Below are 115,343 nucleotides of genomic sequence, written 5' to 3' on the forward strand. Positions count from 1 at the left end.
CAAGCTGCTCGCGCTGCGCCGCGGGGCCGATGGCCGCTGGTCGCAACAGGCGATGCCGCTCGCCGCTGCAAGCACGGTTCACATCGTCGGCAGCGCGGGCACGCGCGATTTGGCGTTCGCGACCGTCGAGGGGATGCTGACCCCGCCTACGCTCTACGCGGTCGGTGCGGACGCAAAGTTAGCAGCGGTGCAGTCCTTGCCCGCGAAATTCGACGCGCGCCGATATGCGGTTGCGCAGCATTTTGCGACATCGAGGGACGGGACGCGCGTTCCCTATTTCCTCGTGACCAAGAAGGGCGCGACGAAGCCCGCGCCGGCGTTGATCCACGCGTACGGCGGGTTTCGCAATGCGCAGACGCCGACCTACCTGACCGATCAGCCGTACCGCGCCGGTCCGCTGGGGCTGTTCTGGGTCGAGCAGGGCAATGCCTTCGTGCTCGCCAACCTGCGCGGCGGCGGTGAGTATGGCCCGCGCTGGCATCAGGCGGGGCTACGCGAGAAGCGGCAGAACGTCTTCGACGATCTTCACGCGGTCGCGGAGGATCTGGTCAGGACGGGCGTTAGCGCGCCGAAGAAGATCGCGATCTCGGGCCGCTCGAACGGCGGGCTGCTGGTCGGCGTCGCGATGCAGCAGCGCCCCGACCTGTACGGCGCGGTGATCGCGGGATCGCCGCTCGAGGACATGCGGCGCTACTCGCACCTGTCAGCGGGCGCTTCCTGGATCGACGAGTACGGCGACCCCGACAAGCCGGCCGACTGGGCGTTCATCAGCAAATATTCGCCGTATCAAAACGTCCGCGCGGGCGTGCGCTACCCGCCGGTGCTGTTCTACGGATCGACCAAGGATGACCGCGTCCATCCGGGGCACGCGAGAAAGCTCGCCGCGCTGCTCAAGGCGAACGGCAACACCGTCTATTTTCACGAATATCTGGAAGGCGGGCACGCGGTCGGGGCCGATCATGCAGAGGACGCGCGCCGCGCCGCGCTGCTCGATGCGTTCCTGCGCCGTGAGCTGATGGAGAAATAGGCACCCGCGTGGCCGCTTGGGCGTTAGAAGCGGTCAACGGGGAGAATACATGACCAAGCTGTTCCACGTCAGCGATGTACATTTCGGCGCCGAGGACCCGGCAGCGATCGCCTGGTTCGGCGAGCGCGTCGCGGCGGAGAAGCCCGACGCGGTCATCATGACGGGTGACCTGACGATGCGCGCCAAGCCTAAGGAGTTCCAGGCGGGAGGCGACTGGCTCCGCTCGCTCGGCGTGCCGGTGACGCTGGAGGTCGGCAATCACGACATCCCTTATTACTGGGATCCGTTGCGGCGCTTGTTCTCACCCTATTCGCGCTATGCTGCGGTCGAAAAGATGATCGAGCGACCGCTCGACATCCAGGGCATTGCGGTGATCCCGCTCAAGACCACCGCGCGCGCGCAGTGGCGCTGGAACTGGTCAAAGGGGCGGGTAAGCCCGGGATCGCTCAACCGTTCGCTGTCGCTGATCGCCGGTGTGCCGAAGGATCACCTGATTATCGTCGCCGGACACCACCCCCTGATCGAGGGGCCTACCAAGGGCACGGCGAAGACGAAATACGGCGACCGCGCGCTCGTCGCGCTGGCGGAGGCGGGGGCGGATGCGGTGCTGTCGGGGCATGTCCATGATCCGTTCGACGTCCCGTTCACGCACGGCGGGCGCACTGTTCGATTGATCGGGGCGGGCACCTTGTCGAAGCGCGTGCGTCACTCGCCGCCCGCGTTCAACGAATTGCGCGTCGTGGATGGCGCGATCACGACGATCGTGCGGACGATGGAGGGAGACCGGATGCTCGCGCTCGGTGAGCCGGTCCGGGAGCCGGCGTGAGACCCGTCACGCTCGCGCTGCCGTTACTGCTGATCGCGGCGGCGCCGATCGACAATTCAGGCGCGGCGTCGGCAAACAAGGCGGGACCATCGCGCGCCGACCGGCGGCTGAAGGCCGACGTGCTGCGCGGGATGCAGCGTTACGCGACCGCGGCCTATCGCTGCGCGCGGCTCGACCGGGTGCAGGCACAATCGCTGCCCAAGCGGTTCCGCGTGACGTCGGTGGTGTATCGCCGCGGCGGGCATTGGGAGGCGTGGTCGGCGCGCGTGTGCGGCCAGCGTCGCGGCTTTCTGGTGGCGATGTGGCCGAGCCGGCGCGGCGGGGTCGATTTCACGATCGAGCCGCAGCGCAACTCTGCGCGTCTTTGACGCTCAACGCCTGAGCCTGAGCGTCGCGCCGATCGTCCGCGGATCGCTCGGCGTCGCGAGGATCAGGCCGCTGTTGCCCGCCTGGACGGTTACGTTCTGCACATAGTCGGCGTCGAAGAGATTGCGCGCGAACAGGGCGACCTCGACCCCGTCGGCGAAGCGGTAACCGATGTTGGCGTTGGTGAGGTTGTACGCGCGGATATAAGTGAAGCGCGACAGGCTGGGGTCGCCGCTATATCCGCTGCGCGACGCGGTATCGACGTGGAGGAAGACAGTGCCGCTGCCGATCGGCTGTTCGATGTCGGCGCCCGCGGTCGCGGCAAGCCGCGGCAGCGAGGCGAGGCGACGGCCGGTCAGGCTGCACCGCGTCGTCGCGGCGGTCTGCTGCTCGAGCGGGCAGGGGCCGGCGGGATAATCGCTATATTCACCGTCGGCGTAGGCAAGCCCGGCGCGCAGCGACACGCCCGGCAGGACGAGCGCGGTCGCGTCCGCCTCGATACCCTTCACGGTCACCTCGGGAATGTTCGACAGATAGCCGCGCAGCTGTGCGGTCTGGGTCACCGAATTCTCGACCACGGTCGCCTGAAAGTTACGAACCTTCGTGTAGAAACCGTCGATGTTGAAGACGAGCCGGCGGTCAAACGCTTGCGTCTTCAGGCCCACCTCGTAGGTCTCGTTACGCTCCGGCCGCACGACCGCGGTGGCGAGGACGGGGCGGTTGTTGGCGTCGAGCGGTAGCCCCGACATGTTGATCCCACCCGATTTGAACCCGCGCGCGTAGCTCGCGTACCCAAGCACGCCGGGCGCAAGGTCGATCGCGACATTGCCGCGCCCCGACAGGCTGCCGTCGCGGTCGCGCGCGGCATAGGATTGCGCGCGCAGGATGTTGAACCGCGCATTAGTCAGTGCGGGGATTGTCGTCGCCGGGCCGCCCGAGACGGTCGTGTCGTATTGGCCGTCCTTGTTCTCATGCGTGTAGCGCAGCCCCCCGGTCAGCGTGACGCGGTCGATGACGCGCCAGTTCGCCTCGCCGAAGGCGGCGTAGCTCGCGCTGTGGAAACGGGTGCGGCCGTCCTGTCCGTAACCGTCGAGCAGGTTCGACGGTACCGCGACCGGGGTCGCGTTGGTGGCACTGGTCGGCACGCTCTGCCCGATCAACCAGTTCGCAGCCGCGGGGCCGTAGATGCTGATCGGACGCCCGGTGATCGTCTGAGAAAAGGCGTAGAGGCCGACGACATAGCCGAGCCTGCGGTCACCGTTCGAAGCAAGGCGCAGTTCCTGGCTCCACTGGTCCTGCCGCGAGGGAATGTGCTGGCTGAGCTGGATTGGCAGGCCGATGTAGTCGCGGTCGTTCTCCGCGTCCCAATTCCAGAAGCGCCACGCGGTGACCGAGGTGATTGTCGCCGGGCCGACGTTCCAATCGGTGATCCCGGATACGCCGCCCTCGTTGGTGTCGGTACCGAGCGGGCCGTCGATGTCAGTTACGCGGTCGCGGTAGTCGAGCGAGGGGAGGGCGTAGCTGAACTGGCGCGCGAGCGCGGGGAACTGGCGGTTTGCGGCGCGCAGGCTGCTGCCGACGACGTAGGGAACCTGCGTGCAGCAATAGGCCTGGAAATTGGTGAAGTCGGCCGACAGGCGTAGCTTGAGGCGGTCGTCGGGCTGGAACAGCAATTGCCCGCGCACCGCCTGCGTGCCGAGCGTGTTGGCGGCACGGCCGGTGCGAACGTTGTCAATCACGCCGTCGCGCCGCGTCGATACCCCCGACAGGCGATAGGCGACGGTGTCGCTGATCGGGCCCGACACCCAGCCCTTCGCCTGAACGAAATTGTAGTCGCCGTAGGAAAGTTCAGCGAACCCCTCCGGCGTGAAGGTCGGCGCGCGCGTGGTGATGTTGATCGCGCCCGCGGTCGTGTTCTTGCCGAACAGGGTGCCCTGCGGTCCGCGCAGTTCCTCGACCTGTGCGACATCGGCGAAGTCGAACGCCGCGGTCGCGGGGCGGGCGTGATAGACCTGGTCGACGTAGAAGCCGACGCCCGATTCGAGCCCGTCGTTCGCCTGACTGACCGCGACGACGCTGGAGCCCAGCCCGCGGATCGTGAACGCGGTGTTGCGTGGATTCGCCGAGGAATAGTTGAGGCTGGGGATCAGCGTGGTCAGCGCCTGCGCGTTCACCGCATAGGCCTGGTCGAGCAGGGTGCCACCGACGACCGACAGCGACGTCGGAATTCGCTGAGCATCTTCGGCGCGGCGGCGCGCGGTGACGATGACGGCGGGTAGGCCATCGGTGTCGTCGGCCGCGCTCGGCTCGCCGGGCGTGGGCCCGGCGTCGCTGGCCGGCGTGGTGATCGTATCCGCAGTCTTCGCCCCGGCAGGGAATGCAAGCGCCGCGAGCGCGAGTGAGGTCAGCGATGATGCGAGCTTCATGGACGTGACCCCTGTGACGTCCAGTTGCGATTGCCTGCGCGCTGGCGTGAGCTGCTCATGACGCTATGTCCGACCGAATACAATGGCGATATTCGATCGGATATGGCTTCGCCGACGTGAAGCAGGGGCGCTGCTTGGGGCTAAATGACGGTCAACGACGCCGCTCAGCTAACTTTGACGTTGTGCAGAGGGGTCCGCGGGCTGCCGCAGGGCGGGCGTGCCGCCCCGGCCGGGTCAGGGAGGAAGCTGAAACGAAATGCCCTCGTTCGGCTCCTCATCGCGCGAGAACCAGTGCATTTGTCGGTGAAGCTGACGATCAACGTCTGTCGCCTACCTGTAAACGGAAACCGCCGCCCGGTTTCCCGGACGGCGGCTCCTTCATTCTCGTCGTGGTCCGAACGATCAGTCGTTCAGATATTCGCCTGCATCGGCGTCGGTGCCGGTGCCCGAGGGCACGACCTCGGCGAGCGGATCGCTGCCGGTGCCGGCGGCGTCGCGGGTCGAGCGTGCGTCCTCGGCAGCCTTCACCTGTGCCGCGGTGCCGGCGGCGATCATTGCGTCCTGCAGCTTGCGCTGCTGGACACGCAGCGCCGCGTCACGCGACGAGGCCGCGACGCGCAGGCGGTTCATGCCTGCGCCGGTGCCCGCCGGGATCAGGCGACCGACGATCACATTCTCCTTCAGGCCCATCAGCGTGTCCTGCTTGCCTTGGACCGCTGCCTCGGTGAGGACGCGGGTGGTCTCCTGGAACGACGCTGCCGAGATGAACGACCGCGTCTGCAGGCTCGCCTTGGTGATGCCGAGCAGGATCGGCTTGCCCTGTGCCGGGTTCTGACCCTTCTCGAGCTTGCTGTTTACCTCGTCCATTTCGTCGCGATCGACCTGCTCGCCGGCGAGCAGCGTGGTGTCGCCGCCGTCGGTGATCTCGACCTTTTGAAGCATCTGACGAACGATCGTCTCGATGTGCTTGTCGTTGATCTTCACGCCCTGAAGTCGGTAGACTTCCTGGATTTCGGCGACGAGATATTCCGCGAGGGGCTCGATGCCGAGCACCTCGAGAATGTCGTGCGGATCAGGCGAGCCGCCGATCAGATTGTCACCGCGCTTGACGTAGTCGCCTTCCTGAACGTCGATCACCTTCGATTTCGGGATCAGATACTCGACGACCTCGCCGCCATCCTCGGGCTGGATGCCGATCTTGCGCTTCGCCTTGTAATCCTTGCCGAACACGACGCGGCCAGAGACCTTCGCGATGATCGCGTTTTCCTTCGGTTTGCGCGCCTCGAACAGCTCCGCGACGCGGGGCAGACCGCCGGTGATGTCGCGGGTCTTGGCTGACTCGCGCGCCACACGGGCGAGCACGTCGCCGGCGTGGACGGTCGCGTTGTCTTCGACCGACAGCACCGCGCCGGGGGCGAGCATGTAGCGTGCCGCTTCACCCGAACCCTCGTCGAGGAGCGTCATGCGCGGACGCAGATCCTCCTTCGACTTGGTGGTGGCGCGGAACTCGGTGACGACGCGCTGGGCGATGCCCGTCGCTTCGTCGACCTGCTCGGTCAGCGTCTTGCCCTCGACCAGATCCTGGAACTTCACCGTGCCGCCGGTCTCGGTGATCACCGGCATGGTGAACGGGTCCCACTCGGCCATGCGGTCGCCCTTCGAGACGATGTGACCGTCGTCGAACATGACGTACGCACCGTAAGGGATGCGATCGACCGACAATTCGCGGCCGTCCATGTCCTTGATCACGATCTCGCCCGAACGGCTCAGCACCACGCGGCGGCCGCGCTGATCGACGATCACGCGCAGGTCGCGGTATTCCGCGGTGCCGTCTGCGTGCGCCTCCAGGTTGGACGTCTCGTTGAGCTGCGCTGCGCCACCGATGTGGAAGGTACGCATGGTCAGCTGCGTGCCCGGCTCACCGATCGACTGCGCGGCGATGACGCCGACCGCCTCACCGATGTTGACCGGCGTACCGCGCGCGAGGTCGCGGCCGTAGCATTTGCCGCAGACGCCGATCTTGCTCTCGCAGACCAGCGGCGAGCGGATCTTCATGCCCTGCACGCCCATTGCCTCGATCTGAGCGACCATCGGCTCGTCGAGCAGCGTGCCGACGGGGATGACGACCTTGCCATCCTTGTCGACCACGTCCTCGGCCGTGGTGCGCCCGAGAATGCGCTCGCCGAGCGAGGCGATGGTGGAACCGCCCTGCACGATCGCCTTCATCTCCAGCGCACGCTCGGTGCCGCAATCCTCCTCGATGATGACGCAGTCTTGGCTGACGTCGACGAGGCGGCGGGTGAGGTAACCCGAGTTCGCGGTCTTCAACGCCGTATCCGCGAGGCCCTTGCGCGCGCCGTGGGTCGAGTTGAAGTATTCAAGGACGGTCAGACCTTCTTTGAAGTTCGAGATGATCGGCGTTTCGATGATCTCTCCCGACGGCTTCGCCATCAGCCCGCGCATGCCGGCGAGCTGCTTGATCTGCGCCTGCGAACCACGCGCACCCGAGTGCGCCATCATGTAGATCGAGTTGATCGGCTTCTCGCGGCCCGCGTTCGCACCCGCGTCGTCACCGTAGTGACGCACGGCCTTGATCTCGTTCATCATCGAGTTCGCGACCTGGTCACCGCAGCGCGACCACGCGTCGATCACCTTGTTGTACTTCTCCTGCTGCGTGATCAGGCCGTCTTGATACTGCTGCTCGAAGTCCTTCACCTGGTCACGCGTCTCGTCGACCAGCGCGTCCTTGTCGGGCGCGATGATCATGTCGTCCTTGCCGAACGAGATGCCGGCCTTGAACGCGTGACGGAAACCGAGCGCCATGATCGCATCGGCGAACAGCACCGTCTCCTTCTGACCGGTGTGGCGATACACCTCGTCGATGACGTCGCCGACGTCCTTCTTGGTCAGCAGGCGGTTGACGACATCGAAGGGCACCTTGTGGCTCTTCGGCAGCGTCTCGCCGAGCAGCATGCGGCCCGGCGTCGTCTCGAACCGCTTGAGGTACTGCTTCCCATTCTCGTCGGTTTGCGGAACGCGGCTGATGACCTTGGTGTGGAGCGTGACCGCGCCCGAATCGAGCGCCTGATGCACCTCGGCCATGTCGGACAGCAGCATGCCTTCGCCCGGCTCCTTCTCCTTCATCATGGAGAGGTAGTAGAGCCCGAGCACCATGTCCTGCGACGGCACGATGATCGGCTTGCCGTTCGCGGGCGACAGGATGTTGTTGGTCGACATCATCAGCACGCGCGCTTCCAGCTGCGCCTCGAGGCTCAGCGGGACGTGCACGGCCATCTGGTCACCGTCGAAGTCGGCGTTGAACGCCGAGCAGACGAGCGGATGGAGCTGGATCGCCTTGCCCTCGATCAGCACCGGTTCGAACGCCTGGATGCCTAGACGGTGAAGCGTCGGCGCGCGATTGAGCATGACCGGGTGCTCGCGGATCACCTCGTCGAGGATGTCCCAGACTTCCTTGCGCTCCTTCTCGACCCACTTCTTGGCCTGCTTGAGCGTCATGCTCAGGCCCTTGGCGTCGAGGCGCGCGTAGATGAACGGCTTGAACAGCTCGAGCGCCATCTTCTTCGGCAGGCCGCACTGGTGCAGCTTTAGCTCCGGACCCGTCACGATGACCGAACGGCCCGAATAGTCGACGCGCTTGCCGAGCAAGTTCTGGCGGAAGCGGCCCTGCTTGCCCTTGAGCATGTCGGACAGCGACTTGAGCGGACGCTTGTTCGCACCGGTAATGGTGCGGCCGCGGCGACCGTTGTCGAAAAGCGCGTCGACCGCCTCCTGCAGCATGCGCTTCTCGTTGCGGACGATGATGTCCGGCGCGCGCAGCTCCATCAGCCGCTTGAGGCGGTTGTTGCGATTGATGACGCGGCGGTACAGGTCGTTCAGGTCGGACGTCGCGAAGCGGCCGCCGTCCAGCGGCACCAGCGGGCGCAGCTCGGGCGGGATGACCGGAACGACCTCGAGGATCATCCACTCGGGACGATTGCCCGATTCAAGGAAGCTCTCGACGACCTTCAGCCGCTTGATGATCTTCTTGGGCTTGAGCTCCGACTTGGTGGTGGCGAGCTCTTCGAGCAGCGCGACCTTCTCGCCCTCGAGGTCGAGGTTCTCGAGCATGTTGCGTACGGCCTCAGCGCCGATGCCGGCCGAGAACGCGTCCTCGCCATACTCGTCCTGCGCTTCGAGCAGCTCATCCTCGGTGAGGAGCTGATACTTCTCGAGCGGGGTCAGGCCCGGCTCGATGACGATATACGCCTCGAAGTAGAGCACACGCTCGAGCTGCTTCAACTGCATGTCGAGCAGCAGGCCGATGCGGCTCGGCAGCGACTTCAGGAACCAGATGTGCGCGACCGGCGCGGCGAGCTCGATATGGCCCATCCGCTCGCGGCGGACCTTCGACACCGTGACTTCGACACCGCACTTCTCGCAGACGATGCCCTTGTACTTCATGCGCTTGTACTTGCCGCACAGGCACTCGTAATCCTTGATCGGACCAAAGATGCGCGCGCAGAACAGGCCGTCACGCTCGGGCTTGAACGTGCGATAGTTGATCGTTTCCGGCTTCTTGATCTCGCCGAACGACCACGAACGGATTCGATCGGGCGATGCGATGCCGATCTGAATCTGGTCGAAGGTTTCCGGCTTCGCGAGCGGATTGGCGAAATTGGTCAGTTCGTTCATTTTCTTACCTCGTAGCCCTCTGCCCCGCGGGGAGAGGGTTGGGTGAGGGGCAGACCGGAGAGGGCAGGGTAATCCCGCAGCCCCTCTCCCCGACCCTCTCCCCGGCGGGGAGAGGGAGTGGTGACAGTTACTCCGCGGCCTCGGCCATGCCGTCATCCTCGGACTCTTCCATCGACTTCAGGTCGACGTTGAGACCCAGCGAGCGCATTTCCTTGACCAGCACGTTGAAGCTCTCGGGAATGCCGGCCTCGAACGTGTCGTCGCCCTTGACGATCGCCTCGTAGACCTTGGTGCGGCCGACCACGTCGTCCGACTTCACCGTCAGCATCTCCTGCAGCGTGTAGGCGGCGCCGTAGGCCTGGAGCGCCCAGACCTCCATCTCGCCGAAACGCTGCCCGCCGAACTGCGCCTTGCCGCCCAGCGGCTGCTGGGTGACGAGGCTGTACGGCCCGATCGAACGTGCGTGGATCTTGTCGTCGACCAGGTGGTGGAGCTTGAGCATGTAGATGATGCCCACGGTCACCTTGCGGTCGAACTTGTCGCCGGTGCGCCCGTCGAACAGGTCCGACTGACCCGAGGGGTCGAGCCCCGCGAGCGCCAGCATGTCCGACACGTCCTTCTCGACCGCGCCGTCGAAGACTGGCGTGCCCATCGGAACGCCGCCGCGCAGGTTCTGCGCCAGCTCGACAATCTCCTCACCCGAGCGAGCCTGGATGTCGTCGAGATAATGCTCGCCGTAGACCTCCTCGAGCCGCGCCTTCACCGCGTCGGGCATAGCGCCCGCCGCCGCATCGGGGTTGGCCTCGCGCCACTCGTCGAGCTGCTGCGCGATCTGTTGACCCAGGCCACGCGCCGCCCAGCCGAGGTGCGTCTCGAAGATCTGCCCGACGTTCATGCGCGACGGCACGCCCAGCGGGTTGAGCACGAGGTCGACCGGCGTCCCGTCGGCGAGGAACGGCATGTCCTCTGCCGGCAGGATGCGGCTGATGACGCCCTTGTTGCCGTGACGGCCGGCCATCTTGTCGCCCGGCTGCAGCTTGCGCTTCACCGCGACGAAGACCTTGACCATCTTGAGCACGCCCGGCGGCAGCTCGTCGCCCCGCTCCAGCTTCTCGCGGCGATCCTCGAACTTGTCGCGGATGCGCTTGGCCGCCTCGTCGTATTGGCCCTTCACGGCCTCGAGGTTCGCCTGCACCGCATCGTCGGCGACCGCGAACTTCCACCACTCGTGGCGGTCGACAGAGTCGAGCAAGTCCATGTCGATGGTCGAGCCCTTCTTGACGCCCTTCGGCGCCGCGGTCGCGACCTGATCGAGCAGCATCTCGCGCAGACGGCTCCACGTCGCACGATTGAGGATCGTGCGTTCGTCGTCCGAGTCCTTCTTCAGGCGCTCGATCTCCTCGCGCTCGATCGCCATCGCGCGCTCGTCCTTGTCGATGCCGTGGCGATTGAAGACGCGGACGTCGACGATCGTACCGGCAACGCCCGGCGGCAGGCGCAGCGACGTATCACGCACGTCCGACGCCTTCTCGCCGAAGATCGCGCGGAGCAGCTTCTCCTCCGGCGTCATCGGCGACTCACCCTTCGGCGTGATCTTGCCGACGAGGATGTCGCCCGGCTCGACCTCGGCGCCCACGTAGACGATGCCCGCCTCGTCGAGGTTGCGCAGTGCTTCCTCGCCGACGTTGGGAATGTCGCGCGTGATGTCCTCCGGCCCGAGCTTGGTGTCGCGGGCCATCACCTCGAACTCGTCGATGTGGATCGACGTGAACACGTCGTCCTTCACGATCCGCTCGGAGATGAGGATCGAGTCCTCGTAGTTGTAACCGTTCCACGGCATGAACGCGACGAGCGCGTTGCGACCCAGAGCTAGCTCACCGAACTCGGTCGAGGGACCGTCGGCCAGCACGTCGCCCGCCTTCACCACGTCGCCCACCTTCACCAGCGGACGCTGGTTGATGCAGGTCGACTGGTTCGAGCGCTGGAACTTCATCAGCGTGTAGATGTCGACGCCGCTCTCATTCGCATCGACCTCACCGGTCGCGCGAATGACGATGCGGGCCGCGTCGACCTGATCGACCACGCCGGCGCGCTTGGCCGAGATCGCGGCGCCCGAATCGCGCGCCACCGTCTCTTCCATGCCGGTGCCGACGAACGGTGCCTCGGCCTTGACCAGAGGCACCGCCTGGCGCTGCATGTTCGAGCCCATCAGCGCGCGGTTCGCGTCGTCGTTCTCCAGGAACGGGATGAGCGAGGCCGCAACCGAGACAAGCTGCTTGGGCGACACGTCCATCAGCGTCACCGTTTCCGGCAGCGCCATCAGGAATTCGCCTGCTTGACGCGCGGATACTAGCTCCTCGGCGAACGAACCGTCCTCGTTAAGCTCGGCCGACGCCTGCGCGACGGTGTGCTTCTGCTCCTCCATCGCCGACAGGTAGACGACCTCGTTGGTCACCCGGCCGTCGACGATCTTGCGATACGGCGTCTCGATGAAGCCGTACTTGTTGACGCGCGCGAAGGTCGACAGCGAGTTGATCAGACCGATGTTCGGGCCTTCCGGCGTCTCGATCGGGCAGATGCGACCGTAGTGCGTCGGGTGAACGTCGCGAACCTCGAAGCCCGCGCGCTCACGCGTCAGACCGCCCGGCCCAAGCGCCGAAACGCGACGCTTGTGCGTCACTTCGGACAAGGGGTTGGTCTGGTCCATGAACTGCGACAGCTGCGACGAACCGAAGAACTCGCGCACCGCGGCAACCGCGGGCTTCGCGTTGATCAGGTCGTTCGGCATGACGGTCGAGACGTCGACCGACGACATGCGCTCCTTGACCGCGCGCTCCATGCGCAGCAGGCCGACGCGGTACTGGTTTTCCAGCAGCTCGCCCACCGAACGCACGCGACGGTTGCCGAGGTTGTCGATGTCGTCGATCTCGCCCTTGCCGTCCTTCAGGTCGACGAGCGTCTTAACGACCGCGAGGATGTCCTCGGTGCGCAGCGTCGTTACCGTGTCCTCGGCGTCGAGGTCGAGGCGCATGTTGAGCTTGACGCGGCCGACCGCCGACAGGTCGTAGCGGTCGGGATCGAAGAACAGGCCGGCGAACAGCGACTCCGCGGTCTCGAGCGTCGGCGGCTCGCCGGGGCGCATGACGCGGTAGATGTCGGACAGCGCCTGCTCGCGCTCTTCGGCCTTGTCGGCCTTGAGCGTGTTACGAATCCAGGGACCCGTCGTGACATGATCGATGTCGAGCAGTTCGACGCGGTCGAGCCCGGCCTTGTCGAGCTTCTCCATGCTGTCGGGGCCGATCTCGTCACCGGCCTCGACGTAGATCTCGCCCGTCGCCTCGTTGATGAGGTCGTAGGCCGAATAACGACCGTAGATTTCCTCGGTCGGGATCAGCAGCGTCTCCAGACCATCCTTCGCGGCCTTGTTGGCGGCGCGCGGGGTGATCTTGGTGCCGGCGGCGAAGATGACCTCGCCCGACTTCGCGTCGACGATGTCGAACGACGGCTTCACGCCGCGCCAGTTCTCGGCCGAGAACGGAATCTGCCAGCCACCCTGACCGCGCACAAAGGTGACGCGGTTGTAGAACTGGTTGAGGATTTCCTCGGAATTGAGGCCGAGTGCGTAGAGCAGCGCCGTCACCGGCAGCTTGCGCTTGCGGTCGATGCGGACGTTGACGATGTCCTTGGCGTCGAACTCGAAGTCAAGCCACGAGCCGCGATACGGGATCACGCGCGCCGCGAACAGGAACTTGCCCGATGCGTGGGTCTTGCCGCGGTCATGGTCGAACAGGACGCCCGGCGAACGGTGCATCTGGCTGACGATCACGCGCTCGGTGCCGTTGATGAAGAACGTGCCGTTCTCCGTCATCAGCGGCATGTCGCCCATGTAAACGTCCTGCTCCTTGATATCGAGCACCGAGCGGGTTTCCGTATCGGGATCCACCTCGAACACGATCAGACGCAGCGTGACGCGCATCGGGGCTGCGTAGGTAATGCCGCGCTGACGGCATTCCTCGACGTCGAATTTCGGCGGCTCGAGCTCGTAGTTGACGAAGTCGAGCTCGGCGGTGCCGGCAAAATCGCGGATCGGGAACACGCTGCGCAGCGTCTTCTCGAGGCCCGAGACGTAGCCGATCGAGGGATCGGAACGAAGGAACTGTTCGTAGCTCTCGCGCTGCACCTCGATCAGGTTCGGCATCTGCACGACTTCGTGGATGTTGCCGAAGACCTTGCGGATGCGGCGCTTGCGCGTCCCGCCGGTGGTGTCGCGCCGGCCGGTGCCCGCGTCGATCGCCTTGGTTGCCATGTGGACTGTTGCCTCGTCAGCCGAAGAAAATCACGAAGCGCAAGAACGGCAAAAGGCCGCACGTCTGATCCCGCAATGGGAGACGGCAGCCTCTGGCGTCCTGTTTTCCGCGTTCCTATCCGTACGAAGCGCTGCGCGACGGCACCCCATTTCCCGGAACTGCGGAAGAGCTGCAATATAGGACAGCGGTACGGGCGCGTCAATCGGTAGGCCGTCGGCACGGCGCCACGCGGAGCCGTCGCGCGGCGGGCACGCACGGCCGCGGGGGTGGGGGCAGGCGTGCGGCTAAACGGTTGACCTCGCGCGCGTGTGCGTTAGCGCGGCCGCATGATCGTATCGCGTCGTTGCCGTGCTTCTCGCGCGCGTTTTCCACTCGCCCTGCTGCTCCTGACCGCGGCGCCGACCGCCTTGGCGCAAAGCTCCGCCCCCGCGGCGACGCCGACGCTGTCGCTGCCGCCGATCACCTTCTCGCTGCCGTCGGGCACGCCGACGCCCGCGCCGACCAGTGACCCCGTGCCGGCACCCGCGCCCCGGGCGAGCGAGACGCCGCGTGTGGCCCCGACACCCCGCGCGACGCCTGCCCCCCGGACGGCGTCGAGCCCGCGTGTCACGCCAAGCCGGCAGGTTGCGCCCATCCCGCGCGCGACGCCCGCGCCCACCGCCACCGCCACCCCAACGCCGACTCCGACGGCGGCGAGCGCGGTACCATCGCCTGCGGCGTCAGTTGCGCCTGCGGCGACCAGCCCGGCGACGCCGACACCGCTGGCAAGCCCGACGGCTGCCTCGTCGATGCCAGTCGAGAACGGGGAAGCAGGCCTGAACTGGCTATGGGTGCTCGGTGCGGCGCTGGTCGCTGGCGCAGGCTGGCGGTGGTGGCGGCGTCGGCAGCGCGAGGCGGCAGCGCCCGTGATCGAGGTCAGCGAAGAGCCGGCACCCGCACCCGATCTCGGGGCTGAGCCGGTCGCCCCCGAAGTGATTGCGACGCGCGTGGAAAGCCCGGCGCCGCGGATGCTCGCGCGTCGCAGCACAGCGGGGACACCGGCGGTGCCCGGTCCCGCGCAACCGCGTCCCTGGATCGAGCTCGAGCTGCGCGCGCGGCGCGCCGGGGTCAATCTGGTCACCGCCACCGCGGACGTTGAGATCGTGGTGCGCAATCGCGGCGAGGCAGAGGCGCGCAACGTCCGCGTCGAGACGCGCCTTGTCAGCGCGCGCGCCGATCAGGACGCCGAACTGGGGCGGATCTTCGCCGAGGCCGGCGGTCGTCCGGCCGCCGTGCCCTTCACACTCGCCGCGGGAGCGGAGCGCACCATCCGCGCGCTCGTGACGCTGCCGCGCGGCGAGATCAACGTGCTGACCGCGGCCGAGCGCCCGATGTTCGTGCCGGTGGTGACGCTCAACGCGCGCTACGCGATCGGCGAGGCGGGGGCGGGTGAGGGGCAGACCGCGCAGGCGGTCGCGCTGGGGATCGAGCGCGCCGGGGCGGCGAAGCTGGCGCCCTTCTGGCTCGATGGCCCCGCGCGCATGTTCGAGAGTGTCGCCGCTCGACCGCACGCGCTCGCCGTGTCGAGCTGAAGCACGGCCGCTTTCGGGAAGAAGGATCGCGCGGACGACCGCGTCCCCGCGTCATAAACTCGCGTCGTCTCGTGCGACGATCAGAAGAGCGCGCGCACCGCCTCGATAATGATCGCCCACAACACCAGCGACGTGACCGCCATTGCGATCATCGACCAGGCGCGACGCGCTTCGGTGACGTTCGCAGCAGTGATGGACATGTCGACCTCTCCTATCTTCTTGTCGCGCTAATATATGTCGTGGCAAATGAACAGTGGCAAGCTTCGATGACGCCGATCGTCGCATTCACTGGGGCGCGGGTCGATTACCCCTTCGGGTGACATCGTGCGGCGAGACTTGCGTGCATCGCGCGCAACGAAAAGGGCGGCCCCGCCGAAGCGGAGCCGCCCTGTTTCCTTGGCTCTGATCGTCGCGGGAACACATCCCATGACGTCGTGCGCGGGCGTCGCCCGCGCCAGCCGGCCTCGCGGATGCGGGTTCAGGCCCGCATCCGCTGCGGCTTACTTGAGCTCGACGGTCGCGCCAGCTTCTTCCAGCTGCTTCTTGACCTTCTCGGCCTCGTCCTTCGACACGCCTTCCTTAACGGGCTTCGGCGCACCCTCGACGAGCGCCTTCGCCTCGGTCAGGCCAAGACCGGTGATCGCGCGGACTTCCTTGATGACGTTGATCTTCTTGCCACCGTCGCCGGTCAGGATCACGTCGAACTCGGTCTTCTCTTCAGCGGCCGGCGCACCAGCGCCACCGCCGGCTGCCGGCGCTGCTGCAACCGCTGCTGCGGCCGAGACGCCCCACTTCTCTTCGAGCATCTTCGAGAGCTCAGCGGCCTCGAGGACGGTCAGTTCGCTCAGCTGGTCAACCAGCGCGTTCAGGTCTGCCATGTTACTTTTCCCATTTGCGGGGACCCAGGGTCCCGTTCGTCAACAAAATGAACTCGCCCGAAGAACTCAGGCGGCTTCCTTCTCGGCATAGGCCGACAGGACGCGCGCGATCTGAGCCGCGGGTGCCTGCGCGATCGTCGCCAGCTTCGTGGCAGGTGCCACGACGAGGCCGATGATCTTGGCGCGCAGCTCGTCGAGCGAGGGCAGCGTCGCCAGTGCCTGTACGCCAGCCAGGTCGAGCGCGGTTGCGCCCATCGCGCCGCCGATGATCTCGAACTTGTCGGTCGTCTTTGCGAAATCGACCGCGACCTTCGCCGCCGCGACCGGATCGACCGAGGTTGCGAGGCCGACCGGGCCGGTCAGCATGTCGCCGATCGAGCCATAGTCGGTGCCGTCGAGCGCGATCCTGGCAAGCTTGTTCTTCGAGACCTTGTATACCGCGCCGGCATCCCGCATCCGGTTGCGCAAGTCGGTCGACTGCGCGACCGTCATGCCGAGGTTGCGGGTGACAACCACCACGCCGACCTCGGAGAAGGTGCTGTTCAGCTCGGCAACGGCTGCGCTTTTCTGCGCACGATCCATGCCATTCTCCACGTTCATGAGCGTGTCGCCGAAACGGCACGCCCGGTTGCTTGTCCCACCCTTGCCGAACGGCAGAGGCGGTGTGTCCGACGATGGGGAAGGGGATGCCCGCTGGGAGCGGCATCGCGGGCGGCGCATAAGCCGATCCGGATGCGTTCAAATCCTGTTTCCCCGTCTCGGCGGGAAATTAAGCCGCGGCAGATCCGCAGCACCCACTGTCTTGGACGGATGAGCCGGACGGAGCGAGCCCCGACCGGTTCGAGCGCGCCTTTAGCAGAAATCACCCGGTAAACAAGAGGCCTGCGACGTGTCGCACAACTGCAACGCGCACGTCACCGATCCATCATCGAACTGCCACCGCCGTGTCGCGCGACGCCGCCAAAGCGGTGGGGTGGCGCCGTGGGAGTGGCGCGATCCGGGGGACATCACATGACCGAGCTCAGCCTCACCACCATTGGTTACCACGATGGTGACATCGACACCAACGCCAGCCGCAACCTGCACCTGAACGAGATCGTCCATCAGCGCTACTCGCGACGCCAGACGCTGCTCGGCGGGCTGTCGGCGATGACTACCGCGGCGTTCGGCTCGGTGCTGCTGTCGGCGTGCGGCAGTGACGAACTCGACGATCCGGGCGTGGTGGTGAGCGCGGGCGGATCGATCACGACGTCGGCGGGCAAGACGGTGACGTTGAACGGCACCGCGGGCAACAATGCGACCGCGTCGGGCTTCACGCAGGTCAGCGGTCCGGCGGTGACACTGAGCACCGCGGGCGGAGTGACGACCTTCGTCGCGCCCGCGGTCGCGGCGGCAACCACGCTGGTGTTCCGCTTCTCGGCCACCGGCAAAAACGGCCAGACGAGCAGCAGCGACACGACCGTCACGGTCAATCCGGCGTCGCTCGGCTTCACCGCGGTGTCGAAGAACCTGAACGACGTGGTGACGGTGCCCGAGGGCTATTCGGTCGCGGTGCTCTACCGCCTGGGTGATCCGATCGCATCGGGTGTCGGTGTGTTCGCGAATGACGGACAGGACACCAATTTCGCGCAGCGCGCGGGCGACCATCACGACGGGATGAGCTTCTTCGGGCTGGGCGCGACCGCCAGCGCGCCCGATGCCGCGAACAACACACGCGGCATGCTGGTGCTCAATCACGAGAACATCACGCAGGCCTATCTCCACCCCGCCGGCCCGACGACGGTTGGCGGCCGCCGCCCGGAGGTGGAGGCGATCAAGGAGATCGAGGCGCATGGCGTCTCCGCGATCGAGATCACGCGCGCGAGCAGTGGAGCGTGGAGCTACGTCCAGGCCTCGGCGCTCAATCGCCGGATCACCCCCAACACGCCGACTGTGTTCAGCGGCCCGGTACGCGGTAATGCGCAACTCCGCACGCTCTACTCGAACGACGCGACCGCGGGGCGCGGCACGATCAACAATTGCGCCAACGGCCAGATGCCGTGGAACACCTATCTGACCAACGAGGAGAATTGGGCGGGGTACTTCCGCCGCACCGCCGGCGACGCCGCGGTGCGCACCGCGGCGGGGCTGGCTAAGCAGAACGTCTCGCTCGCGCGCTACGGCGTGCGCGAAGGGGCGACGGGCAATTACGGCTGGTCGACCGTGCAGCCCGCGACCGCGGGCGATACGCGCTTCGCCAAGTGGAACGCGACCGCGACCGCCGGCCTCGCCGCCGACGGTACCGCCGATTTCCGCAACGAGCCGTTCCAATATGGCTGGGTGGTCGAGATCGATCCGTTCAATCCCGCCGCGCCCCCGCGCAAGCGTACCGCGCTCGGCCGCATGAACCACGAGGGCTGCTGGCCCGGCCGCACGATCGCGGGTACGCGCCCGGCGTTCTACATGGGCGACGACGCGCAGAACGAATATATCTACAAGTTCGTGTCGAACACCGCCTGGTCGGACGCCGACGCGAGCAGTGCCGACCGGCTGGCGATCGGTGACAAATACCTCGACGCGGGCACGCTCTACGTCGCGAAATTCAACGCTGACGGCTCGGGGCAGTGGTTGCCGCTCGTGTTCGGGCAGAACGGGCTGACCGCGTCGAACACCACTTATCCTTTCGCGGATCAGGCCGACGTGCTGATCAACACGCGCCTCGCCGCCGACGTGCTGGGCGCGACCAAGATGGACCGGCCCGAATGGACCGCGGTCAATCCGGTCAACGGCGAGATGTATTGCACGCTGACCAACAATTCATCGCGCACCCCTGCCACCACCGACGCACCCAATCCGCGCGCCTACACCGATCCCAAGCTGCCGCAGGGCGACGTCGTCAACGCCGATCCGCCCACCTCGAGCCAAGCAACGCGCGGCAACGCCAACGGCCATGTCATCCGGCTGCGTGAAACCGGCGACACGACCGAGGCGACCGCGTTCACGTGGGACATCTACGCCTTCGGTGCGGGGGCCGACCTCGATCGCACCAACATCAACCTGTCGGGGCTCGACGCGTCGAACGACTTCTCGTCGCCCGACGGGCTCTGGTTCGGGCGCAACACCAATGTGACCGGTCAGGTCGCGCCGGTGCTGTGGATCGAGACCGACGACGGCGCCTATACCGATGTCACCAATTGCATGCTGCTCGCCGCACTGCCGGGACGAGTCGGTGACGGCGGCACGCGTACCGTCAACAATACGCTGACAACCGCGGCGGGGGTGACGACCACTAGCACGACGACGACGCGCGTCGGTGCGGCGCCGGGCGCGAACCTCAAGCGCTTCCTGGTCGGGCCCAAGGAGTGCGAGATCACCGGCATCACCTCGACCCCCGATGGCCGCTCGTTGTTCGTCAACATCCAGCACCCAGGTGAGAACGGCAGCGCCAGCAACATCACGTCGAGCTGGCCCGCGTCGCAGAGCGGGCAGGGGGGCACCAGCCGCCCGCGTTCGGCGACGATCGTCATCACCAAGAACGACGGCGGCATCGTGGGTATCTGACGCGTGATAGGGAGGGCGTCTTCGCGACGTCCTCCCGCCCCGATTTGTGGCGATTTCTTGACGCAAACGGCCAGGTCGGTCGTGGTCTGGACTCGACGGCGCGAGAAGCGTACAACCTCAGGACGGACCGGGAGACCCCGGACAGGTGGCCCCGGCTCCGTTTTGGAGAGGACGCCACATGACCACGATCAAGCAAGTCGGACACACCGGGGGCATCGCCGCCGCCGCGATTGGCCTGTCCGCCGCCGCCATCATCTTCGCGCAGGCAACCGCGAGCGCGATGGTGTTCCTGGGCGAATTACTGATCCGATGAAGCGTCGGCGCCTGCTCGGCGCCGGTGTCGTCATTCGATCCACCAGCGCTGACGCCAGCCGCGCCGCTCGCTGATTGCTCGGCCGCTCGCGTCGCGCGCTGGTTCGTAGCGGAAACGTGCCGCGATCAGTCGGCAGGTTATAGCATCGAGGTTCTCATTCCCGCTCGATTGCACGTTTCTGCAGTCGGCGACGCCGCCGTCGGGTTCGACGACGAAGCTGACCGTCACGCTACCCTCGATCCCGGCGCGTCGCTCGGCTTTGGGATAGTCGCGCGGGCCGATCGCACCGGAGGCGAGCCGGGCGCGCGTGCCGCCGCCCGATCCGCTGCCGTCGCCCGCACCCCCGCTGCCCGGCCCCGTTCCGGCCAATCCGGCTCCCGTTTTCGCGCCGAGGGTTGCACTCCCGCCGACTGCGGCGCTTCCTTCGCCGGGAACGAGCGGCGCGGTGATCGTCGGCAGCGGTGGCACGACGATCGGATGGGGGGCGACCACGGCACTGCGTGACGCCGCGACTCCCGCCAGCCCGGCGTCACCGGTTTTGCGGGATGCGCGTTCCCAATCTGGCTTTGGCGGCGGTGGTACCGGCGGGGGAGTGACGACGTCGAATGCAACGAGCGATCGCTCGGCGGTCGGCGTTACCTGCGGCGCGCGCGCGTGCAGGACGAGCAGCAGTATCGCCGCGTGAAGCGCGACCACCCCGCCGGCACTGATTACCCGTTCACGCCTGTTCGTGGCCATCAGCGACCATAACCCAGCCCGATCCCGGAACGTAGCCGGTCGCATGCCGTTGCCCTCGCGTCTTCACTTGTTCCTTGCCGAGGTACCCCATGCCGCTTCCCGCCGATCCCGTCTGGCTCGTCACCGGTTGTTCGACCGGGTTCGGTCGCGCGCTGGCCGAACGCGTGCTGGCGCGTGGCTGGCGCGTCGTGGCCACCGCGCGCGGCGAGGACCGTGTCGCCGACCTGATCGCGCGCGCGCCCGACCGCGCGCTCGCGGTCGACCTCGACGTCACTGATCCAGCGCAAGTGCGGGCGGCCGTCGCCGCCGCGACCGAACGGTTCGGGCGCGTCGACGTGCTCGTCAACAATGCGGGCTACGGTTACCAATCGAGCGTCGAGGAGGGCGACGAGGCGGAGATCCGCGCGCAATTCGACGCCAACGTCTTCGGCCTGTTCGCGATGACGCGCGCGGTCCTCCCCGGCATGCGCGAGCGGCGCGGCGGCGCGATCGTCAACGTGACGTCGGTCGCGGGGCTCGTCGGCTTTCCGGCGTCGGGCTATTACGCGGCGTCGAAACACGCGGTGGAGGGCTTTTCCGACGCGCTCGCCGCCGAGGTCGCACCGCTCGGCATCTCGGTCACCTGCATCGAGCCGGGACCGTTCCGCACCGACTGGGCGGGGCGGTCGCTCAAGCAGACCGAGAGCCGGATCGCGGATTACGCCGACACCGCCGCTGCGCGAATGGCGCAAACAAGCGGCTATTCGGGGCAGCAGCCCGGCGACCCGGTCCGCGCGGCCGACGCGATGATCGACGCGGTCGCGCGCGACCATCCGCCGCGCCACTTCGTGCTGGGCAAGTTCGGGATCGACGCGGTCACTGATCGGCTACGCGCGCGTTTGGACGAGATCGAGGCGCAGCGCGACGCGAGCCTCGCCACCGACTTTCCCGACGGCGCGGGCTGAGGCTCAGCGATCGGTCCGCGATGCGCCGGCGGCGCGGACCGCCGCGAGGTCGGGCAGTCCGTTGACCGCCATCAACAGGTCCGCTTCCGCCAGGATCGAGCGGAGTACGTGCGCGCATCCCTCCGCGCCGCCCAGCGCCAGACCGTAGCTATACGGTCGGCCGACACCGACCAGATCGGCGCCGAGCGCGACCGCCTTGATCACGTCGGTGCCCGAGCGGATGCCACTGTCGAACAGCACCGGCACGCGCCCCGCGACTGCCTCGGCAACGGGACCGAGCATGTCGATCGCGGCGATCCCGCCGTTCGCCTGCCGCCCGCCGTGATTGGAAACATAGATGCCGTCGGCCCCCGTATCGATCGCGCGGCGCGCGTCGTCGGGATGGCAGATGCCCTTCAGCGCAATCGGCAGCGTGGTGAGCGATCTCAACCACGCCATGTCGTCCCACGTCAGCACCTTCCCGAACGTCGCGCCCCAGGTGCCGATCGCGGCGCGCAAATCCTCCTCGGGCGGCTTGGCAAGCAGGCGGCGGAAGGCGGGATCGCTGAAGTAATTCTGCAGCACGTGCCCGCGCAATTGCGGGAAATTCGACACGTTAAGGTCACGCGGACGCCAGCCGGTCACCCAGGTATCGAGTGTGACGACAATCGCTTTGTATCCAGCGGCCTCGGCGCGCGAGACGAGGCTGGCGGCCACCTCCTTGTCACGCGGGGTGTAAAGCTGGAACATCGCGGGCGTTTCGCCGCACGCCACGTGGACGTCCTCCAGCGTATCGTTCGACAGCGTGGAGGCGGTCAGCGGAACGCCCGTCGCGGCGCTCGCGCGCGCGGCGGCCAGGTCGCCGTGGCCGTCCTGCGTGCAGATGCCGGTCACCCCGATCGGCGCCATGAACAGTGGCGAGGCGAGCGACATGCCGAACGCGCTGGTCGATAGGTCGCGCTGTGTGCAATCGACCATCATCCTGGGCACCATGCCCCAGTGGCGGAACGCGCGCGCATTCTCGTCCTGCGTCCACTCGTCGCCGCAGCCGCCCTGGACGTAGTTCAGCACCGACGGCGGCATCGCGGCTTCGGCGCGCGCCTTCAGCGTCGCGAAATCGACCGGCCAGGTCGGCTGCACGCCCGACAGGCCCGCGTAATAGATCGCGTTCTGGAAATCGCCGAAATGCGCCATCCGCGCCCCTCCCACTAGTTTCGCGGAAGCATGGCGAGCGCGGTCGGGCTTGTCGAGGAGCCATTGGCCGGCGCGGGCGCGGGCGCGGGGTGAGGGGAGGCGGACGCTGCCCGCCTCCCGCTCAGTTCAGGTCAGAAAGTGAAACGGCCGCCGAGCGACAGCACCACCGCGTGCGCGTCTTCCAGTCGACCGTTGGTCAACACCGGGGTCTGCGCTGCGGTGCCGACGTAGGCGGCAGTGACGCGGTCGATCGTCTCATTCTCGAAATCGACATAATTGGCCGCCGCATCGATGCCGAAGCGCGGGGTGACCTGGAACGACAGGCCGCCGCCGTAATTCCAGCGGTTCGCGTCGGGCACGCGCGGGTCGCGCTCGCCGTCACGCGTCGGCGTGATCGCGCGCTGCACGCCCGCCCGCAGCGTCAGCGCAGGCGAGACCGCGTAATCGAGGCCGCCAGCGTAGCTCCACGTGTTGCGGTAATTCTCGGGCAGCGCGGTGTTGAGCGGCGCGCCGAGACGGATCGCGTCGAACTTCTCCCACGTGTAGCGCACGATCTGCGCATTGAGCGTCAGCGCGCTGCCGGCGCGCTGGCGGATGCCCATGATGATCTGCGCGGGAGTGTAGAAGCGCGCCTTGATCCCCGACAGATCAGCGTTCGACCCCGCAAGCGGCCCGACCAGCCCGCTGATCGTCAGATCGCCCTTCAGCGTGTGCTTGATCGCCGATTTGTAGCTGAAGCCGACGGTGGTGTTCTCGTTGTGCATCTGGAAACCGGCGCTCCAGCCGAGATCCCAGCCGTTTCCTTCGAGTTTCTGGCTGCCGTCGGGCAGCGAGGCGAGCACGTTGGGCAGCGCGTTGCTGAGGCTCGCGTCGGTATATTCGACATTGGCGGCGCCGCCGACGCGCAGCCAATCGGTCACCGCGACTGCAATGCCGGGCTGGATGTCGATCGTCAGCAGATGTGTGCGGTCCGCGCCATAGCGCGCCCAACTGCCCGTCTCGTAGTTGGTTGTGAAACTATACGGCGAGGTGACTGCGAGCCCCAGCGCGACGCGCTCGTTGAGCGGCAGCGCGAACGCGCCCGAGGGCAGGACGCCGTTGTTGATCGGGTTTCGCGACACCGCATTGCCGCCGACGGGCGCGAACGTCTGCGCAGGCAGGCCCGGCAGCGTCGGGCGGCGGATCAGCGTGCCGTTGTCGACCACCTTGCCCTTGGGCAGGATCGCGGCGGCGCTGACCGTCGCCTCGGCGTCGGTGCTGCCCGCGATCGCGGCGGGGTTCCACCACAGGGAGGCGGCACCGGTATCGGCGACCTCACCCGAGAAAGCACGCCCGGCACCGCGCGCCGACTGTTCCTGCAGATAGAATGCCTGCGCATGCGCCGCACCCGCGACGGTTGACGAAACGAGGACGGCCGCGACCGCGGCGGAAACACGATGACGCGAGAACATGCGCGCTTACTCTCCAAGATATTCGGCGCACGATCGCATCGCCACCGGGGCCGGTCGGCTAGCGATTAAAGGTCAGCAGTGCAAACCCTTTGGTGTCTGCCACGCCATGAGCCCCAACGGAAACCCAGATAATAGCGGCTAATCCTGCCTCCGGCTTGTCAGCATTCGATCGTCAATCATCCCGCTGCTAACGAAGGCCGGGACGGCATGGAGACACGGCAGGCACGAAAAAAGGGGCCGGAAGCGCGTGCCTCCGACCCCTCGATCTGGTCCAGCGATGTTACCCGCGCTTATGCGCCGGCGATCTCCGCCACGTCGACCTTGATCCCCGGGCCCATCGACGAGCTCACGGCGACCTTCTTGACGTACTTGCCCTTGGCACCCGACGGCTTCGCGCGGACGACCGCCTCGACCAGCGCGTCAAAGTTGCGGCGCAGGTCTTCCTGCGCGAACGACGCCTTGCCGATGCCCGAGTGGATGATGCCGGCCTTCTCGACGCGGTACTCGACCTGACCGCCCTTGGCCGCCTTGACGGCGTCAGCGACGTTCATGGTGACGGTCCCGAGCTTGGGGTTCGGCATCAGGCCCTTCGGACCCAGAACCTTACCCAGGCGACCGACGATGCCCATCATGTCGGGGGTCGCGATGCAGCGATCGAACTCGATCTTGCCGCCCTGGATCTCCTCCATCAGGTCCTCGGCACCGACGACGTCTGCGCCGGCGGCACGTGCCTCGTCAGCCTTGGGGCCGCGCGCGAACACGCCGACGCGCACCGTCTTGCCGGTGCCCGCGGGCAGCGTTACGACGCCGCGAACCATCTGGTCGGCATGACGCGGGTCGACGCCCAGGTTCAGCGCGACTTCGATCGTCTCGTCGAACTTCGAAGTTGCGTTGGTCTTCGCCAGACCGATCGCCTCGTCAACGCTGTGCAGCTTCTCGGCGTCGATCGTCCAGGTCTTCTGCTTCTTGGTCAGCTTGGTCACGTGCTCAGCCCTCCACCACTTCGAGGCCCATCGCGCGGGCCGAGCCTTCGATGATCTTGGTCGCCGCCTCGATGTCGTTGGCGTTCAGATCTTTCATCTTGGTCTGCGCGACCTCGACCAGCGCCGAGCGCTTGATCTTTCCGGCCGACACCTTGCCCGGCTCCTTCGAGCCCGACTTGAGGTTCGCCGCCTTCTTGATCAGGAAGGTCGCCGGCGGCGTCTTCGTGACGAACGAGAACGAGCGGTCGGCGTAGACGGTGATGACGGTGGGGAGGGGCGAGCCCTTCTCCATGTCGCCGGTCTGCGCGTTGAACGCCTTGCAGAACTCCATGATGTTGACGCCGCGCTGACCCAGCGCCGGGCCGATCGGCGGCGACGGGTTCGCGGAGCCCGCGGGCACCTGCAGCTTGATGTAACCTGTGATCTTTTTCGCCATGTCACTCTCTTCAGTTTAGCGGTGTTAGCGGCGCCCGAAGGCGCCTCCCGCGGCTTGTCACTGGCCGACTGGGTCGACCGGGTGATTTCTTGTCGCCTCCCGAACGTGGAAGGCCGGCACGGGAGTTAATCCCGTGTCGTCAGTCCCGGTGATGCCGAGACTGGCCGGTCGAGCGCTGATCGCGGGCAAGCCTTGGCTTACTTGCTGCGCTCGACTTGATCGAATTCCAGCTCCACGGGCGTCGAGCGACCGAAGATCGACACCGACACCTTGACGCGGCTGCGGTCGAAATCGAGTTCCTCGACCGTGCCGTTGAAGCTCGCGAACGGGCCTTCCAGCACCTTGACCGCATCGCCGATCTCGTAGTCGACCTTGACCTTCTGCTTCGGCGCGGCGGCTGCTTCCTCCTTGGAGTTGAGCATGCGCGCGGCCTCGGCCTCCGAGATCGCCTGCGGCTTGCCCGACGAACCAAGGAAGCCCGTCACCTTCGGCGTGTTGCGCACCAAGTGGTAGACGTCGTCGGTCATCGCCAGCTTGGCGAGGACGTAACCCGGCATGAACTTGCGCTCTACCGCAATCTTCTTACCGCGTCGCGCCTCGGTCACGGTCTCGGTCGGGACCTCAATCTGCTCGACGAGTTGCTCCAGGCCGAGGCGCTGCGCCTCCGCCATGATCGAATCGCGTACCTTGCCCTCGAAACCCGAGTAAGCGTGGATGATGTACCAGCGTGACATCGTGTTGTGTTTTCCGCCCCTTACTTGGCCAGGCTCAGCAACGCTTTGACGATCGCGTTGAACACTGAATCGACCGCGAGGAAGAACAGCGCCAGCACGGTCGTCATGATGACGACCATCACGCCGGTCATCACCGTCTCGCGGCCAGTCGGCCACACCACCTTCGCGGTTTCGGCGCGAACCTGGTTGATGAATTCGATCGGGGTCGTCTTCGCCACGCGTGTTGAACCTTCGATATCGCCCGGCATGGGCTTTCCACCGCTGCCTTGCTGGAAGGTAGCGGTGAAGGCCGTCCGTGCTGTCGGATGTGTGCGGGACTTAGCGAGAAGGCGCCCGGAACACAAGGGCGGGTGTCATCGCGTACGGCCAAGAAAGGCTGTCGGGTTGGCAACCGGGTTTCGTTGGCCATCGGTCGCGCCCGGGCCTATATAAATTCCGTGACCAGCGCGGCCCTTCATCGCTTTCCCATCGGCGTCGACCCGATCGACATCGACTTCATGGGCCACGTCAACAACGCCAGCTACCTGAAATGGGTGCAGGACGCGGTGATCGACCACTGGCGCGCACTCGCCCCCGCGGAGGCGGTGGCGCAGCACCTGTGGGTCGCGCTGAAGCACGAGATCACTTACCGCAAGCCGACGTTCCTCGGCGACGACGTGGTCGCGACCGTGCTGCTGGAAAAGGTGCAGGGTGCGCGGGCCTTCTACGAGACGGTCATCCGCCGCGGCGAGGACGTGCTCGCCGAGGTGAAATCGAGCTGGTGCTGCCTCGACGCGGAGACATTGCGGCCCGCGCGGTTGGCCCGCGAGATCGTCCAGCACTTCTTTCCTTCCGACGCCAAGGCCTGAGCCGCCACAGGCGGGCACGTTCGCCCGCATTGAACGTTTCGGCTTCAGATCGATCACGATTGACAGGAGCCAGCCCATGCACGTCGTTCGCTTGTCCGCCGGGGAACTCGCCCCGCCCGAGGCTGATTGCGTCACGATCGAGCAGCGCGATGACGGCCGCTTCGTCTTGAACGGAACCGCGCTGATGGCATGCGGCGACACCGAGGAAGCGGAGTCGATCTCGATGATCGGCAGCGAACCCTATTCGAGTTACGACGATGCCGAGGCTGCTGGGCTCGCCTGGGCGGCGGACCATTGCGCGGGTGAGGTGTATGTCAGCACATTATGGCTGGGTGGTTTGCCGATCTGAAATAGACTTTTCAGCAGCGTGGCAGGGGAGCTCGGACTCGAACCGAGGGCCTTCGGTTTTGGAGACCGGGTGCGCCAAGTAATCAGAGATACTTTAGGATTATTTCAGCTCCTGAAACCCCCGGAACTCCTCACTTTTCTTAATTTCAGGTTCTCGCTAATATCCTGAGATGCCACACCCCGTGGCGACTCGGTGGCGATTTTAGCGATATGGCGACTCAGAAGCTCGGGCGTCGGCTCCTGGCCACAATAGGCCCGGTTACCAAGCCCTGCATTATCTATGACTCAGACCTGAAGGGATTCGGCATCAAGCTGCTGCCGCCAAGCGGCAAGAACCCCGAAGGGGCCAAGTCATGGATCGTTGAATATCGTCCTGGTGCCGGCGGTCGTGGCGTGGCGAAGCGGCGGGTCGTGCTGGGAGCGGTTGGTTCACTCACGCCCGAGCAGGCCCGTGACGCGGCAAAAACGATGCTGGCCAGCGTTCGGCTAGGGGCGGACCCGAGCGCCGCGCGAGCGGAGAAGCGATCGGCCAAAACGATCGCTGAACTGGCATCACTCTATTCCGCCGAAACGGACCCTGTCAGGAAGGCTCGGACGGTCCAGACCTATGCGACGTACTGGAACAATCACCTGCTACCTGCACTGGGCAGCACGATCGCGTCAGCGATCACGAAGGCTGATTTGGTTCGGCTGCATCGGTCGATAGGAGCGGAGAAGCAAGTTACTGCCAATCGGCTTCTAACCTTGTTGGCGCACTTCTTCTCTTGGGCGCAGGATGGCGGCCATGTGCCAAAGGGCTTCAATCCCGCATCCGCTATCGAGCGATTTAAGGAAGCCGGCAAGGAGCGCTTTCTAACTGCCGACGAACTCGGGCGTTTGGGTGCTGCCCTGCGGCTCGCCGAGACGGCCGGCATTCCGTGGGCGCCGACCGACCTTTCCAATCCCAACGCAAAGCACGCAACTAAACAGCCCGAGAAGCGGGTTACGAAAATCAGCCCCCAGTCAGCCGGCGCTATCAGGCTATTGCTCTTCACGGGCGCTCGCCTGCGAGAGGTTCTGCACCTCGAGTGGAAGCACGTTGATTTAAGTCGAGGGATGCTGTTCCTGCCGGACTCCAAAACCGGAAAGAAGGTGATCGTGCTTGGCGCGCCAGCGATTGCGATCCTGCAATCGCTGCATGACCTCGCCGTTGAAGATGCTCGACCGGCAAAACCGGGAGTGACGAAGCCCCTCAGCGCATATGTGTTTCCAACCGAGGACCTTAAGCGCCCCAAGCACGACTTGAATAAGCCGTGGCGGCTGATCGTCCGAGGGGCTGACCTTCAGGGACTTCGGCTTCACGACCTGCGCCATAGCTATGCCAGCATCGGGGCAGCTGCGAGCTTGGGGCTGCCGATCATTGGCAAGTTGCTGGGGCATCGGGCGACCAAGACGACGGAGCGTTACGCCCACCTAGACGCCGATCCGCTGCGCCGCGCGACCGACATTATCTGCACATCGATTACGGCCGCAATGGAAGGTACGCCGGCATGAGCCTGACTCCTTGGTCTCTCAACAATAGCTTGGGCTCGGGCGTCCGACTGGTCGAAACCGACGACCTCGCCAGATTTAGGGCTGCCGCGAAGGGCCGAAAGGTGGGCACGGTCAGCTATTCCGATGCCACCCTGCTTGATCTAATAAATTTCGAGATCAGCATGACGATCGGCCTAGCATCCTGTGTAGATCACTATGACAAGAAGATCCTTGATCAACAGGAGGCGTTTAAGGCTGCCTACGCCGATTTTGTGGCAACGATTGAAAACCTTTCGGAGCCGCTTCGAAGCAGCGTCGCGCTTCCGAGTGTCTATGTAGATCAGATCAACGACAGCATTCTTCTTCATTATGCGCGGGAGAGGCCTTCCGGTCGTCCGAAAGAGTGGAAGCGCGACGACTTCCATATGACCCTTTTGCTCATATACCAATTGGTGACCGGATTGCGGCCGGCGGGCGGCGTTAATGGTCCGACTGTCAAGTTCATGCGATCATTCGTATCGCATCTGCAACAGTGTCTGAACTATGCAGCGGATGCAGATAACGAGTTAAAATCGTCCGTCTCTGAACTCTGGTCGTTGCGTCCAAGTGAGACGTTCCTGAAAGACTGGTTTCAGAATAACGGCGGGGCTGGGCAAGTCTATGCCACAATTGATAAGCGGGTTAGCCGCCTCCAGTATGCGAACTTCTGGCCGAAGCTGCGGGTTGTGGGTGGGGTTGAGGCGTAAAACCACAGTGCCAAGTTCAGGATTAAAACTCCGATTTTACCCGATGGCTTATACTCCTTATTTCCCTGAGAACGCCTGAGTATCCCTGACACTGCGCCGATGATGGCGTGCCGAGTGTTAGGAGTTTATGCCGTGTCAGCCAATCACAACGATGAAGAGGTGCAGTTCTGCGACGTGAAGCGCGTCGCAGAACTGACCGGGATCTCCAAGGGGCATCTGGTCAAGTTGCGCCTCTATGATCCAAAAAACAGCCCGCCGTTCTTTCGCGTCGGGCGGCGGGTCCTTTACCCGCTTAATGGGCCGCGAGGACTGGGCTCCTGGGCTGCGGCGCGGATGCAGACGGGGGCGGCCCTGTGAGCGCCGTTACCGCCATCCATGAGCAGCACGCGGCCGAAAAGGCCCGCCTTGCAATCGTGCGCGACGACGCTGCCGCGCGCCTCTACGCCCATGAGCGTGCCACCGCGGCAAAGGCGGCGCAGCTCGCCGCGTTCGAGGCCGATTATGCCGCGAACGCCACCGCTGAAGCGCTTGGGCTTGAGCCGACGCGGGCTCTGCCCGATGCCACCGCGCTCGAGAAGCTCCGCGCTGATGCTTCCGTCGCCGAGCCGGTTCGTTGCCAGTTGGCGATAAATCTAGAGAGATGCGAGGCGGCTTTGGAGAAGGCCAAAGCAGAGCATAGGAAAGCGATTTCGCTATATCTTCGGACGGATGTTCTTCAGCCTACACTAGGAGAGCTGGAGGAGGCGTGGGACAGCGTTCGCTGTTCGCTTGTGAAAATCATGGCGATCCACAAGCTTGCCTTTGTCGAATTCGATGATCGGGCGAAAACGCCAAACTGTTACAATGACCTTTTTGGTCCGGCGGCCCATTTTGTGTCGGCTCTCCGCGAAATGGGTTGGGAAAACTGGCCCTACAGCGTTCGACCCGATTGGGTGCGCAGTGGGCGCGTGGGACTGCACGGCCTTGCTGGAGTTGACGAACACATCGCTGAATTGCGCGTGGAAGTCGAACAGGTGCGGGCATGATCGCCCTGGCGGGCGAGACGCGCAACGGGCGCTTCCGCCAGTGAAGAAGGACACCCTTCCTACCCATTGGGTCCGCTGGCGCCGCCGTCGCTATCAGTCCCTTAGCGCGCAGGGGCTCGCAAGTCACCTCGCGTGGGAAGTGGCGAAAGGCGAGGCGAAAGGTCGTCACCAGATTTCCGCCGTCATCGGCGAGCAGGCGGCCCGTGACGCGGACCTGATCGTCGTCGGGCAGGGCGAAAATCTGCGGTTTGCCCTCACAGGGGGCATCGCCGGACTCGCTGCCGAACAGGTTGCCGGGTCGTCGGCATAAACGAAGGGCGCGTTGGTGGGGACCGGACGCGCCCTTCACAACTTCCTGAAACGCCGACTAAGTCGAGTGACTTACGTCAGACTTAACGTCGTTCGGGAAAATTACAAGGACACGCCCGAACCATGTCTATTGCGTCCCCGTCGAACTTCAGCAGCTTCGACGACATCTTGGGCGGCGACAGCTCCGTGCTTGATCGCCCTTTGACATTGACCACGTTCCCCGATGAGCTTGCCCGCACGAAGGCGGAAGAAACCATCTCGTTGCGCGACTTCGCGGATCGGGTGCATCGCCCCACTGCGCGTGCCAAGGCGCAGCTCCCGCTGTTGAAGCTCGCGCGGTTCGGAAACGTCCCTACGATGAAGGGGACGCTCCGCAACAACGACAACGTCCTGGCAATTGAAGGGATCGAGGGTGACTATGACGGCGAGGTGATCGGCATTGCCGAAGCCGCGGCGCTGTTAAAGGCGGCCGACATCGCCGCGGTGCTCTATTCCAGTCCTTCCCATACCCCGGAGAGGCCGCGCTGGCGCGTGCTCTGCCCGCTCGCCAACACCGCCGCTCCCGACGATCGCGAGCGTCTGTGTGCCCGACTGAACAGCGCCCTCGGCGGCCTGCTGTCGGGGGAGTCGTTCACCCTGTCGCAGTCCTATTACTTCGGCTTGGTTGAGGGTGCCCCAGCCCCGGTGATGACGGTGGTGGACGGGCGCGGGCTGGACGCCGCGGCGGAACTGGATGCCAGCGCAATCGGGCGCCACGGCGAGCCCTATCGACCCAATCCTGCAATTGCCCCAGTGCCGGCCGCCACGGTTGATGACGAAGACGACTGGCAATGGCAGCCCCCGGCCGACTGGGATCGGATTGACGCGGCGCTTGCAGCTATTCCGATTGCCGACGCGGATGATCAGGAAACCGGCGGGCGGGATATGTGGCTGCGCGTCGGGCAGGCCCTGCACAACGTCAGCAGCGGCGGCGAAGACGGGTTCGAGCGGTGGGACGCCTGGTCGCGCGGCGGCGCGAAATACAATGCCCGGCATATCCAGCGCGATTGGAAGTCGTTCCGTTCGGACGCACGGAAGCAGGTGCGTATCGGAACGCTTTACGACCTCGCGAAGCGCTATGGCTGGAGCGCCACCGCCACCGCCACCGCCACCGCCACCAGCACAGCGGAGCCGGACGCAATTGACGCGATTGGTTCTGCCGTCCCTCTGGCGCCGGTCGCCCTTCCCACCCCCCTGCGTTTCTTGGTGCCAGCCGATTGCGCCAATTCTCCTTCTCGCGGCTATGTCGTGAAGGGTTTGCTCGCCCCCAAGGATCTGGCCTGCATCTTCGGGGCTCCTGGTGCCGGAAAATCGCTGATCGCCCCGCATATTGGTTATCAAGCGGCGCTAGGGCAGGCGGCGTTCGGGCTGCGGACAAAGCCCGGCCGAGTGTTCTATGTTGCTGCCGAAGATCCGCACGGGATGCGCGGGCGTGTGACTGCCCTGCGGATGCGCCACGGCGATGCCCCCGACTTCGTGCTGGTGGAGGGAGTGTCAAACCTGCTGGCACCGGGCAGCCCCGATCTGCTGGCCCTGCGCAACGCCATCGCCGATCAGCGCCCTTCCTTGGTGTTTCTCGACACCCTGGCGATGAGCTTCCCCGGCCTGGAGGAGAACACGGCTGAGGACATGGGGCGTGTCGTGTCGATCGCCCGAAGCCTGACTGTGCACGGCGCCGCCGTGATCCTGATCCATCACGACACGAAGGCCCAGGGGCCGACACCTCGCGGGCATAGCCTGTTGAATGGCGCCTTGGATGTGGGGCTGCAGCTCTTTCCACGCGACGAGTCCGGGATCGTGCGGGCCAAGTTGACCAAGAACCGCAATGGCACCAGCGAGCGTGACATCGCCTTCCGCATCTCGACTGAGGCACTGGGGGAGGATGAGGACGGCGACGCCATCACAGTGGCCCTGGTCGATGAATTAGCCCCAGGTGAAGCGCCTGTTCGGGAAAAGCTGACGGCGAGCGAGCGCGCGGCGCTCGCGGTGTTTGCGTCGCTGGCGGGGCTCGGCGAGGTTACCGAAGATGCTTGGCGGAGTGCATGCATCGTCGGCCGGAGCGTGTCGGCTGCCGAGGACCGGGGGAGTCGCCAGAAGGCCACGAAGCGCGCCCTCGAAGGGCTGGTTCGCAAGGGGGCCATCATCAGCGACGGCGGCGTCCTTCGACGGCCGGGAAGCGTCGGAACCGCATTCGACGAGGACGGCGAATAGCCCGGGACATCGCCGGACAGCCAGGAAAGGTGCGGCATTCCGTGCCTTTTTCCTGCGCAAATGTCCGGTGATGTCCGGCATGTCCGTATCCTATGTCCGGGCAGATTAACGGCTCACTCTGCCGGACATTTTTCCACCTGCTGTGATCGCGTAGCGACGACGTTGGCGAAGGGGAGGGGGCATAGCACCGGACAAGCGCCCGGACATTCAAGGTACGATGAAAACGGCTGGATTACGCCTTTGCCCCGGTGTGATGTCCGGCAATGTCCGGCAATGTCTGGGAGATTGTGCGACCGGCATAACGGAGTGTGGACCGGACAGACACGGACATCCCCCTAAGGGGGTGTCCAATGTCCGACCACCAATGCCCAGTTCGAAAAGAGGGCATTTGCTCTTATGGTGGATCTGAAAAGGGTTGAGGTTCGGGGCTCAACGCTTGCCCCGATGCACCGCTGCGGCGGGAAGGACCCGTAGCCAAGATGAAGCGGGAGGCGAAGCACCTAAGGAAGTTACGCTACTCGCCGATTGCGGGGGATCGATCGACGGCGTCCGTGGCTGTCGGCGGTCAAGGGCAGGGAACTCGGGCTAGCCGCGAACGAACAACGAGCGCCTCAGCTGGGACAACGGCAACGATCTGAACGGTTGCAGGATCGCTTGCTTAGCCCTCCATTCTGCAGCCTTGAGCCCGCCGGCCAAGCTCACATTGAAGTGAGAACATGAGGTAGCTCGAGACGGTCAGCCAGTTCATCGCTGTCCAAGCCCGAAGGCACTGCTTCAGCAACCTGGAGCAACGAGCGATAGGCTCGAGGCGCCATACGCCAACGGCCGGCGACGAATACTCGTCGCGCAATTTCAGCCACTAGGTTATCGTCCTGCGCGGGCGCGCGCTCGAGTTCCATCAGCACCGTGTTGATGGGCGCGGCTGGCCATTGGAACAGCCGATCAATAGCATCTGTAGCGTCCACATTGGACCGTGCGAACAAATGAAGCAGCGTGATGGCGCCGCTGACACTCGCATCATCGGTCGGCTGCACCGTGAGACTGGCCACAGATGCCTTGATCTCCGACTCACCTCCGGATCGCAGGTTGGCTCGCAAACGCAATCGTCCGCTCGCAGCGATGAGAGGCAGAAACTGCCGCAGCGTTTTATCGGCCTCAGCCGCCTTGATGAAACGGTCGAAGGACTTTGCTGACAACATCAAGCGGGGAACTGGCTCGCTGAAGCTCATAAGCCCCGCTTTCGCCCATGCAGGTGACGACCCTGAAGCGAGGAGCCTTGCCATCGTTCTTGCAGCGATCAAACGGGATGCAAGAGAGTAGCGGGTCGGATCGTCATGGCGTTCAAGCCAGGTCACGCTTTCTTCGGGAACGGGGTCGTCATGTCGATCAGCGTGGAACATGAGGCCGATCGCCACCGGCGCGGAGTCGGGCAGCTGGATTGCCGCCGAGCGAAGTACTTCCCGGGCTGACGCATGGTCCCGGCCTCGGCTCAGCCGTCGGCCGACAAAGCGAGGAAGCACCAATTGAACTCCGCAAGCACCAGCCGAAACCTGATGCGCAGCGACCAAATCGGACACCGACAAACCTTGGGTCCAGCCTTCCTCACGGCTCCGCCACGTGTCGGCCGTGCCGTAAGCTCCGTGCTTCAGCTGCTCGCGTACTGCGCTCAGCGAGGTACCTCCTTCCGGCCGCAACAGGGCATAAAGTAGCCAGGGCAACGCCAGCTTCTTGGCCTCTTCATGCTGGTCGCACTCGATCACCACATCGAGGAAGGCAGCCGCTAGCTTCACCGACGGTGCCTCGGAGAACTGCCCCGCTGCCGCGGCCACTTGCCAGATCGGCAGCGCATCGGCGGGAACAGGATCCACCGCCGGTGCCGCCGACAGGGGCAGGAAGGTAAATACAAAATCGGTGAGGTGGTCATCGTCGCCGATCAGCGGCATCGCAGCGGGCTCCCCCACCAACGCTGTGACCGCCACCTCCCCGAGTGCCGGCTGTTCCTCGTCCTCATCCGACAACGAGTCGATCCAACGCCGAACCACTTCCGGGTGAAGCGCAAATTGCGCCGCCCGGAACCGCTCGACCAGGAGGCCGTCTCGCGGGAGTAGGTCGTCCGCGTCGATAGTTGAGATCGCGCTTTCCGGCTCGCATGGCCAGAACTCAAGCAGCAGGTCTTGCGCCCAGTCCGCCTCACCGCCCGTTGCTCGCCCCGCAAGCAGGAGAAGTAAACGACGCGCCCGCGCGTGCTCAGCACGATCGGCTGCGGTTAGCCTCTCCCGCAGTCGTGGCTCGAGCAACCCGCGATGTTGAAAACCGAACAGATCGGCGAGAAGCCTTGGCCCTTCGGCATCATAGGTTTCGAGTAAGTTGAGGGCCCGGCTCGCGATCTTGCGATCATGAAGCGGAACTGAAGTTGACACTCCGTCCGCCCGTAGCTGCGCGGCCAGGCGGGTTCCCGTCAAGAGAAGCCGGTCATCCTCATCGCGATCGCCGCGATCGAGCGAGTCGATCAGCGCGATCAGCGGATTGCGCAATGCTTCGTGATGCGGTGAGCCGAAGATCTTGCTAGCAATGATTCTGATCACATGCAGCCAATGGGAACGGCCGACGATTGGTGTCAGCCTCTCGATAATTCGAGCCTCGGGGCTCGCAGTAAGGCGCATAGCCGCCATGAATTCCTGAAGCGAACGAACATCGAATGCGACCTGCCCCTCAGTCTGGCTGCGCAGGAAAACCAGTCGCTCGGTAGCTATATCGACTACGTTCTGCGCCATCTCGTCGAGGTCGCCCTCGAAGCCGTCACGGTCGAGGATGTCCCGCACTAGGCGATGAAATTCGGCAAGCGTTAGGTGCGGATCGGCGCTGCCCGCCTGTTCGGCGCGGACGTGCAACAGGTAGCCGGCGTCGGCGTGCGCCTTATCTATCTGCTGGCGGAGTTCGCGAATGATCTCGCCCGTCGCTCCGCCTTTGGCGATTTCTCGCTCTCGTAGCGTCTCATAGTGCCGAAGGAAAAGGGTCCAGCGGTCTTCCGGAATATTGTTGTGCGTCTGAGCAAGCTGAAAAAGTAGCATGACCTGAAGTGGACTAGTCATGAGCGGTGCCGTCGTCGGCTCCCGCGCCGCATTCCCTAGCACGGCGAGAACTTCGGCCCGACGAGACACCTCGCTTACGAGGACCGGTGCTACCCGGCGAGCGAGGTGAAGTGCGTGTTCGGGTTCCAGAGCCTCTAGACGCCAGTGCGACCAATGCTTCTCGCTGAGCTCATTTCGGTACCCCTGAGGTCGGCTCGTCACAAAAACGAGGCAGTCCGCGCCCAGGCGGTGAAGCTCGTCCATCAGCCGCTCAATGGCCCTAATCACGTCAGCGCGGTTGCCGCTTGGCGGCACCTCATCGAGCCCATCTAGAATTACTACGCTCGGCAGTGTGGCGAGCCAACGGCCCAGCAGTTTCACATTGACCGCCTCCTCAGCGTCCTGTGACACACCCTCTGCCATATAGGCGAGGATTGAGAGCAAGTTGCCGGGGGCACTGCCCGCGTTCAGCCGGTCGGCGTAACGAGGCAGTTCGACGTGAAACGGATAACGTATCGGGCCGCGTTCGACGATGTTCTCGAGCCGCGCGCAAGCTAGGATCGCTTCGATCAGCTCAATGGTTTCTGGCGCATAGCTTTCGTCACGCGCGGCAAGAAACCTGGCTCGACAGATCTGCGCCAGAAACTGCCCGATGGTCGACTTGCCCTGACCGGGGCCGCCAAGCAGAACGATCCTCCCAGGAACGGCGCGCCCACGATCCGGCCGCCGCCGCTCCTCCCCGTTATCCGTCGCCGGCAACAAGCGATCCGCAGCGACCCGCATCAGCTCGGCGACGGCAGTCCTAGGGCTGAATGGCGCGAAATACTCGTCACCCTCGTCGATGTCAGTAAGGTCGACCTCATCCTGATCCCAACTATGTGTCGAGGCAAAGACGGATGTACGTTGCGCCGCCCGCTGGATCACCGGCAGATCGACAAACACCTCCTCAAGGTTGACGACGCGTCCAATCGCTTGGCCGACGTCGCGGGTCTTAATCTCGCGGGCTTGTCGCAACCGTTCGCTGGCGTGCGCGAGCAGTGTTTCACCCAGCTCCGGCCCACTCCCAGCATCCAGCAGCTGCGTCAGCACGTCACCGGCTCGAACCCATGCACTATACGACTGACGGACTCCCGCATGCACATCCAGGAGCGCCACCAGTACATCATAGTGCCAGACGATAGCCTGCTTGATCCCCAGTGCGGCCGCTTTTTGGTTAAGGTGACGGCTGACCCGATCGACGCCGCCTTCACGCTTTCCTGCCGCGTCCGCCGCTCCCGCGCTAAGGCGAACATTACTCGCAAGCACATAATAATCGGGTCGGCGCAGCGCCCGCCGAGCGCTTTCAAATTTCGCCAATTCGGCGTCGATCTGCGTTATCAACCAATCGGCGTTGGAAGCCGGATCGTCGGCAAACGTGCGATACTTCGCCTGAAACACCGTGTACCCATGCCAAGCTTCTTCGCCGATGTGGCACGCCCCTTCGAAGGTAGCCTCTCGCGCACCATCTGCGCCCGCACCAAATATCTGCGTCGCCCCTCCACAGACTGCAGCAGCCATCGCCTGAATAAAGCGCTCGAACGACTGGGTTGAAAATTGGGAGAAGTCGTAAGTCATATCTCTCAGTAGCACCAAAGCCGGAACGAGCGACCCCGAGCAATGCCCAAGAGCGGGCTAAACGATTCGGGCATCATTGCATCGAATGGTGCCCGACGAGGCCGGCGTCGATCGCCTAACATGATCGCTCGATCAGTGCCGTTGCCGCTATGCTGCGCCGAGAAACCTGTGCTTCGCTCGATCGCTCGCCGCCCAGTTGCGTTAAGGGCCGACGGGAAGATCGGCTCGGCATCTACCCTACAGGCTCTATTGCGCAGGGTTCGGCGACGATGCCACCAAATCGAGCAGTCGCAGCAGCGCCGGTGCTCGCGGCGACAGGCGGTAGCGGAGCAATTCACCGCGCTTCTCCACACGGGTCGCGAACTCGGGGACTGATTTTAACGCGCGATTGTTATTGTACTTGCGCACCGCCGGTCCCTGCTCCGCCGTCGCGGCGGCGATCTCGTCGCAAGTCGCGGCTCGCCCGATCTTGCGCAGCGCCCGTAGCGACCGATGAAGCTCCGACGCGGCCGTCCGGGTCGAAGAGAATGGCTTCGGCATCTCCACCAGCTCATCGACCCGGCGCCAGTAGCTGTTGAGGTCGGCATCGTTACGGATCACGACATCAGCGATCTCATTCGCCACCCGCAGCGCACCGAAACCCATCTGCTCTACGTCCAGCATTGCGAAGTCGCGGAACGTGCGCGCGTCGTCGGCCCTGGCGCGCCTGAGGTGGCGCTCAAACCGCGTTCGCGCATCTGCCTCGACCAGCACCACCCTTGCGGCAGGCAGTGCCGATCGCAGCCAGAGCACCTCCTCGACCGTCCGCATGCCGGTGATGATAGATAGGTCCGCGTTCTCGCGCGCAACATAGTCTGCGGCCCGCTTCGCCACCACGTCCCAGCCGCGCTGCCCGAGGAACGCCAAGGCATCGGCCGAGCTGCCGATTTGCTCGCCTTCCTCCGCCGCGATTTGCCGCAACAGCGTGCTTCCCTCTAGCGCGAAAACGCCGGAGCGGTTGCCAGTCAGAAAATCGCTGAAGGTCGATTTGCCCGCGCATTTGTGGCCGATCACGATCAGCACGTCACGGCGCTCGGTCGGGAGCAGCGACAGCTGGTTGCCGACTTCGGCGTTGGCGTCAGCCGGGCGCCTAGCGATATGGTTCCAGCGCCCGAGGTTGGCGGAAGCATTCAGCTCTTCCAGCCGTTCGATCAGCAACTTAAGCGACTTTGCTCGGAAGTCGAACGCGATCGAATCCTCGAACTCCATCTCGCCCAGCCGCCGGTTGCTGCCGTCAGGAATGAACCAGCCGTTGAACGTGTCGGGGGTCAGCCACGGATATTGCGGTGAGGCTTCGAACATTGGGGCGCTATCGGCCACCCGGCCCGAGGTCTCGCCGTGAAAAAATATTGGTCGCGACAAGGTGGGGAGGCGAAGCGCTATATCCGACTTCACGGTGCACCGCCGGTTGCCGCCGCGCAGCGCGATCTGACGATCTAGGTCGGCGAAATTGGTCTCCGCGAACCACTCCTTGACCCGCGTTCCCGGATAATCAGTCTCGTCGCTCAGCGCCTCGATGCGGACCGACGTGTCCTCGACGAACAGCACCGAGCGACGTTCAAACTCTTGGCTGACCTGCTTCAGCGCTTTGCTCAGCAGCCCTACGGTGCTGAGCGAATAATCTTCGTCATAGGGTTCATGCTGGCTGCGGTAGTGACTGAGCTGATAACCGCTCCGCATGAAAATCATCCGCGCCTGGATCAGCTTGTCGGCATTCGAAGTATAGAAGAACGTCCGGAGCAGCCGGTCGAACCGGAACACGTCGCCATATTGAAGCCTCATCGGGCTACCGTCCGGCGGACGGTGACGCCGCTGTTCTGCCCGGCATGGATGCCGAGCCACGCGGCGCCATGTCTTGTGCCAATCGCCGCGATGTCCGCCGCCGATGCCCGGTCATTGCCGGCGATAACAACATAGACGAGGGGGCCCATGCTACTCATGCCCGCAGCATAGCCCTTTGCATGCAAGTCGCCCAGAAAGCTGCTGACCGCGCTGCCGCACCGTTCGATCTCGCGCCGCTTAAATCCAACTTGGGATATACGGAGGAGCGATTCCGCCAGAAGGTCGAGGTCTGCGAGCCTGAAGGCGGGGAGGATACCGTGGTGCAGAAGAGCCATCGTCTCAAGCGCCTCTGCCCTCAGAATCGGGGCCTGAGTTTCGAAGAATAGTCGCTCGTCGGCACCATGCGACAGCTTCGCCTCCGGCAGGCACAACACGATCCGCCACGCTGACGGAAAGCGCTGCCGCATCATCAATAGGGGCGGGGCGGCGCGGGCGCCGCAGCTAGACGGCAAAAGGCTGCTGACCGTCGCCGCCGGCTGGCCCGCGTCCCATAACACACCGCCCTCGAAAAAGCCGTGCACGCCGATCCCCGAGGCGCCGCCGCGACCACTCAGCCGCTGCTGACTCTCCCGGGTACTGCCGGTGCCGAACAGCTTGTCGTGCGCGGTGATGACAGCCAATTTGAGCGCCGTCTTGGTCCCCAATCCGACATGCTGCGGCGCATGCGCATGCACCCTAGCCTGCACATGCCGCCCTCCTGCCCCTGCGAGGGTGTTGAGGAGGGTCTCCACCTCCGCTTGGCAGGCGGTATCGAGCGTGTCCGCGCCGACCAGTGCGGTCGCCGCGGCGGGTTCGAGCTCGACGTCTGCAGCAACTCGATTGAGCATAAAGCCGACGCCGCCGAACGCCCGGAGCGAGGCGAAGCCCATATCAGCGAGGCTAATATGAATACGCGATGCGGCGCGAACGCGAACGGGCAAAGGGGTCAAGCCGCCGCGTTAGGCGCTGCCGCCTTCCAGGTTTCGTCGTAATGCTGGACGAGATTGTCGAACATAAAGCCGCCGCGCACGAGCAGCGTCGGCGTGTTGCGACTCCGCTCCGCCATCAAATATGGACCCCAGAAGATCTCGTCATCGATCCTTAGCAAGTTAATCGCCGGGATCGAGCGCATCTTGCGCACCTCGAACCGCGTCCGGTCGATCTCGGCATTGTCCTCTACCGCGCGCAGGAAGGCCACAACATCGGCGCGGATTTCTCCCTTCGCGCCGCCTTCCTCCAGATCCCGATAGTCGGCGAGGCTATGGGCCCGGTTCGGAAAATCCGGGTCGAGCACGAGTATACGTACCTTGGCCTTGCGCGACCACTCCGCAAAGTCGCGAGCATAATCCTCGCGGAACGACGACAGGCCGAGTCCGATCAGATCAATTCGCTTAGCCGAGTGAAGCCGTTTGTCATAATGCTCCTTGATGCGCACCGAGCGGTGGCGAAACACGCCGGTGATGCCGGCAGCAGTGATGACCTCAAGCCGGTTCTGCGTCTGCTCCGACATCCGAACGTAAAGGTATAATACCATACCGGCGATGCCGGTCGCGAGCAGACCACTCCCCAGGCTCTGCGCGAGCGTCGCGCCCAGCAGCTTTTCTCCTTCCGTTGTCATCAACAGCATGCCGCTGAGCACGAGGAAGAGATGCACTACCAACCAGATAATACTCGTTGGTGATGACCAGGCGCGCATCAACTTCCCCCTCGCGTCGCCCTGCCGATTGTGTTCGGAGGTCCGACGTTGCATCCGCGTTATGGCGCATCGTCTGCGCCGAGGTCGACTCTTATCGGCTGGCCGATGGCAGCGAGATCGTACCGGAATGAACGTTTACGGCTGCCGGCCTGCGAGCGCTTCACCAGTGACCTTCTCTGTTAGAGAGGCGCGTTGCCGATGCACCGGAATGTGCTCCGCGGGGGCGTGGGATGCGGACGTAGGTGCGCCTCGATCAAGCCCGCCGACTGATTTATCGCCGTGCAGGCGATTATCTCATTGAGGAAGCTGTCGAGCAGCGTCGCTGATCAACAGCGTGCCCGGCCGGTGCTCAATTTGTCTTTGCGAGAGCGGCACATGTTGCTCGACCCATTCGCAGCTGGCTAAGATGCTCACATGGGGGAAAGTGTTGACGCCGAGCAGTTCATCGCGGAGTGGCGCAGCACGGGTGGATCGGAGCTCGCGAACACTCAAAGCTTCATCAACGACCTTTGCCGGCTGATTGGGGTCGAGCCGCCGCGCGGCAGCCGCACCGACGATACCCAGAACGACTATGTGTTCGAACGTCGCGTGTTCCAAGACAATGGCGACGGCACCGTCAGCTTTGGCCGGATCGACTGCTACAAGCGCGGCGCGTTCATCCTCGAGGCTAAGCAGGGCAGCGAGGCCGATCGCGCGGCCGCCGAACGCGGCGAGGAGGATCTCGACCTCTTCGGCCAAACCGCGTCCGCGCGCCTGAAGCGAGGCACGGCGCGGCGCGGGACACCCGGTTGGGCGAAAGCGATGGTGCAGGCCAAGGGCCAGGCCGAGCGCTACGCGAAGGCGCTGCCGGCGGACCATGGCTGGCCGCCGTTCCTGCTCATCGCGGACATCGGCTACTGCATCGAGGTCTATGCCGACTTCTCCGGAACGGGAAAGTCGTACGCCCAGTTTCCCGATCGCTCGCGCTATCGGATCATGCTCGACGACCTGCGAGATCCCGAGGTGCGCGAGCGGCTGGCCGCGATCTGGGACGCGCCCGCCAGCCTCGATCCTGCTGCTCGCGCGGCCCGCGTCACCCGCGATATCGCCGACCTGCTCGCCACCGTCGCCCGCCGGCTAGAGAAGCGCGGCCACACCGCCGAGCGCACCAGCGGCTTCCTCATGCGCCTGCTCTTCACGATGTTCGCCGAGGACAGCGGGCTGATCCCGGAGAAGAGCTTCACAAACCTGCTCAAGGCGCAGCGGGCGGCGCCGCAGCACCTTGAGCACCAACTCACCGCCTTGTGGGCGGCGATGGATGCGGGCGAGTTCTCGCCTGCGCTCGGCGTGCCGCTTCGCAAGTTCAACGGCTACCTGTTTAAGGATCGCACCGCCATTCCGCTCGACGCCGAGGAGCTCGAGGTGCTGATCCAGGCGGCCGAGCATCGCTGGACGGAGGTCGAGCCCGCCATCTTCGGCACGCTGTTGGAGCGCGCGCTCAACCCCAAGGAGCGCGCCAAGCTCGGTGCCCACTACACGCCGCGCGCCTATGTCGAGCGACTGGTCGGGCCGACGATTATCGAGCCGCTGCGTGCCGACTGGGCGGGCGTTCGAGTTGCCGCATCCGAGCTGATCGATCAGGGCCGCGCGGAGGAAGCACGCCGCACGGTGGAAACCTTCCACACCCGGCTCGCGCAGACCCGCGTACTCGATCCCGCCTGCGGCACGGGCAACTTCCTCTATGTCGCCATGGCGCGGATGAAGGAGTTGGAGGGCGAGGTGCTCGACCTGCTCGTCGACCTCGGCGACGACCAATACCTGGCCGAACTCACAGGCCACACGATCACGCCGGAGAACTTTCTCGGCATCGAGATCAACCCGCGGGCCGCAGCCATCGCGCAGCTGGTGCTGTGGATCGGCTATCTTCAGTGGCACTTCCGCGTGAACGGCGCCGACCGCCCGCCGCCCGAGCCGATCCTACGCGACATCCGCACGATCGAGAACCGCGATGCGCTGCTCGACTGGGACGAGCGCGTGTTGGAGCGCGACGAGCGCGGCGCGCCCGTCACCCGCTGGGACGGCGAGACGATGAAGCCTCATCCCGTCACGGGCAAGCCGGTGCCGGACGAGGCGGCGCGGGTGGAGGTGTATCGCTACGTCAAGCCGCGCGCGGCCAAGTGGCCGAAGGCGGACTTCATCGTCGGGAATCCGCCGTTCATCGGCAACAAGCGGATGCGTGAGCGTCTGAGTGCAGGATACGTCGAAGCACTCCGCAAGGTATACGCGCCTGTTCCTTCTTCCATCGACTTTGTCATGTACTGGTGGTGGCGAGCCTCTCGATCTGAGAAGTGGAGGCGGTTCGGCTTCATTACGACAAATTCGATATCTCAAGCCTTCAATCGACCTGTTCTCGATGGTCTAACATCGGGAAGGATCGTATTTGCGATTGCAAATCACCCATGGATTGACGCTGGCGAAGGCGCTGACGTTCGAATTGCCATGACCGTCTGCTCTCGGGATGACGGCTCGACACTACTTGAAGAGGTTACAGCTGAGGAACCAATTCCCGGGGGACAGGGAGAGCGGGCTATTTCGACGATTCGACAGGTCGGTGTGCATATATCAGGTGGCCTACGTACGGGAGCAAATGTTCACGAAGCGAAAGCATTGAGGGCAAATGTCGGGCTTGCCTGCCCCGGGGTCCAGTTATCCGGACAGGGATTTATCGTCGATTGGGCGATGTTGTCGCAGTTCTCGGCAGATGACAGAGAGATGTTCAAGAGGTACCTCACTGGATCAGAGCTTAATGCAAGGCCGAAGAATAGGTGGGTCATTGACACGTTCGGCTTCTCCGAAATGGAGCTCCGTCGTACACATCCGGCGGTGTACCAGTACCTCGTGATGCATGTTCTTCCTGAGCGGTCTCACAATCCACGACCTAAGTACGCTCGCGAGTGGTGGTTGCATGCTGAACCAAGAGCAAGATTTCGCAAAGCACTTGAGGGTGTGTCAAGGTTCGCGGTCAGTTCAAGGACGTCTAAGCACCGAACATTCGAATTTATCGAATCTAGTGTTCTACCAGAAACTAAGGTTCTAGTGATAGCGCTTCAGGATTACTTCCATCTTGGCGTCTTAATAAGCAAGTTTCACGTCCATTTCTCGAACGTCGCTGGCTCACGCCTCGGGGTTGGTGATGATCCGACATATAATCATAGTGACTGTTTCGATCCTTTTCCCTTTCCTGGCGAGGTACCGGAAATCGTCAAGAATCGCATTCGCGCCGAAGCCGAAGCGCTCGACGCGCTCCGCAAGCGCGTTCTCGCCGAACATGACGACCTGACCCTCACCAAGCTCTACAACGTCCTCGAAACGCTGCGCGACCGCCGCGTGCTCAGCCCGCAGGAGCGCGACATCCACGATCGCGGGCTCGTCACGCTGATCCGCCAGCATCATGACGCGATCGATGAAGGCGTGGCGGACGCCTATGGTTGGGGGGACGCGCATCGCGCCGGCACGCTGGACGAGGAGACGATCCTCACCCGCCTCGTCGCGCTCAATAAGGAGCGCGCAACAGAGGAGGCGCGCGGGCTGGTGCGCTATCTGCGCCCCGAGTTTCAGGACCCCGGCTATCGCGCGCCGGTCGCGGCCACGCTCGATCTCGGCGAGGCAGCGGTGGCGCCGATCAGTAACGTCATTCCGTGGCCGGCGACTCTGCCCGAACAGGTCGGCGCGGTGCAGTCGATCCTCGCCGCCGCGCCCGCGCCGCTCGGCGCTGCCGACATCGCCCGCAGCTTCAAGGGCAAGCGCGCCGCCACTGTCCGGCCGGTGCTCGATGCACTCGCCGGCCTCGGCATGGCCCGCCGCCTCAATGACGGGCGCTACGCGGCATGAGCGACCTCAAGCTTTTCCGCACCACATCATCCGGCGTTACCGAGCTGCCCGGCGGCGCAGTGGCTCTGGAGAGGTCGCTCCAAACGCTGTTCGAAGCCAATCTCGAAGCCTTGCTGGGCGTCCGCTTCCTCGCGTCGGAGTTCGTCACCAACGAGGGCGGTCGAATGGACACTCTTGGCATCGACGAGAATAACGCACCTGTCGTTATCGAGTATAAGCGCTCGTCCAACGAAAACGTCATCAACCAGGGGCTGTTCTATCTCGATTGGCTGATGGGCCATCGCAAGGACTTCGAGTGGCTGGTGATGGAGCGCCTCGGCAAGGAAGTTGCCGACAAGGTCGACTGGTCGGGCTCGCGGCTGATCTGCGTGGCCGGCGACTTCGGCAAATATGACGAGCATGCGGTTAAGCAGATGAATCGCACCATCGCTCTGGTGCGCTATCGGCGCCACGCGGACGATCTGCTGTTGCTGGAGCAGCTCACGGCGACCAGCGCCAAGCCGCCTGTCCCGGTGATCGCCACGTTCCCTGAGCCATTCGCGCCCGCACAGGGCAAGAAGTACAAGACCATCACCCAGCAGATTGCGGGGGCTCCTCCCGCTGTGCTGGATCTCCATCACGCGGTGTCAGCCTACCTGGAAGCGCTGGGCGATGACGTTCAGGTGAAGACGACCGACTTCTACGTCGCATATCGGCGTATGAAGAACTTCGCCTGTGTCGAGCTGCGCAACCAGCTCGGGAAGCTGCTTGTCTACCTCCGCGTCAGTCCGGACTCGGTCGCGCTGGAGCCAGGTTTTTCTCGTGACGTTCGCGGCATCGGCCACTTCGGAACGGGTGATCTCGAAGTGACGCTCCAGTCAGCAGCCGACATCGAGAAGGCGAAGCCGCTGTTCGAGGCCGCTTACCAGCAGGGATAGCGATGAGGCCGTCATGCTCCGTCACTTTACCGTTCGAACGCTAATTGTGTCCGCTGCTGATTAGAAACCTGCTAACCCTTATGTCAGCCGATCGCGCGACTTCGATTGTTTTGACAACCAAGCCGGCTCGGGGAGCCGCCTCGACACTCTTTAGGGTGCGTGTGTCCGTCGGGTACATGCGGCAAGCTTCCGGTATTAGCCCAACGCCGCCCTAAACGCGGACTTGTTGTTGCTGACGTGATGGATGAAGACGCGCTCGCCCGCGGGAGTTCGCAGCGCTTCCTCCAGCGCCTGCGCGGGGTCCGTCACCTGGATCACCGTGACATTCCCATTCGAGCCGCTGCCGGCGTCGTTCGCCGCCGTCAACCCGCCGTTGTTGCGGTGGCGCGGGTCACCCTCAGTCAGCACCTCCTCGCCTTTCCGGGCGATGATGGCCTGCTCATCGGGCGCGAGTCCGACGATCCCCCCGGTATGGAAGCGCTGTGCGCCAGCGAACACCAGCGGCGAGAGGTTCCGACGCTGACCTGTGCCCCGCCCAACGACGCCGCCGGTGTGAAGTGAACCGGCGCTGAAGCTCGCCGGGATTGGCACGCCAAGCGCGCGCAGGATCTGCACCGCGGCGGCAAAGGCTAGGAGCTGCACGAGGGCCTGCGCGATGGAAGCGATGAAGTTGGCCGCGAACTCCCGGACGCTCTGCCCCAGCGCCTTGAAAACGTTCTTCCCGGCGGCGACCTTATTGATGAAGCCGGTGAACGCGGTGGCCGCGGCGGACGCGAAGGCCTGGGCAATCGCCGTGTTTTCGATGCCGAGCGTCTTGCCCCAGTCCTGCGTCGCCTGCTTCGCCTGCCGCAGCTTGGCGATGATGTTGTCGAGCTGCGCCTGATCGATGATGCCTAGTTCCACCCGCTGCGCGGGGGAAAGCGCTTCATAAAAGGCGATCAGCGCATCATAGGCCTGCCGGATGTCGCCACCGAGCGTGCGAATCTGCTCGTCCACCGCATCGGCCTGCGTGTTGTCGCCGATCGATCGCAGGAAGTCCGCCTGTTCCCTGAGTAGGTCACGCTGCGACGCCAGCTCATCCACCGGCCGTTGCGCGTCGGCGAGCTGCGCGTTCAGGGCGTCGCGGGCGTGCTGGGCATCGAACAGGGCCGCTGCTAGTTCCTTCGCGGTAGCAACCTGCGCGTCCGTGACGACGACGGGCGCGTCGCCGTCCTTCAGGTTGCGGTTCGCATCCTCCGCCTTCTGGCGAAGCTCCAGCTCGGCGGCGGCGATGGACTGGCGCCGCTGTTCCGCAAGGAGGGCAGTGCCGTAGAGCCCGGCTTCCGCGCGCAAGGCATCGACGCTGCGCTGACGGTCCTCGTTGCCGTGCCGGATAGCCTGATTTAGCGCCTCCTGCCGATCCACGTTGGACTTGGCGATTCGCGCCTGTTCCTCCACCAGATCGGATTGGGCCGAACCCGTGTCGCCGACGCGGCCGGCGATGAACCTCTGCAACTCGCCCGCGGTGCGATAGCGTCCGCGCCCGATGTCCTTGCGCAAATAGCCTTGGTTGCCGCTCAGGATCTGTGCGGCGCGCGGCAGGCGCTGTATTATCTGGTCGACGGGCTTGTCGCTCGGCGCAGTGCGGACGGCCTTCGCCCCACCGGCACCAAGGAAGTGTGCAAGGTAGAGGTTCCCCGCCGTCACCTTGGCGCCGAACGACTCAAGGAAGCGGGCGTTCTCGCGCGCATACTGGTCGATGACGCCGCGGGCGATTCGCTCATTGCCGCGCAGGGCGAGCACCTGGCCGCGGCTCAGGCTCTGATCGGCACCGGGCGTGCGCCTATACACGGCGGCGAACGTCTCTTCGGTGAATTGCCCATAGCCGCGCGCCGACGAATGTGGGTTCTTCCCGGCGCCACCTTCCGCGCCGACCACGCGGCTTTCGAACTGCCGCATCTCGCGCTCGCGGGCCGCCGCAGCGGACTTGCGCGCCACATCGTTCGCCTTGTCGATGTCCGCCTGTTCCTTGGCGACGGCGATTTCCCGCAGCCTGGCAGCGACGATCGCATCCCCGGTCGATGCCATTTCCTGGCGATAGGCGAGTTCGCCGGCAAGCTGCGCACGGCGCCGGCTATCGGCGGCATTTAGCCCCGTCTGCCCGCGCTGGCGAAGCGCCTGAAGCTGCTGTTCGGCGTCAAGGTCCGATAGCCTTTCGGCACGATGCTTCGCGTCCGTTCCGTTCGGATCATCGTTGGCCGTGTCGGGCGCGCGACGCTCTAGCCGCGCCAGTTCGGCCTTCGCCTTGGCAAGCTGATCCTTCGACGCATCAACGAGGTGCTGGAGAGTGCCGGCGATCGGCGACCCCTTCGCGATGGCCGCCTCATAGTCGGTGATCGTCTTTTGCAGGTCGCGGATCTGCGCCTGCACCTGCGCGATGCGAGCGGATACGCCTGCGGTGGCGGGCTTGTCGTCGCCGAGTGCGCCCGAGATAGCGTCGCCCACGTCCCCCACGGCGCCCGCCAGTTCGTTCAGCACGCCGATGGTGATCTTGATCGGTGCCGAGTCGGCGATGAACTTGATGAGCGAGTCCCACGCGTTGCCGAGTGACCGCGCGGCTTCACCCCACGGCCCACGCGACTTGGCAGCAATGCCATCTTCCATGCGCTGATAGGCAAGGCGCGCTTCAGTGCGGGCCGCTTCGGCGTTGCCAGAGTCGAACAGCGCGCGGATGTGCTCCCGCTCCGACGCGGTGAGGAACTGCAGCTTGTCATCGAACTGGGCGACGGCATCATAGCCGCCGGTGAAAGCCTCCGCTGCAGCCCTGGCTGCGTCCGGCAGCGACTGCCCCAGCCGTTCCGCCGTCTCCTGCGCGGCGCGCCCCAAGCTGCCGATCGCGTCTGCGGCGACGCTCTGGTCCACCAAGGCATTGATCGCCGCATCGGCGTCCTTGGCGCTTGCGCCTAGCCGTTCCAGCGCCGCCACCTGGCCCGCCAGCGCACCCGCATCATAGCTGCCGCCATCGGCCCGGAACGCCAGCGACGCGCTAAACTTGCGCAGGCGCTCTGCCTGATCACCAGCCTCCTTCAGCCCAATGATGATGCCGCCGATCACCGCCGCGGCACCGAGGAACGCCGGATTGCTGAACGCGCCCACGATGGCACTGGTGACGCGAGGGAAGATCTGGAGAATCTGCCCGCCCTGCTGCCCAAGCGTCTGTGTCAGGCTGGTGCCGGACGCGAGCTGAGTTGCCACGTCGTTGATCTGGTAGCCGAGATTGGTCAGTTCATAGGGCTTCAGGCCAAAGAGCCCGACCTTGGCACCACTGCCTGCCCGGCTGTTGCGCTCCAGCGCGACACGGGCCTGCTCTGCCTCCGCGGCAAGGTGCTGTTCGGCACGGGCCAGCTCGTCGGCCTCGAGCTTCCCGGCGGCGGCGAGTTCCCGATAGCGTGCGAGGGAGGCGTTGAACCTGTCCTGGATCGCCGCCAGCGGATCAAGCTGCGCTCGAAGCTGCGCCGCCTCCCGCGCCATGCGTTCTTCGCCTTCGGCCGCTTTGATGAAGGCGGCGGCGGACGCGCGGGCCTGTGCTCCGCGCGGATCGTCGGTGATGTTGAACCGGTTGCGGTTGGCCTGCTCGGCGCGCTCTGCGTCCGCGAGTGCAGCCGTCGCAATTTCCTGCTCGCGGAGCTTCTCGATCTCGGCGGTGCGTGCCTCCGTCCGCCGGAAGATGTTGTCGGCCTCGATCAGGACCGAGGCTGCCGCCGCGGCGTTGCCTGTCGCTGCTGGTCGGCTGACGCCCGTTACATCGTTGATGCGTTGCTGAATGGCGGTGACGCGCTGAGCGGCCTCTGCCTGCTCGTTCAGCGCCTGCGTCGTCAGCTCGATCCGGGCGGCCGCGACGGCCTGCGCGTCCTCAACCGCATGAACGGTGGCGCTGAGCTGAAGGAGGGACGAACGGGAGCCGTTGAGCGCCGCTTCCTGCGTGGCGATTGTGCGCGTCAGGTTGTCGGCGCGGCTGGCGAGAGACGTCTGTTCCTGCTCGACGGCCTTGATCTGGGCGATGAAAGGTGCTTGGTCACGCCCCGCCAGCACTTCGTCAACGACGCCTTGCCGCAAGCTGGCGAGCGCGCGGGAAGCAGCTTCGGCCTGCGCCACGATGGCGGCAAGCTGGGCCTTGTTCGATGCTATGGAGGCTTGCTGCCGTTCAAACGCCGCGCCAGCCGCATCTGCCTTGCCGCTGACGGCGGCGAACGCCCGGTCGAGCGCGCCGAGCGTCTTGCCGAGTTCCGCGACGCCGCCGCTGGCGTCCGTGGCATCACCAAGGAGCGAGTCCAGCGCGCTCGAGACGGCTTTGATTGCCTGATCCGCCTCGTTCTTCGCGCGGATAACGAGATTCACGTCAGCGCTGCGAGTGCTCATCGGTGGGCCGCCTCCAGCATAAGGTAGTTGCTGAACTCCCGAACCGAGTCGAGAAGGACTTGTGCGATGCATTCGGCTGAATATCCAGCTCTGGTAGAGACAACCACTTGGAAGCAAGCCTCAAACAACTTCCTTCCTTCTTCGATCTGGTCGACTTCCTGCCGCTTCAAGTCCGATCCATACCAGACGACCCAGCGCTGCAGCTCGGGGAGCGCTAGCAGAACCTCCATGAAGGTCTTGTAGGGCTTATCTGCCGGGTCGCTCTCGCGCGCGAGGCGGTCGATTGTGGCACCGATGTCTCTGCCATGCTCTTCGATCACTGCAGCCATATCCGCCGCGGACAGTGGATGGACATTCCCGGAAATATTGTCGTTCGCCGAGACGGACACAGTCCGGCGCTCAGGTAGCTCGATTGAAGTGTAATAGGTCATCGAGGGCGACTCACATCAGCTGTAGACTCTACGGTCACAGCCAACATAATACGCTTACCTACAGAATGGGAGTCAATTCACTATTATCATAGATATTCAACTTAATGGTGAAAGCCATTCAACTTTTTGTCTTCTTAACGCGAGGCTTTGAAAATCGACATGAACTCGGTGCAACAGCCTAATCCGATCCTTGTCAGCGTCGATACGGCGGCGACCATGCTCGGCATGAGCCGACCGACGGTCTACAAGCTGCTTAACTCCGGTGCCCTTCACGCCGTGAAAAGCGGCGGCCGCACGTTGATCCCAACGCAGGCCTTGCGCGACTATGCTGAGACCCTGTCGTCTTATGTGCCGGCGGCACAGAATGGGAGGAAGGTGAAGCGGGTGGCGCCCGCGCTCGCCGCTCCAGTGGCAGACCGGATGCTTAGGATCGAAGCCGTTATGGCCCGCACCGGCTTAGGCAAAAGCTCAATCTATGGTCAGTCGGCGGCTGGTAAGTTCCCCCGCCAGATACCACTAGGCGGACGCGCATCCGGCTGGCGTGAGTCCGACGTGGATGCCTGGATCGCCGACCCTTCCGGCTACACGGCTAAGCCTTAGCTTCCTTGGCAAGGAACGCCGCCAGCGCGTGCCGGATTGCCTCGGGGCGTGACGGTGCCGAAGCCTGCCTCGCGACCCACTCGTCCAGCGCTGCAAGCTGGTCCGGCTGCAGCCGGACGTTGATACTTTCGCCTCTGCCAGTGGCAGGCCGGCCTCTCCGTTTTATGGCACCCGTAATTGACATGGTTAATATTGGGTGCCATAAAAGCCGAACTGGCGCAAGGAGCCTAACCCTCGCGCCAGTTCTCACCGCAACCGATCACTAGGAGATCGATCATGGCTACCGAGACTTCTACCATCGAAACTGCTGCTACGGCAGTGCCCGCGACGCCGGGCGTGGGACAGCTTTCCTTCACCGGCCGCCGGCCCGACGATAGCGGCGTCGATCTGTGGGCCCCCGCCGACGTTGGTGGCGGTTGGGCTGCCGAGTGCGATGCTGGTCGCGAATACGGCCGCGAGGCGGTTGACTATATCCGATCGTCTGGCGACGCTGCGGCTCTGGGCGGCATCGTGCGCACGATAGCAGAGCGCGGCACCTTCGGCGGCGTGGAGGCTGGCTTTTTTGCCGCGTTGTCGATGAGCCTTGCCGAACCCGCGTAACGAGAGGGCGGCGTGTTGAAATTTTCGACGCGTCGCTCCGTCTAGCGCAGTGGCGACTCAGTGGCGACTCGGCGACAGTCAAGGCTCGCCTTACCTGCACGAGTGCGGCAGCTAAGGCCTTGTAATACCATGAAAATAGTTTGGCAGGGGAGCTCGGACTCGAACCGAGGGCCTTCGGTTTTGGAGACCGACGCTCTAACCAACTGAGCTACACCCCTGTGCGGCTGCGGCTATTGTCGTACGCGGCCGGTTTCGTCAACTACCTTGTCACCGGCTCAGGCGGCGCGCGCCTTGCCGAGGTTGCGTCTAATCAGGTCGCGCGTGTCGTCGACGGGCAGGGGGCGACCGAAATAATAACCCTGGATCGCGGTGCAGCCCAGTTCGCGGACCAACGCTAATTCCGCCTCGGTTTCCACGCCCTCAGCCGTGGTCATCATCCCGAGGCTGCGCGCGAGCGCCACCACCGCGCGGATGATCGCGAGCGGCTCGGCCACGCCCTGCGCGGCGGACACCACGAAGCTGCGATCGATCTTGATCGACGAGAAGCGCGTGCGGCTGAGATAGCCGAGCGACGAAAATCCGGTGCCAAAATCATCGAGGCTCAGCCGTACGCCCAGGTCAAGAACTTGTTCGAGCACGCGCGTCGCGCCGGTGCCCTCGCGCATGAACACGCCCTCGGTCACTTCGAGCTCGAGCCGCTGTGCCGGCAGCCGGCTCTGCGCGAGCGCGGAGGCGATCACGGTGACGAAATTGGGATTGGTCAATTGCTCGGGCGACACGTTGACCGCGACGCGCAGGTCGCCGGGCCAGCGCGCCGCTTCCTCGCATGCGGTTCGCGCGACCCACTCGCCGATCGGCGAGATCAGACGGGTTTCCTCGGCGATCCCGACGAACCTGTTCGGGCCGATCGGCCCCAGCCGCGGATGGTTCCAGCGCAGCAACGCCTCGAAACCGCGCAGATTGCCGCTGCCTGCATCGACCACCGGCTGGTAATGGAGGGCGAGTTCGCCCCGCTCCAGCGCCTGGCGCAGTTCGAGTTCGAGGACGCGGCGCTCCTCGGCATCGGCGTGAAGCTGAGGCTCGTAGGCGTGAAACACGCCGCCGCCGCGATCCTTGGACCGATAGAGCGCGAGGTCGGCCGAGCGGATCAGCGTCTCTGCGGTACGCCCGTCGCGCGGACTGGTCGCGACGCCGACCGAGGCGCCGATCAGCAACGTGTGCTGGTCAACCTCATACGGGCGCGACAAGGTATCGATGATGGTGCGCGCCAACCGCTCGACGCGTTGCGGATCGGAGGCATCGCGCACCACCACCGCGAATTCGTCGCCGCCCAATCGACCGATGAGCTCGTTCTCGCTCATCATCTGGCTCAACCGCTCCGACACGCGGCCGAGCAGCCGGTCGCCGATCGGGTGGCCAAGCGTGTCGTTGACCGCCTTGAAGCGGTCGAGGTCGATCATCATGAACGCACAGCGCGATCGCCAGCGCTCCGCGTCGGTCAGCGCGCGCGACAAGGCTTCGTTGACGTGAAGCCGATTGGGCAGCCCGGTCAGCGTGTCGAACCGTGCCATGCGGTTGATCTTGTCGGCCGAGGCGCGCTGCTCGGTCACATCGGACGCGACGCCGCGAAAACCGAGGAATACGCCGTTGGCGTCGTAGCGCGGCCGTGCCGCGATTTCCCACCAGCGCTCCTCCCCGTCGAGGACGATCGGCAGCGTCAGGTCGCGAAAGCCTTCGCGCTGCTTCAGTTTCTCGGCCAGTTGCCGGAGCCCAGCGGCGAAATTGCCCGCTTCCCAGGTCGGCCCGGCGAGAACCTGAAGGAACGGCAGGTTGGTCATGGTTTCGGCGGGCAGCCGGCACGCAGCGGCGAACCGCTCGCTCGCGTGCACGATGCGGCGCGCCGCATCGATCTCCCACAGCCAATCCGAACCCTGTTCGTCGAAGTCACGCAGCAGGAGACTGACGGTTTCGTTGCGTTCATCGAGCGCAGCTTGCGTCAAGTGGCGCGCAACCAATGCGTGTCCGAGCGCGAGCGTCAGATAGGTCAGCAGGCCCGCGACCATCACCGTCGCGGCGGCGGCGAGGTGCATTTGCGCGGTCAGCAGTGCCAGCGCCATCGCGGCGGCGACGACCACCACGAACGTCACGCCTGCAAGCGGGACGGGGGCGAGGATCAGCGCCGAACCGAGCGTCAACGCGAGTCCGGCCAACCAGAGATCGGGCGACGCGGGGAGCACGTGCCCGCGCGCGGCCGCGAGGAAGGGAAACGTCCAGAGGAGTGCAATAGCGAGGCTGTCGATCACAGCGCCGGCGATGTCGCGTCGGGATGCCTCGTTCTCGATACGATCCGACATGCGACGTCGGCGCCACGCAACCGCCCCGGTCCCCGCCAAGACCGTACTTGCCCACAGTACGCGCTGCCAGGGCACGAACGCGGGAAGCGTCAGCATTACCGCGACGACGTGCAGCCCGAACAGCAACGCCGCGCGCCGCCCCAGCGCATCCAACTGGATCGCACGCAAGCGCCCCCACGTCGACGCATCGCCACCGTCGTCCAACCCGAGCATGGCGCCGAGACGTATCCGCGGCATCGTAGAGGGGAGGGGCAACGTCACCCCTTGTGGTTACGTCGTCCGGGTTGATTAAAGGTTTAGACCTGACGTTTTCGTCAACACCGCCGCCCGGCGACGGTTTGGTCAGGCGGCGATGTCGTAGGGCTTGATCTCACCGGCGAGATAAAGGTTGCGCGCCTTCGCGCGGCTGAGCTTGCCCGAGCTGGTTCGCGGCAGCGTGCGCGGCGGGATCAGTTCGACGACGCAGTTCATGCCGGTGACCGAACGTACACGGTCGCGGATCTCTTCGCGCAGCCGGGTGCGTTCGCCATCGTCGGAGCTACGGCATTGCACCAGCACCGCGGGCGTTTCCTCACCGCCCGGCGTCGTAATCGCGAAGGCGGCAATGTCACCCGCCTTGAAACCGGGAAGCTGTTCCACCGCCCATTCAATGTCTTGCGGCCAATGGTTGCGACCATTGATGATAATCATGTCCTTGGCGCGACCGACGATATAGATGTAGCCGCTAGACATGTACGCCATGTCGCCGGTGTCGAGCCAGCCGTCGACCAGGCACGCGTCGGTCGCCGCCTCGTCGCGAAAATAGCCGACCATGACCGACGGACCACGGCACCACAATTTGCCGATCGCGCCGTCGGGCAGCGGTGTGCCGTCTTCCTCGCGGACCTCGACCTCCATGTCGCGCACCGGCTTGCCGCAATTGACGATCGCGCGGTAGCGCTGCGGGCGATCCTCGCCGTGGCTCATCCCCGACAGCTCGGTCTCCTCGACCAGCTCGACACGGATGCCCTCGCCCGGCGGCATCAGCGACACCGCGAGCGTCGCCTCGGCCAGACCGTAGCTCGGCAGAAAGGCGCTCGCCTTGAACCCGGCGCTCGCGAAGGCGTCGACGAACGCCTGCATCACGTCGGGGCGGATCATGTCGGCGCCGTTGCCCGCGACGCGCCAGCGCGACAGGTCGAACCGGTCCGACGCCTTGGTCTGGCTCGAGATGCGGCGCGCGCAGATGTCGTAGCCGAAGGTCGGCGAATAGGAGAGCGTCGTGCCTTCGTTGCGGCTGATCAGGTCGAGCCACGACAACGGGCGGCGCGCGAAATCCTCGGTCTTCAGATAATCGGTCGATACCTGGTTCGCCATCGGCGACAGGAAGCAGCCGACCAGACCCATGTCGTGATACCACGGCAGCCACGACACGCAGCGATCGGTAGCGCCGATCTCCATGCCATGCGCGTGCGCGGCGAGATTGCTCAGGAGCGCGCGATGCGTGATCGCGACCCCGTGGGGAAAACGCGTCGAGCCACTTGAATATTGCAGGTAGCAGATGTCGTCGGCCTGCGCCGTCGGGAGCGCGACGACCTCGGCCGGACGCGCGAGCAACTCGCTCCAGTCGACGCCCAGGACCCCTTCCGCCGCGGCGGCGGCACCCGCCATCTGTTCCAGTTCGGCCGGGAAGATCAACATGCGCGGGTCGCAGCTCGACAGCTGGTTGCGAAGCTGGTCGATGTACGAATCGCGCCCGCCGAACGAGGTCGGCAGCGGCAGCGGCACCGGCCACGCCCCCGCGAGCACCGTGCCGAAGAACAGTTGCGCGAACTCCGCGCTGGTTTCCGCCACCAACGCGACGCGATCGCCCGGCGCCACCCCGGCGGCGATCAGCCGAAACGCCGCCGCGCGCGCATCGTCGCGCAGCTGCGCGTACGAATAGACGCGCACCAACGTGGCGCGGGCATCGTGGAAGTTCAGCCCACGCACGCCCTGCGCCGCATAATCGAGCGCCTCGCCCAGCGTGCCGAAATCGGAGAACCGCCGCGGCAGCGCGTCGGCAGTCGGGGTCGGCAGCATCGGGGCGAGGTCACTGGTCATTCAAGTCGGTCCTGTCGCGGCGCGATGCGCACGTGCATGGATCATGGGCGGCATAAAAGCGGGCGATGAAACCCAAGCGTTCAAAATCCACTCCCACTGTGGCACAATCAAGGCGTGACGGGTTCAAGGAAGGCCAGAGCGCCCGCCGCGGGGGCGGAAACGGCCGCTGGCGATGGACGGCGGCACCGGGAGCAGCGCGACTCGCGCGAGCGGCGAATGATCCCGCCGCTTGATGCGCCTGCGCTCGAACGTCTGGCGCTCCGCTACGTCGAACGGTTCGCGACCACGCGGGGGAAGCTCTCCGATTATCTGACGCGCAAGATACGCGAGCGGGGCTGGACCGGCGAGCCGGCCGACGTGGCGGGCATCGCGGAGCGGTTCGCCGAACTGGGCTACGTCGATGACCGTGGCTACGCCGAGATGAAGACCGCGTCGCTCGCCCGACGCGGTTACGGCGAGCGTCGCATCACCGCCGCACTGCATGCCGCGCGGGTCAGCCAGGAGGATGCCGCGGCCGCCGTCGATCAGGTACGCGACGGTGCCTATGACCAGGCGCTCGCCTTCGCGCGGCGCAAGCGGATCGGTCCGTTCGCCCGCACGCCGGCCGATGAGGATCAGCGCCGCAAGCACCTCGCCGCGATGCTGCGGGCAGGGCATTCGTTCGCGATTTCGGCGAAAATCGTACGTTTGTCCGACCTGGAGGACGTCGACGACGATTGACCTGCGCGGCAAACCGACCAATCATTGTGCAGTGCATGGCAGTCGCTGCGCATGCGAACGGGAGTTTCGATCGATAGTGCCGGAACAGGCGGCCCTGGCCGACGGCAGTGATGAACGCGCGCACGTTCTCGGCGAGGCAGTCGAGGCGATGGCGGTGTCTGGCACGCTGAAATGGTTCGATTCGACGCGGGGGTTCGGTTTTCTCGTCGCCGACGATCCGGCGATAGGCGACGTTCTGATCCACTTCACCGTACTTCAGGAATACGGCCGGCGCACGCTGCCCGAGGGTTCGCGGATGGACGTCTCGGCAGTCAAGCGCACGCGCGGATATCAGGCGATCGCGGTGCATGCGATCGACGTCGCGGCGGCGGGTACGGTGGTCCGCGACCGCGACCGCGACCGGATCGAATCCGACGCCGCGCTCGACGACGCGGGCGATTGGCAGGACGTCGCGGTCAAATGGTTCAACCGCCTGAAGGGATACGGCTTCCTTGTGCGCCAGGACGCCCCCGGCGACATCTTTGTCCACATGGAGACGTTGCGGCGCGCCGGGGTGGCGGAGGTCGAGCCCGACCAGCCGCTGCGCGCGCGCATCGTCGATGGCCGCAAGGGGCCGCTCGCCGTCGCGGTCGCAGCCCCCGAGCGCGAATAGCCGTTTACCGCGTGCGGGCGGGACGGTAAGCGGAGCGCGATGGGCATCAATCTCAATCCGTTCACCTGGTGGAATGGCGCAACGATCGGCACCATGATCTACGGCCTGCGTGGCAAGCGTCAGGTCGGCGAGGATGGTCTGGGCAACACCTATTGGGAAGGTGGCATGACGCCGCAGGGGACCACGCGCCGCTGGGTCATCTACAAGGGCGCGAACGATACCAGCCGCGTCCCGCCTGACTGGTTCAGCTGGTTGCATCACCAGATCGCCGATGTACCCGATCAGTCGCTGCCCGCGCCGCGGCAGTGGCAGAAACCGGCCGTCCCCAACATGACCGGCACGGCATTCGCCTATCGTCCGTCAGGCTCACTAGAGAAGGGTGGCAACCGCGCCTCAGCGACGGGTGACTACGAGGCGTGGAGCCCCGACGCGTGAACCGCACGGCCGCGATCGGCGGCCTGATGGTGCTGGCGGCGGGTGCGGGCGCGGCATGGTATGGCTTCGGCCAACGCGATTCTAATCCCGATGCGCGCGTGCAGGTGAGCAGGCCGGTCCCCGCCGCCCCCCAAGGGCTGCGACAGGCGGCCCCGCAAGCTGAAGCGTCCGAGATCGTCTCTGCCGATGCGGGATCGCCGGTCGATGCGGGTACGACGCCGATGGCGCAGCGCGTCGCGGTGATCGGCCTGCTGAACAAGCGTAACGGCGTCAGCCGCGACCTGACGCTCAAGCCGGGGCAGGCGGTGCGGGTCGGCGATGTCGTCGTGCGGCTGTCGGCGTGCGAACAGACTGCACCGTGGGAGCAGCAGGCGCTGACCGGCGCCTTCGTCCAACTCGATGTACAGAACATCGACCGACGGTGGCAGCGGGTCTTCTCCGGCTGGCTGTACAAGGAACGCCCGCAACTGAACGTCGTGCTGCACCCGGTCTACGATGTCTGGGTCAAGAGTTGCGCGATGAGTTTTCCGGGCACGGTTGAACCCGCGGCGGCATCGTCGCCGGCCCCCAGGCGTTCGAGCGCGACGAAATCTCCGTCCGCGACCACCCCGGACGACGAAGCGTCCGATGAACCAATCGCTGCCCCCAGCAACGCCATATAATCGCGCCGGCTGATCTCCACCGCACCGAGCGAGGCGAGATGCGCCGTCATGAACTGGCAGTCGAGCAGCGTGAAACCGCCCGCGCGCAATCGCGCGACGAGCGTCGCGATCGCGACCTTCGACGCATTGGTCGCGCGGCTGACCATGCTTTCGCCGAAAAATGCGCGTCCGATCGCGAGGCCGTAGAGCCCGCCGACCAATTGGTCGCCCGCCCAGCACTCGACCGAGTGCGCGTGCCCCATGTCGTGCAAGCGCTGAAAGGCCTGTTCGATCGACCGGTTGATCCATGTCTCGGGTCGATCGTCGGCACTCTGCGCGCATAGCCGGACGATCTCGCCGAAGGCCTGGTCGGCGGTGACGCGGAAACGGTCGGCGACCACCACCTTGCGGAGCGACCGGGAGAGATGGAAACGATCGAGCGGCAGGATCGCGCGTCGGCGCGGCTCGACCCAGTATACGCTTGCCGCGTCGCGACTGTCCGCCATCGGGAACACGCCGACCGAATAGGCGCCGAGCACCAGGGCAGGGTCCAAGGGCTCGAACATCAAGCGAGACGTTTCTCGATCCTCTTCCATAGCTCGGCAAAGGCGGCGGACGCGGGCGCGCGCGGAGCAACCTCGCCCAGGCAGCGGCGGCTGGTGGCGGCGCTCTCGACCGCGCTAGCCATCGGGATGACGGGCCAGTCGGGGTGCCGCGCCAGCGCCTCGGCGTGAAGCGCGCGGCGGCGATCGACCATGACGTGGACGGGAAGCGTCGGGGTGCGCCCGCCCAGGTGGCGATCGACCTCGCTCCACGCGCGCTCGGACAGTGCCGATGGAACCACCGGGACGACGATCAGGTCGGCGGCGCGCGCGACCTGATCCGCCGTCTCGGTCAAACCGGGTGGACAATCGAGCACGACACGGTCGTGGTCGCCCAGTTCTTCCAGCAGTCGCGCCAGCCGACGCTTCTTCGCCAGCGTACGGAACAGGTGGTTGAGGTCGCGCAGCGACGCGTCGGCGGGAAGCAGGTCGAGCCGATCGACCGCGGTGACGCGGATCAGCCGCGCGGGCGGCACGTGGCGCGAGAAAACGGCATGGGCGCGTTCACCGCCGCCGTCCTCGCCGAGCATCCAGCTCGACGCGGCCTGCGGGTCGAGGTCCCATAACAAGGTGCGCCGCGACGACAGGGTCGCGGCGCACCAGGAGAGATTCACGGCAAGCGTCGATTTCCCGACGCCGCCTTTCAAACTGTAGATCGCGATCGTCGCCATCGATGCGCGACGCTACGCCGCGTGCGGATCGATAGCAAGCAATCGGGAGACGCGTGTTACGCGTGGCAGGACAGCGCGGGCTTGCCGGGCTGGGTCAGCTTCACCTCGGTGGTATCGCCGGTCATCGACCAGCCGCCTTCCGCGGTCAGCGCCTTGCCCGCCTCGCCCTTCAGCGTCGTGGCGGCGCCGTCCTTCTTGGTGCGGACGACCGCCTGCTTGTCGCCCTGGAAGAAGGTCACGTAGACGAGGCTGCCGTCCTTGCAGCGCATCGTCTTGTCGGCCTTGATCGCGGGCGGCAGTTCGACCGGCGCCGCCTTGGCGAGGTTCGCGGCCATCGGATCGGGGTTGGAGTCGACCACTTCCGGGTTCGACTGTGAATTGCATGCCGCGAGCGCGAACAACGATGCGACGGCGGCGACGGGGAGGAGACGGTTTACCATAGCGCCGCGGCGCTTCGCGCATGCGGCATTATAGGTCAAGATGCGTGCCGCGTCGCGACATAATAAGTCGCACTGCGAGCGCGATTTCCGGCCTGGCGCAGCCGCGGCTTGGCTGAAGGAAAGCGACGCTTGCTTGCGGTCGGTGCGGTCGCGCACCTATGTCGTTGCGATGGATACCACCCTTGGCACGCTCGCCCTGATCGGCAACACCCCGCTCGTTCGTCTGGCCGGTCCCAGCGCGGCGACCGGTTGCGACATCTTCGGCAAATGCGAGTTCGCGAACCCCGGCGCCAGCGTGAAGGACCGCGCCGCCTTGTCGATCGTCGAGGATGCGGAGGAGCGCGGGCTCTTGGCGCCGGGCGGGACAATCGTGGAGGGCACCGCCGGCAATACCGGGATCGGCCTCGCGCTGGTCGCGAACGCCAAGGGGTACCGCACGATCATCGTGATGCCCGATACGCAATCGAAGGAGAAGATGGACACGCTGCGTGCGCTCGGTGCGGAACTCGTGACCGTGCCGGCGGCGCCATATTCGTCACCGTGCCATTTCGTGCACACCTCGCGCCGGATCGCCGAAGAAACGCCCGGGGCGATCTGGGCCAATCAGTTCGACAATATCGCGAATCGCCGCGCGCACATCACCGGTACGGCCGAGGAGATCTGGGCGCAGATGGGCGGGCGAGTCGACGGCTTCACCTGCGCCGCTGGGACCGGCGGCACAATCGCGGGCGTCGGACTGGGGCTGAAGGCGAAGGATGAGCGCGTGTGCATCGCGCTTAGCGACCCGCATGGCGCGGCATTGTACGAATATTATGCCCACGGCGAACTGCGGTCGGAGGGTTCGTCGGTGGCGGAGGGGATCGGGCAGGGGCGGATCACCGCCAATCTCGAAGGCGCGCCGATCGACACGCAATTCCGCATCTCTGATCAGGAAGGGCTCGACTGGGTCGATCGGCTGTTGCGCGAGGAAGGATTGTGCCTAGGTCTCTCGTCCGGGATCAATGTCGCGGGCGCGGTGCGCCTGGCGCGGCACCTGGGGCCGGGAAAGCGCGTCGCGACGATCCTGTGCGACACGGGTTTCCGCTATCTCTCGACGCTCTACGATCCCGCATGGCTCGAGTCGAAGGGCCTGCGTCGCGCGGCGTGACCCCGTTCGACACATGCGCGGCGATCCGTTATAAAAGCGCGGTCGCATGAAGCAGCAATCCACCCCCCGCCATCAGGCAGATCAGACGCGTCAGCGCGTTCGCGTCGGCATGATCGGGCTCGCCGCGGTCGTGCTGTTGATCGGCCTCGCCAGCGCGATTTTCTCGACGGTGTCGCGTGAGCGACCGGTTTCGCCCGCGATCACCGTCGGCGGCGGTGTCGTGACCCGCGCGCCCGCACCGACCCCGAGCGCGGGCAACGAGCCGCTCGCGGAACTTGGCGTGACACCCAGCATCGCCAACAGCGCGGCCGTTGCCGACCAGCGTTGACTGGTCTGGCCTGATGGAAGACGCGCTTAGCTGCGACGCCCTTCCCGCCGGACGATCGGGCATCAATTCTGACCTGATTACTGTGTGAATTGCGCGACTTAGCGCGAACCTCTATGAACAAACCGAGAACTTGTGCGTGCGTGTTGCAAGACGACCACGCTAATCCAACGTCTTACGTCTTTTCCCCGTATTTCCCCGGAAATCCCTTCCGCTCCCACAAGGATTGCGCTACGCCTGTTTCGACATTGGGGGCAGCACCATTGTTGTAAACAGACATGCTTGAGCGTCGGGCGGCGATGGTCGTTCGGCGGGCAGCGCGGTCTTGTACCCCGAGTGCGAGGTGGGCGTGGCCGAACGGGTGGATTATCAGGGGAAGGGGCTTGGTCTTGTCGATGACAAGGGCCGTGTCGCTATTCCCAACACCCTTCGCGGTGCATTGGCGAAGAACAGCCCGCGCGACGACGGTAAGGACGGCGGCACCGTCATCATCGCCGCGCACCCGCATTACCGTTGCCTGATCGCCTATGATCCCGGCTTCGTGCCGATCCACAAGGCGAAGCTCGAGGCGCGCGAGGCGGCGGACGAGCTGAAGGAAGGCCGCACCGACTGGAACATTCTCGATCGCGCGGGCGCTGCCGAGCCATTGCCGTTCGACGGATCGGGTCGTTTCATCATGCCGGCGTTCGAGCGCCGCTACGCGCGAATCGGCGGTGCCGCGGTATTCCTCGGCTCGTTCAACTGGATCACGATCTGGTCGCCGACGCTGTTGCTCGAAAACGTTGACGTCGATCCGTTCATCCGCGAGTTCGTCGAGTTCACCTGCGAGGAAAAGGGGATCGCGCTGTGAGCCAATCCCCGCACATCCCCGTGCTGCTTGACGAGGTGATCGCCGCGCTCGCGCCCGCGCCCGGTGAGCGCCACGTCGACGCGACCTTCGGTGCCGGCGGCTACACGCGCGCGCTGCTCGCCGCGGGGGCCGAGGTGATCGCGTTCGACCGCGACCCCGACGCGATCGCTGCCGGTCGCGCACTGGAGGCGGCCGAGCCGCGGCTGACGCTGATCGCGGGCGACTTCTCCACGATGGAGCAGGCGCTGGCGGAGCGCGGCAAGCTGCCCGTTGACGGCGTGACGATGGACATCGGTGTCTCGTCGATGCAGCTCGACCAGGCCGAGCGCGGCTTCTCGTTTCAGGCCGATGGTCCGCTCGACATGCGGATGAGCCAGGATGGTCCGAGCGCGGCCGATTTCCTCAACACCGCCGACGAGCAGGAGATCGCCGACGTGCTCTATCGCTACGGCGATGAGCCGAAGTCGCGACGCGTTGCGCGCTTCGTGGTGGCGGCGCGCCCGCTGACGACGACCGCGCAGTTCGCGGGCATCGTGCGCCGCGCGCTCGGTCATCGCCCGCATGAGAAGAAGGATCCGGCGACGCGCGCATTTCAGGCGGTGCGCATCCACGTCAATCGCGAGCTCGACGAACTGGCGGACGGGCTCGCCGCGGCCGAGCGGGTGCTGGCGCCGGGCGGGCGGCTGGCGGTGGTCAGCTTCCACAGCCTGGAAGATCGCATGGTGAAGCGTTTCCTGCGCGAGCGCGGTGGCGCCGCGCCCGCCGGATCGCGCCACCTGCCCGTGGCCGCGGCGACAGCGCCGGCGGCGTTCGAGAATCTGTCCCGCGCGATCCGCGCGGGCGAGGCGGAGCTGGCGGCGAACCCGCGCGCGCGCTCCGCGACCCTTCGTGCCGCACGGCGTAGCGCGGCATCCGTTCCTGTGTTGGAGGCGTAACCGTGGTGGCATTGTACCGGTTGAAAGGGCTCGGCTGGCTGTCGAGCTGCGCGCTGGTCGCGATCGGCTTCTATCTCGTCTCCTCGCAGGTCGCCGCCGAGCGAAAGCGGTTGCAGATGGTCGACGTCAAGATCGCCAGCGCCGAGCGCGATATCCGCGCGCTAGAAACCGAGTTCGACGTGCGCTCCAACCTCGCGCAGCTCGAGCGCTGGAACGGCAATACGCTGGCGCTGACCGTTCCCACCACGCAGCAGTTCGTGCGCGATGAAACGACGCTTGCCGGGCTGTCGCCGCGCGATATGACCCCGCTTCAGGCAGGCGGCGAGGGCGCGGTGCAGACCGCGTCGCTGATCGTCCCGTCGTCGCCGATGACCGTTGCCCCGCCCGCCGCCTCGCCGCACGCCGCGCCCGCGATTGTCAAGGCGGTCGTGACCAAGCCGGTGACGGCGCCGCGTTACGACGCGGTCCGCATCGCGCATGTCGTGCCCGCGACGCCGGCCCCCGCCGGTCGGCCCGCCCCCGCGGTCGCCACCGCGCGCGTGCTGATCCGTCAGGCGATCGCGCACGCCGACGAGCGCCCGCGCGGCGACCGCAACGTCCGCTCGGTCGCGATGATCGACAATTCCCTACTCAGTGCCGGCACACTCGGCGATCTGGCGAGCGGCGCGCGCGCCGAGCGGAGCCGCCTGCGGTGACCACCTTGGTCGCGCGTCCTATCCGACCAACGAGAAACATCGACCAACGCCACGCGCTGGTCGCGACGCAGCACATGCGCCTGATGGTGCTGATGCTGCTGTTCGTCGCGGGCGTGCTCGCGATCATCGCGCGGCTCGCGCTCCTCGGCGTCCTGTCGGGCGGCGAGGATGCCTTGTCCAACCGCCTGACCGCGCCGCGCGGCGACATTGTCGACCGCAATGGCCAACCGCTCGCGCGGACGATCGATGCGTGGACGATCGCCGTCCACCCGCGCAAGCTGATCGGCGATCCGACCGAGATCGCCCAGCGTCTCGCCGACCTGATGCCCGATCGCGGCAATCAGGCTTGGTTCTATCAGCAGATCACCAAGCCATCGAGCTTCGCCTATCTCAATCGCCGCGCGAGCCCCGCGCTGGTCGAGGCGGTGAACGCGATCGGCGAGCCGGGGATCGTGTTCGAACGCGAGACGCAGCGCCTCTACCCGCAGAGCTCGCTCGCCGCGCACGTGCTGGGGTTCATCAGCAACGGCACCGGCATGAGCGGGATCGAGCGCGCGCTGAACGACCGGCTCACCAATCCGGCGACCGAGGCGAAGCCGGTGCAACTGGCGATCGACAGCCGCGCGCAGGCCGCGATGGAGAGCGAACTCGGCCGCGCGATGACGACTTTCTCGGCGCGCGGCGGCGGCGGGGTCGTGCTCGACGTTGCGACCGGTGAGGTGATCGCGATGGTATCGCTGCCGACGTTCAATCCCAACCGCGTCGGGCGCGCGGGCCTCGACGAACTGCGCAACGTGACGACGCAAAGTGTGTTCGAGCTCGGCTCGACCTTCAAGCCGATCACGATGGCGACCGCGATCGACAACGGCGTCGTCACCTCGATGCAGCGTCGCTTCGACGCGACGCATCCGCTGCAGGTTGGTCGCTTCACGATCCACGACGAGCGCGGTGATCCCAAACGCTGGCTCAACATGGCGGAAACGCTGATCTACTCGTCCAACGTCGCGACTGCGCGCGTCGCCGACGAGGTCGGGCCGGCACGGATGCAGGCGATGTTCAAGAAGCTCGGCTTCGACACCCCGCCCGACATCGAGCTGCGCGAGAAGGGGCGTCCGCTGCTGCCGAGCTACTGGGCGCGCACCACGACGATGACGACCGCCTACGGCCACGGCATTGCGGTGACCCCGCTGCATCTCGCCAGCGCCTATGCCGCGCTCGTCAACGGCGGCACGTGGCGGCCGGCGACGCTGCTGAAGGTAGCGCCGGGGCATCAGGTCGCGGGGCGCCGCGTCATCAGCGAGCAGACCAGCGCACGGATGCGGCAGATGCTGCGGCTCGTCGTGCTGCGCGGCACGGGTCGCAAGGGCGATGCGCCGGGCTACCGCGTTGGCGGCAAGACCGGCACCGCCGAGGCGGCGGTCGCGGGCGGATACGACCGGTCGCGCAACGTCGCGACCTTCGCTGCCGCCTTCCCGATGGATGCGCCGCGCTACGTCGTCGTCGCGATGCTCGATTCGCCGCTCGGGACCAAGGAAACCTACGGGTGGAAGACCGCGGCATGGAACGCGGCCCCCGTCGTCGGGCGGACGATCGCGCGGATCGGCGCGATGCTGGGCGTTACCCCGGACGATCGCCGCGACGTTGACGTGTCTGACATTCTGCCGACATTGTGGCAGGACCCCTCGCGCGCGCCGACCAGCGGCGGACAGTGACGGCGGGGTTTCGGGTTGAACGGAGTTGAACGAGTGAAAAGGCAGGGCGAATGAGATTGTCGGCCCTGACCGACGTGAGCGGTACGGCAGGTGACGCGGTCGTCACCGGTTTCGCGATCGATCATCGTAAGGTCGCGCCGGGCACGATCTTCGGCGCGTTCGAAGGCGCGCGCGTCAACGGAGAGGACTTCATTCCCGCAGCGATCGAGGCCGGCGCGGTCGCGGTGGTGGCGCGGCCTGAGGCGCGGGTAGAGGGTGCGGTCCACATCGCCGATTATTCACCGCGCGAACGCTTCGCGAAGCTCGCCGCCCGTTTCTTCGCGCCGTTTCCCGCCACGGCGGTCGCGGTAACGGGCACCAATGGCAAGACCTCGACCGTGGAGATGACGCGGCAATTGTGGCGGATGTCGGGGCATCACGCCGCCTCGATCGGGACGCTCGGCGTCACCACCGCCGACGAACGCGTCGTGACGGGGCTGACGACCCCCGACGTCGTTACCTTCCTGTCGAACGTCGCCGGGCTGGCGCGCGAGGGCGTAACGCACCTGGCGTTCGAGGCATCGAGCCACGGCCTCAGTCAATACCGTACCGAAGGGCTGCGGGTCTCTGCCGCGGCGTTCACGAATCTCAGCCGCGATCACCTCGATTATCACGGCGACATGGCGGCTTATTTCACCGCGAAACTGCGGCTCTTCTCCGAAGTTCTCGCCGACGATGGCACCGCGGTCGTCTGGGCCGACGATCCGCAGTCGGAACGCGTGATCGATCTGGCGCGCGAGCGTGGCAACCGCGTGATGACGGTCGGCGAGCACGGCGACGACCTGCGCCTCGTGTCGCGTGCGCCGACATTGCTCGGGCAGGGTCTGGTGATCGCGACGCCGGACGGAACCGAGCACCGTGTCAACCTGCCCCTGATCGGCGGATATCAGGCGGCGAACGCGCTGCTGTCGGCGGCGCTCATCATCGCGACGGGTGGTGACGCGGCGACGACGCTCGCGGGCCTCGCGCGGTTGCAGCCGGTGCGCGGGCGGCTGGAGCGCGCGGCGATCGCCCAGTCGGGCGCGCCGATCTACGTCGATTACGCACATACGCCGGACGCGCTGGAGGCGGCGATCGCGGCGCTGCGCCCACATGTCGCGGGCCGGCTGATCCTCGTGTTCGGCGCGGGCGGCGACCGCGACCAGGGCAAGCGCGCGCCGATGGGAAAGGTGGCGGCCGATCAGGCCGACGTGGTGATCGTCACCGACGACAATCCGCGCGGTGAGGAGGCGGCGGCGATCCGCCGCGACGTGCTGGAAGGCGCGCCGGCAGCGACCGAGATCGGCGACCGTCGCGCCGCGATCGCGTATGCGGTCGAGATCGCGCGGGCGGACGACATCGTGCTCGTCGCGGGCAAGGGGCACGAGCAGGGGCAGATCGTCGGCGACATGGTACTTCCCTTCGACGACGTCACGGTCGCGCGCGAGGTCGCGGCGTGACGTTGTGGACCGCAGCCGAGATCGCCGCAGCGACGCACGGAACGGCCTCGGCCGACTTCGCGGTCGGAGGCGTCGCGTTCGATTCGCGGGAGGTCGGGCCGGGCGATCTGTTCGTCGCGCTCACCGGCGAGACGACCGACGGCCATCGTTTCGTTGATCAGGCGTTCGCGCAGGGCGCGGCGGGCGCGCTCGTCTCGCGCGCGGTGGACCACCCGGTGGTCGAGGTCGCCGACACGTTCGCGGCGCTGGAAGACCTTGGCCGCGCCGCGCGTGCGCGGGTGAAGGGCAAGGTGATCGGCGTCACCGGCTCGGTCGGCAAGACCTCAACGAAGGAGGCGCTGTTCGCCGCGCTCGATCGCGCGCCGTCGGTCAGCGCGCACCGTTCGGTGAAGAGTTACAACAACCACACCGGCGTGCCCCTGAGCCTCGCGCGCATGCCGCAGGGCAGCGACTATGCGGTGCTCGAGATGGGGATGAACCATCCGGGCGAACTCGCGCACCTGACGACATTGGTGCGCCCGCACGTCGCGCTCGTCACCGCGATCGCGCCCGCGCACACCGAATTCTTCCCCCACGAGGCTGCGATCGCCGACGCGAAGGGCGAGATTTTCCGCGGGCTGGAGCCCGGCGGGGTCGCGATCGTGCCGTACGACAGCCCGCACCGCGACCGGCTGATTGCCGCCGCCGAGCCGTACGCAGCGCGGATCGTCACCTTCGGGCTCGATCGCGCCGCGGACGTGTCCGCGATCGAGATCGCACGTGCGAACCACGGCGGCACCTTCGTCACCGCGCGCATCGGAGAGCACGAACTGAGCCTGACGGTCGCGCAGCCGGGCGCGCATTGGGTGTCGAACGCGCTGGCGGTGCTCGCCGCGGTCGACGCGGTCGGGGGCGATCTCGCGCTCGCGGGGCTCGCGCTGGCCGAACTCGGCGGGCTCGCGGGGCGCGGCGCGCGCAGCGAGATCGCGGTGGGGGACGGCCACGCGCTGCTGATCGACGAGAGTTACAATGCCAACCCCGCCTCGGTCGCGGCGACGCTCGCCGTGCTCGCAGAGCAACCCGGCCGCCATGTCGCGATCCTGGGCGAGATGCGCGAACTCGGCACCAAGAGCGCCGACTATCACGCCGGGCTTGCCCCCGCGGTGGTCGCCGCGCGCGTCGAGGTGGCCGTGCTGGTCGGCGAAGCGATGCGCCCGCTCGCGCAAGCGCTTGAGGGACGGGTCGATTTCGTCCATGTGCCCGATGCCGCCGCCGCGCTGGACCACGTACACCGTGTGATCGCGCCGGGCGATGCGGTACTCGTGAAGGGTTCGAACGGGGTGGGACTGGCGCGGGTCGTCGCGGGTCTCGCGGGCGGGAAGAAATAAGTGCTTTACTGGATCGCGCAGCACCTCGGCTTTGCGGGCTTGCTCAATCTCATTCGTTACCAGTCGTTCCGCACCGGTGCGGCGGTCGCGACCGCGCTGCTGATCGGGCTGATCATCGGGCCGAAGTTCATCGGCTGGCTGCGCGTCCGCCAGGGCAAGGGGCAGCCGATCCGCGCCGACGGTCCGCAGACGCACCTCGCGAAGCGCGGCACGCCGACGATGGGCGGGTTGATGATCCTGACCAGCGTGTCGCTCGCGATGCTGTTGTGGATGGACCTGCGCAACCCGTTCGTCTGGGCATGCGCGTTCGTGACGCTCGGCTTCGGCGCGATCGGTTTCCTCGACGATTACGACAAGGTGCGAAAGGCGAGCACCGCGGGTGTGCCCGGGCGCGTGCGGCTGCTGCTCGAATTCGCGATCGCGGGAATCGCGGCGTGGATCATCATGCAGGAAAACGGCTCGGGGCTCTTCCTGCCGTTCACCAACCGCTATTACATCGACCTCGGCTATTTCTATCCGATCTTCGCCGCCTTCGTGATCGTCTCGTTCGGCAATGCGGTAAACCTGACCGACGGGCTCGATGGCCTGGCAACCATGCCGGTAATCATCGCCTCGGTCGCATTCATGGTGATCGTGTATCTGGCGGGCAACGTGAAGTTCGCCGATTACCTTGGCATCCCGCACGTGCCCCGCGCGGGTGAGCTCGCGATCTTCTGCGGCGCGGTAGTCGGCGCGGGGCTCGCCTTCCTGTGGTACAACGCGCCGCCCGCCGCCGTCTTCATGGGCGACACTGGCAGCCTCGCGCTCGGCGGCGCATTGGGCACGATGGCGGTGGTGGCACACCACGAGATCGTGCTCGGCATCATCGGCGGGCTGTTCGTGGTCGAGGCGCTGTCGGTCATCATCCAGGTGTTCGTCTACAAGCGGACGGGAAAGCGCGTGTTCCGCATGGCGCCGATCCACCACCATTTCGAGCAGCTCGGCTGGAGCGAGCCGACCGTCGTGATCCGTTTCTGGATCATCAGCCTGGTGCTGGCGCTCGCCGGCCTGTCGACGCTGAAACTCAGGTGATCGTCGCGCGCGCCTGGGCGGGGAAGCGCTTCGCGGTGCTCGGGCTCGCGCGCTCGGGCGCCGCGACGGTCGCGGCGCTGGTGACGGCCGGCGCCGATGTCGTCGCGTGGGACAGCGATGCGACGAGGCGCGAGGGGCTGGACGGCGTGGCAATCGCCGATCTCGACACGCTCGACCTCGCGGGTTTCGACGCGCTCGTCGTCTCCCCCGGCGTACCGCTAAACACCCACCCGCTCGCGGCGAAGGCACGCGCGGCGGGCGTACCGATCGTCGGCGATATCGAGCTGTTCGCGCAGGCGCGCGCCGAACTGCCGCCGCACAAGGTCGTCGGGATCACCGGCACCAACGGCAAGTCGACTACCACCGCGCTCGTCCGCCACATCTGCGAGGCAGCGGGGCTGCCGGTGTTGATGGGGGGCAATATCGGGCTGCCGATCCTGGGGCAGAAGCCACTGCCCGTGGGCGGGGTCTACGTGCTCGAGCTGTCGAGTTATCAGATCGACCTTACGAGCTCGCTCGACTGCGACGTCGCCATGCTGCTCAACATCACTCCCGACCACCTCGACCGCTACGATGGCTTTGATGCCTATGCCGCGTCGAAGGCGCGATTGTTCGCGATGCAGTCCGACGGCAACGTCGCGATCGTCGGGACGGGTGATGCGGCGTCCAGGCAGATCGCCGACAGTTTGGCCGGTCGCGCGACGTTGATCGACGCCGATCCGGCGCTCGACCAGTCGCGGTGGCCGGCGTTGCAAGGGCCGCACAACGCGCAGAACGCGGCCGCCGCAATTACCGCCGCACGCGCGCTCGGGATCGACTGCGACGTCATCGAGCAGGCGCTCGCGAGCTTCACCGGGCTGCCGCATCGCATGGAGCGCGTCGCAACCCTGGGCGGCGTGACCTGGTACGACGACAGCAAGGCGACCAATCCCGAGAGCACGGCGCCCGCGCTCGCTGCCTTCCCGCGCGTCCACTGGATCTTGGGCGGGCGCGCCAAGGGCGACGATCTCGACGCCTGCCTGCCGCATCTGGGCCACGTCGCTCGCGCCTATACGATCGGCGAGGCGGGACCCCGTTTCGCCGAGGTGCTGCGCCCCCACGTTCCCGTCGCAGAGGTCGAGACGCTCGAGCGCGCGGTGAAGCTCGCCGCGCAGGAGGCGGTGCGCGGCGACGTCGTGCTGCTGTCACCTGCTGCCGCCTCGTTCGATCAATTCCGCGATTACGAGCATCGCGGCCGCGCCTTCCGCGAAGCGGTCGAGGCGCTGGCATGATGCGCGGCGACGGCATGTACGGCGTAGGGGTTCGGCCATGAACGACATGCAGGCGATACGTCGCGGGCGGTTGCAGGGGCGCGGCGGGCGCGGCGATCCGTCGCCGCTCGGCACGTGGTTCTGGGATATCGATCGCGTGCTGCTGCTGCTCGCGCTGTTCCTGATCGCGATCGGACTGATCGCGGTGGCGGCAGGATCGCCGGCGACGGCGGTGCGCTATTCGGGCGAGCACGTGAAGTTCACGCCGCTGCATTATTTCTGGCGGCAGGTGATGTGGGTCGCGGTCGCGCTGCCCGTGTTGTTCGGTGTGTCGATGCTGCCGGTCACGCTCGCGCGGCGCATGTCGCTGGTCGGTGCGGGCGTGTGCGTTGCGTTTCTCGCGATGACGCCGTTCGTCGGCGTGACGGTCAACGGTGCGCGGCGCTGGATCGGCTTCGGCTTCGCGCAGTTCCAGCCATCGGAGTTCCTCAAGCCCTTCTTTGTCGTGACCGTCGCCTATCTTCTGTCGCTGAAGGCGCGCGACGAGGAGCTGCCCGCCACGATCATCACCGCAGCGATAACCGCGATGGTCGCGGTGCTGTTGATGATGCAGCCCGACTTCGGGCAGACGATCATCTTTTGCACGATCTGGCTCGCGCTGATCGTGATCGCGGGCACGCCGACGCGGACGATCGTCGGGTTGCTGGCGATGGTACCGGTCGGGCTGGTTGCGGCCTATGTCTTCTATGGCACCGCGCGTGCGCGCATCGATGCGTTCCTCTTTCCAGGTATCGAGGGTGAGGGCGCGAGCGACCATTTCCAGACCAATGCCGCACACAACACGCTGACCGCGGGCGGCTGGTTCGGCACCGGTCCGGGCGGCGGCAGCGCGAAATTCGGGCTGCCCGAGGCGCATACCGATTATATCTTCTCGGTCATCGGTGAGGAGTTCGGGCTGATCGCGTGCATGATCGTCGCGCTGGTCTTCCTCGCGATCGTCGTGCGCGTCTTCGTCAAGCTGCTCGACGAACAAGACAGCTTCAAGCTGCTCGCGGCGTCGGGGCTGGCGGTGCAGTTCGGCGCTCAGGCGCTCGTCTCGATGGCGGTCAACACCGGGCTCGCGCCGTCGAAGGGCATGACGCTGCCGTTCATCAGCTACGGTGGATCGTCGATGGTCGCGCTGTCGATCGGGATGGGGTTGCTCCTTGCGTTCACCCGGCGCAACCCGTTCCTAATGCGTAGTCCCTATATCAATCGCTGGAACGCTGCATGACGCGTGCGCGCTCGTTCGTCCTCGCCGCCGGAGGTACCGGCGGTCACATGGTCCCCGCCGCCGCGCTCGGCGCCGAGTTGATGCGGCGCGGCCACCGCGTCGCGCTGGTCAGCGACGCGCGCGGCGTGCGCTTTCCGGGATTGTTCGACGGGGTGGAGACGCACGTCATCCCCGCGGGCCGCTTCGCCGGCGGCCCGGTCGGCTGGGCGAAGGCCGCGCGGCAGATGGTCGAGGGCCGCCGCACCGCGCGCGACCTCTACCGGTCGTTGAAGCCTGCCGCGGTGATCGGCTTCGGTGGCTATCCGGCGTTCCCGGCACTCTCCGCTGCCTTCGCCGCGGGCATACCGACCGCCGTGCACGAACAGAACGCCGTGCTCGGCCGCGTCAACCGTCTCGTCGCGCGCCGCGTCGACGCGATCGCAACCAGCTACCCGAACACCGAACGATTGAAGCCGGCCTACGCGAGCAAGGTCCACCTCGTCGGCAATCCGGTGCGCGAGGCGGTGCTGGCACTTCGCAGCCGTCCGTATCCGCTGTTGGAGGAAGACGGAATCTTCCGCGTGCTCGTCACCGGCGGCAGCCAGGGAGCGAGCGTGCTGAGCCAGGTCGTGCCCGACGGGCTCGCGATGCTGCCGGTGGCGTTCCGCCGCCGCTTGCAGGTGACGCATCAGGCGCGGATCGAGGACATCGATGCCGCACGCGAGAAATATGCGAGCCTGGAGATCGCCGCCGATCTCGCCACCTATCTGCCCGACATGCCCGAACAGCTTGCCTGGGCCCATCTCGTCATCGCGCGCGCGGGCGCCTCGACGATCGCCGAGCTGACCGCCGCCGGGCGCCCCGCGATTCTCGTGCCGCTGCCCGGCGCGACCGACGACCACCAGACCGCGAACGCGCGCGCGATCACCGACGCGGGCGGCGCGCGCACGATCCCGCAGCCGCAATTCACCCCGACCGAACTCGCCAAGCAGATGCAGAAGCTTGGGCTCGATCCCGCCGCGCTCGAGAATGCCGCGGGGCGTGCGCGCGCATGCGGAATGCCCGACGCGGTCAGCGATCTCGCCGATCTGGTCGAGAGCCTCGACGCGCCGCGCGCGCCGGTCCACGTCGGGCGCGTGCGACAGAAGGAAGCATTTGCGTGAAGGGCGTCGCTACCGACATCGGCACGATCCACTTCGTCGGGATCGGCGGCATCGGCATGTCGGGCATCGCCGAGGTGATGCACAACCTCGGTTATTCGGTTCAGGGTAGCGACGTGGCGGAGGGTTATGTCGTCGAGGGACTGCGCAAGCGTGGCATCGCGGTCACGATCGGACACGCGGCCGAGAATGTCGCGGACGCGGCAGTCGTCGTCACTTCGACCGCGGTGAAACGCGGCAACCCCGAGGTCGAGGCGGCGCTAGATCGCCGCGTCCCGGTGGTGCGCCGCGCGGAGATGCTCGCCGAACTGATGCGACTGAAATCGACCGTCGCGGTCGCTGGCACGCACGGCAAGACGACGACGACCTCGATGGTCGCCGCGCTGCTCGACGCGGGCGGGGTCGACCCGACCGTCATCAATGGCGGGATCATCAACAGCTACGGCTCGAACGCGCGATTGGGCGCATCGGACTGGATGGTGGTCGAGGCGGACGAAAGCGACGGCAGCTTCCTGCGCCTCGACGGCACGATCGCGGTCGTCACCAACATCGATCCCGAACACCTCGACCATTATGGCAGCTTCGAGCGTGCGAAGGACGCCTATGTCGAGTTCGTCGAGAACGTGCCCTTCTACGGCGCGGCGCTGCTCTGCCTCGATCACCCCGAAGTGCAGGCGCTGATACCGCGCGTGCGCGACCGTCGCATCGTCACCTACGGCTTCGCGGCATCGGCCGACGTGCGCGGGGTGAACGTGTCGCCCTATCCCGGTGGTAATCGCTTCGAGGCGTTGATCCGGTCGCGCGATGGTACGACGCGTTCGATCGAGGGAATCGACCTGCCGATGCCCGGCCGCCACAACGTGCAGAACGCGCTCGCCGCGATCGGCGTCGCGCTCGAACTCGGCATCGACGACGCGACGATCCAGCGCGGGTTCGAGAAGTTCGGCGGGGTCAAGCGCCGCTTCACCAAGGTCGGGGAGGTGACGGCAGAGCATGGCGTCGCGACGATCATCGACGATTATGGGCACCACCCGGTCGAGATCCGTGCGGTGCTCGCCGCCGCGCGCGAATCGGCGCAGGGACGCGTCATCGCGGTGGTCCAGCCGCACCGCTACTCGCGGCTCGGCAACCTGATGGAAGACTTCCAAGGTGCGTTCAACGACGCCGACGCGGTCTACGTGACCCCCGTCTATGCCGCGGGCGAAGCACCCGTCGACGGCGTCGATGCCGACGCGCTCGTCGCCGGCCTTCGCCGTCGCGGGCACCGTGACGTGCAAACGGTCGCCGATGCCGATGCGCTCGCGGATGCGCTCGCGAGTGAGGTGCGCGGCGGAGACCAAGTCATCTGCCTCGGTGCGGGCGACATCACCAAATGGGCTGCCGCGCTCGCCTCCGCGATCGAGGCGCGCCGGTGAGCATCGCCGACCATATCCTCCCCGAAACGGGGAGGGGGACCAGCGAAGCTGGTGGAGGGGGAACGCCTCTGCCGGCATCGCCCGCGGGAATTCCCCTCCACCACCAGCCTGCGGCTGGCGGTCCCCCTCCCTATATTGGGGAGAATAGCAACGTCCGCGGTCGCCTGACGCCCCAAGCGCCGCTCGCGCCGCTGGTCTGGTTCAAGGCGGGCGGGGCGGCAGAATGGCTGTTCGAGCCCGCCGACGCCGACGATTTGTCCGCTTTCCTGCGCGACCTCGACCCCGCGGTGCCGGTGATGGCACTGGGTCTGGGCAGCAATCTGATCGTGCGCGACGGCGGGGTGCCGGGCGTGGTCATCCGGCTCGGCAAGCCGTTCGCGCGCGTCGAGGCGCTCGATGCGACGACGCTTCGCTGCGGCGGCGGCGCGAGCGGCATTCTCGTATCCTCGACCGCGCGCGACGCCGGGATCGCGGGCGTCGAATTCCTGCGCTCCATCCCCGGGACCGTCGGCGGCTTCGTGCGGATGAACGGTGGCGCCTACGGCCGCGAGGTGAAGGACGTGCTGGTCGAGGCCGACGTGGTACTGCGCTCGGGGGAGCGGCGGACGCTGTCGATGGACGATCTCGGTTACACCTATCGTCATTCCGAATTGCCCGACGGCGCGGTGGTGATCGCGGCGACCTTCCGTGGCCAACCCGGCGAGCCAGCTGCGATCCAGGCGGAGATGGACCGTATCGCCGCCGCGCGCGAGGCGTCGCAGCCGCTGCGCTCGAAGACCGGCGGCTCGACCTTCAAGAACCCCGACGGGCACAAGGCGTGGGCATTGGTCGACCAAGCCGGCTGTCGCGGCAAACGCCTGGGCGACGCACAGGTCAGCGACAAGCACACCAACTTCCTTCTGAACGTCGGGCAGGCGACCAGCGCTGATATCGAGGCGCTGGGCGAGGAGGTCCGCGCCGCTGTGAAAGCGACGAGCGGGGTGACGCTCGAATGGGAGATACAGCGAGTGGGCGTTGGCGTGAGTGGGGCGGCATGAACGGGGCGTTGCACATCGCGGTGCTGATGGGCGGCTGGTCGGCGGAGCGTGAGGTGTCGCTGTCGTCGGGGGCGGGCGTCGCGGAGGCGCTCGAATCGCTCGGCCACCGCGTGACGCGGATCGACATGACGCGCGACGTCGCGGCGCGGCTGGCGGAGGCGAACGCCGATCTCGTCTTCAACGCGCTTCACGGCACCCCCGGTGAGGACGGCAGCGTCCAGGGGCTGATGGACCTGATGGGCCTCGCCTACACGCATAGCGGGATGGCGACCTCGGTCATCGCGATCGACAAGGTACTGACCAAGCAGGCGCTGGTGCCGCACGGTATACCGATGCCGGGTGGGCGGATCGTCAAGTCGGCCGACGTGTTCGAGGCCGACCCCCTCGCGCGGCCCTACGTGCTCAAACCCGTCAACGAAGGCTCGTCGGTCGGCGTCGCGATCGTCACCGATCAGGGCAATTACGGCAACCCGATCGCGCGCGACGCGAAGGGACCGTGGGCCGAATTCGAGGAACTGCTCGCCGAGCCTTACGTGCGCGGGCGAGAATTGACGACCGCGGTGCTTGGCGGCGCCGACGGCCCGCGCGCGCTCGGTGTCACCGAGCTGCGGCCGAAGTCGGGCTGGTACGATTACGACGCCAAATACACCGACGGGATGACCGAGCATCTGTTTCCCGCCCCGATCCCCGATGAAATCACGCAGGCGTGCATGGCGCTGGCGGTCGACGCGCACCGACTGCTCGGCTGCCGCGGCGCGAGCCGTTCCGATTTCCGCTGGGACGACGAGCGCGGCGTCGAGGGACTGTTCCTGCTCGAGGTCAATACCCAGCCCGGGATGACGCCCTTGAGCCTCGTTCCCGAACAGGCGCGTCACACCGGCATGAGCTACCCCGAGCTTGTTCAGGCGATCGTCGACGAAGCACTGCGCGATGCTGCCGGGCGGCAAGGCAAGCGCGCACCATGAGCCGCACGATCCGACGCGAACCCGCCAGCGCGCCGCGCCGCACCGTCAATCGTCGCAAGCCAGCGCCGAAGAAGACGTTCGGGCAGCGCGTGATGGCGAAATTGCCAATCAGCGAGGCGTTCGTGCGCCGCGCCGTGACCTGGTCGCTGCTCGGCGCAGGCGGGGCGGCGGCGATTGCGGTCGCGACATGGATCGGCATTCCGTCCGCGATCGGCATCGGCATCGCCGAGACCGCGGCGCAGGCGGGGCTCCGCGTAGAGCAGGTCGACATCACGGGGCTGAAGCGGATGGACCGCGAGACGGTCTACGCGGTCGCGCTCGAACAACCCTCGCGCGCGATGCTGCGGCTCGATCTGGAGGCGGTGCGCCAGCGGCTGCTCGCCTACGGCTGGATCGAGGACGTGTACGTCTCGCGTCGCCTGCCCGACCGGTTGCTGATCCACGTTACCGAGCGCGAGCCCGCGGCGGTGTGGCAGGACAACGGGCAACTGACGCTCATCGACGCGGGCGGTCGCCTGCTCGCGCCGGTCGATCGCGCCAACATGCCCAATCTGCCGCTGGTGATCGGCCCTGGCGCCGATCGGCAGGAGCCCGCCTATCAGGAGCTGCTCGCGGCGACGCCGGGCCTGCGCCGTCGGATCAAGGCGGCCGCCTGGGTCGGCAATCGCCGCTGGGACCTGACCTTCGATACCGGCGAGACGCTGGCACTGCCGCAGGACGGCGCGCGCGAGGCGCTGGTCAAGTTCGCGTCGATGGAGCGCGCGAGCCCGCTGCTCGGCAAGGGCTGGCTGCGCTTCGACATGCGCGATCCGGCAAAGCTCGTCGCGCGCAAGCCTGGGCAGGAGGCGCAGGGGAGCGCGCCGAGCGATACGCCCGAAACGTCGGAAGCACGCGCGGCGCGACCGCTCGGCGCCGGCGACGTATAAGCGGGGGCATGAGGGGGCAGGGCAGATGGCGAAACCGGCACCGGAAGGATTGATCACCGCGCTCGACATCGGGTCGTCGAAGGTGTCCGCGATGATCGCGCAGAAGGGCGACGGCGGCGAGCTCGTCGTGCTCGGTACCGGGCAACGCGAGAGCCGCGGGGTCAAGCGCGGCTATATCGCCGACATGCAGGCGACCGAGGTCGCGGTGCGCGAAGCGGTCGAGCAGGCGGAACGGATCGCGGGCGTCGCGATCGAGAATGTTTGGGCGGGCTTCTCGGCCGGCGGCCTCGTCAGCGACGAAGCGTTCATCGAGGCCGAACTCGGCGGCACGCGGATCGAGCAGGCCGATATCGACGCCTTGTTGCAGGAGGGCCGCCAGGCGATCGATCCGCAGGGCCGCATGGTGCTCCACGCGCAGCCCGCGCTCTACACGCTCGACGGACTGAACGGCGTCAAGAAGCCGCTCGGGCTCCACGCCGATCGGCTTGGGGTCCACATCCACGTCATCGCCGCCGACGGCTCGCCGGTGCGCAATCTCGACCTGTGCGTCCGCTCGGCGCATCTGGAGGTCAAGTCGATCATCGCCGCGCCGGTGGCGACGGGCCTTGCCTGTCTGACGCAGGAGGAGCGCGATCTGGGCGTCGCGCTGGTCGAGATCGGCGCGGGGATCACCAACGTGTCGCTGTTCGCGGGCGAGATGCTGGTGGGGTTGAAGTCGATCCCGATCGGCGGCGCGGACATCACCGACGACATCGCCTCCGCCTTCGGCACGACCCGGTTGCAGGCCGAGCGGATCAAATGCTTCCACGGCTCCGCCAATGCGTCTCCGCGCGACAATCACGAAATGGTGACGATCCGCGAGCGCAGCGAGGTCGAGGACAATGATTCGCTCCAGATCACCAAGGCGGCGCTAATCGCGGTGATCCGCCAGCGGCTCGAGGCGCTGATCGGCGAGGTGCAGGCCGCGCTGAAGGAATTGCGCTTCGAGGGGCCGGTCGGGCGGCAGGTCGTCATCACCGGCGGCGGTGCCGAATTGAAGGGCATCGCCGACTATGCGCAGCAGCTGCTCGGCCGGTCGGTGCGCGTGGGGCGACCGCGCGGGCTCACCAACCTGCCCGAGGCGCATTCGGGGCCGGGGTTCGCGACGCTCGCTGGCCTCGCCTATTTCGCCGCCGCCGATCCGATCGACCTGCGCGGCGTCGCGCCCAAGCAGCAGACGGTCCACCGCAGCAAGGGCTGGCGGGGATTGCGCCGGCTGATCCAGGCCGCGAAAGCGAATTATTAGAACATTTGCCGATTCGGGTGGGTTTTCGCTGGTGCGTTGACCATCCATGTGAAAAATAAGCCAACGCCCCGTTCACAATCAAAAAAGCGGGGGCTTGTGACCGGAGTAAACAGGCGATGAGCATCGAATTCATTGCGCCCGACGTCGACGATCTGACGCCGCGCATCACCGTCGTCGGCGTGGGGGGCGCGGGCGGCAATGCGATCGCGAACATGATGCGCGCGGACGTGCAGGGTGTGAACTTCCTCGTCGCCAATACCGACGCGCAGGCGCTGCGCTCGTCGGAGGCGGAGCAGAAGATCCAGCTCGGCACGAAGATCACCGGCGGCCTGGGCGCCGGCGCGCGGCCCGAGATCGGGCGCGCCGCGGCCGAAGAGTCGATCGACGAACTGTCGCGGCTGCTCGAGGGCAGCCACATGTGCTTCATCGCGGCGGGCATGGGCGGCGGCACCGGGACCGGCGCGGCCCCCGTCATCGCCAAGGCGGCGCGCGACATGGGCATCCTGACCGTCGGCGTCGTGACCAAACCGTTCAGCTTCGAGGGCAACCGTCGCGGCAAATCGGCCGAGGCGGGCATCGAGGAACTGCAGAAGTTCGTCGACACGCTGATCGTCATCCCGAACCAGAATCTGTTCCTCGTCGCGAACGCCAACACGACGTTCAAGCAGGCGTTCGAGATGGCCGACGAGGTGCTGCAACAGGGTGTGCGCGGCATCACCGACCTGATGGTCATGCCCGGCCTCATCAACCTCGATTTCGCCGACGTCCGCTCGGTGATGCAGGAGATGGGTAAGGCGATGATGGGAACGGGCGAAGCCGACGGCGACGACCGCGCGATCATCGCGGCGCAGAAGGCGATCGCCAACCCGCTGCTCGACGGCGTGTCGATGCAGGGCGCGAAGGGCGTCATCGTCTCGATCACCGGCGGCGAGGACATGCGCCTGCTCGAGGTCGACGAGGCGGCGAACCACATCCGCGAACTGGTCGATCCCGACGCCAACATCATCTGGGGCTCGGCATTCAATCCCGACCTCGAGGGCAAGATCCGCGTCTCGGTCGTCGCCACCGGGATCGAGAGCGTGGGGCAGCCCGACAAGCCCGGCAGCGGTGCCGCGGTGCCGGTGCAGAGCGAGCCCGCACGTCCGTTCAGTTTCTCGGCGCCGCGCCGCGCGGAGCCTGCCGCCGCCGCGCCGACGCCCGCTCCTGCGCCGGCCCCCGTCGCGCCGCAGCAGAGCCACGCGCCCGCACCCCAGCCGAGCTATCAGCCGGCCGCCCCGGCGCCTGCCGCACCGAATGCGGCACCGCGCGGTTACGCGGGCTACGAGCCGTCACAGCCCGTTCCGCAGAGCGACGCGCTGGCGCAGGGCGTCGTACCGCAGGCGCAGGTCGATGCCGCAACCAATGCGAGCGACGACGAATTGCTGCTCGGCTCCGACGCGATGCTCCCCGAGGCGAACGCCCCGCAGGCAGCACTCGCGCAGCCCGGCGCGCCGGCAGTGGGCGACCACGGTGACGCACCGCGCCGCCGCTTCCTCGCGCCCGAGGGTAACGAGGAAGCGCCGCCGCAGCCGCGCGTGAAGCTCGGCGGTACGCTGTTCGAGCGAATGCAGAACGCCACCCGCGGTGCGCCGCGCACGGGTGACGCATCGGCCGACACGCCCGGCACCGATCTGCCGCGCTTCCTGCACCGGCAGAACAACCAGTAAAATACGAGGCGGCCGCGCGCGACCGGCGCGGCCGCCTCGTTCCGGCTGCATGACCCAGCATATTCGTCGCCGTCGCGGCTCGTTTCGCCGCACGGGTTGACCCGCGTCATTGCCGGGCGACGCTTCAACGGCTTTAGCATTGTACGACATGCGTTTTCCGATGCTTTATTCCGCGTCGCTGCTGCTCGCCGGCGTCGCGCTCCCGCTTCCGCTCGCCGCACAGGCGGTGGTGCAGCCGCTGCCGGGCACGACCGATGCCGACAAGCTCGCCGATCTGGTCCGCCAGATCGGGCGCAATCCGCGCGACGTCGGCGCGCTCGTTGACGCAGGCGACCTGTCGGCGAAGCTGGGCGACACGACCGCGGCGGCGTCGCTCTACAAGCGCGCGTCGCAAGTCGACCCCAATAACGCACGCGTTCAGGCGGGGATCGCGCGCATCCTCGTCAACGGCGAGCATCCGGGCGAGGCGCTGCACTACTTTAACCAGGCCGAGCGTGCCGGACTGTCGCCGGCGCTGTTCGCCGACGATCGCGGCCTTGCTTACGACCTGATCGGCGAGCAGGACCGCGCGCAACGTGATTATCGCCTCGCGCTCGCGCGGTCGGGGCAGGACAATGAGGACGAGGTGCGTCGCCGCTACGCGCTGTCGCTCGGTATCTCGGGGCGCAAGGACGAGGCGCTGCAGCAGATTGACGCGCTGCTGCGCAAGAGCGACCGCGGGGCGTGGCGCGCGCGCGCCTTCGTGCTGGCGATGAACGGTGACGCGGCGGGTGCGAACCAGATTGCGACGACGATGATGCCAGCCGGGATGGCGGGCGGCCTCGCGGCATTTTTTACCCGCTTGCCGACGCTGTCGCCCGCGGACCGCGCCTTCGCCGTCCATTTCGGCGAAGTGGCGCCGACGCCCGAGCGGATCGCCGACGCGCGGCTGGTGCCGCCGTTGCCCGCGCTCGGCCCCGACCCCTATGCCCCGCGGCCCGCGCCCGTTCAGCTGGCCGCCCAGTCGGTCGCGACGCCCGCGCAATCGGCGCGTGGCAGCCGTCGCGGTCGCGACGCGCGTCAGGTCGCCGCGGCGACGAGGCAGGCGCGATCGACCCCACCAGCGCAGGTCGCGACAATTACGTCGGCAGCCTTGCCCCAGCCGGTGACCCAGCCCGCGCCAGCGCCGACGCAGCTCGCGCAGGTTCCCGCACCGCTACGCCCGGCCCCAGCGCCGCAACCGGGCGCGGCATTGTCGCCGGTACCGGTCGGCTCCGCCGTCGCGCCGACACAGCTCGCCTCGGCAACGATCTCCGCGCGCCCGACCTACACGCCGCAGACCACCGCGCCGTCGATCGCGAGCAATCTCGCCGCCGCGGCCGAGACGCGTACGACGGTGCCGAGCTCCACCACATCCTTCGGCAGCGCCAGCTCGGCCGCGCTGGCGAATAACTTGGTTCGCAGCCAGGTGGTTGCGACCCCGTCGCCTGCGCCGGCAAACGTCGCGAGTGTTGCGCATGTTACGCCCGCGTCCAACCCGGCTCCGTCACCCGCGAGCGGCAGCGCAGCGCCCGCCACCACCGGCCTCCCCACAGCATCGTCGCCGGCGGTGCAAGTCGCCGCGGCCAGCGCGCAGCCGGTCGCGCCGCCATCGGCCCGCCCCGCCACGCCGCCGCGGCTGGAGAATGAGGACACGATCCTCGCTCGCATCGTCGCCAACATCTCGATCCCCGCGTCCGAACTGGGGGTGGCACCGATGCCCGGCGCCGCATCGCAACCGGGTTCCGCCGCGACGATCGACGAGGCCGCCGTCGCAGCCGAACGCAACGCCGCCGCGGTCGAGCGGCGCCGTGAGCGGGCGGCAGTTGCGACGGTCGAGCCGCGCGCGCACGCGAACGCATCAGCGAAGCTCGCCGCGACCAAGTCGGATATTACCGGCGGGGCGAAGAGCCGCCCGGCCGCGGCCGAGGAACGCGCCTCGCCGACATCGCGCCGGGCGGGGAAAGCGAAGGAAGAGGTCGCCGAGACCGACACCGACACGCCGGCGTCCAAGCGCGCGACGACACGCGTGGCGGGTAGGAAGGCGAAATCGGACGAGCCGAAGCTGACACCGAAACAGGCGGCGGCGAAGGCAAAGGCCGATGCGAAGGAACTCGCCGACGCGAAAGCCGCCGCGGCCGAGAAGAAGGCGGCACGCGCCGAGCCCGAGCGTTATTGGGTCCAGGTCGCGGGCGGCGCCACCGAGGGCGACCTGCGCAAGGCGTGGAAGAACGTGCGGGCGAAATCGTCGCTGCTTGCCAGCCGAGGGGGCTATACGACACCGCTGCGTGCCACCAATCGCGTCGTGACCGGTCCGTTCAAGACCCAGGCGGAGGCGCAGGCGATGGTCAACAAATTGTCGAAGGATGGCGTCTCCGCCTTCACCTTCACCAGCGAGGCCGGACAAAAGATGACCAAGCTGGGCGAGAAGTGATCCGTCGGGTCGAGACACACGCAGCGTGACCGCACTCGCACCCTGGGCGTCGTCGCCCCGCGCCAGCCGCGGGCGGCTCCACGCCGAACCGGGCGCGGCCGAGCGCGGCCCGCGCGATGCATTCCAGCGCGATCGCGACCGGGTCATCCACTCGATCAGCTTTCGCCGGCTGCGTCATAAGACGCAGGTGTTCATGGCGCCCGATGGCGACCATTTCCGCGTTCGCCTGACGCACAGTATCGAGGTCGCGCAGATCGGCCGCACGATCTCGCGTGCGCTCGGGCTCAACGAGGATCTGACCGAGGCGCTTTGCCTCGCGCATGACATCGGGCATCCCCCCTTCGGGCACGCGGGCGAGGAGGCGTTGGAGCGCGCGCTGGCGGGGAAGGGCGGCTTCGATCACAACGGGCATACGCTGCGCACGTTGATGATGCTCGAGCGGCCTTATCCGCGCTACGCCGGTCTTAACCTGACGTGGGAAACGCTGGAGGGGCTTGCCAAGCACAACGGCCCGATCTTCGCACCCAATTGGGCGCTCGCGGAGGCGGATGCCGAAGCCCGGCTCGAACTGACCAGCTATGCCTCGCTCGAGGCGCAGGTCGCGGCGCTCGCCGACGATATCGCGTACGACAATCACGACATCGACGATGGTCTGCGCGCCGGGCTGCTGTCGATCGATCAGTTATGCGAGGTACCGCTCGTCGCGCGCGGGTGGGCAATCGCGCGGCGTGACTTCGCCGACCTCGGCGACGATCGCCTGCACGGGGAGGTGATCCGCAGCCAGATCGGCGCGATGGTCAACGACCTGATCGCGGAAACACGGCAACGGATCCACGCCTCCGGGGTCGCGAGCGTCGATGACGTACGCGCCGCTGGTCGCGCGCTGGTCGGCTTCTCCGCCGACATGGCAGCCGATGAGCGGCGGTTGAAGGCCTTCATGTACGCCAATCTCTACCACCATCCGCGCCAATTGGCTGCCGCGGCCGCCGCCGATCACGTCATCGACGGACTGTTCGCCGCCTATCATGCCGACCCGTCGCTGCTGCCCGAGGAATGGCGTATCCGTCTTCCCGATGCCGAACCGTATCTCAGCCGCCATATCGCCGATTTCATCGCGGGCATGACTGACCGCTACGCCGTCTCGCGCTATCGCGAAGTAGTCGGCCCGATCGACCTGCCCGAGGGTTTCTGACGCAAACGAGAACGGCGCCCGCTCGCGAGAGCGGACGCCGTTTGATTGGCCCGGGGTTCGATTGGCCCGGGCGGGCAGATCAGTTCGCGGCAGCGGCGCTCGCGACGATGTTGCCCTTGGCGCGGAACGACACCGGATAGCCGTTGGTCGTACCACGCACGCGGTCACCGTCGACCAGCAGGCGGAACTTCTCGCGGCTGCCAACCTCGTGACCTTCGATCAGCGTCTTGCCGTTGTCGCGCGCGGTCTCGGTGTAGACGTAGGTGCGCCCCTCGTGCGTGAAGGTCTGCTGCGCCGGCTCGGCCGCGATGCCGACGGTCGAGATGAGCGCGGCGGCGGCGGCAGCGGCGATGAACTTGATCTGGTGCATAAAGAAGGCTCCCGTGTTGATGGTCCCCAGTCGGACCTTGCAGCGCAATATATTTGGTGCAGTGCAGCACTCGCAAATGACTTGAGTGCGCGATCGATTGCAGCGGATGCAATCGTTACCCGCACTGCCGGACCGGGTCAGATCGGATCGGGTCAGATCGGATCGGGTCAGATCGGACCGGGTCAGATCGGGGCGGGTCGGACCGGGGCGGGGCGAGCTTTTGCGTGTGCGCCGTCCTTCGTCTAAGGCCGCGCCGCTATGACATTGTATGCCCGCTTCGCCGCCCACGTGGGTGATGCGCTCGACGCGCTCGTCGCCGCCGGAGACCTGCCGGCTGATCTTGATCGCCGCAACGTGACGGTGGAGCCGCCGCGCGACGCGACGCACGGCGATCTCGCCACCAACGCGGCGATGGTGCTGGCGAAGCCTGCGAGAACAAACCCGCGCCAGTTGGCCGAGAAGATCGCGGCGCAGCTGGCCGCGCTCCCTAGCGTCGTTGCCGCCGACGTCGCTGGACCAGGCTTCATCAATTTGCGGCTGTCCGACGACACGTGGCGTGACGAACTGCGCGCGGTCGCCGCCGCCGGTGCCGATTACGGCCGGTCGCGGGTGGGTGAGGGCGTCAGCGTCAACGTCGAGTATGTGTCGGCCAACCCGACCGGCCCGATGCACATGGGCCATTGCCGCGGCGCGGTCGTCGGCGATTCGCTTGCCAACCTGCTTGCCTTCGCCGGGCACCGCGTGATCCGCGAATATGTCATCAACGACGCAGGCAGCCAGGTCGACGTGCTCGCGCGCTCCGCGCACATCCGCTACCGCGAGGCGCTGGGCGAGGATGTCGGCGCGATCCCCGAGGGGCTCTACCCCGGCGATTATCTCGTCCCCGTCGGCCAGGCGCTCGCCGCCGAGTTCGGCGATCGGTACGTGTCGGCGCCCGAGGCCGATTGGCTGATCCCGTTCCGCACGCGCGCGGTCGATGCGATGATGGCGCTCATCAAGGCCGATCTCGCGCTGCTCGGCATCCACCACGACGTCTTCGCATCCGAGGCGGCGCTACAGGCGGCGGGCAAGCCCGAAGAGGCCGAGGCGTGGTTGCGCGCGCGCGACCTCGTCTACGACGGGGTGCTCGAGGCGCCCAAGGGCGAGACGCCCGACGACTGGGAGCCGGTCGAGCTGCCGCTGTTCCGCTCGACCCGCTTCGGCGACGATCAGGATCGCCCGATCAAGAAGTCGAACGGCAGCTGGACCTATTTCGGCGCCGACATGGCGTATCACTTCCAGAAGGCGCAGTCGGCCGATCAGCTGATCGATATCTGGGGCGCCGACCATGCCGGTACCGTGAAACGCATCCAGGCGGCGGTCGCCGCGCTGACGGAAGGGCGAACCCGCTTCGACGTGAAGCTCGTACAGATGGTCCGCCTGCTGCGCGCCGGCGAGCCGGTCAAGATGAGCAAGCGCGCGGGCAATTTCGTCACGCTCGCCGACGTGGTGCGCGAGGTCGGCAAGGACGTGGTGCGCTTCACCATGCTCACCCGCCGCGCCGACGCGCAGATGGATTTCGACTTCGCTAAGGTGGTCGAGGCATCGAAAGACAATCCCGTCTTCTACGTCCAATATGCGCACGCGCGCGTCGCCTCGCTCCACCGCCGCGCGGCCGAGGCGGGGATCGCGGCGGAGGGGGCGGATTTGTCCCGGCTTGATACGGAGGAGCTGTCGCTGGTGAAGCTGGCGGCGCAATTCCCGCGCGTCGTCGAAACTGCGGCGGCAGCGCGCGAGCCGCACCGAATCGCCTTCTATCTGTACGACTTGGCGGCGGAATTTCACGCCGCGTGGAACGTCGGTAACGACCGCCCCGATCGCCGCTACCTGATCGCCGACGATCACGCGGTCACCGCTGCACGCCTGTCCTTGGCGGCGGGCATCGGACAGATTATTCGCAATGGCCTCTCCATCATGGGCGTGGAGGCGGTATCGGAGATGCATTGATGGCGACCTCGGATCAGTTCGAGCGCGACGAGGACCGGCTGCCGTGGCTGGAAACGGTCGAACCCGACGAGCCGCATCGCTCGGGCGGCGGGCGCATCGTGCTCCTGGTCCTGCTCGCCATGTTGATCCTCGGCGGCGTCATCTTCGGCCTCTACCGTCTGCAGGCAGGGCGTGGCGCCGACGGGTCGGGCGAACTGATCGCGGCGCAGGAAGGCGACTACAAGATCAAGCCCGAAGATCCCGGCGGGTTGAAGGTCGACGGCGAGGGTGACGCCGCGATCGCGACCAGCGCGGGCGCCAATCCGAACGGCTCGATCGACCTGAAAGCGGTGCCCGAGGCACCGATCAGCGGCACGCGCCGTGCCGTACCCGCCGCCCAGAACCACGCCGGCGCTGCCTCCGCCAGTGTCGCGGTCCCCGCCGCCACCGCGCCGCTGCGCGCGCAGCGGCCGATGAGCGCACCCGTCGCCGCGGTGCCCGGTGCCGGGTCGGGCGGCAGCCTCGTGCAGCTGGGCGCGTTCCCGAGCGAAGCCACCGCGAATGCGGCGTGGAGCGCGGTTGCCAAGCGGTTCAGCTACGTCGCGCCGCTTGGCAAGGACGTGCAAAAGGCCGAGGTCAACGGCCGCACCGTATACCGCCTGCGCGTCAACGCGGGCAGCGCCAATGCCGCGGCCGACATCTGCGGCCGGTTGAAGGTCGCGGGCGAGAGCTGCTTCGTCACCAGCTGATCGGTCCGCCGGGCGACGTGAGGGCGGGTTTCGCGACCCGCCCGTTTGGCGTAACCGCTGCGCCATGAAGCCCGTCATCTTCGGCCTGTCCGGGCCGCTTCTCACCGCGGACGAACGCGCTTTCTTCGCCGAGGCGCGTCCCGCCGGCTACATCCTGTTCAAGCGCAACGCCGAGAACCGAGCGCAACTGCGCGCGCTGACCGATAGTCTGCGCGAGATCGAGGGACGCGACGACGTCGCGATTCTTGTCGACCAGGAGGGGGGACGTGTCGCGCGGCTCGGTCCGCCCGAATGGCCGGCCTTCCCCGCCGGTCCGGCCTTCGACGCATTATACGAGCGCGCGCCGATGTCGGGGATCGAGGCCGCGCGCGCCAACGCGCACGCGCTCGGGCTGATGCTGTCCGAGGTCGGCATCACCGTGAACTGCCTGCCGCTGCTCGACGTCGCGCGTGCCGACACGACCGAGGCGATCGCGTGCCGCGCCTACGGGCACGAGCCGATGCGTGTCGCCGCGATGGGGCGCGCGACGTTGGAGGGGCTGCGCGCGGGCGGCGTGGTCGGGGTGATGAAGCACATGCCGGGCCACGGCCGCGCGCTCGCCGATTCGCACCACCATTTGCCGACCGTCACCGCCTCGGTCGACGATCTGGACGACGACCTCGCCCCATTCCGCGCGCTCGCGGGCGCGCCGATGGGGATGACCAGCCACATCGTCTACGAAGCATGGGACGCGCATCGCCCCGCGACGCTGTCACCGATCGTCATCGAACGGGTGATTCGCGGCACGATCGGGTTCGACGGCCTGCTGATGACCGACGACATCGACATGAAGGCGCTGTCGGGCACCCCGGCGGAAAAGGCGCGCGGGGCGATCGACGCGGGCTGCGACGTGGTGCTCGACTGCTGGGCCCGCATGAACGAGATGCAGCAGATCGCAGGCGCGCTGCCCGACATCACGCCGCGCGCGCGCGAACGGCTCGACGCGGCGATGGCAAGCGTCGCCGCGCCCGCGGGTGATTTTGCCGAGCTCATCGCAAAGCGCGACGCACTGCTGGCGCTCGCCTGAGCGTCGGCGCGTGGGCGTGCCCGAGCAACTGCTGCTCGACCTCGACGGATGGGAGGGCCCGCTCGACGTTCTGCTCGGGCTCGCGCGCGCGCAAAAGGTTGATCTCAAGCAGATTTCGATCCTCGCGCTGGTCGAGCAATATCTCGCCTATATCGAGCGTGCGCGGCGGACGAAGCTCGAACTCGCCGCCGATTATCTCGTGATGGCGGCGTGGCTGGCGTATCTCAAAAGCGCGCTGCTGCTGCCGCGCGATCCCGCGGTCGAACCCGATCCGGAGGAACTCGCGCTGCGGCTCCAGCTCCGGCTCGAGCGGCTCGACGCGATGCGCGACGCGGGCGCACGATTGATGGCGCGCGACCGTCTGGGGCGCGACGTGTTTCGTCGCGGCGCGCCCGAGGGGTTGCGCACCGTGCGCCGCCACGCCTGGACCGCGAACCTCTACGACCTGATCGCGGCATATGGGCAGGTGAGCGCACGTACCCGCCCGGTCATGCACGTGGTGCAGGACCGAGAGGTGATGACGCTCGACGTCGCGCTGGCAATGGTGGCGGCGATGGTCGGGGCCGCGGTCGAGTGGCACGCGATCGAGCGGTTCCTGCCCGCGGCCGCGTCCGGGCAATTCCGCCGGTCGGCACTCGCATCCTCGTTCCTCGCCGCGCTCGAACTCGCACGGCAGGGCAGGGTGGAGTTGCGCCAGAGCGAGGCGTTCGCACCGCTCTACCTGCGCGCGCCTGCGTGACCCCGCCCGACGACATCGTCCGCGCGGTCGAGGCGGTCCTGTTCGCCGCGACCGAACCGCTGTCGGCGGACGCGATCCGCTCGTTCGTCGGCCCGTGCGATATCGACGCCGTGCTGTCCCGCCTCGTCGCCGAATATGCCGGCCGCGGGTTCATGCCGGTCGAGCGCGGCGGCCGCTGGCATTTTCAGACAGCGCCCGACCTCGCGCATCTGCTGCGGCGCGACCGGGAGGATCAACGACGCCTCAGCCGCGCCGCGATCGAGACGCTGGCGATCATCGCCTATCACGAACCCGTCAGTCGCGCCGAGATCGAGGCGATCCGCGGCGTGCAGATCTCGCGTGGCACGCTCGATGTCCTGATGGAGGCGGGGTGGGTGCGCCCGGCTGGGCGCCGCGAAGTGCCGGGGCGACCATTGACCTTCGCGACGACGCCCGAATTCCTCGCCCATTTCGGGCTTGCCTCGCGACGCGACCTGCCCGGTATCGCCGACCTGCGCGCCGCCGGACTACTCGATCCCGTCGATCTCGCCGCCGAACAGGCGGAAGGCACCGCGGTGCAGGTCGTGGTAGCAAAGCGCGACGAGGACGATTAGATGGGAATCGAATAGGAGATCACGTCATGGGCAGCTTCAGCCTTCCGCATATCCTCGTGCTCGCGGTGATCGCGATCCTGCTGCTCGGTGGCGGGCGTTTTTCCGCCATGATGGGTGATGTCGCCAAGGGTGTAAAAAGCTTCAAGAAGGGCATGGCCGAGGAGGACGACGATACGCCCAGCCGTCCCAAGCCGCGCATCGAGGCGCAGTCGTCGGCGCATCCCGCCTATGAGCGCGACGCCGACCGCGTCCGCGAGGATCGCTGACGCTTCCTGATCCAACAGCGACGCGCTGAATGTTCGATATCGCTCCGTCCGAATTTCTGCTGGTCGCGTTCATCGCGCTGGTGGTGATCGGCCCCAAGGACCTGCCCAAGGCGCTGCGCGTCGTCGGCTATTGGGTCGGGCGCGCGCGCGCCGTCGGTCGCCAGTTCCGCTCCGGTTTCGACGAGATGGTCCGCGAGGCCGAACTCGCCGAGATGGAGAAGAAGTGGAAGGAGGAAAACGAGCGGATCATGCGCGAGCATGCGACGCCCGCGATCGATCACGCTACCGGGCAGGGTCCCGTCGATACGGCGTTGCCACCGCCGTCCTCGTCGCACGATGATCCCCCGCCGGTGATGGTCGCGCAGCCGCAGATGATCGAGCATCCGCACGGCGTCGCGGCCGACAAGCCGGACGCGACGTCCACGGACGCGCATCGCCCGGCCAGCACCGGTGACGAGAACGAGGGCGAGCCTGCGCGGAGCTCCGCCATCATCGACAGGGCATCATCGTGAGCGACGAACTCGACCAGTCGCGCGCGCCCTTGCTCGACCATCTGCTCGAGCTGCGGCGGCGCTTGCTCTACTGCATCGCCGCGATCGCGATCGCGTTCTTCGTCTGCTGGTATTTCGCCGAGGACATCTTCGCCTTCCTCGTCCAGCCGCTGCTCCACGCCGGGCAGAAGACGGTGATCTACACGCAGATTTTCGAGGCGTTCTTCGTTCAGGTGAAGGTTGCGTTCTTCTCGGCGATGATGCTGTCGTTCCCGGTGATCGCCAATCAATTGTGGCAATTCGTCGCGCCCGGCCTCTACCGCAAGGAAAAGCGCGCGTTGCTGCCGTTCCTGCTCGCGACCCCCGTTCTGTTCCTGACCGGCGCGGCGATGGCCTATTACGTGGCGGTGCCGATGGCGCTGCATTTCCTCCTCGGCTACACCGGGATGGTGGGCGGCGTTCAGCAGCAGGCGCTGCCCGCGGTCGGCAACTATCTGTCGTTCATCATGCAGTTTTTGTTCGGCTTCGGCGCGGCGTTCTTGCTGCCGGTGCTGCTGATGCTGCTGGAGCGCGCGGGGGTGGTGACGCGCAAGCAATTGATCGCCGCGCGGCGCTACGCCATCGTCGGCGCGTTCGCGATCGCGGCGGTGCTGACCCCGCCCGATGTCGGGTCGCAGCTCCTCCTCGCGATCCCGCTCGTCATCCTCTACGAACTCGCGATCGTCGGGATCTGGTTCACCGAGCGACGCCGCGCGCGTGAGGCCGAGGCCGAAGCGGCCGCCTGAACGAGAATTGATAGGCCCAGGCTAAAATCGCCCGCTAGGTGAGGTCACCACCGGACGCGGACACGGAAAGAGCGACCGACCCCCGTCGACCGCTCTCTTTCTCGCCTGCCGAGAGTTTTACTTGGCGTCGTTCGCGGTCTTCGCCACCGTGTTGCCGGCCGACGATACATCCTTGCCCGCGCCCTCGATGGTGTTGCACGCCCCGAGGACGAGTGCACTGGCGAGGGTCACGGCTGCCACGATCTTACGCATTGAATATCTCCTGCTCGGCTAGATGCCTGCGGGTTCAATGTTCGCCCTGCGGCTTCGTTCCGCATGCGTGTCGATCGTGGGGGGAAGAAATAAGGCCCGAAAGCGTCACCGGGGGGGGGAGGGGTTGACGCTTCCGGGCCTATGTCGCGGACCGCGAGAGCGGGGGCGTTAGTCGCGGTCCGCGATGTAGAACGTCACCTCTTGATCAGGGTTCCGCGGGTGGAACGCATTTTTCTCGCACTCGCATGACCGCAGATCGGCGCCACCCCGGAGCCTGGAGAGAGGGGTCAGTCGCTGCCGATCGTGATGATTCTGACCTCGTAGGCGCCCGACAACGGATCGTGCTGCAAGGTCGAGCGCAACTGCCGCGTCAGTCCCTCGATCACGCGCCCGAACCTGTTTTTCAGGCCGTCACGCAGGCAGTCGCTGTCGACCAGCGCACGCGACGAGATCCGCAGCAGCGCGCGATCGGGTTCGGGTCCAGCACGCAGCGTGATGCGGAATTGCGCCGACGGGTCGCACGTCATCGCTAGCTCGACCAGTTCGGTGATGAGGAAGGCGACGGGAACCGCGACGTCCTGCGTGACGTACAGCGGGTCGATCTCGAGCGCGATGCCGATGTGCATGTGCTCGGGCGCGGTTGCACGCAGGTTCGACGCGAGCTCGCCGCAGACCGATCGCATGCTGACGCCGCGATTTTCCTCCATCTCCGCGAAATGGTAGCGGTGCACGACCGCCAGCGCGTCGACGCGCCGCTGGATCGAGCTGTACGCCTGCGATGCCTCGGGCGATTTCGCACCGCGGGCGTGGAAGTTGATCAGGCTGGAGATGACCTGCAGGTTGTTCTTGACGCGGTGATGCACCTCGCGCGTCAGCTTGGTCTGCCGCACCAGCCCTTCGGCGAGCCCCGCCTCGTGGATCGCAACCGTACGGCTCAATGCGCGGAAGGTATCGCCCAGATCGCGTAATTCCTGCGCTGGCAACGCCCGGTAGAGCGCCGGGTCGGGATCGTCGCCGGGCTCGTAGGCCGCGATACTGCTGCGCAGCGACCGCAGCGGGGTGATCAGCAGACGGTCGACCACGAACCACGCGATCGCCGCCGCCGCCGCCCACATCAACAGCGGCAGCGCGAGTGCGAGGATCAACGGCGAGCCGACCGGCGCGCTGCGCACCTGCATCTCGAGCGCGAGATCGGCGATGCCGAGATCCTCGCGGATCGCCTCGCGCCGCTCCAGCGCCCGCTCGCGTCTGAGCGGGACGAGCTCGAGGCGATCGTCGCTGTCGACGATCGTCGCGCCATATTCGGACGAGAAGCCGGTCGGACGACCGATCTTGCTGAGGAACGCGCGCGGGAAGAACGCCGCGCCGCTCAGCCCTCGGTCGTCGCCGCTAATCCGCAGCACCAGCCCGCGCTCGGCGATGAAAGCGGCGGTCGTATTGGCGGACGGCGGCTCGTCGCTGTCGGGTTTCGCGCCGGGAAAGTCGCGCCCGCAGATCAGCCGACCACGATCGTCGAGGATCGCGAATTCGGCACCCGCGACCGACTGCTGCGCGAACACGCCTTGGACCCGCGCGCAGCTAGGTGCGTCACGCGGGTCGAGCGTCAGCGCGTCGACCGCGACGCGAAGTGCGGTCATGTCGCCCGCGAGCTCAATCGAGATCGAGCGGCTGCTTTCCGCGGCGGCGACGCGCAGGTGCGAGCGTAGTTCGGTGTCGGCGATCTGCGTGACGCGCAACGTCGCGAACACCGCGATCAGCGCGAGCGGGAGGAGCGCGAGGCTCAGGATCAGGAACAGTTTGGCGCCGGTCGGCCAGCGCGCGAGGTAATCATGCCGCGCGTCGCGTGTGACGCTCGCGGCAGACACGTCAGTCATTGCGCGATCAGTCGAGCTTGCCGAGGAGGGACATCAGATCGTCGGGCACCGCCTCTTCGACGGTTTTCTGATACACGGAGCGTAGCGCCGAACCCATGTCACGGTTCTTCGATTGCGCCGCCGTACCCTTTTTCGGCTTATCCGGCAGCTTCTTCTCGGACGTCAACGCAAGCCCCCCAATCGCCTCCGACTTGGGGAGGCTGGACGAAAGAAATAACTCTGACCCTTTGTACGCGTGTGTTCCCGCGCTGGAGCGATGAAACCAAACAGCATCTCGATGGTTCCCGCTTCGAGTGACGAAAATCACGCTCCGGGGGGCCAGTGTCTCGGGCGATTAAGTCGCGTGATTGAAACGGGCAAGCGCCGATCCGGCTGCCTGCTCAAGGGAGGGCTTTCTACCAATGTCGTTGGGTCAACAACTCGCTCCGCATCTGCCGTTCCTGCGCCGCTACGGCCGCGCGCTCACCGGCAGCCAGATGCAGGGCGACCGCTATGTTCGCGCCACACTGGAGGCGATCGTCGCGGCACCTGAGGAATTCCCGCGCGACGTCGATCCGCGGCTGGGCCTGTACCGGACGTTTCAGGCGATCTGGAATTCAGCGCATATTGAGGATCAGCCCGACGCGGGCAGCGTCGACGATTCGGAAGCGATCGCACGTGCCCGTCTCGCGCGGATGAGCCCGCTGTCGCGCCAGGCGCTGCTGCTGACCGCGATGGAGGGCTTCACGCCCGAGGATGCCGCCTATCTGATCGACGCCGATACGCAGCGCGTCGAGGAACTGGTCAACGAGGCGCTCGGCGAGATCGAGAAGCAGACGCGCGCGCGCGTGATGATCATCGAGGATGAGCCGATCATCGCGATGGATATCGAGAGCATCGTGCGCGACCTTGGTCACGAGCTGACCGGCGTCGCCGTGACCCGCGACGAAGCGGTCGCGCTCGCGATGGAGGATCGCCCCGGTCTGGTCCTCGCCGACATCCAGCTCGCCGACGACAGCTCGGGGATCGACGCGGTTAAGGACATTCTCGCCGAGTTCAACGTGCCGGTGATCTTCATCACCGCCTTCCCCGAGCGTCTGCTGACGGGCGAGCGGCCCGAGCCGACGTTCCTGATCACCAAGCCGTTCCAGCGCTCGACCGTGAAGGCCGCGATCAGCCAGGCGCTGTTCTTCGATCAGAGCACCGTGCCGGCCTGAACGGGCCGTGCACGCAGGTAATGACGCAACATCGACATGGTTCGTTCGTTCGATACGGACCCAAAACGGTTCAGGCGGGTTGAACGACCATGGCGAATGATAACCAACGCGTGCATGTCGAAACCGATCAGGCGCGTGCCGGATCGACCCCCGGGGTGGGGCGCTACGTCCTCGGCGCCTCGCTGATCCTCGTCATCGTCATTTTCGCCGCATTGCTGCTGTTCTGATCGGACACGGCTGATGTTGGTGGGGGTGGCAAAGCCGGTCGACGGTAACTATCTTGATGAGGCAAACGTGCCCGGTGGCGGGGCGAAGCCTATGCAACGGAGCGGCATGACCCAATCCCCAGCGAGTGCGCACGGCGCGAACGGCGAGGCGCCGGTCGAGCACGTGTCGCTCACCGATCCCGAATTCAAAACTCAGCTCGCGCAGGTCATTCCGCATCTCCGTGCCTTCGGCCGCTCGCTCTCGGGCAACCGCGATCTCGCCGACGATTTGGTGCAGGAGACGCTGTTGAAGGCGTGGGCGGCGCGCAAGCGCTTCCAGGCCGGCACCAACATGCGTGCCTGGACCTTTATCATCCTGCGCAACCTGTTTCTCTCGCAGATGCGCCGCGCGCGGTTCAAGGGCGAGTGGGACGATCTCGTCGCCGACCGCGTCCTCGCGGCTCCCGCCAGCCAGGACAAGCACGTCGAACTCGCCGACATGCAGCGCGCGTTGATGCATCTGCCGCAGCCGCAGCGCGAGGCGTTGATCCTCGTCGGTGCCGGCGGTTTCGCGTACGAGGAAGCAGCCGAAATCTGCAACGTCGCGGTCGGCACGATCAAGAGCCGCGTCGCGCGCGGGCGTGTCGCACTCGAGGCGCTGCTCAGCGACGGCGCGCTCAAGTCGCGCCGCGATCACGAGATCGACAACGGTCGCTCGACGCTCGATTCGATCATGGGTGAAGTGGATGAACTCGCCCGCGAACGTTGAATTTGGTGAAGCGTCGGCGGTATTTGGCCATCGCCGAACGATCGTCGAAAGAATTTTCAACGTACGATGAAGCCGATCTGGCGAATGGTTCGACGCATAACGTCACGTGGCTTTTGTAGCGGGATGCATCTCACGTAGCGATGGTTGATGATCTTGCCTCGTGACCGCTCCATAGCCAGCGCCTGATAAACGACCGTCCATCGGCCGGATCATCCGCTATGATGGCGGGATGACCGTTTCCGACCAGGATACCCGCAACCGCGCGCTCGCCAACGCACCGTTCCTCGCCGGACTGATCGCGCGCGAAGCGAGCGACGCCGCAATGCTCGCCGATGCGGAAACCCTCCCGGTCGCGCGGCGGCTGCGCATCGAGCGGCGCCGCGTCGCGCGCGAGATCGCGCTGGGCGATCTGTCGGGTGCGTTCGATCTGACGGAGGTCACCGATCGGCTCACTCGCTTCGCCGACGCGAGCCTCGACACCGCGATCCGCACCGCCATCGCCGAGCGCACGCCGGGCGCGGCCGCGACGGGGTTCGCCGCGTTGGCGCTCGGCAAGCAGGGGAGTTTCGAGCTCAACTATTCGTCGGATATCGATCCGATCCTTCTCTACGATCCCGCGACGCTGCCGTGCCGGCCGCGCGAGGAGCCCGGTGATGCCGCGGTTCGGATCGCGCGACGGGTGTTGGATCTGCTGCAGACGCGCGACGCCGACGGCTACGTGTTGCGCGTCGACCTGCGACTGCGCCCGTCGCCCGAGATCACGCCGCTCGCGGTGCCCGTCGACGCCGCGATCGCTTATTACGAATCGCAGGCGCTGCCGTGGGAGCGCGCCGCGTTCATCCGGGCGCGCGCCGCGGCGGGGGATGTCGCGCTCGGTCAGCGCTTCCTCGACACGATCCGCCCGTTCATCTGGCGCCGCAGCCTTGATTTCGGCGCGGTCGGCGAGATCCTCGACATCACGCGCCGTATCCGCGACCATCACGCGCAGGGACAGGCATTCGGCGCAGGCTTCGATCTGAAACGCGGGCGCGGGGGTATACGCGAGATCGAGTTCTTCGCGCAGATCCATCAGCTGATTCACGGCGGTCGTGATGCCGCGCTGCGGGCGCCCGCGACGCGTGACGCGCTCGCCGCGCTGGCGGCCGCCGGTCGCATCCCGCCCGCGGATGCAACCGCGCTGGCGGAGGCCTACACGCTGCTGCGCACGATCGAGCACCGCGTGCAGATGATCGATGATCGCCAGACGCACCATCTGCCGACGGGCGACGCGCTCGACGCGGTCGCGCGGCTGCACGGGGTTGCCGATGGTACCGCGCTGCTCGACCTTCTGCGCCCGCACGTCGCGCGCGTGGCCGAGACGTTCGATCGGCTCGCGCCCGCGGCACGGGGCGACCTGCCGCACGACCCCGTCGCACTCGCCGATCGATTGCGTGAGACCGGTTTCGCCGACGCGGACGCGGTCGCGCAGCGGATCAACGACTGGCGCGGGCGTCGATACCCCGCGCTGCGCAGCCCGGCGGCGCAATCCGCGCTGGAAGCGGTGCTGCCGGATCTCGTCACCGCCTTCGCCGCCGCGCCGGTGCCCGCCGCCGCGGTCGAGCGGCTGGACCGCGTGATCGAGCGACTGCCGAGCGCGATCAACTTCTTTCGCCTGCTGGAGGCGCAGCCCGCGCTCACCGCACTCGTCGCGCGCGTGCTCAGCCACGCGCCGACGCTGGCGGAGGAACTGGCGCGGCGCACCGACCTGCTCGACGGCCTGCTCGACGCGAGCGCGCTGGACCAGGTCGGCTCGGTCGCGGACATGGCGCGCGCGATGCGCCGCGTCGAGGCGGGGGCGGATTACCAGACGCTGCTCGATCACGTCCGCCGCGTCGTGGGCGAGCGACGCTTCGCGCTCGGCGTCCAGCTCGTCACCGCCGCGGCGGACCCGCTGCACGTCGCGCGCGACTATTCGCACGTCGCGGAGGCTGCCTTGTGCGTCCTCGCCGATGCCACCGTCGCCGAATTCGCGCGCGTGCACGGCCACGTGTCTGGCAGCGAACTGCTGATCCTGGCGCTCGGGCGGTTCGGCGGCGGGGCGCTGACGCACGCGTCCGACCTCGACCTGATCTTCCTTTTTACCGGGGACTTCATGGCCGAATCGGATGGGGCCAAGCCGCTCGGCGCGACGCTCTACTACAATCGCCTCGCGCAGCGCGTCGCGGCGGCCTTGTCAGTGCCGACCGCGGCGGGGCCGCTGTACAAGGTCGACACGCGGCTGCGCCCGTCGGGGTCGCACGGCCCACTCGCGGTGACGATCGAATCGTTCGCGCGATATCAGCGCGAATCGGCGTGGACGTGGGAGCATATGGCGCTCACCCGCGCGCGCGCGGTGTACGGCTCGGCCGAGGCGCGCGCCGCACTTGATCAGGTGATCGCCGGCGTCCTGGCGGGCGATCGTCCGGCCCGCGACGTCGTGGGCGACGCGCGCGCGATGCGCTCGGAGATGGCCGCGCACAAACCGGCGCAGGGGCCGATCGATGCCAAGCTGATGCCCGGTGGACTGGTCGACTTGGAGTTCATCACCCACATCGTGCAACTTCAGACACGCTCGGGCTTCAGCCCCGATCTCGCCGTCGCGATCGACGGGCTCGCCGCCGATGGTCGCGTGCCGGGGGCGCTGCGCGACGCGCACGATCTGCTCACGCGGTTGCTCGTCACCGCGCGGCTGGTCGCACCCGATGCCGCCGAACCACCCGCCGACGCGACGCGTGCGCTGATCGCGCAGGCGCTGCGCCTGCGCGACTGGGACGCCGTGCTTGCCAGCTTCGATGCGGTACGCGAGGAGGTCGCGACATTCTGGCAGGAGCTGGTTGATGGATGAATTGCCCGACGTAACCGCGACCGATGCCGATGGCGCCCCGCTGCGGCTCGCCGATCTGCCGCGCCCGCTCGTCGTCTACTTCTATCCCAAGGACGATACGCCGGGCTGCACGCGCGAGGCGCAGGACTTCTCCGCTTTGGCGGACGAATTCGCCGGCGCGGGCGTTCACGTCGTCGGCATCTCGCGCGATACGATTGCGAAGCACAACAAGTTCACCACGAAGCACGCGTTGCGCGTGCCGCTCGCCAGCGACCTCGACGGCTCGGTCACCGAGGCGTTCGGCGTCTGGGGCGAGCGGCAGATGTATGGTCGCACCTACATGGGGATCGAGCGCGCGACGTTCCTGTTCGACCGCGACGGCCATCTCGCCCGCGCGTGGCGCAAGGTGAAGGTTCCCGACCACGCGGCCGCGGTGCTGGAGGCGGCGCGCGCGCTTTGACCGGATCGTCCCCGACCTCGATCGCGGCGGCGTGCCGCGAGGTGCTGATGACACCCGCGCCGGTCGCCAAGCTCAAGGCGGCGCGCCGGGTCGCCCGCGCGTGGCGCAAGGGCGCGCTGACCCATGATTTCGATGTCGCCATGCCCGCGAAACCGACGTGGCCGCCGCGCCCCGAATTGCTGCCCCCGGGCAAGATGCCAAAGCGCGGCAAGGCCGGCTCTGAGCGCGGGCGCGTCGCGCTGCTCCACGCGCTCGCGCATATCGAATTCGTCGCGGTCGATCTCGCATTCGACATGGCGGGGCGGTTCGGCGGACGTTTCCCGCGCGCGTTCGTCGATGACTGGATATCGGTCGGCGCGGACGAGGCGATGCACTTCGCGCTGCTCGACCGACGCTTGCGAGCGCTCGGCTCCGCTTACGGTGCGCTCCCCGCGCATGCCGGTCTGTGGGAAACGGCGGCGCGCACCGCCGACGACGTGCTCGCGCGGCTCGCGGTCGTGCCGATGGTGCTGGAGGCGCGCGGGCTCGACGTCACGCCGACGACGATCACCCGCTTTCGCCAGAGCGGCGACGAGGCGGGCGCGCGCATCCTCCAGCGCATCTTCAACGACGAGATCCGCCACGTCGGATTCGGGACGACCTGGTTCGAATGGGCGTGCGCCGAACAGCGCCTGAACCCTCCGACACACTGGCGCGCGTTGATCGAGCGGCATTTTCGCGGGCTCGTTCGGCCCCCGTTCAACGACTCGGCGCGCACCTTGGCCGGTTTGACGCGCGAATATTGGGGCGGGCTTGCCTCGGAATGACACATTGCGCCACAAAGCCGCCATCAGGACGGGCGGGGGGTCCCTACCGATCCAGGTTCATTCATGCGGGCGGGCGCCGACCCTGACGGGTAGGCGCGCGGCTGATCGATCGACGATGGGGTTTGATGATTAAGCTCGCTTTGACGTCCGCCACGGCGGTAATCGCCGCTGCCGGATCGATGTTCGCAGGGGGCGCCGCCGCCGAGGCGCCCGCCGCCGCTCAGGTTACCACCACGCACCACGTTCCCGCCGGCGGCCCGCTGATCAGCGCCGCCAGCCCCGAGGCACGGGGCGACATCGCCGCCGACGCGCAATTCCGTTCGCTGTTCATGAGCTGGAAGAAGCTCGACGGCGGCAATACCGGCGCGATCGCGATCCCCTCGGTCCAGCCGGTGTCGAACCTGAAGTTCACGAGCAACTTCGGCATCCGCTCCGATCCGTTCCGCGGCACCGCCGCGATGCACGCGGGCGTCGATATCCCGGGCCCGATCGGCACCCCGATCTACGCGACCGCCGACGGCATCGTCAGCCACGCCGGGCGTCAGGGCGGCTACGGCAACCTGGTCGAGATCAACCACGGCAAGGGGATCGCGACGCGCTACGGCCACCTGTCGCGCATCATCGTCGCCGACAATGCGCGCGTGAAGCGTGGGCAGTTGATCGCGATGATGGGGTCGACCGGCCGCTCGACGGGTTCGCACCTCCACTACGAGGTCCGCATCGACGGCCACGCGGTCAATCCGGTGCCCTTCCTGATCACCGCCGACTATCTGCTCGCCGCGCAGGACCGTGCGGTCGGCATGATCCCGGTATCGACCAGCGGTCCCGTGCCGCAGGATTGAGCCGCTACATTCTCGATGTCGCCCCGGTTCGGGGGCTTTGGCGGGGTCGGTTGCGGGTGCAGCCGGCCCCGCTTACATGATGCGCATGGCTACGCTCGCACCCGACATCGCGCTGACCCCCGCCGCCGCCGCGCGCGTGTCCTCCATCGCCGCCAAACAAGGCCGGCCTGCAGTCCTGCGCCTCTCGGTCGAGGGTGGGGGCTGCTCGGGGTTCCAGTACAAGTTCGGCTTCGCGGATGCCGCCGATCCGACCGACGCGGTGGCGGAAACCGACGGCGTGCAACTGGTCGTCGACGACGTCAGCCTCGACCTCGTCCGCGGCTGCGCGGTCGATTACGTCGAGTCGCTCGGCGGCGCGTCGTTTCAGGTGAGCAATCCGAACGCCGCCTCAGGCTGTGGTTGCGGGACCAGCTTCGCGGTGTAAGGCTGCGTGACGTGAAAATCGTCACCTACAACGTCAACGGGATCAAGGCGCGGCTCGAGCGGCTGATCGAATATCTCGCCGAGCAGCAGCCCGACGTGGTATGCCTGCAGGAACTCAAGTCGTCCGATGAGACGTTTCCGGAGGCCGCGATCCGCGACGCCGGCTACGGCGCGGTATGGCACGGGCAGAAGGGGTTCAACGGCGTCGCCGTGCTCGCGCGCGGGCAGGACCCGGTCGAGCGCCAGCGCGGGCTGGAAGGCGAGCCCGAGGACGACCACAGTCGCTACCTCGAATGCGAGGTCGACGGGCTCGTCGTCGCCTCGATCTACCTTCCCAACGGCAATCCGCAGCCCGGGCCGAAATTCGATTACAAGCTGCGCTGGATCGACCGGCTGCGCGCGCGCGCGCAGGTGCTACTCGACGCCGAGGTGCCCGCCGTCCTCGCGGGCGACTACAACGTGATCCCGAACGACGACGACACGTTCTCCGTCGTGGCAATGGCGAGCGACGCGCTGATGCAGCCCGAGAGCCGGCAGGGTTACCGCGCGCTCGTCGCGCAGGGCTGGAGCGACGCGCTGCGCAGCCGCCATCCGCGCGGGGGCGTGTGGACGTTCTGGGATTATCAGGCGGGCGCGTGGCAACGCGACGCGGGCTTCCGCATCGACCATTTGCTGCTGAGCCCGGCGGTCGCCGATCGCCTGCAGGATGCGAACGTCGACAAGGCGTATCGTGGTCGCGAGAAGGCGAGCGACCACGCCCCCACATGGGTACGGCTGTCGTGAGGCTTGTGCGCACGCTGCTGTTCACCGCCTGCGTCGCCGGGGCGGCCCTCGCACATCCCGCCTCGGCGCAGCAGCGCGACGACGATCGCTTCTGTCCCAATCGCCCGAGCCTCGGCTCGAGTGGTTGCACGACGTTGCCGGGGCAAGTGCAGGTCGAGGTCGCGGGCAGCGACTGGACGCTCGACAACAACACCGACGAGCGCGTCGACACGATCCGCTTCGTCGACACGATCGCCCGGATCGGGGTCGGCCCGAAAACCGAATTCCAGCTCGGCTGGAGCCCGCAGGTCGTGCAGCGCACGCGTAACAAGACGAGTGGCGAGGTATCGCGCATCTCGGGCATTAGCGACCTGACGCTCGCGGTGCGGCAGAACATCACCCACGCCGACGGGCACGGCCTGTCGACCGCGGTGCAACCGTTCGTCACGCTGCCGACGGGACGCGGCCAGATCAGCGACGGGACGTGGTCGGCCGGCGCGGTCGTCCCCGTCGTCTACGAGGTCAATGACACGTGGAGCCTGGGCTTCACCGCGCAGGCCGCCGCGCTGGCGGACGAGGATCGCCACGGCCGGCATCTCGACGCGAGCGGGATCGTCGAGGTTGGCTACACGATTTCACCCAGCGTCACGGCGTTCGGCGATGTCGTGGTCGAGCGCGATAACGATTCCGCGCAGCACGTCACGATGACGCAGCTCGCCGGCTCGCTCGCGTGGCAGCCGACCAAGCGGACGCAGCTCGACGTGCTCGCCGTCGCCGGGCTCAACCACAACACGCCGGACCTGCGTCTGGCGCTCGGGGGCGCGTTCGTCTTCTGACGCCAAGTCACGGCGCGTCCTGCCAAACACTGGTGTATTATTCAGATGCTACACCAGCTAAGTGATTGATTGGTCGAGGCGCGGCATCTGGCACGGCGGATGCAGTGCTGTCCGCAACGGCATGATGCCGTTGGGAGAGCTACCGTGACATCGACCTTCATCCTCGCCGTGTTGGCCACCGCCGCCGTCGGCACCGCCGCTTCTGCCGAACCCAAGGCACCGCCGCCACCCGCGACCGAACTGACCGCCCCTGCGCAGACGCCGGCGGCGGGGCCGCGTTATTGCCTGGAGAGCGACGTAACCGGTTCGCGCATCTCGCGCCGCGAGTGTCACACCGCGGCGCAGTGGAAGGAGCGCGACGTCGACGTGCTGGCGCTGCTGAAGCGTTGATCCCCACCGCGATGGTCTGACGGGGGCGTTTAGCCGGCAACGCCCCCGCCTGTCCGGCGGTCACAGCGTGCGTTCGTAAACCTGATAGACCTTGTTGACCTTGCTCTCGATCGCGGTGGCGATCGAGTTCATGCCCTGATTGTCGTCGAGCACCCAGCCGATCTCGCCGCGGCTCGCGCCGTAATGATCGACCGATGCCTTGCGGATCGCCTCGATCATCATGAAGGCGAGTTGGCTGGCGAGGCGCGACGACTGCAACTCCTTGCGTACCCCCATCAACGGCACGCGCATCGTACGCACCCTGGGTTTGCGCAGCCACAGCAGCAGCTTCGCCCAACCGAACGGCAGCAGCGATCCGTTCAACGGCTTGATCGCCTCGTTGAGATCGGGGAGCGTGATCATGAACGCGACCGGCTTGCCGTCGACCTCGGCAATGCGGATCAGGTCGTTGAACACGATCGGCTTCAGCTTGACGCCGACATCCTTGATCTCGGGCGGGGTGAGGGGGACGAAGCCCCAATTGTCCGACCAGGCATCGTTCAGGATGTCGAGGATGATCGCGGCCTCTTCCTCGAAGCGGCGCTTGTCGACCTCGCGGATGACGATGCTCGGGTTCGCCTCGCCTGACTTGATGATCCGCTTGACGAGTTTCGGGAACTCCTGCGTGATGTCGAGATCGTAGGTGATGAGCTGCTTGACCGGCTGATAGCCCGCGCGCTCGATCCAGCCGCGATATTCGGGCTTCGCATGGCCCATCATGATCGTCGGGGGGTGGTCGTACCCCTGGATCAGCAGCCCCGGCTCCTCCCAGATCGATTGCGAGATCGGGCCGAGCGCGCGCGTCATCCCTTTGCCGCGCAGCCAATCCTCGGCCGCGGCGAGCAGGTGCGTGAAAACCTTCTCGTCCTCCGCCTCCATCAGCCCCCATTGCCCGACGCCGGGGCCGAAGCCCTGCGCCGCGGGCATGGTCAGCGCCAGCGTGTCGATGTGCGCGGAGATCCGCCCGACGACCTTCGCGCCGCGATAGGCGAGGAAGAGCTGCACCTCGGCATGGCTGTACCAGCCGTTCTTCTCCGGCGTGATCAGCCCCAGCGCCTCGCCCTTCAGCGGCGGCACCCAGTTCGGATCGCCGCGGTACAGGTGGAACGGCAGGTCGACGAAGACCTTGCGATCGCGCTTGCTGGTGACCGGTGAGATGCGGAGGGTGTCGGACATGATCGGGAAATAGACGGCGCAATCGATCATGGCGAGTGAGCATTTGCACAGCGCCGCGGCGGCGCGCGCCTGTTCGCGTCACCGTGTCGCCACTATATTCGGGCAATGGACCACGCCATGACCAGCATGACCCTCGACCGTGCGCCCGCCGAGGCCGCGAGCATCCGCGCGCGCATCCCCGACGACAAGGCGATGCTTCGCACCGCAGCCGAGCTGACGCGCGACCTCGTGCAGCCGCGCGCGGGCATCTACTGGGCCGACCTGATCGCGTCGTCCGTGGTCGGCTATGCCGCGCTCGCGATCGCCGTCGTCACCGCCTCGACCGCGGTGATGATCGTCGCAGGACTGGTGTCGATGCTCGCGCTCTATCGCGGCATGAGCATGATCCACGAACTGACGCACGTGAAGCACGCGCATCTGCGCGGTTTCCGCACCGGCTGGAACGTGCTGATCGGCGTGCCGATGATGATCCCGTCGTTCATGTACGAGGGCGTGCACAATCTGCACCACGCCAAGACGCGCTACGGCACGTCGGAGGATCCCGAGTACCTGCCGCTCGCGCTGATGAAGCCGTGGACGCTGCCGGTGTTCGTGATCGTGTCGCTGCTCGCGCCGGTCGGCCTGCTGATCCGCTACGCGATCCTCGCGCCGCTGTCGGCCGTGTCGCCGCGGCTGCGCGCGGCGGTGGTGTCGCGTTATTCGGCGCTGTCGATCAACCCCTCGTTCCGCCGCCGCATGCCCGAGGGTGAGGAGCGCGCGCGCTGGGTCCGGCTCGAGACGGCGACCGCAATGTGGGCGATCGCGCTGATCGTGCTGACCGCGACGGGCGTGATCCCGTTCAAGGCGTTCGCGATCTTCATGGTGGTGGGCGCGGGTGTCGCGCTGATCAACCAGGTCCGCACGCTCGTCGCGCACCTGTGGGAGAATGAGGGTGAGGCGATGAGCGTCACCGCGCAGTATCTCGATACCGTCAACGTGCCCCCGCCCGCGCTGCTGCCGGTGCTGTGGGCGCCGGTCGGGCTGCGCTACCACGCGCTCCACCACCTGCTGCCGGGTCTGCCCTACCATTCGCTCGGCGAGGCGCACCGCCGCCTGTCCTCGGTGCTCGATCCCGCGTCGCCCTATCACAAGGCGAGCTACAAGGGACTGCCGGGGCTGGTCGGGAAGCTCGCGGTGGCGACGATCCGCCCGCGCTGAACCGGTCATCGAACGAATTAGGGGGGGTGGTGTCTCGCGGGAGGCGCCACCCCTTTTTTCATTCCTCGGTGCGTAGCAGCACTGCCTCGCCGATCAGGAGGAACAGCAGGAACGGCGCCCAGGCGGCGAGGAAGGGCGGGTAGGCCCCCAGATTGCCCATCGCGAGCGCGAAATTGTCCGCGACGAAATAGGCGAAGCCCAGCGCCATCCCGATCACTGCGCGGACGAACAACTGCCCCGACCGCGCGATGCCGAACGCGGCGACCGCGCCCAGCAACGGCATCAGCACCGACGAAAGCGGCGCGGACAGCTTGTGCCACAGCGACCCCTCCAGCGCCTTCACCGGACGTCCGGCCTCTTCGAGATCGTTGATCGCGCTGCGCAGCGCGCCGAACGACAGGCTGTCGGCGTCGACGGTCGCGAGCGTGAACTGGTCGGTCCGCACGCCGCGACCGATGATCTGTTGACCGACCATCTGGACCCGCCCGCTCGCGACATCGAAGCGCTTGGTCGGCCAGATGCGCCAGCCGTCGCCGTCGCGGCGGCCGTTCGGCGCGTTGAGCAGACCGCGCAGGCCACCGGTCGGCGAGCGTAGGTAGACCGTCACCCCGCCCAATCGCGCCTGGTCGCCGCGGCCCTTGATCTGGTCGACCTGGATCAGATCCTGCCCCGACAGCACCCAGACGTTCGATCGTTCGCCGCGATCGATCGGCAGCGGGCCGTAATTGACCTTCTGCCACTGCGACAGGGTCGCGGTCGATCGGCTGACGACGCGGTCGGTGAAGACGAAGGTGACCGCGGCGACCCCTAGACTGGCGAGGACCAGTGGTGCGAGCAACTGGTGCGCCGACAGCCCCGCGGCCTTCAGCGCGATCACCTCGCTGTTCGCGTTCATCGTGATCAGCGTCAGGATCGTGCCGAGCAGCACCGAGAAGGGGAGGAAGGTCGAGATGATCTGCGGCAGCCGCAGCCCGACGTAGCGCCATACCTCGGCATCGCCGTTGCCCGCGACCGACAAAATCTTGCCCGATTCGCTCAGCAGGTCGAGCGCCTGGAGCACCAGCACCAGCCCGGCGAGGATGCCGAAGGTGCGCGTCAGGAACAGCCGCGCCATGTAGAGCGCGACCGTGCGCGAGGGGAAGAAACCCTTCATGCCGCCGCTCCACGACGATTGCGGCCCGGCAGATAACGCACGATCAATTTCCATGTCTTCGAGAAGAAGCGCTCCAGCGCGCCGATCGGCTGGCCACCCGGCACATAGGCGACGGTGTAGAACATCCACAGCACCAGCCCCGCGAACACCAGGAACGGCACCCACAAGGCGATCAGCGGGTCGATCGCGCCGCGCTCGCCGACGCTCGCGGCATATTGGTTCACCTTGTGATAGGTCACGACCATCACGATCGACAGGAACACGCCCAACGCCGAGCTCGATCGCTTGGGCGGCACGCCGAGCGCGACCGCGAGCAGCGGCAGCAGGAACATCGAGACGACCTCCGCCAGCCGGAAGTGGAACTCGGACCGGCTGCTGTCGCGCTGTTCCTCGGTACCGCCCGCGTGCCCCAGTTTGGCGAGCTGCGGCAGCGTATATTCCAGGTTCTTGCCGCCGCGACTGCGGAAACTCTCGAACTTCGGCAGGTCGATCGGCAGGTCGTGCGACGAGAAGGATAGGGTGCGCGGCGTCGGGAAGTCGGCGCGGTTGTGGATCAGCGTGCCGTTCGTCAGGCGGAAGATGATGACGTTGGGATCGTCGGTCGCGAGGAACTGCCCCCCTTCGGCGGTCACCCCGACCCAGTCGCCCCTGGGCGTCTGCGCATGGACGAAAATGCCCGACAGCTTACGTCCCTTGTCGCGGCTGCCCTCGATCCGCATCGTCATGCGGTCGCCCAGATGCGTGAACTCCCCCACCTTGACCGAGGCGCCGAGTGCGCCGGTGCGCAGCTCGAACCGCAGTTTCTCGTAATTATAGCGCGCGATCGGCTGGACGTAGCCGACGATCGCGATGTTCGCCGCCGCCAGCACGATCGCGTACATGTACGGCACGCGCAGCAGGCGGGCGTAGCTCATTCCAACGCCGCGCATCACGTCGAGCTCGCTCGACGTCGCGAGACGGCGAAAGGCGAGCAGGACGCCCAGCATCAGCCCGATCGGGATGCCGAGCCCGAGATATTCGGGGAGGAGATTGGCGAGCATCTTCCACACCACGCTCACCGGGCCGCCCTGGGTCGCCACGAAGTCGAACAAGCGGCGGATGCGATCGAGGATCAGCAGCATCGCGGCAATGAACAGGGTGGAGAATAATGGCAGCGCGATCAGCCGGGCCATGTAGCGGTCGATCGATTTCATGTGCGCGCGACGCGGCCTCGCAAGAACGACGGAAAGGCTTCGGCTATAGGCACGACCGCGGCACGCGTCACCTGTTCTCGCGGCGTCATTCCGCCGCGATGGCGTGGATGCGCTCGCGCCGTGCGGCGGTGGCGACCGCCTGCTCCAGCGCGGCGAGCGTGAACGGCTTGCGGAGCACGGGCCGGTTGCCGAGATCGACCGCTGCCGCGTCGCCTGCGAACCCGGTGACGAACAGCACCGGGATACCGCGATAGCGCGCGTCGAGCCCCGCGACCATCTCGGGCCCGGTCAGCCCGGGCATCAGCACGTCGGACAGGATCAGATCGGGGGCGGGCATCTCAGCCAATACGCCACCGATGCTGGTCGGATCGTCGCACGCGGTCACCCGGTGGCCCAGTTCCTCCAGTGCCCCGACGGTGGCCGCGAGCACGCGCGGGTCGTCCTCGACCACCAGGATGTCGAGGCTGGCTGCGATATCGTCGTCCGACACGACCTCACCCTGCGCAGCCGCCGCCGCGGGGAGAGCGGAACAGCCCTCCGCCTCGCGCGGTAGCAGCAGCGTGACCGTGGTGCCGTGCCCAAGTGTCGACGCGATCGACACGTCGCCGTCGACCTGCTTGGCAAAGGAGAAGATCTGGCTGAGCCCCAGTCCGGTGCCCTTGCCGACGGGTTTGGTGGTGAAGAACGGCTCGAACGCGCGTTCCAGCACCTCCGCCGACATGCCGTGCCCGGTGTCGCTCACTGCCAGCGCCAGATACTCGCCCGCCGCGCACCCGTGGACGCTCGGTTGCTCTAGCCGCTGCGCCAACGCGGTGATCGTCAGCGTGCCGCGCCCCTCCATCGCGTCGCGCGCGTTGACCGCGAGATTGACCAGGGTGTTCTCTAGCTGGACGCGGTCGACGCGCACACACCAGCCGTCGCTCCGGTCGTCGACCATCACCGTCACGCCGTCGCCGAGCGTTCGGTCGAGCAGATCTTTCAACCCGGCGAACAGGCTCGCCGCGTCGATGCGCTCGGGGTTGATCGCGGTCTCGCGCGCGAACGCGAGCAGGCGCCGGGTGAGCGCCGCCGCGCGCGTCGCGCCCTCGGTGGCGCTCTCGACGTGGCGCAGGACATCGCGGCTCCCCGACGCGAGGCCGCGGCGCGCGAGTTCGAGCCCGCCGATCACGACCGCGAGCATGTTGTTGAAGTCGTGCGCGATTCCCCCGGTCAACTGCCCGACGGCTTCCATCTTCTGGACCTGGCGCAGGCGCGCTTCCTGAACGCGGAGCTCGTCGGTCGCGACCGCCACGGCGCTCGCCAGGTCGTCGGCGCGCTCGCGTTCGGACGCGGCCTCGGCCTGCGCGACCGCGCGTTCTGCCAGCACGCGCATCGTCAGCCACGCGAGCGCGATCATGCCGAGGAGCAGCAGGACCCCGAAGATCGACAGTATCTTCGCCGCCGCGGTCGATCGATGCACCAGCGCCATCGCCTGCGAGGTCCGCTGTTCCAGCAAGGCGCGCTCGTCCGCGATCAGGCCGTCGAGCGCCGCGTTGATCGCGGTCAGCGCGGGGGACGTGCGGACTTGGTAATAACGCGACAGGGCCTGGCTGTTCTTGCCGTAATTGGTCGCGAGCGCGGTCGCGGCCAATTCCTCGCCGCGCGCGTGGAACGCCTCCTGCAGGGTCGTCAGCCGCTGTTGCTGCCCCGCATTGTCAGCGATCAGGCGGCGCAGCTGCGCCACGTTCTCGCCCGCCCGGCGCCAGTCGTCGAAATAGGATTGTCCGAGCCGCTGGTCACCCGAGATGACGTAGCGGCCGAGCGATGCCTCCGATTTCGCCATCGTGCCCTGCAACGCGCGGGCGAGATTCATGACGTCGTAGCTGTGGCTCTGCGCGGCGAGTGCGCGATCGCGCTGCCGATTCGCCTCGCCCAGCGTGATGACGAGCGCGGTGAGCACGGCCACGCCCGCGATCGCCATCACGATCAAGGCAACCGTGCGCCAGGCTGACACCAGCCCGGGCGGTGCATCCGTCTCCAACCCGCTCACGACGGCCACGTGTACCGCAGCACCCCGCCGCGTGCAAAGTCAGCCGGGCGGCGTGCTCAGCCGATCTCGCCGGTCGCGCGGCCCGCGTCGGCGAACATCGCGGTGATCCGGTCGATCTGCGCGTCGCTATGCTCGGCCGACAGCGAGCAGCGCAGCAGGAACGTGCCCGACGGCGTCGCCGGGGGACGCGCGACGTTCACGTACAGACCCTGGTCGAGCAGCGACTGCCACATCCCGACCGCGCGCTCCTGATCCTCCAGCATGACCGCGATGATCGCCGAATCGGCCGCCTGCGTGCCCAGCGTGAAGCCGAGTTCGCGCAAATTGGCGTGCAGGCGGCGCGCATTGCGCCACAATTGCGCGCGCTTCGCCTCGGCGTGCATCAGCTTGCGGATCGAAGTCGCCGCGGTCGCGACCACCGAGGGCGGCAGGCTCGCGGTGAAGATATACGGCCGACACGCGAGCCGCATCGCCTCGAACTTCGGGTGATTGGAGACGCAGAAACCGCCGACGGTCCCGACCGACTTGGAAAAGGTGCCGATGACGAAATCGACGTCTTCGCCCAGGATCAGTCCCTGATCCTCGTACACCCCGCGGCCGTGCGTCCCGAAGAAGCCCATCGAATGCGCTTCGTCCACGAGCACCATCGCGCCGTGCTTCTTCGCGACCGCGACCATTTCCTTCAGCGGCGCGATGTCGCCCAGCATCGAATAGACGCCTTCGAGGACGACCAGCTTGCCCGGCTCCTTGGGCAGTCGGCCGAGCCTTTTGTCGAGATCCTCGACCGAGTTGTGACGGAACCGGACGATTTCGGCGTCGCCCATCTTGCAGCCGTCGTAGATCGACGCGTGGCTGTCGGCGTCGAGGATGACATACTCGCCCTTCGCCGCGATCGTCGAGATCGTGCCGAGGTTCGCCTGATAGCCGGTCGAGAACACCATCGCGTGATCGGCGTCGTAGAATTCGCGCAGCGCGTCCTCGGCGTCGACGTGGTCGCGGAACGTGCCGTTCAGCATCCGGCTGCCGTTGGTCCCGCTGCCGAATCGGTCGAGCGCCTGCTTGCCCGCGGCGATCACGTCGGCGTCGAAGGTCATGCCCATGTAATTGTAGGTGCCGAGCAGGATCGTCTCGCGCCCCTTGATCACCGCTTCGGTCGGGGAGCGTACCTCCTCCATCACGATCCCGAAGGGATCGCGCACGCCGGTGTCGAGCAGCGCCTGGCGTTCCGCGATCAGCGCGTCGAATTTGGAGAACAGGTCGCGCTCGGGCGCGACCGGCGCGGGGTCGGCGGGCAGGGCCTCGGGCTGGAAACCGGTCTCGGTCATGGTCAGGCCTTCAACCGCGCCACGGCGTCGACCAGCTGCCCGACGTTCTCGATCTCGGCCTGCATGTTCATCGTGATGATGATGTCGAACTCGTCCTCGATCGCCGCGACAAAATCCATCACGGTCAACGAGTCCCATTCAAGATCGCCCTGGAACGTCGTCGCGTCGCTGATCGCGACGCCCTTCTTGTTGAAGGGTTCGATCTGGGCCTGGACGGTGTCGAAAATCTGGTCGCGGTCGCTCATGGTGGCTTTCGATGCGTGATGATTAAGGCCGGGTTGCGGCGGGGCTATAGCAAGTCGTGGGCGCGATACCACTCGGCCGTCGCCGCCAGCGCGGCCGCGGTGTCATGCTCGGCACGCCACAGCGCGGGCGAGGGTAGCGCGTGCGCGACCCAGTCGGGATGCCGGAAATAATTGACCCGGTCGGGGGTCAGCTTCGCGCGGGCGCCGCGCACCATCCGATCGATTCGCGCGGCGCCCGACAGCACGGCGCCCGGCAGCGATACCGGCCACGCGCGCCGACCGACCGCACGCCCCAGCGCGCGCGCGAAGTCGCGGTGATCCCAGCCGCCGGGGCGTCCGTCATCGGGCTCGAGCATCATGTGGCGTGCCCCGTCACCCGTCGCGAGCGTCAGCAGCAGACGCGCCAGATCCTCCACGGCGATCACCGACATCCGGTTGCCGCGCGGGGGCAGGGGGACGAGGCCGCGGCGCGCGAAGCGGAACAGCTCCAGCATCTCGTGATCGCGGGGCCCGAAGATCGCGGGCGGACGCACGATCGTCCAGTCGAGCCCGCTCAACTGCACCAGTCGATCGGCCTGCGATTTCGACCATCCGTAATCCGACAGATGCGGCTCGCGCGCGGCGAGTGAGGATATGTGGATGAACCGCTCGACGCCGGCGGCGCCTGCGGCGGCGATCATGCTGCGCGTGCCGTCGATGTTGCCGCTGACGAAACCGGCGCGGTCGGCGGCGTTGACGATGCCCGCGACGTGGATCACCGCGTCCGCGCCTTCGACCAGCGCACCGGGGCCCGCCAGGTTTCCGGGAACCCAGGTCACGCCGTCGCGCGGCGGCTGTTCGCGACGGGTCAGCGCGCGAACCTCGTGTCCCGCATCGAGCGCGCGGTCCACGAGGTGGCTGCCGACGAATCCCGTCGCACCGGTGATGGCGAGAATCATCGCGCGACGTCTCCGAGATAGGCCATGTGGTTGCGGTGGACGAGCGCGGCGCGCGGCGCGTAGCCTAGCAGCGCCGCGTGCTCGTCGCTGCGGCGCCCGATCAGGCGCGCGGCATCGACCGCGTCATATTCGCTCAAGCCGCGCGCGATCGGTCCCTGGTCACCGTTGATCGTGATCAGGTCGCCGCGCGCGAATCGTCCCTCGATTCGCGTCGCCCCGGCGGCGAGCAGGCTGGCTCCTTCCGCCAGCGCCTGCGCCGCGCCCGCGTCGACGTGGATTGCCCCCGCCGCGGTCAGTCCCCCGGCGAGCCATGCCTTGCGCGCAGGCGCGCCCGCGGGAGCCACGAAGACCGTGTGGCGCGCGGGCGTGGAAAGCGGATGCGCGATGCGTCCGCTCGCGATCGCGAGCGATACGCCCGCGGCATTCGCCAGCCGCGCGGCGGCGATCTTGCTGACCATTCCGCCCGACCCCATGCCCGACGACGATCCCGCATCGGCCATCGCCTCGACCGCCGAATCGATTCGCGTCACCGACGCGATGTGGGACGCGCCGGGCAGCGTGGGGTTGCGATCGTAGAGCCCGTCGACGTCGGACAGTAATATCACGGCGCCGGCGCTCGCCGCCTGTGCGACGCGCGCCGCGAGCCGGTCGTTGTCACCGAAGCGGATCTCCTCGGTCGCGACCGAATCGTTCTCGTTGATGATCGGCACCACCCCGAGCGTCAGCAGCCGGTCGAGTGTCGCCGCGGCGTTCAGATAGCGGCGCCGTTCCTCCAGATCACCGATCGTCACCAGCATCTGCGCGGCGGTCAGTCCCTCGGCGCCCAGCAGGTCGGACCAGATGCCAGCGAGCGCGATCTGCCCGGTGGCGGCGGCGGCCTGCGCGTCCTCCAGGCTGGCGCGTCCGCCCTTGGCCAACCCCAGCCGCCGCGCGCCCAACGCGATCGCGCCCGAGGAAACCACCACGATCTGCTGGCCCGCCGCGCGCCGCGCCGCGATGTCGCGCGCGATTCCAGCCAGCCAGTCGCGCCGGACGCTGCCGTCCGGCGACACGATCAACGCCGAGCCGATCTTGACGATCAGCCGCGCGCAATCGGAAGGGGGAAACAGCGTCATGGCCGATGATCGTTAGCGAACGGGCACGCGCAGGCAAGCACGCGCGTTACGCCCGCGATCCCGACTTGAGGCTGATCGTGCGAAGGGTCAGAGCGGCGACCATTCGACCGCGTCCTCCTCGCCGTCGTCGTCGACGGGGGCGTCGCTCGACGGGATCGCCTCGAGCAACCGGTCCAGCACCCAGTCGACCCCCGTGCCGCTGACGCCCGAAATCGGGATCACCTCGGCGCCGCTCGCATCCTCCAGTTCGGCGGAGAGCGCCGCGATCAATTCGTCGTCCAGCGTATCGATCTTGTTGAGCGCGACCACCACCGGCTTCTCGTCGAGCCCGCCGCCGTAGGCGGACAATTCCTCGCGCACGATCCGGTAACTCTCGCCGACATCCGCGTCGTTTGCATCGACCAGATGCAGCAGCACCCGGCACCGCTCGATATGTCCAAGGAAGCGATCCCCAATTCCCGCCCCCTCGGCAGCACCCTCGATCAAGCCGGGGATGTCTGCCAGCACGAACTCGCGGCTCTTGTGGCGCACGACGCCCAGTTGCGGGCGTGTCGTGGTGAAGGCGTATTCACCGACCTTCGCCTGCGCGTTGGTGACCTGATTGATAAAGGTCGACTTGCCCGCGTTGGGCAGACCGACGAGCCCCGCGTCGGCGAGCAGCTTGAGCCGCAGCCACACCCACGCCTCCTCGCTTGGCCAGCCGGTGCCGTGCTGGCGGGGGGCACGGTTGGTCGATGTCTTGTAGCTCGCATTGCCACGCCCGCCGTCGCCTCCGCGGAGGAACACGATGCGTTCGCCCACCCTGGTCAGGTCCGCGAGCAAGGTGCGCTCATCGTCGTCGGCGAGGATTTGGGTTCCGACAGGTACCTTGATGACGAGGTCGTCACCGCCACCGCCGGTACGGTTGCTGCCCGACCCGCCGTGCCCGCGCGGC

At 66.7% G+C, this 115,343-nt stretch carries 99 protein-coding genes, 1 tRNA gene and 1 pseudogene (2 of these 101 cut by a window edge); 62 read left to right on the forward strand and 39 right to left on the reverse strand.

All coding sequences use genetic code 11. The features are described from left to right. The 3 genes in view from KZ810_RS06990 to KZ810_RS07000 are tightly spaced (at most 49 nt apart) and all read left to right on the forward strand, a layout consistent with a single transcriptional unit that may run on beyond the window. Nucleotides 1-1,027, forward strand: the final stretch of a protein-coding gene (locus tag KZ810_RS06990) for a prolyl oligopeptidase family serine peptidase (protein ID WP_219768247.1). Its footprint begins 1,055 nt before the window's first position; 1,027 of the gene's 2,082 nt are visible here — the last part of the coding sequence; the start codon falls outside the window, past its left edge; its stop codon occupies nt 1,025-1,027. 49 nt (nt 1,028-1,076) lie between these two features. Beyond that, nucleotides 1,077-1,853 (forward strand): metallophosphoesterase family protein, encoded by a 777-nt coding sequence (locus tag KZ810_RS06995; RefSeq protein ID WP_219768248.1) that lies wholly within the window; start codon nt 1,077-1,079, stop codon nt 1,851-1,853. After that, nucleotides 1,850-2,221, forward strand: a complete 372-nt coding sequence (locus tag KZ810_RS07000; protein ID WP_219768249.1) for a hypothetical protein — start codon at nt 1,850-1,852, stop codon at nt 2,219-2,221. The genes KZ810_RS06995 and KZ810_RS07000 overlap by 4 nt, the downstream gene beginning before the upstream one ends. A 3-nt stretch (nt 2,222-2,224) precedes the next feature. Here the strand turns inward: KZ810_RS07000 and KZ810_RS07005 are convergent, their stop codons facing one another. The 4 genes from KZ810_RS07005 to KZ810_RS07020 form a co-directional block, all read right to left on the reverse strand. Beyond that, nucleotides 2,225-4,645, reverse strand: coding sequence for a TonB-dependent receptor (locus tag KZ810_RS07005; protein WP_219768250.1), 2,421 nt, complete (start codon nt 4,643-4,645; stop codon nt 2,225-2,227). Nucleotides 4,646-5,047: 402 nt separating this feature from the next. Then, on the reverse strand, nt 5,048-9,337 hold the full coding sequence (gene rpoC, locus KZ810_RS07010) for a DNA-directed RNA polymerase subunit beta' (protein WP_219768251.1): 4,290 nt from the start codon (nt 9,335-9,337) through the stop codon (nt 5,048-5,050). Nucleotides 9,338-9,464: 127 nt separating this feature from the next. Further along, the gene (rpoB, locus tag KZ810_RS07015) at nt 9,465-13,643 is read right to left on the reverse strand and encodes a DNA-directed RNA polymerase subunit beta (RefSeq protein ID WP_219768252.1); all 4,179 of its coding nucleotides are present in this window, start codon (nt 13,641-13,643) and stop codon (nt 9,465-9,467) included. A gap of 314 nt (nt 13,644-13,957) precedes the next feature. Next, entirely contained in the window at nt 13,958-14,314 is a 357-nt protein-coding gene (locus KZ810_RS07020; protein WP_219768253.1) for a hypothetical protein, read from the reverse strand. A 118-nt stretch (nt 14,315-14,432) separates the two neighbouring features. On the opposite strand from KZ810_RS07020, the gene KZ810_RS07025 reads away from it, so the two are divergent. Next, nucleotides 14,433-15,215, forward strand: coding sequence for a hypothetical protein (locus KZ810_RS07025; protein ID WP_219768254.1), 783 nt, complete (start codon nt 14,433-14,435; stop codon nt 15,213-15,215). Nucleotides 15,216-15,715: 500 nt separating this feature from the next. Here KZ810_RS07025 and rplL read toward each other — a convergent pair whose 3' ends face one another. Both rplL and rplJ read right to left on the reverse strand, forming a co-directional pair. Continuing rightward, nucleotides 15,716-16,093, reverse strand: a complete 378-nt coding sequence (rplL, locus tag KZ810_RS07030) for a 50S ribosomal protein L7/L12 (RefSeq protein ID WP_219768255.1) — start codon at nt 16,091-16,093, stop codon at nt 15,716-15,718. 66 nt (nt 16,094-16,159) lie between these two features. After that, nucleotides 16,160-16,675: a 50S ribosomal protein L10 gene (gene rplJ / locus KZ810_RS07035; protein WP_219768256.1), complete on the reverse strand. Its 516-nt coding sequence runs from the start codon at nt 16,673-16,675 to the stop codon at nt 16,160-16,162. A 429-nt stretch (nt 16,676-17,104) separates the two neighbouring features. Between rplJ and KZ810_RS07040 the strand changes: the two genes are divergently transcribed. Beyond that, nucleotides 17,105-19,633: a PhoX family protein gene (locus tag KZ810_RS07040; RefSeq protein WP_219768257.1), complete on the forward strand. Its 2,529-nt coding sequence runs from the start codon at nt 17,105-17,107 to the stop codon at nt 19,631-19,633. A 178-nt stretch (nt 19,634-19,811) separates the two neighbouring features. Then, complete coding sequence (locus tag KZ810_RS17210) at nt 19,812-19,946, forward strand: hypothetical protein (protein WP_258044520.1); 135 nt, start codon at nt 19,812-19,814, stop codon at nt 19,944-19,946. Nucleotides 19,947-19,976: 30 nt separating this feature from the next. Here the strand turns inward: KZ810_RS17210 and KZ810_RS07045 are convergent, their stop codons facing one another. Next, on the reverse strand, nt 19,977-20,684 hold the full coding sequence (locus KZ810_RS07045) for an energy transducer TonB (RefSeq protein ID WP_219768258.1): 708 nt from the start codon (nt 20,682-20,684) through the stop codon (nt 19,977-19,979). A gap of 89 nt (nt 20,685-20,773) precedes the next feature. On the opposite strand from KZ810_RS07045, the gene KZ810_RS07050 reads away from it, so the two are divergent. Next, nucleotides 20,774-21,628: an oxidoreductase gene (locus KZ810_RS07050; protein ID WP_219768259.1), complete on the forward strand. Its 855-nt coding sequence runs from the start codon at nt 20,774-20,776 to the stop codon at nt 21,626-21,628. Between the two features lie 3 nt (nt 21,629-21,631). Here KZ810_RS07050 and KZ810_RS07055 read toward each other — a convergent pair whose 3' ends face one another. The 6 genes from KZ810_RS07055 to secE form a co-directional block, all read right to left on the reverse strand. After that, complete coding sequence (locus KZ810_RS07055) at nt 21,632-22,801, reverse strand: alpha-hydroxy-acid oxidizing protein (protein ID WP_219768260.1); 1,170 nt, start codon at nt 22,799-22,801, stop codon at nt 21,632-21,634. Nucleotides 22,802-22,932: 131 nt separating this feature from the next. Beyond that, entirely contained in the window at nt 22,933-24,252 is a 1,320-nt protein-coding gene (locus KZ810_RS07060; protein ID WP_219768261.1) for an OmpP1/FadL family transporter, read from the reverse strand. Between the two features lie 290 nt (nt 24,253-24,542). After that, entirely contained in the window at nt 24,543-25,235 is a 693-nt protein-coding gene (gene rplA / locus KZ810_RS07065) for a 50S ribosomal protein L1 (RefSeq protein WP_219768262.1), read from the reverse strand. A 4-nt stretch (nt 25,236-25,239) separates the two neighbouring features. After that, on the reverse strand, nt 25,240-25,671 hold the full coding sequence (gene rplK, locus KZ810_RS07070; protein ID WP_093005825.1) for a 50S ribosomal protein L11: 432 nt from the start codon (nt 25,669-25,671) through the stop codon (nt 25,240-25,242). A gap of 197 nt (nt 25,672-25,868) precedes the next feature. Continuing rightward, complete coding sequence (nusG, locus tag KZ810_RS07075) at nt 25,869-26,405, reverse strand: transcription termination/antitermination protein NusG (RefSeq protein ID WP_019516099.1); 537 nt, start codon at nt 26,403-26,405, stop codon at nt 25,869-25,871. 20 nt (nt 26,406-26,425) lie between these two features. Further along, complete coding sequence (gene secE, locus KZ810_RS07080) at nt 26,426-26,653, reverse strand: preprotein translocase subunit SecE (protein ID WP_258044522.1); 228 nt, start codon at nt 26,651-26,653, stop codon at nt 26,426-26,428. A 189-nt stretch (nt 26,654-26,842) separates the two neighbouring features. On the opposite strand from secE, the gene KZ810_RS07085 reads away from it, so the two are divergent. The 8 genes from KZ810_RS07085 (at nt 26,843) to KZ810_RS07120 (ending at nt 33,443) form a co-directional block, all read left to right on the forward strand. Next, on the forward strand, nt 26,843-27,253 hold the full coding sequence (locus KZ810_RS07085) for an acyl-CoA thioesterase (protein ID WP_219768263.1): 411 nt from the start codon (nt 26,843-26,845) through the stop codon (nt 27,251-27,253). A gap of 76 nt (nt 27,254-27,329) precedes the next feature. Continuing rightward, complete coding sequence (locus tag KZ810_RS07090) at nt 27,330-27,602, forward strand: hypothetical protein (RefSeq protein WP_219768264.1); 273 nt, start codon at nt 27,330-27,332, stop codon at nt 27,600-27,602. Nucleotides 27,603-27,811: 209 nt separating this feature from the next. Then, entirely contained in the window at nt 27,812-29,134 is a 1,323-nt protein-coding gene (locus KZ810_RS07095; RefSeq protein WP_219768265.1) for a site-specific integrase, read from the forward strand. Then, on the forward strand, nt 29,131-29,859 hold the full coding sequence (locus KZ810_RS07100; protein WP_219768266.1) for a hypothetical protein: 729 nt from the start codon (nt 29,131-29,133) through the stop codon (nt 29,857-29,859). Before KZ810_RS07095 ends, KZ810_RS07100 begins: the two co-directional genes overlap by 4 nt. Nucleotides 29,860-29,991: 132 nt before the next feature. Then, entirely contained in the window at nt 29,992-30,216 is a 225-nt protein-coding gene (locus KZ810_RS07105) for a hypothetical protein (RefSeq protein WP_219768267.1), read from the forward strand. Then, nucleotides 30,213-30,884: a hypothetical protein gene (locus KZ810_RS07110; RefSeq protein WP_219768268.1), complete on the forward strand. Its 672-nt coding sequence runs from the start codon at nt 30,213-30,215 to the stop codon at nt 30,882-30,884. Before KZ810_RS07105 ends, KZ810_RS07110 begins: the two co-directional genes overlap by 4 nt. A gap of 40 nt (nt 30,885-30,924) precedes the next feature. Continuing rightward, nucleotides 30,925-31,194 (forward strand): hypothetical protein, encoded by a 270-nt coding sequence (locus KZ810_RS07115; protein ID WP_219768269.1) that lies wholly within the window; start codon nt 30,925-30,927, stop codon nt 31,192-31,194. Between the two features lie 122 nt (nt 31,195-31,316). Then, on the forward strand, nt 31,317-33,443 hold the full coding sequence (locus KZ810_RS07120) for an AAA family ATPase (protein WP_219768270.1): 2,127 nt from the start codon (nt 31,317-31,319) through the stop codon (nt 33,441-33,443). Nucleotides 33,444-34,141: 698 nt separating this feature from the next. Here the strand turns inward: KZ810_RS07120 and KZ810_RS07125 are convergent. The 4 genes from KZ810_RS07125 to KZ810_RS07140 form a co-directional block, all read right to left on the reverse strand. Next, nucleotides 34,142-38,128, reverse strand: a complete 3,987-nt coding sequence (locus KZ810_RS07125; protein ID WP_219768271.1) for an NACHT domain-containing protein — start codon at nt 38,126-38,128, stop codon at nt 34,142-34,144. Between the two features lie 246 nt (nt 38,129-38,374). Then, complete coding sequence (locus KZ810_RS07130) at nt 38,375-39,928, reverse strand: non-canonical purine NTP pyrophosphatase (RefSeq protein WP_219768272.1); 1,554 nt, start codon at nt 39,926-39,928, stop codon at nt 38,375-38,377. A gap of 17 nt (nt 39,929-39,945) precedes the next feature. Further along, nucleotides 39,946-40,938, reverse strand: a complete 993-nt coding sequence (locus KZ810_RS07135; RefSeq protein WP_219768273.1) for a beta-ribofuranosylaminobenzene 5'-phosphate synthase family protein — start codon at nt 40,936-40,938, stop codon at nt 39,946-39,948. Further along, nucleotides 40,935-41,684, reverse strand: a complete 750-nt coding sequence (locus KZ810_RS07140) for a hypothetical protein (RefSeq protein WP_219768274.1) — start codon at nt 41,682-41,684, stop codon at nt 40,935-40,937. Before KZ810_RS07140 ends, KZ810_RS07135 begins: the two co-directional genes overlap by 4 nt. A gap of 414 nt (nt 41,685-42,098) precedes the next feature. Between KZ810_RS07140 and KZ810_RS07145 the strand changes: the two genes are divergently transcribed. Together KZ810_RS07145 and KZ810_RS07150 are read left to right on the forward strand one after the other, a co-directional pair. Continuing rightward, nucleotides 42,099-45,554 (forward strand): class I SAM-dependent DNA methyltransferase, encoded by a 3,456-nt coding sequence (locus KZ810_RS07145; RefSeq protein WP_219768275.1) that lies wholly within the window; start codon nt 42,099-42,101, stop codon nt 45,552-45,554. Beyond that, complete coding sequence (locus tag KZ810_RS07150; RefSeq protein WP_219768276.1) at nt 45,551-46,471, forward strand: DUF5655 domain-containing protein; 921 nt, start codon at nt 45,551-45,553, stop codon at nt 46,469-46,471. The genes KZ810_RS07145 and KZ810_RS07150 overlap by 4 nt, the downstream gene beginning before the upstream one ends. A 195-nt stretch (nt 46,472-46,666) precedes the next feature. Here KZ810_RS07150 and KZ810_RS07155 read toward each other — a convergent pair whose 3' ends face one another. Then, nucleotides 46,667-50,869, reverse strand: a complete 4,203-nt coding sequence (locus tag KZ810_RS07155; RefSeq protein ID WP_219768277.1) for a phage tail length tape measure family protein — start codon at nt 50,867-50,869, stop codon at nt 46,667-46,669. After that, complete coding sequence (locus tag KZ810_RS07160) at nt 50,866-51,300, reverse strand: hypothetical protein (RefSeq protein WP_219768278.1); 435 nt, start codon at nt 51,298-51,300, stop codon at nt 50,866-50,868. Before KZ810_RS07160 ends, KZ810_RS07155 begins: the two co-directional genes overlap by 4 nt. 147 nt (nt 51,301-51,447) lie before the next feature. Here KZ810_RS07160 and KZ810_RS07165 point away from each other — a divergent pair, with 147 nt between their 5' ends. Then, nucleotides 51,448-51,900: an AlpA family phage regulatory protein gene (locus KZ810_RS07165; protein WP_219768279.1), complete on the forward strand. Its 453-nt coding sequence runs from the start codon at nt 51,448-51,450 to the stop codon at nt 51,898-51,900. Here KZ810_RS07165 and KZ810_RS07170 read toward each other — a convergent pair. Next, nucleotides 51,890-52,084: a ribbon-helix-helix domain-containing protein gene (locus KZ810_RS07170; protein ID WP_219768280.1), complete on the reverse strand. Its 195-nt coding sequence runs from the start codon at nt 52,082-52,084 to the stop codon at nt 51,890-51,892. The genes KZ810_RS07165 and KZ810_RS07170 overlap by 11 nt on opposite strands. Before the next feature lie 92 nt (nt 52,085-52,176). On the opposite strand from KZ810_RS07170, the gene KZ810_RS07175 reads away from it, so the two are divergent. Next, nucleotides 52,177-52,500 (forward strand): hypothetical protein, encoded by a 324-nt coding sequence (locus KZ810_RS07175; RefSeq protein WP_219768281.1) that lies wholly within the window; start codon nt 52,177-52,179, stop codon nt 52,498-52,500. Between the two features lie 141 nt (nt 52,501-52,641). Here the strand turns inward: KZ810_RS07175 and KZ810_RS07180 are convergent. The 3 genes from KZ810_RS07180 to KZ810_RS07190 form a co-directional block, all read right to left on the reverse strand. Beyond that, nucleotides 52,642-52,718: transfer RNA gene (locus tag KZ810_RS07180), tRNA-Trp, on the reverse strand. A 57-nt stretch (nt 52,719-52,775) separates the two neighbouring features. Continuing rightward, nucleotides 52,776-55,067, reverse strand: coding sequence for a putative bifunctional diguanylate cyclase/phosphodiesterase (locus tag KZ810_RS07185; RefSeq protein WP_258044525.1), 2,292 nt, complete (start codon nt 55,065-55,067; stop codon nt 52,776-52,778). 129 nt (nt 55,068-55,196) lie between these two features. After that, nucleotides 55,197-56,936 (reverse strand): fatty acyl-AMP ligase, encoded by a 1,740-nt coding sequence (locus KZ810_RS07190; RefSeq protein WP_258044526.1) that lies wholly within the window; start codon nt 56,934-56,936, stop codon nt 55,197-55,199. Between the two features lie 216 nt (nt 56,937-57,152). Here KZ810_RS07190 and KZ810_RS07195 point away from each other — a divergent pair, with 216 nt between their 5' ends. The 4 genes and pseudogenes from KZ810_RS07195 to KZ810_RS17215 form a co-directional block, all read left to right on the forward strand. Then, the gene (locus tag KZ810_RS07195) at nt 57,153-57,656 is read left to right on the forward strand and encodes a regulatory protein RecX (protein ID WP_219768282.1); all 504 of its coding nucleotides are present in this window, start codon (nt 57,153-57,155) and stop codon (nt 57,654-57,656) included. A 76-nt stretch (nt 57,657-57,732) separates the two neighbouring features. Next, nucleotides 57,733-58,308 carry a cold-shock protein gene (locus KZ810_RS07200; protein WP_308461508.1) on the forward strand — a complete coding sequence of 192 codons (576 nt, stop codon included), beginning with the start codon at nt 57,733-57,735 and terminating at the stop codon, nt 58,306-58,308. 39 nt (nt 58,309-58,347) lie between these two features. After that, nucleotides 58,348-58,743 carry an NADH:ubiquinone oxidoreductase subunit NDUFA12 gene (locus KZ810_RS07205; RefSeq protein ID WP_219768283.1) on the forward strand — a complete coding sequence of 132 codons (396 nt, stop codon included), beginning with the start codon at nt 58,348-58,350 and terminating at the stop codon, nt 58,741-58,743. Nucleotides 58,744-58,964: 221 nt separating this feature from the next. Then, nucleotides 58,965-59,198, forward strand: a pseudogene (locus KZ810_RS17215) (DUF2155 domain-containing protein); the annotation flags it as partial. Between the two features lie 35 nt (nt 59,199-59,233). On the opposite strand, the gene aat reads toward KZ810_RS17215, so the two are convergent. From aat to KZ810_RS07225, 3 genes are read right to left on the reverse strand one after another with little or no spacing between them, the layout of a single operon-like run. Continuing rightward, complete coding sequence (gene aat, locus KZ810_RS07215; RefSeq protein WP_219768284.1) at nt 59,234-59,950, reverse strand: leucyl/phenylalanyl-tRNA--protein transferase; 717 nt, start codon at nt 59,948-59,950, stop codon at nt 59,234-59,236. Further along, a complete protein-coding gene (locus tag KZ810_RS07220; protein ID WP_219768285.1) occupies nt 59,950-60,657 on the reverse strand; it encodes a ParA family protein in 708 nt (235 codons plus the stop codon). The genes aat and KZ810_RS07220 overlap by 1 nt, the downstream gene beginning before the upstream one ends. Before the next feature lie 56 nt (nt 60,658-60,713). Further along, nucleotides 60,714-61,097: a hypothetical protein gene (locus KZ810_RS07225; protein WP_219768286.1), complete on the reverse strand. Its 384-nt coding sequence runs from the start codon at nt 61,095-61,097 to the stop codon at nt 60,714-60,716. 169 nt (nt 61,098-61,266) lie between these two features. Between KZ810_RS07225 and KZ810_RS07230 the strand changes: the two genes are divergently transcribed. The 20 genes from KZ810_RS07230 to KZ810_RS07325 all read left to right on the forward strand — a co-directional run bounded on the left by KZ810_RS07230 (nt 61,267) and on the right by KZ810_RS07325 (nt 85,317). Continuing rightward, nucleotides 61,267-62,244: a cysteine synthase A gene (locus KZ810_RS07230; protein WP_219768287.1), complete on the forward strand. Its 978-nt coding sequence runs from the start codon at nt 61,267-61,269 to the stop codon at nt 62,242-62,244. 46 nt (nt 62,245-62,290) lie between these two features. Continuing rightward, entirely contained in the window at nt 62,291-62,572 is a 282-nt protein-coding gene (locus KZ810_RS07235) for a hypothetical protein (protein WP_219768288.1), read from the forward strand. A gap of 346 nt (nt 62,573-62,918) precedes the next feature. Continuing rightward, nucleotides 62,919-63,419 carry a division/cell wall cluster transcriptional repressor MraZ gene (locus tag KZ810_RS07240; RefSeq protein ID WP_308461509.1) on the forward strand — a complete coding sequence of 167 codons (501 nt, stop codon included), beginning with the start codon at nt 62,919-62,921 and terminating at the stop codon, nt 63,417-63,419. Next, the gene (gene rsmH, locus KZ810_RS07245; RefSeq protein WP_219768290.1) at nt 63,416-64,354 is read left to right on the forward strand and encodes a 16S rRNA (cytosine(1402)-N(4))-methyltransferase RsmH; all 939 of its coding nucleotides are present in this window, start codon (nt 63,416-63,418) and stop codon (nt 64,352-64,354) included. Before KZ810_RS07240 ends, rsmH begins: the two co-directional genes overlap by 4 nt. Nucleotides 64,355-64,356: 2 nt before the next feature. Next, nucleotides 64,357-65,049, forward strand: coding sequence for a hypothetical protein (locus KZ810_RS07250; RefSeq protein WP_219768291.1), 693 nt, complete (start codon nt 64,357-64,359; stop codon nt 65,047-65,049). Then, the gene (locus KZ810_RS07255) at nt 65,046-66,761 is read left to right on the forward strand and encodes a peptidoglycan D,D-transpeptidase FtsI family protein (protein WP_219768292.1); all 1,716 of its coding nucleotides are present in this window, start codon (nt 65,046-65,048) and stop codon (nt 66,759-66,761) included. Before KZ810_RS07250 ends, KZ810_RS07255 begins: the two co-directional genes overlap by 4 nt. Nucleotides 66,762-66,811: 50 nt before the next feature. After that, nucleotides 66,812-68,239 (forward strand): UDP-N-acetylmuramoyl-L-alanyl-D-glutamate--2,6-diaminopimelate ligase, encoded by a 1,428-nt coding sequence (locus tag KZ810_RS07260; protein ID WP_219768293.1) that lies wholly within the window; start codon nt 66,812-66,814, stop codon nt 68,237-68,239. Continuing rightward, complete coding sequence (locus KZ810_RS07265; protein WP_219768294.1) at nt 68,236-69,606, forward strand: UDP-N-acetylmuramoyl-tripeptide--D-alanyl-D-alanine ligase; 1,371 nt, start codon at nt 68,236-68,238, stop codon at nt 69,604-69,606. Before KZ810_RS07260 ends, KZ810_RS07265 begins: the two co-directional genes overlap by 4 nt. After that, nucleotides 69,607-70,677, forward strand: coding sequence for a phospho-N-acetylmuramoyl-pentapeptide-transferase (mraY, locus tag KZ810_RS07270; protein ID WP_219768295.1), 1,071 nt, complete (start codon nt 69,607-69,609; stop codon nt 70,675-70,677). After that, on the forward strand, nt 70,674-71,948 hold the full coding sequence (gene murD, locus KZ810_RS07275) for a UDP-N-acetylmuramoyl-L-alanine--D-glutamate ligase (RefSeq protein WP_219768296.1): 1,275 nt from the start codon (nt 70,674-70,676) through the stop codon (nt 71,946-71,948). Before mraY ends, murD begins: the two co-directional genes overlap by 4 nt. 37 nt (nt 71,949-71,985) lie before the next feature. Further along, a complete protein-coding gene (locus KZ810_RS07280; protein WP_219768297.1) occupies nt 71,986-73,200 on the forward strand; it encodes a peptidoglycan glycosyltransferase FtsW in 1,215 nt (404 codons plus the stop codon). Continuing rightward, nucleotides 73,197-74,342: an undecaprenyldiphospho-muramoylpentapeptide beta-N-acetylglucosaminyltransferase gene (gene murG, locus KZ810_RS07285; RefSeq protein WP_219768298.1), complete on the forward strand. Its 1,146-nt coding sequence runs from the start codon at nt 73,197-73,199 to the stop codon at nt 74,340-74,342. The genes KZ810_RS07280 and murG overlap by 4 nt, the downstream gene beginning before the upstream one ends. After that, nucleotides 74,339-75,754, forward strand: coding sequence for a UDP-N-acetylmuramate--L-alanine ligase (murC, locus tag KZ810_RS07290; protein ID WP_219768299.1), 1,416 nt, complete (start codon nt 74,339-74,341; stop codon nt 75,752-75,754). Before murG ends, murC begins: the two co-directional genes overlap by 4 nt. Nucleotides 75,755-75,888: 134 nt before the next feature. After that, nucleotides 75,889-76,791 (forward strand): UDP-N-acetylmuramate dehydrogenase, encoded by a 903-nt coding sequence (gene murB, locus KZ810_RS07295; protein WP_219768409.1) that lies wholly within the window; start codon nt 75,889-75,891, stop codon nt 76,789-76,791. Beyond that, on the forward strand, nt 76,788-77,756 hold the full coding sequence (locus KZ810_RS07300) for a D-alanine--D-alanine ligase (protein ID WP_219768300.1): 969 nt from the start codon (nt 76,788-76,790) through the stop codon (nt 77,754-77,756). Before murB ends, KZ810_RS07300 begins: the two co-directional genes overlap by 4 nt. Next, on the forward strand, nt 77,753-78,682 hold the full coding sequence (locus tag KZ810_RS07305) for a cell division protein FtsQ/DivIB (protein ID WP_219768301.1): 930 nt from the start codon (nt 77,753-77,755) through the stop codon (nt 78,680-78,682). The genes KZ810_RS07300 and KZ810_RS07305 overlap by 4 nt, the downstream gene beginning before the upstream one ends. Before the next feature lie 25 nt (nt 78,683-78,707). Next, the gene (ftsA, locus tag KZ810_RS07310; protein WP_219768302.1) at nt 78,708-79,967 is read left to right on the forward strand and encodes a cell division protein FtsA; all 1,260 of its coding nucleotides are present in this window, start codon (nt 78,708-78,710) and stop codon (nt 79,965-79,967) included. 116 nt (nt 79,968-80,083) lie between these two features. Beyond that, a complete protein-coding gene (gene ftsZ, locus KZ810_RS07315) occupies nt 80,084-81,673 on the forward strand; it encodes a cell division protein FtsZ (protein ID WP_219768303.1) in 1,590 nt (529 codons plus the stop codon). A 148-nt stretch (nt 81,674-81,821) separates the two neighbouring features. Then, on the forward strand, nt 81,822-84,125 hold the full coding sequence (locus KZ810_RS07320; protein ID WP_219768304.1) for an SPOR domain-containing protein: 2,304 nt from the start codon (nt 81,822-81,824) through the stop codon (nt 84,123-84,125). 25 nt (nt 84,126-84,150) lie between these two features. Further along, nucleotides 84,151-85,317, forward strand: coding sequence for a deoxyguanosinetriphosphate triphosphohydrolase (locus KZ810_RS07325; protein WP_219768305.1), 1,167 nt, complete (start codon nt 84,151-84,153; stop codon nt 85,315-85,317). 79 nt (nt 85,318-85,396) lie between these two features. Here KZ810_RS07325 and KZ810_RS07330 read toward each other — a convergent pair whose 3' ends face one another. Then, the gene (locus tag KZ810_RS07330) at nt 85,397-85,687 is read right to left on the reverse strand and encodes a hypothetical protein (RefSeq protein ID WP_219768306.1); all 291 of its coding nucleotides are present in this window, start codon (nt 85,685-85,687) and stop codon (nt 85,397-85,399) included. Nucleotides 85,688-85,945: 258 nt separating this feature from the next. On the opposite strand from KZ810_RS07330, the gene argS reads away from it, so the two are divergent. From argS to tatC, 8 genes are all read left to right on the forward strand, one after another. Continuing rightward, nucleotides 85,946-87,673 carry an arginine--tRNA ligase gene (gene argS, locus KZ810_RS07335; RefSeq protein ID WP_219768307.1) on the forward strand — a complete coding sequence of 576 codons (1,728 nt, stop codon included), beginning with the start codon at nt 85,946-85,948 and terminating at the stop codon, nt 87,671-87,673. Next, entirely contained in the window at nt 87,673-88,401 is a 729-nt protein-coding gene (locus KZ810_RS07340; protein ID WP_219768308.1) for an SPOR domain-containing protein, read from the forward strand. The genes argS and KZ810_RS07340 overlap by 1 nt, the downstream gene beginning before the upstream one ends. A gap of 64 nt (nt 88,402-88,465) precedes the next feature. Next, nucleotides 88,466-89,467 carry a beta-N-acetylhexosaminidase gene (gene nagZ, locus KZ810_RS07345; RefSeq protein ID WP_219768309.1) on the forward strand — a complete coding sequence of 334 codons (1,002 nt, stop codon included), beginning with the start codon at nt 88,466-88,468 and terminating at the stop codon, nt 89,465-89,467. Between the two features lie 10 nt (nt 89,468-89,477). After that, complete coding sequence (locus KZ810_RS07350) at nt 89,478-90,206, forward strand: segregation and condensation protein A (protein WP_219768310.1); 729 nt, start codon at nt 89,478-89,480, stop codon at nt 90,204-90,206. After that, nucleotides 90,203-90,799, forward strand: coding sequence for an SMC-Scp complex subunit ScpB (scpB, locus tag KZ810_RS07355; protein WP_219768311.1), 597 nt, complete (start codon nt 90,203-90,205; stop codon nt 90,797-90,799). The genes KZ810_RS07350 and scpB overlap by 4 nt, the downstream gene beginning before the upstream one ends. A 26-nt stretch (nt 90,800-90,825) precedes the next feature. Continuing rightward, nucleotides 90,826-91,065, forward strand: coding sequence for a twin-arginine translocase TatA/TatE family subunit (locus KZ810_RS07360; RefSeq protein ID WP_219768312.1), 240 nt, complete (start codon nt 90,826-90,828; stop codon nt 91,063-91,065). 29 nt (nt 91,066-91,094) lie between these two features. Next, complete coding sequence (gene tatB, locus KZ810_RS07365; protein ID WP_219768313.1) at nt 91,095-91,577, forward strand: Sec-independent protein translocase protein TatB; 483 nt, start codon at nt 91,095-91,097, stop codon at nt 91,575-91,577. Next, complete coding sequence (gene tatC, locus KZ810_RS07370; RefSeq protein WP_219768314.1) at nt 91,574-92,341, forward strand: twin-arginine translocase subunit TatC; 768 nt, start codon at nt 91,574-91,576, stop codon at nt 92,339-92,341. The genes tatB and tatC overlap by 4 nt, the downstream gene beginning before the upstream one ends. 117 nt (nt 92,342-92,458) lie before the next feature. On the opposite strand, the gene KZ810_RS07375 is transcribed toward tatC, so the two are convergent. The 3 genes from KZ810_RS07375 to KZ810_RS17220 form a co-directional block, all read right to left on the reverse strand. Next, on the reverse strand, nt 92,459-92,593 hold the full coding sequence (locus tag KZ810_RS07375) for an entericidin A/B family lipoprotein (protein WP_219768315.1): 135 nt from the start codon (nt 92,591-92,593) through the stop codon (nt 92,459-92,461). 287 nt (nt 92,594-92,880) lie between these two features. Continuing rightward, entirely contained in the window at nt 92,881-94,467 is a 1,587-nt protein-coding gene (locus KZ810_RS07380) for a sensor histidine kinase (RefSeq protein ID WP_219768316.1), read from the reverse strand. 7 nt (nt 94,468-94,474) lie between these two features. Next, entirely contained in the window at nt 94,475-94,633 is a 159-nt protein-coding gene (locus KZ810_RS17220) for a NepR family anti-sigma factor (protein ID WP_019516143.1), read from the reverse strand. A gap of 235 nt (nt 94,634-94,868) precedes the next feature. Here KZ810_RS17220 and KZ810_RS07390 point away from each other — a divergent pair, with 235 nt between their 5' ends. From KZ810_RS07390 to KZ810_RS07435, 10 genes are all read left to right on the forward strand, one after another. Next, complete coding sequence (locus KZ810_RS07390) at nt 94,869-95,663, forward strand: response regulator (protein ID WP_219768317.1); 795 nt, start codon at nt 94,869-94,871, stop codon at nt 95,661-95,663. 333 nt (nt 95,664-95,996) lie between these two features. Continuing rightward, nucleotides 95,997-96,638 (forward strand): sigma-70 family RNA polymerase sigma factor, encoded by a 642-nt coding sequence (locus KZ810_RS07395; protein ID WP_219768318.1) that lies wholly within the window; start codon nt 95,997-95,999, stop codon nt 96,636-96,638. 229 nt (nt 96,639-96,867) lie between these two features. After that, entirely contained in the window at nt 96,868-99,501 is a 2,634-nt protein-coding gene (locus tag KZ810_RS07400; RefSeq protein WP_219768319.1) for a bifunctional [glutamine synthetase] adenylyltransferase/[glutamine synthetase]-adenylyl-L-tyrosine phosphorylase, read from the forward strand. After that, nucleotides 99,494-99,940, forward strand: coding sequence for a peroxiredoxin (locus tag KZ810_RS07405; protein ID WP_219768320.1), 447 nt, complete (start codon nt 99,494-99,496; stop codon nt 99,938-99,940). The genes KZ810_RS07400 and KZ810_RS07405 overlap by 8 nt, the downstream gene beginning before the upstream one ends. A gap of 47 nt (nt 99,941-99,987) precedes the next feature. Next, nucleotides 99,988-100,746 carry a ferritin-like domain-containing protein gene (locus tag KZ810_RS07410; RefSeq protein ID WP_219768410.1) on the forward strand — a complete coding sequence of 253 codons (759 nt, stop codon included), beginning with the start codon at nt 99,988-99,990 and terminating at the stop codon, nt 100,744-100,746. Between the two features lie 125 nt (nt 100,747-100,871). After that, a complete protein-coding gene (locus tag KZ810_RS07415) occupies nt 100,872-101,588 on the forward strand; it encodes a M23 family metallopeptidase (protein WP_219768321.1) in 717 nt (238 codons plus the stop codon). 85 nt (nt 101,589-101,673) lie between these two features. Continuing rightward, nucleotides 101,674-102,012 (forward strand): HesB/IscA family protein, encoded by a 339-nt coding sequence (locus KZ810_RS07420; protein WP_219768322.1) that lies wholly within the window; start codon nt 101,674-101,676, stop codon nt 102,010-102,012. Between the two features lie 11 nt (nt 102,013-102,023). Beyond that, the gene (xth, locus tag KZ810_RS07425; protein WP_219768323.1) at nt 102,024-102,794 is read left to right on the forward strand and encodes an exodeoxyribonuclease III; all 771 of its coding nucleotides are present in this window, start codon (nt 102,024-102,026) and stop codon (nt 102,792-102,794) included. After that, nucleotides 102,791-103,609 carry a transporter gene (locus tag KZ810_RS07430; protein ID WP_219768324.1) on the forward strand — a complete coding sequence of 273 codons (819 nt, stop codon included), beginning with the start codon at nt 102,791-102,793 and terminating at the stop codon, nt 103,607-103,609. The genes xth and KZ810_RS07430 overlap by 4 nt, the downstream gene beginning before the upstream one ends. 144 nt (nt 103,610-103,753) lie before the next feature. Beyond that, the gene (locus tag KZ810_RS07435; protein WP_219768325.1) at nt 103,754-103,999 is read left to right on the forward strand and encodes a hypothetical protein; all 246 of its coding nucleotides are present in this window, start codon (nt 103,754-103,756) and stop codon (nt 103,997-103,999) included. A gap of 60 nt (nt 104,000-104,059) precedes the next feature. Here the strand turns inward: KZ810_RS07435 and KZ810_RS07440 are convergent, their stop codons facing one another. Then, nucleotides 104,060-105,244, reverse strand: a complete 1,185-nt coding sequence (locus KZ810_RS07440; RefSeq protein WP_258044533.1) for an N-acetyltransferase — start codon at nt 105,242-105,244, stop codon at nt 104,060-104,062. An 87-nt stretch (nt 105,245-105,331) separates the two neighbouring features. Between KZ810_RS07440 and KZ810_RS07445 the strand changes: the two genes are divergently transcribed. Further along, on the forward strand, nt 105,332-106,411 hold the full coding sequence (locus KZ810_RS07445) for a fatty acid desaturase family protein (RefSeq protein ID WP_219768326.1): 1,080 nt from the start codon (nt 105,332-105,334) through the stop codon (nt 106,409-106,411). A 58-nt stretch (nt 106,412-106,469) separates the two neighbouring features. On the opposite strand, the gene lptG is transcribed toward KZ810_RS07445, so the two are convergent. The 8 genes from lptG to obgE form a co-directional block, all read right to left on the reverse strand. Then, complete coding sequence (lptG, locus tag KZ810_RS07450; RefSeq protein WP_219768327.1) at nt 106,470-107,564, reverse strand: LPS export ABC transporter permease LptG; 1,095 nt, start codon at nt 107,562-107,564, stop codon at nt 106,470-106,472. Then, a complete protein-coding gene (gene lptF / locus KZ810_RS07455; RefSeq protein WP_219768328.1) occupies nt 107,561-108,757 on the reverse strand; it encodes an LPS export ABC transporter permease LptF in 1,197 nt (398 codons plus the stop codon). Before lptF ends, lptG begins: the two co-directional genes overlap by 4 nt. A gap of 85 nt (nt 108,758-108,842) precedes the next feature. After that, nucleotides 108,843-110,717, reverse strand: coding sequence for an ATP-binding protein (locus KZ810_RS07460; RefSeq protein ID WP_219768412.1), 1,875 nt, complete (start codon nt 110,715-110,717; stop codon nt 108,843-108,845). Between the two features lie 125 nt (nt 110,718-110,842). Further along, nucleotides 110,843-112,111 (reverse strand): serine palmitoyltransferase, encoded by a 1,269-nt coding sequence (gene spt / locus KZ810_RS07465; RefSeq protein ID WP_219768329.1) that lies wholly within the window; start codon nt 112,109-112,111, stop codon nt 110,843-110,845. Between the two features lie 2 nt (nt 112,112-112,113). Then, complete coding sequence (locus tag KZ810_RS07470; RefSeq protein ID WP_219768330.1) at nt 112,114-112,356, reverse strand: acyl carrier protein; 243 nt, start codon at nt 112,354-112,356, stop codon at nt 112,114-112,116. 44 nt (nt 112,357-112,400) lie between these two features. After that, a complete protein-coding gene (locus KZ810_RS07475; RefSeq protein WP_219768331.1) occupies nt 112,401-113,294 on the reverse strand; it encodes an SDR family oxidoreductase in 894 nt (297 codons plus the stop codon). After that, entirely contained in the window at nt 113,291-114,409 is a 1,119-nt protein-coding gene (gene proB, locus KZ810_RS07480) for a glutamate 5-kinase (protein WP_219768332.1), read from the reverse strand. The genes KZ810_RS07475 and proB overlap by 4 nt, the downstream gene beginning before the upstream one ends. A gap of 87 nt (nt 114,410-114,496) precedes the next feature. Continuing rightward, nucleotides 114,497-115,343: the 3' portion of a GTPase ObgE gene (obgE, locus tag KZ810_RS07485; protein ID WP_219768333.1), read on the reverse strand. It continues 200 nt past the right edge of the window; only the last 847 of its 1,047 coding nucleotides appear in the window; its start codon lies off the right edge, out of view — the gene reads right to left on this strand; it ends in the stop codon at nt 114,497-114,499.

Origin of the sequence: Sphingomonas citricola, from assembly GCF_019429535.1 — a bacterium.
GTDB lineage: Bacteria > Pseudomonadota > Alphaproteobacteria > Sphingomonadales > Sphingomonadaceae > Sphingomonas > Sphingomonas citricola.

Bases quoted from the DNA above. Each gene is read 5' to 3' on its own strand.
- KZ810_RS07185 (WP_258044525.1), bottom strand. From the start codon at position 55,067: ATGCTCGGGTTGGACGACGGTGGCGATGCGTCGACGTGGGGGCGCTTG.
- KZ810_RS07460 (WP_219768412.1), bottom strand. From the start codon at position 110,717: ATGGCGATCGCGGGCGTGGCCGTGCTCACCGCGCTCGTCATCACGCTG.
- KZ810_RS07025 (WP_219768254.1), top strand. From the start codon at position 14,433: ATGCCAGTCGAGAACGGGGAAGCAGGCCTGAACTGGCTATGGGTGCTC.
- KZ810_RS07145 (WP_219768275.1), top strand. From the start codon at position 42,099: ATGGGGGAAAGTGTTGACGCCGAGCAGTTCATCGCGGAGTGGCGCAGC.
- KZ810_RS07050 (WP_219768259.1), top strand. From the start codon at position 20,774: ATGCCGCTTCCCGCCGATCCCGTCTGGCTCGTCACCGGTTGTTCGACC.
- KZ810_RS07170 (WP_219768280.1), bottom strand. From the start codon at position 52,084: ATGTCAATTACGGGTGCCATAAAACGGAGAGGCCGGCCTGCCACTGGC.
- KZ810_RS07305 (WP_219768301.1), top strand. From the start codon at position 77,753: ATGAGCCGCACGATCCGACGCGAACCCGCCAGCGCGCCGCGCCGCACC.
- rplL (WP_219768255.1), bottom strand. From the start codon at position 16,093: ATGGCAGACCTGAACGCGCTGGTTGACCAGCTGAGCGAACTGACCGTC.
- KZ810_RS07120 (WP_219768270.1), top strand. From the start codon at position 31,317: ATGTCTATTGCGTCCCCGTCGAACTTCAGCAGCTTCGACGACATCTTG.
- KZ810_RS07260 (WP_219768293.1), top strand. From the start codon at position 66,812: ATGAGATTGTCGGCCCTGACCGACGTGAGCGGTACGGCAGGTGACGCG.
- KZ810_RS07320 (WP_219768304.1), top strand. From the start codon at position 81,822: ATGCGTTTTCCGATGCTTTATTCCGCGTCGCTGCTGCTCGCCGGCGTC.
- KZ810_RS07195 (WP_219768282.1), top strand. From the start codon at position 57,153: ATGATCCCGCCGCTTGATGCGCCTGCGCTCGAACGTCTGGCGCTCCGC.
- KZ810_RS07235 (WP_219768288.1), top strand. From the start codon at position 62,291: ATGAAGCAGCAATCCACCCCCCGCCATCAGGCAGATCAGACGCGTCAG.
- nusG (WP_019516099.1), bottom strand. From the start codon at position 26,405: ATGTCACGCTGGTACATCATCCACGCTTACTCGGGTTTCGAGGGCAAG.
- KZ810_RS07160 (WP_219768278.1), bottom strand. From the start codon at position 51,300: ATGACCTATTACACTTCAATCGAGCTACCTGAGCGCCGGACTGTGTCC.
- rpoB (WP_219768252.1), bottom strand. From the start codon at position 13,643: ATGGCAACCAAGGCGATCGACGCGGGCACCGGCCGGCGCGACACCACC.
- rplJ (WP_219768256.1), bottom strand. From the start codon at position 16,675: ATGGATCGTGCGCAGAAAAGCGCAGCCGTTGCCGAGCTGAACAGCACC.
- proB (WP_219768332.1), bottom strand. From the start codon at position 114,409: ATGACGCTGTTTCCCCCTTCCGATTGCGCGCGGCTGATCGTCAAGATC.
- KZ810_RS07395 (WP_219768318.1), top strand. From the start codon at position 95,997: ATGACCCAATCCCCAGCGAGTGCGCACGGCGCGAACGGCGAGGCGCCG.
- KZ810_RS07150 (WP_219768276.1), top strand. From the start codon at position 45,551: ATGAGCGACCTCAAGCTTTTCCGCACCACATCATCCGGCGTTACCGAG.
- KZ810_RS07280 (WP_219768297.1), top strand. From the start codon at position 71,986: ATGAACGACATGCAGGCGATACGTCGCGGGCGGTTGCAGGGGCGCGGC.
- KZ810_RS07300 (WP_219768300.1), top strand. From the start codon at position 76,788: ATGAACGGGGCGTTGCACATCGCGGTGCTGATGGGCGGCTGGTCGGCG.
- KZ810_RS07400 (WP_219768319.1), top strand. From the start codon at position 96,868: ATGACCGTTTCCGACCAGGATACCCGCAACCGCGCGCTCGCCAACGCA.
- rpoC (WP_219768251.1), bottom strand. From the start codon at position 9,337: ATGAACGAACTGACCAATTTCGCCAATCCGCTCGCGAAGCCGGAAACC.
- secE (WP_258044522.1), bottom strand. From the start codon at position 26,653: ATGCCGGGCGATATCGAAGGTTCAACACGCGTGGCGAAGACGACCCCG.
- lptF (WP_219768328.1), bottom strand. From the start codon at position 108,757: ATGAAATCGATCGACCGCTACATGGCCCGGCTGATCGCGCTGCCATTA.
- ftsZ (WP_219768303.1), top strand. From the start codon at position 80,084: ATGAGCATCGAATTCATTGCGCCCGACGTCGACGATCTGACGCCGCGC.
- rplK (WP_093005825.1), bottom strand. From the start codon at position 25,671: ATGGCGAAAAAGATCACAGGTTACATCAAGCTGCAGGTGCCCGCGGGC.
- KZ810_RS07005 (WP_219768250.1), bottom strand. From the start codon at position 4,645: ATGAAGCTCGCATCATCGCTGACCTCACTCGCGCTCGCGGCGCTTGCA.
- KZ810_RS07095 (WP_219768265.1), top strand. From the start codon at position 27,812: ATGGCGACTCAGAAGCTCGGGCGTCGGCTCCTGGCCACAATAGGCCCG.
- KZ810_RS06995 (WP_219768248.1), top strand. From the start codon at position 1,077: ATGACCAAGCTGTTCCACGTCAGCGATGTACATTTCGGCGCCGAGGAC.
- KZ810_RS07420 (WP_219768322.1), top strand. From the start codon at position 101,674: ATGGCTACGCTCGCACCCGACATCGCGCTGACCCCCGCCGCCGCCGCG.
- KZ810_RS07040 (WP_219768257.1), top strand. From the start codon at position 17,105: ATGACCGAGCTCAGCCTCACCACCATTGGTTACCACGATGGTGACATC.
- aat (WP_219768284.1), bottom strand. From the start codon at position 59,950: ATGTTCGAGCCCTTGGACCCTGCCCTGGTGCTCGGCGCCTATTCGGTC.
- KZ810_RS07415 (WP_219768321.1), top strand. From the start codon at position 100,872: ATGATTAAGCTCGCTTTGACGTCCGCCACGGCGGTAATCGCCGCTGCC.
- KZ810_RS07405 (WP_219768320.1), top strand. From the start codon at position 99,494: ATGGATGAATTGCCCGACGTAACCGCGACCGATGCCGATGGCGCCCCG.
- KZ810_RS07390 (WP_219768317.1), top strand. From the start codon at position 94,869: ATGTCGTTGGGTCAACAACTCGCTCCGCATCTGCCGTTCCTGCGCCGC.
- ftsA (WP_219768302.1), top strand. From the start codon at position 78,708: ATGGCGAAACCGGCACCGGAAGGATTGATCACCGCGCTCGACATCGGG.
- KZ810_RS07100 (WP_219768266.1), top strand. From the start codon at position 29,131: ATGAGCCTGACTCCTTGGTCTCTCAACAATAGCTTGGGCTCGGGCGTC.
- tatB (WP_219768313.1), top strand. From the start codon at position 91,095: ATGTTCGATATCGCTCCGTCCGAATTTCTGCTGGTCGCGTTCATCGCG.
- KZ810_RS07330 (WP_219768306.1), bottom strand. From the start codon at position 85,687: ATGCACCAGATCAAGTTCATCGCCGCTGCCGCCGCCGCCGCGCTCATC.
- KZ810_RS07125 (WP_219768271.1), bottom strand. From the start codon at position 38,128: ATGACTTACGACTTCTCCCAATTTTCAACCCAGTCGTTCGAGCGCTTT.
- KZ810_RS07470 (WP_219768330.1), bottom strand. From the start codon at position 112,356: ATGAGCGACCGCGACCAGATTTTCGACACCGTCCAGGCCCAGATCGAA.
- KZ810_RS07225 (WP_219768286.1), bottom strand. From the start codon at position 61,097: ATGGTAAACCGTCTCCTCCCCGTCGCCGCCGTCGCATCGTTGTTCGCG.
- KZ810_RS07090 (WP_219768264.1), top strand. From the start codon at position 27,330: ATGCACGTCGTTCGCTTGTCCGCCGGGGAACTCGCCCCGCCCGAGGCT.
- KZ810_RS07375 (WP_219768315.1), bottom strand. From the start codon at position 92,593: ATGCGTAAGATCGTGGCAGCCGTGACCCTCGCCAGTGCACTCGTCCTC.
- spt (WP_219768329.1), bottom strand. From the start codon at position 112,111: ATGACCGAGACCGGTTTCCAGCCCGAGGCCCTGCCCGCCGACCCCGCG.
- KZ810_RS07155 (WP_219768277.1), bottom strand. From the start codon at position 50,869: ATGAGCACTCGCAGCGCTGACGTGAATCTCGTTATCCGCGCGAAGAAC.
- KZ810_RS07445 (WP_219768326.1), top strand. From the start codon at position 105,332: ATGACCAGCATGACCCTCGACCGTGCGCCCGCCGAGGCCGCGAGCATC.
- KZ810_RS07440 (WP_258044533.1), bottom strand. From the start codon at position 105,244: ATGATCGATTGCGCCGTCTATTTCCCGATCATGTCCGACACCCTCCGC.
- KZ810_RS07475 (WP_219768331.1), bottom strand. From the start codon at position 113,294: ATGATTCTCGCCATCACCGGTGCGACGGGATTCGTCGGCAGCCACCTC.
- KZ810_RS07360 (WP_219768312.1), top strand. From the start codon at position 90,826: ATGGGCAGCTTCAGCCTTCCGCATATCCTCGTGCTCGCGGTGATCGCG.
- lptG (WP_219768327.1), bottom strand. From the start codon at position 107,564: ATGAAGGGTTTCTTCCCCTCGCGCACGGTCGCGCTCTACATGGCGCGG.
- nagZ (WP_219768309.1), top strand. From the start codon at position 88,466: ATGAAGCCCGTCATCTTCGGCCTGTCCGGGCCGCTTCTCACCGCGGAC.
- KZ810_RS07380 (WP_219768316.1), bottom strand. From the start codon at position 94,467: ATGACTGACGTGTCTGCCGCGAGCGTCACACGCGACGCGCGGCATGAT.
- KZ810_RS07410 (WP_219768410.1), top strand. From the start codon at position 99,988: ATGACACCCGCGCCGGTCGCCAAGCTCAAGGCGGCGCGCCGGGTCGCC.
- KZ810_RS07220 (WP_219768285.1), bottom strand. From the start codon at position 60,657: ATGGCGACGATCGCGATCTACAGTTTGAAAGGCGGCGTCGGGAAATCG.
- KZ810_RS07060 (WP_219768261.1), bottom strand. From the start codon at position 24,252: ATGTTCTCGCGTCATCGTGTTTCCGCCGCGGTCGCGGCCGTCCTCGTT.
- KZ810_RS07045 (WP_219768258.1), bottom strand. From the start codon at position 20,684: ATGGCCACGAACAGGCGTGAACGGGTAATCAGTGCCGGCGGGGTGGTC.
- KZ810_RS17210 (WP_258044520.1), top strand. From the start codon at position 19,812: ATGACCACGATCAAGCAAGTCGGACACACCGGGGGCATCGCCGCCGCC.
- KZ810_RS07340 (WP_219768308.1), top strand. From the start codon at position 87,673: ATGGCGACCTCGGATCAGTTCGAGCGCGACGAGGACCGGCTGCCGTGG.
- KZ810_RS07140 (WP_219768274.1), bottom strand. From the start codon at position 41,684: ATGCGCGCCTGGTCATCACCAACGAGTATTATCTGGTTGGTAGTGCAT.
- KZ810_RS07175 (WP_219768281.1), top strand. From the start codon at position 52,177: ATGGCTACCGAGACTTCTACCATCGAAACTGCTGCTACGGCAGTGCCC.
- KZ810_RS07055 (WP_219768260.1), bottom strand. From the start codon at position 22,801: ATGGCGCATTTCGGCGATTTCCAGAACGCGATCTATTACGCGGGCCTG.
- KZ810_RS07190 (WP_258044526.1), bottom strand. From the start codon at position 56,936: ATGACCAGTGACCTCGCCCCGATGCTGCCGACCCCGACTGCCGACGCG.
- murG (WP_219768298.1), top strand. From the start codon at position 73,197: ATGACGCGTGCGCGCTCGTTCGTCCTCGCCGCCGGAGGTACCGGCGGT.
- KZ810_RS07230 (WP_219768287.1), top strand. From the start codon at position 61,267: ATGGATACCACCCTTGGCACGCTCGCCCTGATCGGCAACACCCCGCTC.
- argS (WP_219768307.1), top strand. From the start codon at position 85,946: ATGACATTGTATGCCCGCTTCGCCGCCCACGTGGGTGATGCGCTCGAC.
- KZ810_RS07205 (WP_219768283.1), top strand. From the start codon at position 58,348: ATGGGCATCAATCTCAATCCGTTCACCTGGTGGAATGGCGCAACGATC.